106 protein-coding genes and 1 tRNA gene (1 of these 107 only partly in view) are annotated in these 112,068 nt (G+C 66.8%); 45 read left to right on the forward strand and 62 right to left on the reverse strand.

Going from position 1 to position 112,068, the window contains the following annotated elements; all coding sequences use genetic code 11:
* Nucleotides 1-833: 833 nt before the first annotated feature.
* From D2T30_RS03140 to D2T30_RS03185, 11 genes are all read right to left on the reverse strand, one after another.
* Nucleotides 834-1,202, reverse strand: coding sequence for a helix-turn-helix domain-containing protein (locus D2T30_RS03140; protein WP_128207606.1), 369 nt, complete (start codon nucleotides 1,200-1,202; stop codon nucleotides 834-836).
* A 122-nt stretch (nucleotides 1,203-1,324) separates the two neighbouring features.
* Nucleotides 1,325-2,293, reverse strand: a complete 969-nt coding sequence (locus D2T30_RS03145; protein ID WP_128207607.1) for a phage protease — start codon at nucleotides 2,291-2,293, stop codon at nucleotides 1,325-1,327.
* 4 nt (nucleotides 2,294-2,297) lie between these two features.
* Complete coding sequence (locus tag D2T30_RS23540) at nucleotides 2,298-2,441, reverse strand: Mu-like prophage major head subunit gpT family protein (protein ID WP_241651186.1); 144 nt, start codon at nucleotides 2,439-2,441, stop codon at nucleotides 2,298-2,300.
* Nucleotides 2,404-3,276, reverse strand: a complete 873-nt coding sequence (locus D2T30_RS03150) for a Mu-like prophage major head subunit gpT family protein (protein ID WP_241651187.1) — start codon at nucleotides 3,274-3,276, stop codon at nucleotides 2,404-2,406. Before D2T30_RS03150 ends, D2T30_RS23540 begins: the two co-directional genes overlap by 38 nt.
* A gap of 304 nt (nucleotides 3,277-3,580) precedes the next feature.
* Nucleotides 3,581-4,000: a regulatory protein GemA gene (locus tag D2T30_RS03155; RefSeq protein ID WP_128207608.1), complete on the reverse strand. Its 420-nt coding sequence runs from the start codon at nucleotides 3,998-4,000 to the stop codon at nucleotides 3,581-3,583.
* Nucleotides 3,997-4,398 carry a hypothetical protein gene (locus D2T30_RS03160; RefSeq protein WP_128207609.1) on the reverse strand — a complete coding sequence of 134 codons (402 nt, stop codon included), beginning with the start codon at nucleotides 4,396-4,398 and terminating at the stop codon, nucleotides 3,997-3,999. The genes D2T30_RS03155 and D2T30_RS03160 overlap by 4 nt, the downstream gene beginning before the upstream one ends.
* Nucleotides 4,398-4,745 (reverse strand): hypothetical protein, encoded by a 348-nt coding sequence (locus D2T30_RS03165; protein ID WP_128207610.1) that lies wholly within the window; start codon nucleotides 4,743-4,745, stop codon nucleotides 4,398-4,400. The genes D2T30_RS03160 and D2T30_RS03165 overlap by 1 nt, the downstream gene beginning before the upstream one ends.
* Nucleotides 4,745-5,338, reverse strand: coding sequence for an AAA family ATPase (locus tag D2T30_RS03170; RefSeq protein ID WP_338325429.1), 594 nt, complete (start codon nucleotides 5,336-5,338; stop codon nucleotides 4,745-4,747). The genes D2T30_RS03165 and D2T30_RS03170 overlap by 1 nt, the downstream gene beginning before the upstream one ends.
* Complete coding sequence (locus D2T30_RS03175) at nucleotides 5,220-5,507, reverse strand: hypothetical protein (protein WP_128207612.1); 288 nt, start codon at nucleotides 5,505-5,507, stop codon at nucleotides 5,220-5,222. The genes D2T30_RS03170 and D2T30_RS03175 overlap by 119 nt, the downstream gene beginning before the upstream one ends.
* 42 nt (nucleotides 5,508-5,549) lie before the next feature.
* Nucleotides 5,550-7,073, reverse strand: coding sequence for a hypothetical protein (locus D2T30_RS03180; RefSeq protein WP_128207613.1), 1,524 nt, complete (start codon nucleotides 7,071-7,073; stop codon nucleotides 5,550-5,552).
* Nucleotides 7,060-7,641, reverse strand: a complete 582-nt coding sequence (locus D2T30_RS03185; RefSeq protein WP_128207614.1) for a hypothetical protein — start codon at nucleotides 7,639-7,641, stop codon at nucleotides 7,060-7,062. Before D2T30_RS03185 ends, D2T30_RS03180 begins: the two co-directional genes overlap by 14 nt.
* Nucleotides 7,642-7,742: 101 nt before the next feature.
* Between D2T30_RS03185 and D2T30_RS03190 the strand changes: the two genes are divergently transcribed.
* Nucleotides 7,743-8,249, forward strand: coding sequence for a helix-turn-helix domain-containing protein (locus tag D2T30_RS03190; RefSeq protein WP_128207615.1), 507 nt, complete (start codon nucleotides 7,743-7,745; stop codon nucleotides 8,247-8,249).
* A gap of 249 nt (nucleotides 8,250-8,498) precedes the next feature.
* Here the strand turns inward: D2T30_RS03190 and D2T30_RS03195 are convergent, their stop codons facing one another.
* From D2T30_RS03195 to rocF, 9 genes are all read right to left on the reverse strand, one after another.
* Complete coding sequence (locus tag D2T30_RS03195; protein ID WP_128207616.1) at nucleotides 8,499-9,101, reverse strand: 2-hydroxychromene-2-carboxylate isomerase; 603 nt, start codon at nucleotides 9,099-9,101, stop codon at nucleotides 8,499-8,501.
* Between the two features lie 3 nt (nucleotides 9,102-9,104).
* The gene (locus D2T30_RS03200) at nucleotides 9,105-9,701 is read right to left on the reverse strand and encodes a TetR/AcrR family transcriptional regulator (RefSeq protein ID WP_128207617.1); all 597 of its coding nucleotides are present in this window, start codon (nucleotides 9,699-9,701) and stop codon (nucleotides 9,105-9,107) included.
* A complete protein-coding gene (locus D2T30_RS03205; RefSeq protein WP_128207618.1) occupies nucleotides 9,698-10,726 on the reverse strand; it encodes a ketopantoate reductase family protein in 1,029 nt (342 codons plus the stop codon). Before D2T30_RS03205 ends, D2T30_RS03200 begins: the two co-directional genes overlap by 4 nt.
* A gap of 115 nt (nucleotides 10,727-10,841) precedes the next feature.
* Nucleotides 10,842-12,029: an acyl-CoA dehydrogenase family protein gene (locus tag D2T30_RS03210; protein WP_128207619.1), complete on the reverse strand. Its 1,188-nt coding sequence runs from the start codon at nucleotides 12,027-12,029 to the stop codon at nucleotides 10,842-10,844.
* A 68-nt stretch (nucleotides 12,030-12,097) separates the two neighbouring features.
* Entirely contained in the window at nucleotides 12,098-13,198 is a 1,101-nt protein-coding gene (locus D2T30_RS03215; RefSeq protein WP_128182845.1) for an LLM class flavin-dependent oxidoreductase, read from the reverse strand.
* A gap of 329 nt (nucleotides 13,199-13,527) precedes the next feature.
* Nucleotides 13,528-14,388: a glutathione-dependent disulfide-bond oxidoreductase gene (gene yghU, locus D2T30_RS03220; protein ID WP_128207620.1), complete on the reverse strand. Its 861-nt coding sequence runs from the start codon at nucleotides 14,386-14,388 to the stop codon at nucleotides 13,528-13,530.
* Nucleotides 14,389-14,598: 210 nt separating this feature from the next.
* Nucleotides 14,599-14,943, reverse strand: coding sequence for a DUF2794 domain-containing protein (locus D2T30_RS03225; protein WP_128182841.1), 345 nt, complete (start codon nucleotides 14,941-14,943; stop codon nucleotides 14,599-14,601).
* A 404-nt stretch (nucleotides 14,944-15,347) separates the two neighbouring features.
* Nucleotides 15,348-16,415: an ornithine cyclodeaminase gene (locus D2T30_RS03230; RefSeq protein WP_206612850.1), complete on the reverse strand. Its 1,068-nt coding sequence runs from the start codon at nucleotides 16,413-16,415 to the stop codon at nucleotides 15,348-15,350.
* A complete protein-coding gene (gene rocF / locus D2T30_RS03235) occupies nucleotides 16,415-17,341 on the reverse strand; it encodes an arginase (RefSeq protein ID WP_128207621.1) in 927 nt (308 codons plus the stop codon). Before rocF ends, D2T30_RS03230 begins: the two co-directional genes overlap by 1 nt.
* A 123-nt stretch (nucleotides 17,342-17,464) precedes the next feature.
* On the opposite strand from rocF, the gene D2T30_RS03240 reads away from it, so the two are divergent.
* From D2T30_RS03240 to D2T30_RS03270, 7 genes are all read left to right on the forward strand, one after another.
* Nucleotides 17,465-17,893, forward strand: a complete 429-nt coding sequence (locus tag D2T30_RS03240; protein WP_128182835.1) for an Lrp/AsnC family transcriptional regulator — start codon at nucleotides 17,465-17,467, stop codon at nucleotides 17,891-17,893.
* A gap of 123 nt (nucleotides 17,894-18,016) precedes the next feature.
* A complete protein-coding gene (locus D2T30_RS03245; RefSeq protein WP_128207622.1) occupies nucleotides 18,017-18,895 on the forward strand; it encodes a MurR/RpiR family transcriptional regulator in 879 nt (292 codons plus the stop codon).
* Nucleotides 18,896-18,917: 22 nt separating this feature from the next.
* Entirely contained in the window at nucleotides 18,918-19,688 is a 771-nt protein-coding gene (locus D2T30_RS03250) for an ABC transporter substrate-binding protein (RefSeq protein ID WP_128182831.1), read from the forward strand.
* A gap of 10 nt (nucleotides 19,689-19,698) precedes the next feature.
* A complete protein-coding gene (locus D2T30_RS03255) occupies nucleotides 19,699-20,406 on the forward strand; it encodes an ABC transporter permease (RefSeq protein WP_128207623.1) in 708 nt (235 codons plus the stop codon).
* Entirely contained in the window at nucleotides 20,406-21,104 is a 699-nt protein-coding gene (locus D2T30_RS03260; protein WP_128207624.1) for an ABC transporter permease, read from the forward strand. Before D2T30_RS03255 ends, D2T30_RS03260 begins: the two co-directional genes overlap by 1 nt.
* Nucleotides 21,101-22,228: an o-succinylbenzoate synthase gene (menC, locus tag D2T30_RS03265; protein WP_128207625.1), complete on the forward strand. Its 1,128-nt coding sequence runs from the start codon at nucleotides 21,101-21,103 to the stop codon at nucleotides 22,226-22,228. The genes D2T30_RS03260 and menC overlap by 4 nt, the downstream gene beginning before the upstream one ends.
* Nucleotides 22,225-22,923 carry a GNAT family N-acetyltransferase gene (locus D2T30_RS03270; protein WP_128207626.1) on the forward strand — a complete coding sequence of 233 codons (699 nt, stop codon included), beginning with the start codon at nucleotides 22,225-22,227 and terminating at the stop codon, nucleotides 22,921-22,923. Before menC ends, D2T30_RS03270 begins: the two co-directional genes overlap by 4 nt.
* Here the strand turns inward: D2T30_RS03270 and D2T30_RS03275 are convergent.
* From D2T30_RS03275 to D2T30_RS03300, 6 genes are all read right to left on the reverse strand, one after another.
* Nucleotides 22,920-24,005 carry a succinylglutamate desuccinylase/aspartoacylase domain-containing protein gene (locus tag D2T30_RS03275; RefSeq protein ID WP_128207627.1) on the reverse strand — a complete coding sequence of 362 codons (1,086 nt, stop codon included), beginning with the start codon at nucleotides 24,003-24,005 and terminating at the stop codon, nucleotides 22,920-22,922. The two genes, D2T30_RS03270 and D2T30_RS03275, sit on opposite strands and share 4 nt — an antisense overlap.
* Before the next feature lie 4 nt (nucleotides 24,006-24,009).
* Nucleotides 24,010-24,318, reverse strand: a complete 309-nt coding sequence (locus D2T30_RS03280; RefSeq protein ID WP_128182819.1) for a PIN domain-containing protein — start codon at nucleotides 24,316-24,318, stop codon at nucleotides 24,010-24,012.
* A 17-nt stretch (nucleotides 24,319-24,335) separates the two neighbouring features.
* On the reverse strand, nucleotides 24,336-26,528 hold the full coding sequence (locus D2T30_RS03285) for a cyanophycinase (protein ID WP_128207628.1): 2,193 nt from the start codon (nucleotides 26,526-26,528) through the stop codon (nucleotides 24,336-24,338).
* A 14-nt stretch (nucleotides 26,529-26,542) separates the two neighbouring features.
* Nucleotides 26,543-29,284, reverse strand: a complete 2,742-nt coding sequence (cphA, locus tag D2T30_RS03290) for a cyanophycin synthetase (RefSeq protein WP_128207629.1) — start codon at nucleotides 29,282-29,284, stop codon at nucleotides 26,543-26,545.
* Between the two features lie 76 nt (nucleotides 29,285-29,360).
* Nucleotides 29,361-30,245, reverse strand: a complete 885-nt coding sequence (locus tag D2T30_RS03295; protein WP_128207630.1) for a universal stress protein — start codon at nucleotides 30,243-30,245, stop codon at nucleotides 29,361-29,363.
* Nucleotides 30,242-31,699, reverse strand: coding sequence for an amino acid permease (locus D2T30_RS03300; RefSeq protein WP_128207631.1), 1,458 nt, complete (start codon nucleotides 31,697-31,699; stop codon nucleotides 30,242-30,244). Before D2T30_RS03300 ends, D2T30_RS03295 begins: the two co-directional genes overlap by 4 nt.
* Nucleotides 31,700-31,980: 281 nt before the next feature.
* Here D2T30_RS03300 and D2T30_RS03305 point away from each other — a divergent pair, with 281 nt between their 5' ends.
* Nucleotides 31,981-32,487 carry an Lrp/AsnC family transcriptional regulator gene (locus D2T30_RS03305; protein ID WP_128182809.1) on the forward strand — a complete coding sequence of 169 codons (507 nt, stop codon included), beginning with the start codon at nucleotides 31,981-31,983 and terminating at the stop codon, nucleotides 32,485-32,487.
* A 594-nt stretch (nucleotides 32,488-33,081) separates the two neighbouring features.
* Here the strand turns inward: D2T30_RS03305 and D2T30_RS03310 are convergent.
* From D2T30_RS03310 to D2T30_RS03325, 4 genes are all read right to left on the reverse strand, one after another.
* Nucleotides 33,082-34,206 (reverse strand): hypothetical protein, encoded by a 1,125-nt coding sequence (locus D2T30_RS03310; RefSeq protein ID WP_164884189.1) that lies wholly within the window; start codon nucleotides 34,204-34,206, stop codon nucleotides 33,082-33,084.
* A 66-nt stretch (nucleotides 34,207-34,272) separates the two neighbouring features.
* Nucleotides 34,273-35,655: a TolC family outer membrane protein gene (locus D2T30_RS03315; protein ID WP_128207633.1), complete on the reverse strand. Its 1,383-nt coding sequence runs from the start codon at nucleotides 35,653-35,655 to the stop codon at nucleotides 34,273-34,275.
* A gap of 110 nt (nucleotides 35,656-35,765) precedes the next feature.
* Complete coding sequence (locus D2T30_RS03320; protein ID WP_128207634.1) at nucleotides 35,766-36,416, reverse strand: protein-L-isoaspartate O-methyltransferase family protein; 651 nt, start codon at nucleotides 36,414-36,416, stop codon at nucleotides 35,766-35,768.
* 51 nt (nucleotides 36,417-36,467) lie between these two features.
* A complete protein-coding gene (locus tag D2T30_RS03325) occupies nucleotides 36,468-37,244 on the reverse strand; it encodes a hypothetical protein (protein ID WP_128207635.1) in 777 nt (258 codons plus the stop codon).
* 161 nt (nucleotides 37,245-37,405) lie between these two features.
* Here D2T30_RS03325 and D2T30_RS03330 point away from each other — a divergent pair, with 161 nt between their 5' ends.
* The 5 genes from D2T30_RS03330 to D2T30_RS03350 are packed head-to-tail and all read left to right on the forward strand — an operon-like array spanning nucleotide 37,406 to nucleotide 41,433.
* Nucleotides 37,406-37,993, forward strand: a complete 588-nt coding sequence (locus D2T30_RS03330; RefSeq protein WP_128207636.1) for an anthranilate synthase component II — start codon at nucleotides 37,406-37,408, stop codon at nucleotides 37,991-37,993.
* On the forward strand, nucleotides 37,990-38,997 hold the full coding sequence (trpD, locus tag D2T30_RS03335) for an anthranilate phosphoribosyltransferase (protein ID WP_128207637.1): 1,008 nt from the start codon (nucleotides 37,990-37,992) through the stop codon (nucleotides 38,995-38,997). Before D2T30_RS03330 ends, trpD begins: the two co-directional genes overlap by 4 nt.
* The gene (trpC, locus tag D2T30_RS03340; RefSeq protein ID WP_128207638.1) at nucleotides 38,994-39,779 is read left to right on the forward strand and encodes an indole-3-glycerol phosphate synthase TrpC; all 786 of its coding nucleotides are present in this window, start codon (nucleotides 38,994-38,996) and stop codon (nucleotides 39,777-39,779) included. The genes trpD and trpC overlap by 4 nt, the downstream gene beginning before the upstream one ends.
* Nucleotides 39,776-40,252 (forward strand): cyclic pyranopterin monophosphate synthase MoaC, encoded by a 477-nt coding sequence (moaC, locus tag D2T30_RS03345; RefSeq protein WP_128207639.1) that lies wholly within the window; start codon nucleotides 39,776-39,778, stop codon nucleotides 40,250-40,252. The genes trpC and moaC overlap by 4 nt, the downstream gene beginning before the upstream one ends.
* Nucleotides 40,249-41,433, forward strand: a complete 1,185-nt coding sequence (locus D2T30_RS03350; protein ID WP_128207640.1) for a molybdopterin molybdotransferase MoeA — start codon at nucleotides 40,249-40,251, stop codon at nucleotides 41,431-41,433. The genes moaC and D2T30_RS03350 overlap by 4 nt, the downstream gene beginning before the upstream one ends.
* Here D2T30_RS03350 and recN read toward each other — a convergent pair whose 3' ends face one another.
* The 8 genes from recN to murB form a co-directional block, all read right to left on the reverse strand.
* On the reverse strand, nucleotides 41,434-43,083 hold the full coding sequence (gene recN / locus D2T30_RS03355; protein ID WP_128207641.1) for a DNA repair protein RecN: 1,650 nt from the start codon (nucleotides 43,081-43,083) through the stop codon (nucleotides 41,434-41,436).
* Between the two features lie 24 nt (nucleotides 43,084-43,107).
* Nucleotides 43,108-43,956, reverse strand: coding sequence for an outer membrane protein assembly factor BamD (locus tag D2T30_RS03360; protein WP_128182787.1), 849 nt, complete (start codon nucleotides 43,954-43,956; stop codon nucleotides 43,108-43,110).
* A gap of 158 nt (nucleotides 43,957-44,114) precedes the next feature.
* On the reverse strand, nucleotides 44,115-45,035 hold the full coding sequence (gene lpxC / locus D2T30_RS03365; RefSeq protein WP_128182785.1) for a UDP-3-O-acyl-N-acetylglucosamine deacetylase: 921 nt from the start codon (nucleotides 45,033-45,035) through the stop codon (nucleotides 44,115-44,117).
* A gap of 214 nt (nucleotides 45,036-45,249) precedes the next feature.
* A complete protein-coding gene (ftsZ, locus tag D2T30_RS03370) occupies nucleotides 45,250-46,824 on the reverse strand; it encodes a cell division protein FtsZ (RefSeq protein ID WP_128207642.1) in 1,575 nt (524 codons plus the stop codon).
* Nucleotides 46,825-47,055: 231 nt separating this feature from the next.
* Nucleotides 47,056-48,390, reverse strand: coding sequence for a cell division protein FtsA (gene ftsA, locus D2T30_RS03375; RefSeq protein ID WP_128207643.1), 1,335 nt, complete (start codon nucleotides 48,388-48,390; stop codon nucleotides 47,056-47,058).
* Nucleotides 48,387-49,391: a cell division protein FtsQ/DivIB gene (locus tag D2T30_RS03380; RefSeq protein ID WP_128207644.1), complete on the reverse strand. Its 1,005-nt coding sequence runs from the start codon at nucleotides 49,389-49,391 to the stop codon at nucleotides 48,387-48,389. The genes ftsA and D2T30_RS03380 overlap by 4 nt, the downstream gene beginning before the upstream one ends.
* Nucleotides 49,379-50,251, reverse strand: a complete 873-nt coding sequence (locus D2T30_RS03385) for a D-alanine--D-alanine ligase (protein WP_241651188.1) — start codon at nucleotides 50,249-50,251, stop codon at nucleotides 49,379-49,381. Before D2T30_RS03385 ends, D2T30_RS03380 begins: the two co-directional genes overlap by 13 nt.
* Before the next feature lie 84 nt (nucleotides 50,252-50,335).
* On the reverse strand, nucleotides 50,336-51,286 hold the full coding sequence (murB, locus tag D2T30_RS03390) for a UDP-N-acetylmuramate dehydrogenase (RefSeq protein ID WP_128207646.1): 951 nt from the start codon (nucleotides 51,284-51,286) through the stop codon (nucleotides 50,336-50,338).
* A gap of 341 nt (nucleotides 51,287-51,627) precedes the next feature.
* On the opposite strand from murB, the gene D2T30_RS03395 reads away from it, so the two are divergent.
* Nucleotides 51,628-51,702: transfer RNA gene (locus tag D2T30_RS03395), tRNA-Glu, on the forward strand.
* Between the two features lie 242 nt (nucleotides 51,703-51,944).
* Here D2T30_RS03395 and D2T30_RS03400 read toward each other — a convergent pair.
* Nucleotides 51,945-52,283, reverse strand: coding sequence for a hypothetical protein (locus tag D2T30_RS03400; protein ID WP_128182773.1), 339 nt, complete (start codon nucleotides 52,281-52,283; stop codon nucleotides 51,945-51,947).
* A gap of 353 nt (nucleotides 52,284-52,636) precedes the next feature.
* On the opposite strand from D2T30_RS03400, the gene amyA reads away from it, so the two are divergent.
* The 11 genes from amyA to D2T30_RS03455 all read left to right on the forward strand — a co-directional run bounded on the left by amyA (nucleotide 52,637) and on the right by D2T30_RS03455 (nucleotide 66,423).
* On the forward strand, nucleotides 52,637-54,115 hold the full coding sequence (gene amyA / locus D2T30_RS03405; RefSeq protein ID WP_128207647.1) for an alpha-amylase: 1,479 nt from the start codon (nucleotides 52,637-52,639) through the stop codon (nucleotides 54,113-54,115).
* Between the two features lie 52 nt (nucleotides 54,116-54,167).
* On the forward strand, nucleotides 54,168-55,397 hold the full coding sequence (locus D2T30_RS03410) for an NAD(P)/FAD-dependent oxidoreductase (RefSeq protein ID WP_128207648.1): 1,230 nt from the start codon (nucleotides 54,168-54,170) through the stop codon (nucleotides 55,395-55,397).
* Between the two features lie 228 nt (nucleotides 55,398-55,625).
* Nucleotides 55,626-57,251, forward strand: coding sequence for an ABC transporter ATP-binding protein (locus tag D2T30_RS03415; RefSeq protein ID WP_128207649.1), 1,626 nt, complete (start codon nucleotides 55,626-55,628; stop codon nucleotides 57,249-57,251).
* A gap of 207 nt (nucleotides 57,252-57,458) precedes the next feature.
* The gene (locus D2T30_RS03420; RefSeq protein WP_128207650.1) at nucleotides 57,459-57,959 is read left to right on the forward strand and encodes a MarR family winged helix-turn-helix transcriptional regulator; all 501 of its coding nucleotides are present in this window, start codon (nucleotides 57,459-57,461) and stop codon (nucleotides 57,957-57,959) included.
* Nucleotides 57,950-58,657, forward strand: a complete 708-nt coding sequence (locus D2T30_RS03425; RefSeq protein WP_128207651.1) for an SDR family NAD(P)-dependent oxidoreductase — start codon at nucleotides 57,950-57,952, stop codon at nucleotides 58,655-58,657. The genes D2T30_RS03420 and D2T30_RS03425 overlap by 10 nt, the downstream gene beginning before the upstream one ends.
* Nucleotide 58,658: 1 nt before the next feature.
* Nucleotides 58,659-59,990 (forward strand): NAD(P)/FAD-dependent oxidoreductase, encoded by a 1,332-nt coding sequence (locus D2T30_RS03430; protein WP_128207652.1) that lies wholly within the window; start codon nucleotides 58,659-58,661, stop codon nucleotides 59,988-59,990.
* Between the two features lie 89 nt (nucleotides 59,991-60,079).
* A complete protein-coding gene (locus tag D2T30_RS03435) occupies nucleotides 60,080-61,744 on the forward strand; it encodes a peptide ABC transporter substrate-binding protein (protein WP_128207653.1) in 1,665 nt (554 codons plus the stop codon).
* Between the two features lie 69 nt (nucleotides 61,745-61,813).
* Entirely contained in the window at nucleotides 61,814-62,764 is a 951-nt protein-coding gene (locus D2T30_RS03440; RefSeq protein ID WP_128207654.1) for an ABC transporter permease, read from the forward strand.
* An 8-nt stretch (nucleotides 62,765-62,772) separates the two neighbouring features.
* Complete coding sequence (locus D2T30_RS03445; protein WP_128182755.1) at nucleotides 62,773-63,651, forward strand: ABC transporter permease; 879 nt, start codon at nucleotides 62,773-62,775, stop codon at nucleotides 63,649-63,651.
* A complete protein-coding gene (locus tag D2T30_RS03450) occupies nucleotides 63,648-64,979 on the forward strand; it encodes an NAD(P)/FAD-dependent oxidoreductase (protein ID WP_241651189.1) in 1,332 nt (443 codons plus the stop codon). The genes D2T30_RS03445 and D2T30_RS03450 overlap by 4 nt, the downstream gene beginning before the upstream one ends.
* A gap of 91 nt (nucleotides 64,980-65,070) precedes the next feature.
* Nucleotides 65,071-66,423 carry an NAD(P)/FAD-dependent oxidoreductase gene (locus tag D2T30_RS03455; protein WP_128207655.1) on the forward strand — a complete coding sequence of 451 codons (1,353 nt, stop codon included), beginning with the start codon at nucleotides 65,071-65,073 and terminating at the stop codon, nucleotides 66,421-66,423.
* 121 nt (nucleotides 66,424-66,544) lie between these two features.
* On the opposite strand, the gene D2T30_RS03460 is transcribed toward D2T30_RS03455, so the two are convergent.
* Nucleotides 66,545-66,853, reverse strand: coding sequence for a hypothetical protein (locus D2T30_RS03460; RefSeq protein ID WP_128207656.1), 309 nt, complete (start codon nucleotides 66,851-66,853; stop codon nucleotides 66,545-66,547).
* A 62-nt stretch (nucleotides 66,854-66,915) separates the two neighbouring features.
* Between D2T30_RS03460 and D2T30_RS03465 the strand changes: the two genes are divergently transcribed.
* The 3 genes from D2T30_RS03465 to D2T30_RS03475 are packed head-to-tail and all read left to right on the forward strand — an operon-like array spanning nucleotide 66,916 to nucleotide 70,365.
* Complete coding sequence (locus tag D2T30_RS03465; protein WP_128207657.1) at nucleotides 66,916-68,256, forward strand: MFS transporter; 1,341 nt, start codon at nucleotides 66,916-66,918, stop codon at nucleotides 68,254-68,256.
* 17 nt (nucleotides 68,257-68,273) lie between these two features.
* Nucleotides 68,274-70,010, forward strand: a complete 1,737-nt coding sequence (locus D2T30_RS03470) for an FAD-dependent oxidoreductase (protein ID WP_128207658.1) — start codon at nucleotides 68,274-68,276, stop codon at nucleotides 70,008-70,010.
* 10 nt (nucleotides 70,011-70,020) lie between these two features.
* A complete protein-coding gene (locus D2T30_RS03475) occupies nucleotides 70,021-70,365 on the forward strand; it encodes an NIPSNAP family protein (protein WP_128207659.1) in 345 nt (114 codons plus the stop codon).
* On the opposite strand, the gene D2T30_RS03480 is transcribed toward D2T30_RS03475, so the two are convergent.
* The 5 genes from D2T30_RS03480 to D2T30_RS03500 all read right to left on the reverse strand — a co-directional run bounded on the left by D2T30_RS03480 (nucleotide 70,311) and on the right by D2T30_RS03500 (nucleotide 77,183).
* Nucleotides 70,311-70,832 (reverse strand): MarR family winged helix-turn-helix transcriptional regulator, encoded by a 522-nt coding sequence (locus tag D2T30_RS03480; protein ID WP_128207660.1) that lies wholly within the window; start codon nucleotides 70,830-70,832, stop codon nucleotides 70,311-70,313. The two genes, D2T30_RS03475 and D2T30_RS03480, sit on opposite strands and share 55 nt — an antisense overlap.
* Nucleotides 70,833-70,942: 110 nt before the next feature.
* A complete protein-coding gene (locus tag D2T30_RS03485; RefSeq protein ID WP_128207661.1) occupies nucleotides 70,943-72,316 on the reverse strand; it encodes an efflux transporter outer membrane subunit in 1,374 nt (457 codons plus the stop codon).
* Complete coding sequence (locus tag D2T30_RS03490; RefSeq protein ID WP_128207662.1) at nucleotides 72,313-75,420, reverse strand: multidrug efflux RND transporter permease subunit; 3,108 nt, start codon at nucleotides 75,418-75,420, stop codon at nucleotides 72,313-72,315. Before D2T30_RS03490 ends, D2T30_RS03485 begins: the two co-directional genes overlap by 4 nt.
* A gap of 4 nt (nucleotides 75,421-75,424) precedes the next feature.
* The gene (locus tag D2T30_RS03495) at nucleotides 75,425-76,633 is read right to left on the reverse strand and encodes an efflux RND transporter periplasmic adaptor subunit (RefSeq protein ID WP_164884190.1); all 1,209 of its coding nucleotides are present in this window, start codon (nucleotides 76,631-76,633) and stop codon (nucleotides 75,425-75,427) included.
* An 82-nt stretch (nucleotides 76,634-76,715) separates the two neighbouring features.
* Entirely contained in the window at nucleotides 76,716-77,183 is a 468-nt protein-coding gene (locus D2T30_RS03500; RefSeq protein WP_128207664.1) for a hypothetical protein, read from the reverse strand.
* 221 nt (nucleotides 77,184-77,404) lie between these two features.
* On the opposite strand from D2T30_RS03500, the gene D2T30_RS03505 reads away from it, so the two are divergent.
* Nucleotides 77,405-78,355, forward strand: coding sequence for a DMT family transporter (locus D2T30_RS03505; protein WP_128207665.1), 951 nt, complete (start codon nucleotides 77,405-77,407; stop codon nucleotides 78,353-78,355).
* A gap of 294 nt (nucleotides 78,356-78,649) precedes the next feature.
* Nucleotides 78,650-80,023: a sugar porter family MFS transporter gene (locus tag D2T30_RS03510; RefSeq protein ID WP_128182733.1), complete on the forward strand. Its 1,374-nt coding sequence runs from the start codon at nucleotides 78,650-78,652 to the stop codon at nucleotides 80,021-80,023.
* A 35-nt stretch (nucleotides 80,024-80,058) separates the two neighbouring features.
* Here the strand turns inward: D2T30_RS03510 and D2T30_RS03515 are convergent, their stop codons facing one another.
* The gene (locus tag D2T30_RS03515; protein ID WP_128207666.1) at nucleotides 80,059-81,453 is read right to left on the reverse strand and encodes a short-chain fatty acyl-CoA regulator family protein; all 1,395 of its coding nucleotides are present in this window, start codon (nucleotides 81,451-81,453) and stop codon (nucleotides 80,059-80,061) included.
* A gap of 278 nt (nucleotides 81,454-81,731) precedes the next feature.
* On the opposite strand from D2T30_RS03515, the gene prpD reads away from it, so the two are divergent.
* The 3 genes from prpD to prpB are packed head-to-tail and all read left to right on the forward strand — an operon-like array spanning nucleotide 81,732 to nucleotide 85,322.
* Nucleotides 81,732-83,234 (forward strand): 2-methylcitrate dehydratase PrpD, encoded by a 1,503-nt coding sequence (gene prpD / locus D2T30_RS03520; RefSeq protein WP_128207667.1) that lies wholly within the window; start codon nucleotides 81,732-81,734, stop codon nucleotides 83,232-83,234.
* Entirely contained in the window at nucleotides 83,234-84,403 is a 1,170-nt protein-coding gene (gene prpC / locus D2T30_RS03525) for a bifunctional 2-methylcitrate synthase/citrate synthase (RefSeq protein WP_128207668.1), read from the forward strand. Before prpD ends, prpC begins: the two co-directional genes overlap by 1 nt.
* A 4-nt stretch (nucleotides 84,404-84,407) precedes the next feature.
* The gene (prpB, locus tag D2T30_RS03530; protein ID WP_128207669.1) at nucleotides 84,408-85,322 is read left to right on the forward strand and encodes a methylisocitrate lyase; all 915 of its coding nucleotides are present in this window, start codon (nucleotides 84,408-84,410) and stop codon (nucleotides 85,320-85,322) included.
* Nucleotides 85,323-85,408: 86 nt separating this feature from the next.
* On the opposite strand, the gene D2T30_RS03535 is transcribed toward prpB, so the two are convergent.
* From D2T30_RS03535 to D2T30_RS03575, 9 genes are read right to left on the reverse strand one after another with little or no spacing between them, the layout of a single operon-like run.
* Complete coding sequence (locus D2T30_RS03535; RefSeq protein ID WP_128207670.1) at nucleotides 85,409-85,915, reverse strand: flagellar basal body-associated FliL family protein; 507 nt, start codon at nucleotides 85,913-85,915, stop codon at nucleotides 85,409-85,411.
* 9 nt (nucleotides 85,916-85,924) lie between these two features.
* Nucleotides 85,925-86,665 carry a flagellar basal body L-ring protein FlgH gene (gene flgH / locus D2T30_RS03540; protein WP_128207671.1) on the reverse strand — a complete coding sequence of 247 codons (741 nt, stop codon included), beginning with the start codon at nucleotides 86,663-86,665 and terminating at the stop codon, nucleotides 85,925-85,927.
* Nucleotides 86,666-86,672: 7 nt separating this feature from the next.
* On the reverse strand, nucleotides 86,673-87,107 hold the full coding sequence (gene flgA / locus D2T30_RS03545) for a flagellar basal body P-ring formation chaperone FlgA (RefSeq protein WP_128182719.1): 435 nt from the start codon (nucleotides 87,105-87,107) through the stop codon (nucleotides 86,673-86,675).
* Nucleotides 87,107-87,892, reverse strand: a complete 786-nt coding sequence (gene flgG, locus D2T30_RS03550; protein ID WP_128182717.1) for a flagellar basal-body rod protein FlgG — start codon at nucleotides 87,890-87,892, stop codon at nucleotides 87,107-87,109. Before flgG ends, flgA begins: the two co-directional genes overlap by 1 nt.
* Nucleotides 87,893-87,901: 9 nt before the next feature.
* Nucleotides 87,902-88,615, reverse strand: a complete 714-nt coding sequence (locus tag D2T30_RS03555; RefSeq protein WP_128207672.1) for a flagellar hook-basal body complex protein — start codon at nucleotides 88,613-88,615, stop codon at nucleotides 87,902-87,904.
* A gap of 1 nt (nucleotide 88,616) precedes the next feature.
* Nucleotides 88,617-88,883: a flagellar biosynthetic protein FliQ gene (locus D2T30_RS03560; protein WP_128207673.1), complete on the reverse strand. Its 267-nt coding sequence runs from the start codon at nucleotides 88,881-88,883 to the stop codon at nucleotides 88,617-88,619.
* A 3-nt stretch (nucleotides 88,884-88,886) separates the two neighbouring features.
* Nucleotides 88,887-89,174, reverse strand: coding sequence for a flagellar hook-basal body complex protein FliE (gene fliE, locus D2T30_RS03565; protein ID WP_128207674.1), 288 nt, complete (start codon nucleotides 89,172-89,174; stop codon nucleotides 88,887-88,889).
* Between the two features lie 27 nt (nucleotides 89,175-89,201).
* Nucleotides 89,202-89,606 (reverse strand): flagellar basal body rod protein FlgC, encoded by a 405-nt coding sequence (gene flgC, locus D2T30_RS03570; protein ID WP_128182709.1) that lies wholly within the window; start codon nucleotides 89,604-89,606, stop codon nucleotides 89,202-89,204.
* A gap of 2 nt (nucleotides 89,607-89,608) precedes the next feature.
* Nucleotides 89,609-89,992 carry a FlgB family protein gene (locus D2T30_RS03575; RefSeq protein WP_128207675.1) on the reverse strand — a complete coding sequence of 128 codons (384 nt, stop codon included), beginning with the start codon at nucleotides 89,990-89,992 and terminating at the stop codon, nucleotides 89,609-89,611.
* An 82-nt stretch (nucleotides 89,993-90,074) separates the two neighbouring features.
* Here D2T30_RS03575 and D2T30_RS03580 point away from each other — a divergent pair, with 82 nt between their 5' ends.
* Nucleotides 90,075-91,397: a FliI/YscN family ATPase gene (locus tag D2T30_RS03580; protein WP_128207676.1), complete on the forward strand. Its 1,323-nt coding sequence runs from the start codon at nucleotides 90,075-90,077 to the stop codon at nucleotides 91,395-91,397.
* 4 nt (nucleotides 91,398-91,401) lie between these two features.
* Here the strand turns inward: D2T30_RS03580 and D2T30_RS03585 are convergent, their stop codons facing one another.
* From D2T30_RS03585 to trmB, 3 genes are read right to left on the reverse strand one after another with little or no spacing between them, the layout of a single operon-like run.
* Nucleotides 91,402-91,995: a (d)CMP kinase gene (locus D2T30_RS03585; protein WP_128207677.1), complete on the reverse strand. Its 594-nt coding sequence runs from the start codon at nucleotides 91,993-91,995 to the stop codon at nucleotides 91,402-91,404.
* Nucleotides 91,992-93,341: a 3-phosphoshikimate 1-carboxyvinyltransferase gene (aroA, locus tag D2T30_RS03590; protein WP_128207678.1), complete on the reverse strand. Its 1,350-nt coding sequence runs from the start codon at nucleotides 93,339-93,341 to the stop codon at nucleotides 91,992-91,994. The genes D2T30_RS03585 and aroA overlap by 4 nt, the downstream gene beginning before the upstream one ends.
* A gap of 37 nt (nucleotides 93,342-93,378) precedes the next feature.
* Nucleotides 93,379-94,095: a tRNA (guanosine(46)-N7)-methyltransferase TrmB gene (trmB, locus tag D2T30_RS03595; protein WP_128207679.1), complete on the reverse strand. Its 717-nt coding sequence runs from the start codon at nucleotides 94,093-94,095 to the stop codon at nucleotides 93,379-93,381.
* Between the two features lie 226 nt (nucleotides 94,096-94,321).
* Between trmB and lexA the strand changes: the two genes are divergently transcribed.
* Nucleotides 94,322-95,026 (forward strand): transcriptional repressor LexA, encoded by a 705-nt coding sequence (lexA, locus tag D2T30_RS03600; protein WP_128207680.1) that lies wholly within the window; start codon nucleotides 94,322-94,324, stop codon nucleotides 95,024-95,026.
* Nucleotides 95,027-95,036: 10 nt separating this feature from the next.
* Here lexA and D2T30_RS03605 read toward each other — a convergent pair whose 3' ends face one another.
* Nucleotides 95,037-97,145 (reverse strand): ComEC/Rec2 family competence protein, encoded by a 2,109-nt coding sequence (locus tag D2T30_RS03605; RefSeq protein WP_241651190.1) that lies wholly within the window; start codon nucleotides 97,143-97,145, stop codon nucleotides 95,037-95,039.
* A gap of 119 nt (nucleotides 97,146-97,264) precedes the next feature.
* Here D2T30_RS03605 and gltX point away from each other — a divergent pair, with 119 nt between their 5' ends.
* The 5 genes from gltX (at nucleotide 97,265) to D2T30_RS03630 (ending at nucleotide 103,049) form a co-directional block, all read left to right on the forward strand.
* Nucleotides 97,265-98,665, forward strand: a complete 1,401-nt coding sequence (gene gltX, locus D2T30_RS03610) for a glutamate--tRNA ligase (RefSeq protein ID WP_128182695.1) — start codon at nucleotides 97,265-97,267, stop codon at nucleotides 98,663-98,665.
* 75 nt (nucleotides 98,666-98,740) lie between these two features.
* On the forward strand, nucleotides 98,741-100,036 hold the full coding sequence (gene gltA, locus D2T30_RS03615) for a citrate synthase (RefSeq protein WP_128182693.1): 1,296 nt from the start codon (nucleotides 98,741-98,743) through the stop codon (nucleotides 100,034-100,036).
* A gap of 310 nt (nucleotides 100,037-100,346) precedes the next feature.
* Nucleotides 100,347-101,126 carry a 5'/3'-nucleotidase SurE gene (surE, locus tag D2T30_RS03620; protein WP_128182691.1) on the forward strand — a complete coding sequence of 260 codons (780 nt, stop codon included), beginning with the start codon at nucleotides 100,347-100,349 and terminating at the stop codon, nucleotides 101,124-101,126.
* The gene (locus D2T30_RS03625; RefSeq protein ID WP_128182689.1) at nucleotides 101,123-101,791 is read left to right on the forward strand and encodes a protein-L-isoaspartate(D-aspartate) O-methyltransferase; all 669 of its coding nucleotides are present in this window, start codon (nucleotides 101,123-101,125) and stop codon (nucleotides 101,789-101,791) included. Before surE ends, D2T30_RS03625 begins: the two co-directional genes overlap by 4 nt.
* 52 nt (nucleotides 101,792-101,843) lie before the next feature.
* Complete coding sequence (locus tag D2T30_RS03630; protein WP_128207681.1) at nucleotides 101,844-103,049, forward strand: M23 family metallopeptidase; 1,206 nt, start codon at nucleotides 101,844-101,846, stop codon at nucleotides 103,047-103,049.
* A gap of 10 nt (nucleotides 103,050-103,059) precedes the next feature.
* Here D2T30_RS03630 and gltS read toward each other — a convergent pair whose 3' ends face one another.
* Both gltS and D2T30_RS03640 read right to left on the reverse strand, forming a co-directional pair.
* Nucleotides 103,060-104,256, reverse strand: coding sequence for a sodium/glutamate symporter (gene gltS, locus D2T30_RS03635; protein ID WP_128207682.1), 1,197 nt, complete (start codon nucleotides 104,254-104,256; stop codon nucleotides 103,060-103,062).
* The gene (locus tag D2T30_RS03640; RefSeq protein ID WP_164884191.1) at nucleotides 104,253-104,861 is read right to left on the reverse strand and encodes a TetR/AcrR family transcriptional regulator; all 609 of its coding nucleotides are present in this window, start codon (nucleotides 104,859-104,861) and stop codon (nucleotides 104,253-104,255) included. Before D2T30_RS03640 ends, gltS begins: the two co-directional genes overlap by 4 nt.
* Before the next feature lie 136 nt (nucleotides 104,862-104,997).
* On the opposite strand from D2T30_RS03640, the gene D2T30_RS03645 reads away from it, so the two are divergent.
* From D2T30_RS03645 to D2T30_RS03655, 3 genes are read left to right on the forward strand one after another with little or no spacing between them, the layout of a single operon-like run.
* The gene (locus tag D2T30_RS03645) at nucleotides 104,998-106,065 is read left to right on the forward strand and encodes an HlyD family secretion protein (RefSeq protein WP_128207684.1); all 1,068 of its coding nucleotides are present in this window, start codon (nucleotides 104,998-105,000) and stop codon (nucleotides 106,063-106,065) included.
* Entirely contained in the window at nucleotides 106,062-108,788 is a 2,727-nt protein-coding gene (gene rbbA / locus D2T30_RS03650) for a ribosome-associated ATPase/putative transporter RbbA (RefSeq protein WP_128207685.1), read from the forward strand. Before D2T30_RS03645 ends, rbbA begins: the two co-directional genes overlap by 4 nt.
* A 3-nt stretch (nucleotides 108,789-108,791) precedes the next feature.
* Nucleotides 108,792-109,904, forward strand: coding sequence for an ABC transporter permease (locus D2T30_RS03655; RefSeq protein WP_128207686.1), 1,113 nt, complete (start codon nucleotides 108,792-108,794; stop codon nucleotides 109,902-109,904).
* Between the two features lie 135 nt (nucleotides 109,905-110,039).
* On the opposite strand, the gene D2T30_RS03660 is transcribed toward D2T30_RS03655, so the two are convergent.
* Complete coding sequence (locus tag D2T30_RS03660; RefSeq protein WP_128182675.1) at nucleotides 110,040-110,345, reverse strand: phasin family protein; 306 nt, start codon at nucleotides 110,343-110,345, stop codon at nucleotides 110,040-110,042.
* Between the two features lie 136 nt (nucleotides 110,346-110,481).
* On the opposite strand from D2T30_RS03660, the gene D2T30_RS03665 reads away from it, so the two are divergent.
* Nucleotides 110,482-112,068: the 5' portion of a PHA/PHB synthase family protein gene (locus D2T30_RS03665; RefSeq protein ID WP_164884192.1), read on the forward strand. The gene runs 225 nt beyond the window's last position; the window shows 1,587 of its 1,812 coding nt (coding positions 1-1,587); it begins with the start codon at nucleotides 110,482-110,484; the stop codon falls past the right edge of the window.

Here is a 112,068-nt window from a genome sequence, read left to right on the forward strand (position 1 = left end):
CCCCCCCCTCCCCCCCCCCCCCGCCCCCCCCCGCCCCCCCCCCCCCCCCCCCCCCCCCCCCCCCCCCCCCCCCCCCCCCCCCCCCCCCCCCCCCCCCCCCCCCCCCTTCCTTCACGCCCCCGCGGCGTTGGTTCTGACGCGGTTCTGAACACGATCAGAGACCAACCGGCCGCGCGAACGGACAGGGCGCAGGGGGCCAGCCCCCTCTTGGCCTTCGGCCAATTCATCCCCCGGGATATTTATGGAAAGATGAAAGGCAGAAGTGTTGTGTAAACAATTATCCCGTTGTGTAACCAATTCTGCCGATATTATCGCCCGGATTTAAGTGTCGTTACCTGTCGTCATGTGTCGTGAGGCGTCCCGAGGGCTGGTTATCTGGCGCTGTTGACGGCGTTCTCCAGCCACTCGCCGGGGGATATGTCGGTCAGGGACGCTTCCAAGGCATCGAAATCCTTCTTGATGGCGCGGTCGTTGATTTCGATGGTGATCATGGCTATTCTCTCCCTTGTAGGCGTGACACGGTAATATTCTCGCGGCCGTAGCACGGTCTTCGGATCGGAGCGCCATGCAGGGTTTCCGGGAAACCGGGTGCGGGGCCCTGCCGCCTGCATTGAAACAGCCCTCTGAACGCTGTATGTTTCCCGAAAGGTTCTGCCGCAAACTCTCCCGGCATTGCTGAGGGGCACATGACCCCGAAGGTTGACCAGGACTATACTTACTGGTCGGGGCGCATTGCGTCCTCGCGTTGGGGAGGGGAGCCACCGGGCAGAGCACGAAAGGTCGGTCAGGTGCGACCTCGCCTTTATTGCCGCTGTATAGCCGCATTTCAGGGCCTATCTTTCGACCGGAAACGGCCTTTCCCCACCCGAGAGCCAGTGGCGCACGGTGACGTCGCTCACGCGGATCCAGCGGGCGATATCGGCGGTTGGGACGCCCTTCCATGCCAGAACCTCGGCAATCCAGCGATTCGCCAGGGGGACACGCGTTTTAACAACACAAAGACGATCCCCGAGTTCGGCAATCTTCTCGATACCGATCATGCTGGTGGCTGCCCCACCGCGACAACGGTCTTGGGGAAAATACAGCTCCGCGCCACCGAATCGCAGGAAGAACTCGACGGCCAGATCGACGCCCAGAACCTCGACATAGGGCGCGAGTGCGGCGGGAGGCTTGGGGAAGGATGTGCCGGGGCTTTGTGACATGGGGTTCCTTGAAGGGCTGGATGCCACGAAAGCGCGGGAAGAACGCCTTCGGGGCATCGCTCGCGAGAGGCCACCGCTCCGCTCGCCTCGGGATCGGCCGTGGGACAGGCCGATCCTGATGGTCAGGAACCGAGCTTGTCGGCTCCGATTCCAAGTTGGGCGCAGATTGCCGTTGCCTCGGCAGAGGCGACGAGCGGCTGAGGTTCGGGAACCTCCCAGGCGCCGCGCACCGAACGCAACAGATGGGCATAGGGCGCGGGCGACTTCGCGATATAATCGTCGAAGCTCGTCGGATCCTGCATGCATAGAGCCGTGGCCCAGCCGCGCATGGCGGGAGTGATATGCCCGTCCCGCAGCGCGGCCTCGACCCGGATACCCGCTTCCGCCTCGCGCATGGTCGCGATCCGGGCGTTGCGATCGGCCAGAAGCTCGCGCACGGCATCCACTGGCACGAAGCGGGCCGGATCGGGATGCTCCGCCGCCGTGGCCGATGCGGCGGGGTCTTTTCCGATGGTTTTCATGATCGCGGCGAGAATGGTTTCCGGGTCGCTGTCGGGCGGCAGGCCAAGGATCGACGCCAGCCGGGCCAGCATGGCCGGATCGGCAGCCTTGTCCTGTGCGAGGGGTGCAGGCATGTCGGGTTCCTCATGTGCAAGGGCGGTAAGCGTCAGATTGGGGTTGTGGACAAGGCCCGCCCCTTTGACCCGGACGATCCGGCGGCTTTCGGGCAGGTAGGCGAAGGACGGGCTGAGATAGCGATATTCGCGCCGCGCGATCATCTCCCGCGCGGTATCCGTCCATTCGACGCGACCCCACAGTCCGGTGTCATCCGCGCGCAGATCCTTCCAGCCCGCAGCCGGGACCGGACCATTGCGCTTTGCGTCCGGCGTGTCGTTCTGGTGTTCATAGTCGATCGGCAGATCGACACCGCGCTTGCGGAAATCGGCGATCACGTCGTTAGGTTCGGCCAGATCGAACCGGCGCCCGTCGCGCCCGACCATCGGCCCGGGCGGAAACAGATGCACCCATTCCGGCGCTGCGCCGCCCGGGGCAAGGGCACGGTCACAGGTGGCGAAAGCAAGTCCCGTCATGGCGTCACGCGCTCAGATAGGGCGTGACGATCAGATCGGCAGTCTTCGACCAGACATTCGATGCCCCGACCTCGTTTTGTGTGGCGTTCAGGATCTGGAGCGCCTGCTCTTCAAGCGTCGGGGGCACGACCAGAACCGTGGGCGTCACGCCCAGAACCCGGCCCCCGGGCCGCGCGGAAGCCCTGCATCGCCGCCCTTGCCGCCGCGTAGTTCCCGGCCGTGAGCTCCGCTTTCGAGCCGAAAGCCAGCTGCCACAGGCCGAACCCGGCGTTCACCCGGGCGCGCACGCCATACAAATACTTGTCGAGCATGAATACGCGCTCGTCCGTAGCATCCGTGATGCCCTGAAATTCATAGGGCTCGCGCTCCTGCCAGATGATCGGGCGCACCGCACGCGAGGTGTCGAGCAGGAACCACGGCTCGCCGGTGCCCGCCTGCATGTTGCTGATTGTGACGGTGGTCGTGCCGGATTTGTCGAGCACGGGATGGTCGGTGTCGAAAAACGACTGGCCATCGTAGCAAAGCGTGTCGAAGCCGGATTTCAGCAAGCCAAAGACAAGTTCATCGGGATGCCTGCGCGCCATCTGCCCCATCTCGGCGAACATCGGCTTGAAGATGCCGATACGGTCGTCGGAAATGGCGTTGCGGGGAACCTCGACCGTGCTTTCGAAAGTCAGGTTCTTGATGGTGAAGTCATGCGCGGACAGACTCTTGATCTGTCGCGGGCCGATCCATTCCCGCATCTGGGGAAATTCGCCGATCCAGCCATAGGTTTCGTCGCGCGAGGCGCTCGGCACCACCATCGCGACCTTGTCGTAATTGACGGGTGCGTTGATGGTGGCATCGGAATAGACGGCCTTGAAGCCCTTGAAGATGAGGTCGAGATTCTGGCTGTTGATAAGCATCGGTGGTCCTGAGAATTGCGAAGCGAGGGTGGCATTCGCAATGCACTCTGACCGACAGGCCGATGCGGTTTCAGACACAACGTTTTGCGGGGAAGGCATCGGCGGCTCGGGCCCCACGCCAAACAGGCCACCAATTGCCCACTCAGCCTACCGGAAGGGTGCCATTCAGGCAAGAGTTGCGCGCGGATCGGCACCCCCAAAGCGGACTTTGAAAATTAACCACTTTTCCGGCGAAATTAAACATGGTCCCGGCTTGTCTGGTATCGAGGGAGCCGAAAAGAAAGATGCGCGTCAGCGGCCCGCTCCGTGGCTCTGGCGGCATGTCCGAAAAATGGAAGGGGCGGCACCTCACGGCACCGCCCCCTTCCGCCGCATCAAGGCATCATGCCGCAGATCGCTGCCGCTGTTTCATCGCCTTCAGGGCGGTGATCAGCTTGCGCGCCGTCTTCATGTCCACGAAGCGCAGGCTCGACAGGCGGAAGCTGTTCAGCAGCCATTTGTTCAGTTCCTGTTCCCCGGCCGCGCCGCGCGTGTATTCGCGCCACAGGCAGCGGATCAGCTCAAGCTGGGCGAATGTCGCCATGCCGGGCCGGTTGCCATAGGACGGACCTTCCGCGAGCAGCGGGCGGAAGCCGCGCCACTCGAAGAATCCCATGACGGCCTCGAAGCCGTCCTGGTCGAGATCGACCGAGCTTTCCACCCCGGCCAGATGCACGAGGCAGGAGCGGTATTCGTTGTCGGTCAGCCCGAGCTTGCCCTTGGCGAGGTGAAGGATAGCCTTCTGGCGGTTGCTGATCGTCATGCGGCATCCTCTTCGGTGGCGTCGCGAATGGCGACATCCAATTGATCGAGGACGAGGATTTCCTTATCCTGCATGCTCTGCATTGCGCGGGCACTCAGGCGCATCACGGAGTTGACCCAAGGCTGATCCAGATCATCAGCATAGGCCAGTTCATGAAGGACATTCCTGACATCGCTCAACATCTCGATGACATCGGGAATCGCGGTGTCGATGGTGCTCCATGCTCCGGCGGTCATGGTGATGGTCCGGGCCGATTTCTGCGCGAGCCCCTCGGCCGTTGCTGCCATCTCGACTTTGATCTGTTCCGCCGTCTTACCGGGAATATAGATAGCCTTGCCTTCCGCGGCCATTTTCCACTTCCACTCATGATCAGACAAACGTGCGTCGGAATCGGCCATCAGTTCATCCTCCGGTTTTCGGGGTTCTGCCCAACGAAGATCGCGCGGCCGATCAGTTCCCGGCAGCGGTCATGAAGCTCGCGCGCTGTGCGGGACGGCGACAGGAGCTGGTCGAGCGTCTTTGCGATCTCAGCGACTTGCGCCGCCGGGTCCTGCTTCGTCTCGATCACCTGTTTCAGCGTCGCGAGGCATTTCACGCTGAAGGTCAGGAACTCGGACACGTCGTTCATGCCTTGGCCGAGTTCGAGCCTCTCCGCCTCCGACAAAGGAACGATCATGAGATCGCGACCATCGAATATAAGAGCTTTTCCATCCTCGAGCGGGAATACCACCATGATCTCGCGCATCACTTGCCCCCCATCAGCTTGATCGCCTGCCGCAGATGGCCGGGCGTCACCGGGCTGTCGCCAGCAAACAGACGGCTCGGGCGGGCGGCTACGTCCTGCGCGCGCAGGTTCCCGGCATCGACGCCGAAGCCTGCCACAATGATCTGAAGCTCCGGTGCATCCGGAAAAAGGAAGCTGGCGAAGGCCGCATGCTCTGCCTGCGAAGGGCGCGGTAGGGCGATGTTGTGCGTGACACGCGTCAGCAGCGGACGGAAGCCCGCAACCCGGATATTGCCGCCCTTTCCAATGAACAGATCATTACCGACCAGCATGCAGCCGAAGGCCGGGCCGGTGCTGAGCCCGAGGCGGGCATTGGTGCCGCGATCCCAGAGCGACCGGATGGTTTCGAGCACAGCGGGCTTAAGTTCCTGCGCCTCGTCCACCATGAAAATTACACGCGGTCCATAGCTGCGGAACGGATAGCCCGACAGCAGGTCAAAGAGCGCATCCACGCTGTCTGAGGTCGAGTTCGTCTCCATCCGAAACTGCGACAGCACCGCGCGGGTGAAAGCGCTGATCGAGCCGCCATTCGCGGGCGAGATCGTCACGCGCACCACGGTACCGCCCGAAGCCCTCGATCTCCGCCTCAATCTTGTTCAGGGCAAAGGTCTTGCCGATGCCCGCGGGCCCGCGCAACAGCGCCAGACCGGCACCGGCCAGAACCTGGTCCGCCACCATACGGACCATTGATCCCACGCCCGTCTCGATGTTAGGTTTCTCCATGTGTGACACCCTTTTCTCAATGGTCACGTTACACGAGGGGGGTCAGCGGTAGCCGCCGCTGGCCCCTCGCCTTGTATCCCCGCAGATCGCGAGGAATTCTTCCAGATCGGCCCGCCGCCGCGCGTCCTCTACGGCTTCCAGTTCCGCAACGCCCGAAGGCTGGCTCGTTTTGTCGATGGCCCATGTCCAGAACTCCGGGGCGGGCGCGTTGGGTGCAATCTTGTCCACCGCACCCTTCTGAAGTTCGAAGGTCGAGATGTCGGGGTCGATCTGCACTTCCAGCTTTTTGATCGCGTCTAGGCGCCCCTTTTCCAGCCGGGCCTGAAGTCGGGCACCCTCCCTGTCCCCATGATCGAATTCAGGAAGGGGTTCTGCCCAGCCAAGTGCCTTTCCGGCATGACGGACGAACACGCGATCACATCGTTTCCGCAGGGGAATGAGGATTTCCACCGGCTCTTTGATCGGCAGATCGTCGATCGCGGGCGTATGCCATTGCCGGTTATCGTAGCGGATCGTGCCCTGCTGGATCGTCCGGCTGTCGGAGCGGCTGAAGATCAGATCGAAGGATTCTTCGCTCGGCACACGGGCAACGAAGCCGGTATCCGCGATCTTCCGTTCCAGCATGTCGAGCGGTGACACCCCGGCCAGACGACCGCCCTGTGCGCGGCTTTTGTAGATGGCGACAGCCGCAAGAATATCGGCTTCCAGTGCCTCCAGACCTTTGGCGTAGGGCTGAACAACCTGTCCTTTATTCTGGGTTTTCTTGTCCGTCCGATCCCCGCCAATCCATCCGGGCAGTCCTTTGAAGATGCCTGCCAAGATATTGAAATACCCTTCGATTTCGCCCTTGGACGTGGGCGAATAGGGTTTGGCGAGGGTAACGCCGAACTGCATCTCCGCAAGGTTGGCAAGCCGGACCATGGCCGAAGCCAAGGCGTCGTATTCCGAACCGTTGTCCAGGTAGTAGTTCAGCGGGATGCCGCCGTGCGGGCAGAAGGCCACCTGCGACAGCGATTCAGCTACATCCGTCTGCGTGATGCCTTTACCCTTCGACAGGAAGACGGGCGTCACCCAGACGAACAGGCTGGACGTGTCCAGCCAGGCGATGAGCCGGACCCTGATCGTTTCCTTCCCCGTAGCCCGAGTGGAAACGCCCTCACAAATCAGTTCCAAGCGATCCGAGGCCAGAGCCTCCGTCACCAGCATGTCAACATAGTGGACATCGCCGATCAGGAGGCCCATCGGCGTGTCGTGAAGCTTTCGGCGGATGCGCGGCACGGCCTTGTCCTGCCACGCCTTGTGATCCTTGTCGCGCATATGCACGAGCCGGAACCGCCCCAGATCGAGCCGAGCCGACCATTTCGCGTTGAGCTTGCAGATGGCTTTCAGCCTCGCAGCGGGAAGTTGTGATCCGGCGGAAACGCAATACTTTTCAAGGTATAGGCTGCAAAGACGGATGATCTCCCGCTCGGAGGTGCCGTCATTCGCGGCCATGCTCTGGGCCTCACGCGTGATGCGGGCAGCAATCTCGGCCTTTGCATCATCGGCAAGGTCAATGGTCCGCATCCCAAAGCCGCGTCATCAGCACACGAGCAACACCGCGATCCGTCCGGAGGGATGGCAACAGACCGGCCAGCCCCTTCCGCTCGAAAAGGGCGATCCAGTCGCGAATGGCCCCATAGGAGAACTGGCGGGGACCGCCGGGATAGTCATGGTGTCGGGCCGTAGCTTCGCGGATGAGATCGCCACGGGCGGTTGTGCCCTTCTGCGCCAGAAGGAGCGGCTGGATAATCACCCAGCGGGCTTGCTGTTCCTCGATCTGCCAGCCCTCAATGGAGGAGTTAACGGGCGTTTCAAGCGTGTTTTCTGCGGCTTCAGCCGTGGCGGGCAGCAGCAACGCCTGCAGCTCGGGATCGCAATGTTCGACTGCGAGGCCCCAAACCGACCCGCCGTTCCCGCCACGCTGGCCGGGGATCTCGACAATCGGAAGATTGTGGCCACGCCAACGGCGGCCAGATACGGCGTTCCTAAATGCCAGTCTCGCCGCCTGCGGCGTAATCTCAAGGGACTGCGCGAATGCATCAGCAGAGATGCACACGCCTGTGGGACCATTACTGACAGAAGCAAGAGCCATCCAAACCTAAGGCGTGTTGAACAAAACGCCTTCCTCATGTATCCTTCTTGAGGAATACCGTAAAAATATACGGTAATCAATACATAGATGTGGGTTTACTCATGCCGCAAGAGAATGTGACTTTCGAGACGCTGGACCTATCCGATAGGCTGCGGTTCCTGATGGTGTCCTACAAGCTCTCAGTGTCGGAGATGGCTGATGCTGCCGGGGTATCGAAGAGCGCCATGGAGAAGTATTTGGCAGGGCCAAGCTCTCCGCGGGCGACCTCTATCGTAGCGCTTTGTGTAAACCTTGGAATCAACGCTGAATGGCTTCTCTTCGGGCAAGCCGACGAGGACCTCACGAGGGTGCGAGACTTTGCACTGGATGCGTTCATGAACCTGATTGAGGATTTGGTAGAGACCCAGAGTCGAGATGATCAGCGCATAAGCCTGTCTGATCCGCACCAGCGGGCTTTGGCTCTTTCGTTAGCCTCTGACCGCGCGCAGGAACTTCAAAGCGCCATCGCCAATGATAGAGTGCGCACCCGTCAGCAGCGGGCCAGCGGCATCCGCGTTGCGACTATCGGTCCGTTCCCACTCAGAACCAGCACGTCAGAGACGCCATAGACGTTTCTCAATAGCTTTCGCAATTGCGTCAATACCTGTGTCAACACTGGCCCGTTTGAACAAAATCAATGGCTTATAGCACGGCAGCGGTGCAACCAATTCTGCCATTATGACCGCACCACAACACATTGATATCAATATAAAAACCACCGATTTGGTGGTTCCTCAATCATTTTGACCGATGTCGGCAGAATTGGTTGCGCTTCAGAAGGCTGTTCGCCGGTTTCGGAACAGCCTTCCGGCGCGGGATCAGTCGGTGAGCTTTTCGCCCTTCAGGTGACGTTCAAGGAACGGCAGGCTGTCCTGCCCCCAGAACAGCTCGCCGTCGTGGCGGTAGCTGGGGATGCCGAACACGCCGGCCTCTTTGGCGATCTCGTAGCTTTCGCGCTTCCGCGCGGCCACGGCGTCGGATTTCGCATGGTCCTCCAGCGTCGCGCCGTCGAGCCCGGCCGCATCGGCGATGGCCTTGCGGACCTCGGGCAGGCCGACATCTTCACCACGGCCCCAGAATGCCCGGTGGAGTTCCCCCGCGAGCGTGAGCCAGTCCTGCCCCAGCAGATGCGCCGCGACGATCATGTCGGCCGCGGGTGTAGGGTCGGAAAGGCGGTCCCGCCCCTCGAACGCCAGCGGAAGGCCGCGCAGCTTTGCCCAACGTTTCAGATCGGTCAGCCAATAGGCCTTGCGCGCCGGGGGGCGGTTGCGGGAATAGATGCCGCCGTTTTCCTCGATCAGCGGGATGACAAAGGGCTCGATCTCGGCCCCCTGCGCCTTGGCCAGCGCCACGAAGGCGTCGAACCCGACATAGGCCCAGGGCGAGCCGATTCCGAAAAAGTAGTCGATCTTCTGTGTCATGTTTCAGTCCGTGATATGGGCCGTTGAAGCGTTTCGCGCCGCCATGTCAAAGAGCGACAGCGCGCAATCCCGCGCGTCGCGCATCGGCTCGGGGTCGCCATAGACCGCGCGCCGGGCCAGCGCGCCGTCGTAAAGCAAAGCAAGGTGGCGGCCGATCCGGTCCGGGTCCTCGAACCCCGCCCGCTCCGCCAGCGCCCTGAGGAAATCGGCCACGCTGCGCTTGTGCAGCCGCGCCAGCGTCACGATCCGTTCGGAATCGCCATGCTCCGCCACCGCGAGCGCGAAGGCGCAGCCGCGGAATTCCGGATTGTCGGCCTTTTCGTACAGCCGGGCGAAGATGGTGGCGATCTGCCCGCGCGGATCGGGATCGCCGGCCACCACCTCCTCGAGCCCCTGCATCACCTTCGCATGGCGCTCCTGCAGATAGGCGACGACCAGATCCTCTTTCGAGGCAAAATGGCGGTAGAGCGTGGCCTTGGCGATATCCGCCTCGACCACGATGCGGTCGATGCCGACGGCGCGGATCCCTTCCCTGAAGAACAGGCTGCCCGCGACGTTCAGGATCTTGTCGGCAACGGCCGATCTGGCGGCAGTGGTCATTCCGTGGCTCGTGTTGCGGCGCCCGCGCCGGTCGCTTCGCCGTTTGCTTCGTCAGCGCGAGCTTGCGCGATCAACGTGGAAAGTTCAATCTCGCCCGGCGCCCCGCCGCGGGCGGCAAGTTCGGCCGCCAGACGCTGCGCCGCATGGTTCCACGGCGTCGCCACCCCGTGCAGACGGCCCAGCAGGACGATCTCGCCGTTGAGGAAATCCACCTCGCTGCGCGCACCGCGCACGAAGCTCTGCCAGGTCGACTGGCCGGTCGGTTCCTCTTCGTCGCGCAGCACCTTCCACTCGGCGATACTGACCCGGCGCTCCTCGTTCCGGGCGGGATCGTAGCCCGCCGCGCGCAGGGCCTGTTCCGCCTCGGCCACCATCGCGCGGCCCGCCTGTTCCAGCTCCTCCGGCGCGGAGGCGAAGAGTTCCAGCACGTTCTTGACGTTGCGCAGCAGCTTCGCCGCCTTCCAGCGCTGGATATCCTCGCGTTCCTCGGCCAGCGAATTGGCCCGCGTCAGATCGGCCACGATTTGCGCCGAAACCGCATCCCGCCCGGAAGGGAAGCGCCCCACCGTGACCAGCGCGAGCTGCGGCCCCGACAGCACCTTGACCCGCCCCGTCTCGGTATAGATCGCGGGCACGAGGATCGACGCGCCATAGACATTGGCGAACCGCCGCGCGGCGATCCGTTCCGTCGCGAGCCCGTTTTGCAAGGTGACGATCGGCAGATCCGCGCCCAGACCGCCGCCCTCCAGCGGCAGGACCGCAAGAGCGGCGCTGGTTTCCTCGGCGTCCTGGGTCTTGACCGTCAGCACCAGCACGTCGCCATGCCGCAGCCGCAGCCCGGCCTGATCGGTCAGCTTCAAGGGCACGATACGGGTGCCGGAGGGTCGGCGGAAGCTCAGCCCGTGCTGCTGAAGATGGCTCAGCTGCGCACCGCGCCCGACCAGCAGATAGTCGATCCCGGCCAGTTCGAATTCAGCCGCCAGACTGGCACCGACGGCCCCCGCTCCGATGATGATGTAACGCAATCAGATTCTCCCATACCCCCGGAGGGGCGGCCTGCGATGTGAGGATTTGGCGCCGGTCCCGGCCCGCCGCGGAACCCTCGCGCGCCGGGGCCGGCGCGTCAAGGATCTGCCGGGTTCAGACGGCCTGACGCAGCAGGTTTTCCGGCGCGGCATCGGCATCCCGTGCCGCCCGGAACCGTGCGAAGGCCGCCCGGCCCAGCAGCGCGATGGCCGTATCCTCCTGCGGCGCATGGACCAGAACCGACTGGATATCTCGGAAATGCCGTTCCAGCCCCAGCTCCGCCCCCAGCCCCGGATTGCCGAGCGCGCGCACCGCGATGCCCACCGCCTCCTGCAACTGCCGCCCGACGATCAGCCGCGCGCGGATCAGATGTTCCGCATCCCCGGCGTGATGGGTCAGCGCGTCGAACAGGATCGCGCGGGCCGAGGACACCAGCAGGTCGATTTCCCCGGCAAGGGTGATGAAGCGGTCCGTTTCCGCGATCGGGCGGCCCAGATTGGCGGGCACCCGTTCATGGGCGAAGCGGGCAAAGGCATCGCGCGCCGCCTCGGCCACGCCCAGATAGATCGAGGTCAGCACCAGCGTCGTCGCCGCATGGCCACGGTTGTCCTGCGCGGCCTGCCCGACCCCGGAGATATTGATGACCAGACCGGCGGAAACGGCCACATCCTCGAACACCACGTCATGCGAGGACGTGGCCCGCATGCCAAGGCTGTCCCAGTTCCTGACGATGGTGATGCCGGGCGTGTCCGCCGCGACGATGAAGGTGCCGACGCGGCCCGGCTCTTCGTCCGTGCTGGCCCAGACAAGGTAATGCGTCAGCCCCTCGGACCCGGTGACGAAGCGTTTGCGCCCGCTGATCGACCAGCCGGTGGCCGTGCGCCGCGCGATGGTTTGCGGCAACCCACCCCGCGCCGGGGAACCCAGATCGGGCTCCACCCGCGCCGCGTTGAACAGGATCGGGCGCGTGCGTCCCTCGGCGACCAGATCGCGGTAATAATCCTCGGGCCATGTGGCGTTCGTGGCCTGCCCCAGATGGTTGAGCAGCGTCATCGCCGAGATCAGCGCGACCGAGGGATCAGCCCGGCCAAGCTCCGTGACGATCCGCAGCACCGTCAGCAGATCGCCCCCGCCGCCGCCATAGCGCCGCGCCACGGTCGCATGCAGAAGGCCGCTGTCATGGACGGCGCGGATCCCCTCCCACGGGAAGCTGCCGTTGCGGTCCGCCTCCGGCGCCGCCGCCGCGATCCGGCGCAGCGTTTCCGCCGGCACGATACCCTGTGTATTCTCGTCGCTGGTCACGGACCCGCCCCTCTTACTTGGCAATTTTCGGGACGGAGGCAATCCCCGTCCCGGTGTTCCTGCGGCTGTCAGGCGACGGCCTTCTTCGCCGCTTCGCGCTCGGCCAGACCGGCCCGGACCAGCGGCAGGACATAGCGGCCGTAATCCACCGCATCGTTGTAATTGTCATAACCCCGGATCGAGATCAGCGAGGCCCCCAGATCGACGTAATCGAGCAGCGAGGCCGCGATCGTTTCGGGCGAGCCCACCAGCGCCGTCGACGCGCCCGAGGCATTCGTCGCCGTCACCGTCGGATACCACAGCGCGCGGTCCTGCACGTCGCCGCGCTTGGCGATATCCAGCAGGCGCTGCGAACCCACATTGAGCGGCGGGGCCGCGTTCACCGGCGCGCGGGCCAGCCCCTTGGAACGGTTCTCGGTCAGCAGGTCCAGCGTCTTGTGCGCCTTCTTCCATGCCAGTTCGTCCGTCTCGGCGACGATCGGGCGGAAGGTGACCCAGATCCGCGGACGATCCTTGCGCCCCGCCTGTTCGGCCGCGGCATTGATCTTGGCGATCTGTTCGCGGGTTTCCTTCAGCGGCTCGCCCCAGAGGCCGAAGATGTCGGCAAGCTCGCCGCCCACCCGGTAGGCCGCGTCCGAAGACCCGCCGATCGACACTGGAATGGTGCCGTTCGTCGGCCGCACCTTGTTGCTGAAGTCCTTGAACTGATAGTATTTCCCGTCATGGTCGAAGGGCTCCGACGACTCCCACGCCCGGCGCAGGATGCGGATATATTCCGCCGTGCGCTCATAGCGTTCCTCCTTGTCGAGGAAATCGCCCTCACGCGCCTGTTCCGCCGGATCGCCGCCCGCGATGAAGTGGACGACGACGCGCCCGCCGCTGAGTTGATCCAGCGTCGCCAGCGATTTCGCCGCGACCGTCGGATAGACGGTGTTCGGCCGCAGCGCGACGATGATCTTGATGTTCTTCGTATTGGCAAGAACCGTCGCCCCGATGGTGAACGGATCGAAGGACGACGAATGATACGGGATCAGCGTATAGTCGAAGCCGTAATCGTCCAGCGTGCGCGCGTAACGCACAAGGAAGGCCGGGTCGATCTTCGGCTCGGTCAGGGGCGCCAGATCCGTCGACGGGGTCGGGAAGGTCACGCTGATGAATTCGGTCGTCATGGGGCACTCTCTCGATGCGATGATTTCCAGCACCATAGCGGAAGGGCGCGCAGACAAGAACGACCTGTCTCCCTCTTTTCGGGGCCGAAAAGAGAAGAGCCGCATCGCTTCTGCGGGCAAAGCGCGAAAAGTCTGTTTTCCGAGGGGCGGGCGGACGATTCCCGGGGCGTCGCGGGCTCCCGGCAAGGATGCGCGGGCGGACAAGGAGGAAGGGGCCAGCCCCCTCGCGCGTTCCCCATTCGGCGGGACGTCCTTCCACTGGAAGGCCGCCAGATGCGGGAACGGGCGAGCCGCCCCCGCCCCATCCCGGTCCGGGTCTTGAGACGCGCTTACTTGCCCGATGTCGTCCCGAAGTCGCTCGCGTCGTGCCGCTCGCGCAACTGTTCGGACGGTTCGCCCCAGGTGCGGTTGACGATCCGCCCGCGTTTGACCGCCGGGCGGGCAAAGATCTGGTCGGCCCAGCGCAGGACGTTCGTGTAATCCTGCACCGACAGGAACTCGGCGGCGCCATAGCTCCAGCCCTTCACCAGACCGCCATACCAGGGCCAGATCGCCATGTCGGCGATCGTGTAATCCGACCCGGCGACATATTCCGTCTCGGCCAGCCGCCGGTCGAGCACATCAAGTTGCCGCTTCGTCTCCATCGCGTAGCGGTTGATCGCATATTCGATCTTTTCCGGGGCGGAGGCGTAGAAATGCCCGAACCCGCCGCCGACGAAAGGCGCCGACCCCATCTGCCAGAACAGCCAGGACAGGGTCTCGGCCCGCGCGGGCTGCGCGGTGGGCAGGAAGGCGCCGAATTTCTCGGCCAGATGCAAGAGGATCGCACCGGATTCAAAGATCCGGAACGGCTCCGGCCCGCTGCGGTCGACCAGCGCCGGGATCTTGGAATTCGGATTGACCGCGACGAAGCCCGAACCGAACTGATCGCCTTTGCCGATGTCGATCAGCCAGGCGTCGTACTCCGCGCCCGTATGACCGGCGGCCAGAAGCTCCTCGAACAGGATCGTGACCTTCTGCCCGTTCGGCGTGCCGAGGGAATAGAGCTGGAACGGATGCCTGCCCACCGGCAGATCCTGTTCATGCGTCGGACCCGCGATCGGGCGGTTGAGCGTGGCCCATTTGCCGCCACCGGCATTCTGGTCCCAGGTCCAGACCTTCGGCGGAACGTAGGGGGTGCTGTCGGCCATTTCCGTGATCTCCTTGTCGGGCGGCGGGGCCGCCTGTTCTCATCCCAGAATAGCGGCGACGGACGGCGCGGCAAGGGCCCGCTGGAAACCGGGCAGGGTCCAGCCAAGGGATCGCGGGCGACGATCCGCCAAGGCCAGCACCGGACAACGGTGCGGCCATAACGTGGAAACCGTGCGTGAGTGCTGGAAGGACTGCCCCCTCAGCCACCCCTAGTCGATCGGCCGGATCAGCTTGCGTTCCAGAATCCGCAGCACCGCCGCAAGATCATGGCCGCGCTTCAGCACCTGCCCGTCCATGCCGATCACCGCATAGGACCCCTGCCGGTTGCGCAGCGCCGGGCGCTTTTCGATCCGATACAGCGGATGCTCCGCCGCACGGCGAAAGACGCAGAACACCGCCACGTCGCGCAGAAAGCTCATCCCGTAGTCGCGCCATTCCCCGGCGGCCACCATCCTGCCGTAAAGCGTCAGGATCACGCCAAGCTCGTGTCGGTCGAAAGCAACCTGCTCGGCCACGGCGGACCCCGGAAAAGGAGAGGGCGACTGGATCGTCATGACGGAATGGTGACATTCCGCCCGCCACAAATCAAGCGCCCAGAGCGGGACCCCCTGTCAGGGCGCCCCTCTGCGGCGATGTCTTGCCAAAGCGCGGCTCCCGGGCTTTTACCGCGGTCACTCGCCGCGTCCCCGCTCCACTGCGCAACCGAAGCAGAAAACCGCCGCGCCGCTCACGCGCTGAGACAGCCGGACCCGTCCCCCCGAGACCGCAGGACGGCTCCCACACCGCAAACCGCCAATCCTGCGGGCGCTTCGCCCTCAGGACGCCCCTTGTCTTTCATTTTTCCATGAATATCCCGGGGGATGAGACGGATAAGACGGCCTTCCTGTCAAAGGACGTCCCATCGAATGCCTTTGGCCCGAGGGGGCAGGTGCCCCCCCTGCGCCCTCCCCGGCCGCGCTCAGGCTCCCTGACCGGCCGAACGCGCGATCATGCCGAACAGATCGCGCGGATCGTCGGGATCGGCCAGCAGGTCCAGCGGCTCGACCATATCCGTCCCTTTCACCGCATCCAGCACGAACCGCAGGGCCGAGAAATCGGCGATCGCGAAGCCCACGGAATCGAACAGGGTGATCTGCCGGTCGGCGGTGCGGCCCGGCACCTCGCCGCGCATGACCTTCCACAGCTCGATCACCGGATGATCCTCGGGCAGTTGCTGGATCTCGCCCTCGATCCGGGTCTGCGGCGGATATTCGACGAAAATGTCGGACCGCCGCAGGATGTCGGCGTGCAGCTCCGTCTTGCCGGGGCAGTCGCCGCCGATGGCGTTGATATGCACCCCGGCGCCCACCATGTTGTCGGTCAGAACGGTGGCGTTCTGCTTGTCGGCGGTGCAGGTGGTGATGATCTGCGCCCCCTCGACCGAGGACTGGGCGGTGGCGCAGATGGTGATCTCGAACCCCAGCCCCTTCAGATTGCGCGCGGCCTTTTCCGTCGCCGCCGGGTCGATGTCATAGAGCCGCAGCCGCGTGATCCCGCACAAAGCCCGGAAGGCCAGCGCCTGAAACTCGCATTGCGCGCCGCAGCCGATCAGCGCCATCACCTCGGCCCCCTTCGGCGCGAGGTAGCGCCCCACCAGCCCCGAGGTCGCCGCCGTCCGCAGCGCCGTCAGCACCGTCATTTCCGACAGCAGCAGCGGATAGCCAGTCGCCATCGACGCCAGCACCCCGAAGGCCGTCACCGTCTGATAGCCGTGGCGCATGTTGCGCGGATGGCCGTTCACGTATTTGAAGCCGTAATGTTCGGCATCCGCCGTCGGCATCAGCTCGATCACCCCGTCGCGCGAATGGGCGGCGATGCGCGGCGTCTTGTCGAATTCCGGCCAGCGGCGGTAATCTTCCTCGATATAGCGGGCCAGATCGCGCAGCACGGATTCCGTTCCGCGCGCATTCAGCAGCCGCAACATGTTCGCGACCGAGACGAAGGGCACAAGGGCGCGGTCGGACGGGGCTAGGGACATGTCGGTCATCAGAAACTCCGGGTCATACGGTCAAGGACGCGGCGGCCGAACAGGCTCGCGGTGAAATCGCGCAGCACCTTGGCGGTGCGGCCCTTTTCATCAAGGAACGGGTTCAGCTCCACCAGATCGAGCGAGCGCACCAGCCCGGAATCGCCAAGCGTTTCCATGATCAGATGCGCCTCGCGGAAGGTGGCGCCGCCCGGCACCGTGGTGCCGACGGCGGGGGCGAAGGACGGGTCGAGGAAATCGACATCGAAGCTGACATGCAGGATGCCCTCGGCGGCGCGGACCCGGGCGAGGAAGGCCTTGAGCGGGGCCATCACGCCGGTCTCGTCGATGGCGCGCATGTCGTTGACCTCGATCCCGGTTTCCTTGATGCGCGCGGCCTCGGCCGGATCGACGGAACGGATGCCCATCATGCAGACGTTGCGCGGGTCGATCGGATGGGCGTTCGGCGGATAGGGCGCGAAATCGGCCAGCCCGCAGGCATAGGCCATCGGCGTGCCGTGGAGGTTGCCGCTGGCCGTTGTGTCGAGCGTGTGCAGGTCGGGATGCGCATCCAGCCACAGCACGAACAGCGGCCGGCCCAGTTCCGCCGCGCGGCGCGACACGCCGGGGATGGTGCCCGCGGACATCAGGTGGTCGCCGCCCATGAAGATCGGCAGGTCGCTGTCGCGCGCCGCCGCATAGGCGCGCCCGGTCAGCAGCTCGACCCAGGCGCTGGCCTCGGCCAGATCGTGGATCGCCTTGTTCGGATGCGCGATCGGCGCGCGCGGCGGGATCGAGAGATCGCCCTGATCCGTCACCTTCCAGCCGAGCTCGGTCAGCGCCTGCACGAAGCCCGCCGTCCGCAGGCTCTGCGGCCCCATGATGCAGCCGGGCTGCGAGGCGCCGATCTGGATCGGGGCGCCGAGGATGATACTGGTTCCGGCCATGTCGCTGTCTCCGAGGGAATCCGAGGGATGCCCAACTCTGCCAGATCGGGGACCGGGGCGTCTCTTGCCAATTTGGCCAATTCGGGTATCCATTGCGCGAATTGGCAAGGGATGTTGACCGATATGACGGATCTTTCCTCAACCGACCGGGCGATCATCGCGGCGCTCAGGGCGAATGCGCGGCTGTCGATCACCGATCTGGCCGCGACGGTGGGCATTTCGCGCACAACCGCGCGCACCCGGCTGGAATCGCTGGTGGCCGAGGGCCGCATCCGCCGCTTCACCATCGAGACGGATACCGACGCCGAGGGGGAAGTGCGCGCCATCACCCTCGTGCAGTTGCAGGGCAGGATGTCGCGTGCGGTGATCCGTGCGATCAACCGCATCCCGCAGGTGACCACGGTCCATTCCACCAATGGCGCATGGGATCTGGTGGTGGAAATCCGCGCCGACTCGCTGCCCGAATTCGACACGGCCCTGCGCGAGATCCGCGAGGTTCCGGGGGTGACCAACAGCGAAACCTGCCTGCTGCTGGCGCATGCGACGGGCTGATCCGCGCACGGAACAGGCAACCGCGTTGTATTGGCGGATCGCGCGGGGCAAGGGATGAAATTTTTCTTGACTGAAAATCATTCATGAAAGTTATCTGTCAAAATCTTTCATGAGCCCGACCCGATGACCCAGAGCCTGCGCCAGAGACTGACCGAAGCCGCCCGGGGCACCGGCTCCGCACAGGCGCTGGCCAGCTACATGCTCAACGCCTTGCCGGAGCTGCCCTTCCTGTCCGCCGCCGCGCTTGGCGACAAGGTCGGTGTCAGCGAGGCGACGGTCGGCCGCTTCTGCCGTCAGCTGGGCTACGCCAACCTGCGCGACCTCAAGGCGCATCTGCGCGACGACATCGGCGACGCGCCGTGGCTCCTCAGCGACCGGCTGCACGAATTGCGCGGCAGCGACGGCGAAGAGGCGCTGGCCCGCGGGCTGGAACTGGAAATCGCCGGGCTCGTGCGGATCTACGAACAGGCGCGCAGCCCGGACTGGGCGCGCACCGCCGAACGGCTGGCGCGGGCGCGGCAGGTCTTCGTCGCCGGGTTCCAGACCGAACGCGGCATCGCCCAGTATTTCGCCGTGCAACTGCAATATCTGCGCGACGGGGTGCGGCTTGTCGATCTGGCCGCCGGCAATTTCGCCGAGGTGCTGGCCAGCGACATTCCCGCCGGGGACACCTGCCTGATCGTGTTCGAGGGCCGCCGCTATTCCCGCCTCGCCAAGGTCCTGACCGCCGAGGCCCATGCCCGCGGCATCCCCGTCACCCTGATCACCGACGGCTTCTGCGGCTGGGACACCGGCCTGACCGACGCCACCTTCCGCGCCGCGACGCAGGTGAACCAGTTCTGGGATTCGACCGCGCAGATGGCGGTGCTGGGCAACCTGCTGATCCACAGCGTCTTCCTGTGCATCGGGCCGGAGGTGGCCGGGCGGCTGGAGCGCGTGTCGAAACTATACGCCGCGATGATCGGCCATGTGGGCGATCCCGTCGGCGGACTGAAATCTTGAGAAACCCAACAGGAGAAACCGGATGTTCCGCAAACTGACCGCCCTCGCGGCGCTGATGACCGCGCTGGCCGCCCCCGCCGGGGCCGAGACCCTGCGCCTTGGCACCGAGGGCGCCTACCCGCCCTTCAACTTCATCACCCCGGACGGCAAGGTCACCGGCTTCGACGTGGAAATCGGCCTCGCCCTGTGCGAAAAGATGGGCGTGACCTGCGAGGTCGTCGCGCAGGACTGGGACGGCATCATCCCCGGCCTTCTGGCGAAGAAATACGACTTCATCATCGCCTCGATGTTCATCACCGAGGAACGCAAGAAGCAGGTGGCCTTTTCCGACCCCTACTACATGGCGGCGATGACCCATGTGGTGCCGAAGGAGTCCGGAATCACCGAATTCACCCCCGAAACGATGAAGGGCAAGGTGATCGGCGCGCAGGCGGGCACGACGCAGGCCGACTATATCACCGCGCTGTATCCCGACGCCGACATCCGCCTCTATCCGACGCAGGACGACGCCAACCTCGACATGGCGTCGGGGCGGATCGACCTTGAGGTGGGCGACATGCTGCCGATGCTCGACTGGACCACGAACACCGAGGATGGCGCCTGCTGCGAACTGGCGGGCGAACCGATCACCGATCCGGCCTTCGTCGGCGACGGCGTCGGCATCGCGCTGCGCCCCGCCGATACCGATCTGCTGGCACGCATGAACGCCGCGCTCAAGGAAATCCGCGACGACGGCACCTACAAGGCGATCAACGACAAATACTTCCCCATCGACGTCTATACGATGAAGTGAGGCGCGACGGATGACCGATCTTTTCGCCTGGGGGGACGCGGGCTGGGGGGACGAGATCCTGTTCGGGGCTCTCACCACCATCCGCCTCGCGCTCGTCTCGCTGCCCGTCGGGCTGGCGATCGGTCTGACCGTCGCGGCGCTGTCGATGGCGCAGAGCCGCGTGGCCCGCGCCATCGCCACGGGCTACACCACGCTGATGCGCGGCCTGCCCGAGATCCTGACGCTGTTCATCGTCTACAACGGCGTCGGGATGCTGATAAACGTGGTCTCCGGCTGGATCGCGCCCGATGCGCGGCCGCCGGAACTCAGCCCCTTCATCGCCGGTGTCGCCGCGCTGGCGATGGTCTTCGGCGCCTTTTCCGCCGAGGTGATCCGCGGCGCCTTCACCGCCCTCGACAAGGGCCAGACCGAGGCCGCGCGGGCCTTTGGCATGCGGCCGGTGCAGATCCTGTTCCTCGTGCAATTGCCGCAGGTCTGGCGGCTGGCGCTGCCCGGACTTGGCAATCTGTGGATCAACATGCTCAAGGATACGGCGCTGGTCTCGGTCATCGCGCTGGATGAACTGATGCGCGCCACCAAGGTCGCCATCGGCGTGACCAAGCAGCCCTTCACCTTCTACCTGATCGCCTGCCTGATCTACTGGGGCCTGTCGGTCGCCTCGGAAGTCGGGCTCGCGCGGATGGAACGTCGCGCCAACCGCTACGTGGTGAAACGCTGATGCATCCGATAGAAATCCTCACGGCGAACCTGCCCGCGCTGCTCGACGGGCTGTGGATGACGATCAAGCTGACGGGCCTTGGCGCGATCGCGGCAGGGCTCTGCGCGCCGTGGCTGGCGCTGGCGCGGGCGAACGGGCCGCGTTGGGCGCAATGGGGGCTGAGGGGCTATATCTCCTTCATCCGGGGCACGCCGATCCTCGCGCAGCTGTTCCTTGTCTTCTACGGCTCGGGCCAGTTCCGCCCCTTCCTGACCGACATTGGACTGTGGTCCTTCTTCCGCGATCCGTTCAACTGCGCGCTTCTGGTCTTCGCCGTCAATTCTTGCGCCTACCAGACGGAAATCCTGCGTGGCGCCATCTCCGCCGTGCCGCGCGGTCAGATCGAGGGCGCCCATGCCCTTGGCCTGAAACGCTGGCAGGTGCTGCGCTTCATCACCTTTCCGAACGCCTACCGCATGGCGTGGCCCGCGCTCGGCAACGAGGTGATCCTGCTGATGAAGGCCTCGGCGCTCGCCTCCATCGTCACGGTGTTCGAGCTGATGGGCCGCACGCGGCAGATCTTTTCGCGCAGCTTCGATCTGTCGGTCTATCTCTGGGCCGCGGTCTTCTATCTGGCGCTGACCGCCGGTTTCGTCTTTCTCTGGCGTCTGGCCGAACGGCGCCTGTCCCACCATTTGCGTCAAGGAGATGCCCCATGACCGCCCTTTTCCCCGGCCTGAAGATCGAGTCCGCCGAATTGCGGCTGATCCGCCTGCCGCTGCTGACACCCTTCGTGATCTCGACCGGCACGATGACCGAAAAGCACATCCTGCTGCTGACGCTCCGCGCCGAGGGGATCGAGGGCTATGCCGAAGGCGTCATGGACCCCTACCCCGACTATCTGGAGGAAACGATTTCCGGTTCGCTGACCTTCCTGCGCGAGGTGATCCTGCCGCAGGTGATCGGCAGGCGCTTTGCCAATGCCGCGGAACTGGGCGCGATCCTCGACCCGTGGCGCGGCCACCGGATGGCCAAGGCGATGGTCGACATGGCGATGTGGGACCTCTGGGCCAAGGCGCTGAACCTGCCGCTGAGCGTGGCGCTCGGCGGGGTGCGGGAGGCGGTCGACACCGGCGTCAGCCTTGGCATCGCCGACATTCCCACCACCCTCGCCCGTGTCGAAAGCGCCGTGCAGGCGGGCTACAGGCGCATCAAGCTCAAGATCAAGCGCGGCCATGACCTCGACATGCTCGCCGCCGTGCGCGACCGCTTTCCCCACGCCAAGCTGACGGTCGACGCGAATACCGATTACCGGCTGACGGACCTGCCGCTGCTGAAGGCGATGGACGATTTCGGGCTGGATTACATCGAACAGCCGCTCGCCTTCGACGACATCCACGACCATGTGAAGGTGCAGGAAAAACTGCTGACCGCGATCTGCCTTGACGAAAGCATCCGCTCCGCCACCGATGCGCGCAAGGCGCTGGTGGCAGGCGCCTGCCGGGTCATCAACATCAAGGTCGGCCGCGTCGGCGGGCATACGATGGCCCATGCGATCCATGACCTCTGCGCCACCTTCGACGTGCCCGTGTGGTGCGGCGGGATGCTCGAGGCCGGGATCGGCCGCGCCCACAACATCCACCTCTCGACGCTGGCGAATTTCACCAAGCCGGGCGACGTTTCCTCGGCCAGCCGCTATTTCCCGCGCGATATCGTCAACGAACCGCTTGAAGTCGAGGCCGGCCGCATGGCCGTGCCGAAGACCGGGCCGGGCATCGGCGTGACGCTGGACCGCGCCTTCCTCGACACTGTCACCGGCCTGCGCGAGGACATCACCCCATGACGGTCGAACTGCGCGAACTCGCCTCGCTGACCGAGCTGAAAGAGGCCGAAACCCTGCAACAACGGGTCTGGGGCGAGGGCGACAAGCCCGACAATTCCGATATCATGCTGGCGATCCAGCATGAGGGCGGGCTGGTCGCCGGGGCCTTCGCCGACGGGCGGATGCTGGGCTTTCTCTTCGCCTTCCCCTCGGCCACGCCGGGGGTGCAGCATTCGCACCGGCTGGCGGTGCTGCCCGAGGCGCGCGGCATGCGGCTTGGCGCCCGGCTGAAATGGTTCCAGCGCGACTGGGGCCTTGCGCGCGGGGTGCGGCTGGTGCGCTGGACCTATGACCCGATCCGCGCGGTGAACGCCGGGCTGAACATCGCCGGGCTGGGCGCGGTCTCGACCACCTATCACTGCGACTATTACGGCGAGATGGAGGGGATCAACGCGGGCCTTCCCTCGGACCGGATCGTGGCGGACTGGCATCTGGAGGCCCCGGGTGTCGCCGCGCGGGCCGGTGGCGCCCGCCCCGCGCCGCCCGAGGGCGCGCGCATCGCCATTCCGCGCGATATCGACGCGCTGATCGCATCTGATCCGCAGGCCGCGCTCGCCGCCCGGATGGCGCTGCGCGGCACCCTTCTGTCGGCTTTCGGCGAAGGGCGCGGGATCATCGGCTTCGACACCCGGACGGCGGAATATGTGATCGGCTAGTCCGTCAGCAGGTTGCCGCTGCGCGAGGCCAGCGGCTCCGCCCCCGCGATCTTGCCGATCACCTTGCCGGGCCAGGCGTAGGGCTGGCTGTGGCGCGCGAACAGGCGCCCGCCGGTTTCGGCCGTCACCTCGGTTTCCGCGCCGGTCGGGTCGATGATCGTCGCCACCACATCGCCCGCCCGCACCGTATCGCCCAGACGGGCGCGGTAGGCGATCAGCCCCGTCACCGGCGCGCGCACCTGCGCCATCGCGGTCAGCGGCGTCGCCTCGCAGGCGAGCGCGGGCTGCCCGCCCGGCCCGTCCACGAACCCCCGTCCTTCGAGCACCCGCAACAGCGCCGCCGCCTGATCCGCGGCCCGCGCCGGGTCCACGTCGTCGTTGCTGCCCATTTCCAGCGTCGCCGCAAGGCAGGCGGGCGGGATCGCCGCATCCGGGAACCGCGCGGCCAGCGCCCACCACGGGCCGGAACAGGCCTCGTCGAACGGATGCCCGCCCGAGACCTCGGCCAGCAGCACCGCCCGCGCGTCGATCGCCGCCGCGATATCGGCGGAAGCGGGCCAGAGCGCAGGCCCCACATACATATGCGGCTCGGCCTGATTGTCGGCATGCAGGTCAAGCACCAGATCGGCATCATGCGCCAGCGTCAGCAGCCGGTGCCGCAGCCAGGCAAGCGGCGTTTCGGTCCGCTCCGCCGCCAGCACCGCCGCCATCGCCGCGCGGATCGCCGCCACATTCGCCGCAGGATCCGGCCCGGGGGCCAGCCCCTCGCCCACCACCGACAGATCGGGATAGCCGCGGTTGAAATTCTCCCCCGTCGCGGCATCGAGCCGGCCAAGCAGAAAGCCGCTGTCATGCTGACGCAGCCCGATCGGATTGGCCTGCGGGACCAGCACGATCTCTCCCCGGATCGCGCCGCGCTCCGCCGCCCGGTCGAGCAGCCGCCCAAGCGCGCGCAATACCAGCATGCCGGGGAATTCATCGGCATGGAGCCCGGCCTGAAGATAGGCCTTGCGACCGCCGGGCGTGCCGTAGCGCAGCACCGTCAGGGGAATGTCGGTGCCGGGGATCGTTTCGGTTTCCATCGGATCACACCTGCGGCGGAAGGACGAAGACCTCGGCCTCGTAATAGGCGGCGCAGGCGCCGTGCAGCAGCCGCCCCACATCGGCGCCACCCTCGGTCTGGGCGAATTCCACCAGCCGGTGCGCGGGGGGCATGTCGCGCAGCTCGATCCCTTGCGCATCAAGGAATTCCGTCACCCCGGCATCGGGCCGGGCGGCCAGAACCTCGATCACCGCCAGCGGCGAGGTGAACCGGCGATGCGCGCCCACAAGCGCCGCCGCCGCCCGGTCCGGATCGGCAAGAAGGGTGATAAGCGTGGTGCCGTCGAAATACATGGGATGTCCTTTCAGGTTCAGCCGTGAAGATCGCGGATGCTCTCGATATCAAGAAGCCCCGTGCCGTCGGAGTTGGACGTGTAGCGCAGCGCGATGCGCGGCTCATGCCCCGGATCGGGGCCGAACGTCGGGGTGACGTCGCCGCAGCAATCGCGGATCAGCTCGGCCACCAGCCCGTCCAGCACCGCCGCCGCCGCGGGCACCGGGGCATGGCGGGCGACGGCGCCGGTCTTGAGTTCGATGATATCGCCCGGCTGGGCAAAGCTCAACCGCGTGCCCGGCGCGATGAAATCGTCACCCTGCAGTTCGCTTTTCATCTGGTCGATCTCCACCAGAACCGCGCCGCGGCTGCCGATCACCGTCAGCAGGCTGTTGTCGTGGTTGGCGATCACGCCGCTGTCCTCCAGCAGGCCAAGGCCGAAGCGCACGCCCTCTTCGGCGCAGGCGACGGCAAGGCGGCCCAGACGGCGCGACGAGGCCATGTTCTGGTCGATGATCGCCGGGCCGAAGAAGCCGAGCCCTTCCTGGATCACCAGCCCGCGCCGCCCCATGTCCGAGGCGATGCCGAAGCGCAGCGCCTCATACGAAGATCCGCCGCCGATCATGAACCCCGACAGCGCCGAGGCCGCCCCGCTGATGCCGACGATCATCCCCCCGGCCGCATGCGCCCGCGCGATGGCCGACAGGATCGGCGTCACCTCGCCCCGGTGCAGCAGCGCCTCGACCAGCCGGATCTGGTTGCCGCCGGTCAGGATGATGGTGCGCAGCGTGGCGATCCGCTCGATCAGCGCCTCGTCCCGGGCCAGCCGGTCCACGTTGTCGATGGTGATGCGCAGATCGACCGCCTCGACCCCCTTGTCGCGCAGCGCGCGGATGTAGTCATGCGCCGTCTCGCGCGGTTCGGCGGAGGCGGCGGCGATCACGCCCACCGGCCCCGAACATTGCGCCGCCATCTGCGCAAGCAGCACCGAATCCCGCTGCAGGGGGGCGGAGCCCAGCATCATCAGCCGCGCCTGCTTGACAGGCTTCACCCCGTAATCGCGCGCAAGCGCCGTGCGCCGGTTCGCCGCCAGCTGCGCCGCGTTCAGCTTGCGCGTCTGCAGGGCGGCGCGGAAATCCACCGCCGTCATGCGGAAATCCCGCTGCCGGTCAAGGATCAGCGCCTCGGCCATGCCGCCTTCGCGCGACAGCTCCACACTTGTCGCGCAACCGGTCTTGGGTTCGACGGCGCGCGCCCGGTCCGCGGGATAGCGGGCCGGATCGCCCAACACCAGCCGCGCCATCAGATCATAGAGCGTATAGGCGCCAAAGACGTTGCGCAGCGTCCGCGCGGGCGAGCAATAGGCGATGTCGCGCGCCGTCACCGGGCGCTTGCCCGGCCCCGGCTCCACCTGCGTCCCGGTCAGGTCGAACCCGTCGCCGTGGTCGAGGTAACTGATGCCGATATTCTCGATCAGCCGGCGCCGCCGGTCGTGCCGCGCGGCCTGCATGTCCAGCACGAAGACGCCGTATTCGCCGATCACCCGCGCCTGCGTGCCCTCGACGAACAGGGCGGTATTCTCATCGACGCCAAAGCCGCGTTTCGTGCCGCTGGCCATCAGACCGACCGCCAGCCGCCCGAAACGGCCGCGCTTGATGAAATGCTGATCGACCATGCCCCAGGGAAAGAAGCCAAGCCCCTCGGCCAGCAGCATCCCCGGCTTTTGCGGATCCGTCACCACGCCATAGGTCGCGGCCTCGAGCGAGGTGCCGCCCGAGATCATCACCTCGGACATGATGGCGGCGCCCGCGCTCGACCCGGCGACAAGGCCCCCCGCGGCCAGCGTCTTGCGGATCGCCTTCAGCACCGGGCTCGCCTTGCCGCCCGGCGCCAGCGCCCCGGTGATCAGCGCCTGATCGCCCCCGGTGAAATAGACCGAGCCGTAATCCCCGACCAGTTCCGCCACGGCCTTGTCCCGCGCGGCCGCCCCGGCACCGGGGCCATGCACGGGCGACAGCACCGCGTCGAATCCGTGGGCACGGAACACCTCGACCGTTTCGGGGCCGACCGCCTCGGGTTCCGACGAGGCGGTGGCAAAGACCACGATCCGCCCGCCCGACAGGCGGTGCATCTCGGCGTAGATGGCGGCGTTGTCGTCTTCGAGACGGCCGCCGATGACCGCGAGCTTCGGCGCGGCGCCCCTGTCCGGGGGCAGGTTCTTCTGTGTCATTTCGGTCGGGCCGGTCACTCTTGCGGGGCGATCAGCACGCCGCGTTCGTCGGAAATCACCGTATAGCCCGCCGGGATGTCAAAGGCGGTCTCGGCCATGCGCCGGGCCACGGTATCTTCCTCGGGCGCGCCGAAGGCCGGGGTGAAATGGATGATCTGCTTCCACGACCGGGTGATGTTTTCGCAGAAGAACAGGATCAGGTCGTCACGCTGCGCCTGTTCCAGCGCGGCGGCAAGGGCCTTGTCCTCTTCCTCGATGATGGTGATGGCGGCGGGATCCACGCCCTGCGCGATCAGCGCGGCCTGCATCAGGCGCGGCATTTCATCCGGGGCACGGCCGCGCACGTTGTCATCGCGGTGGCAGATGTAGCTGTCGAAATGACCCGCGACCTTGGCGGCGATGGCGGTCACGTCCTCGTCCCGCCGGTCGCCCGGGCAGGTGACGCAGACGATGCGCCGCCCGCGCGGCTTCAGCCGGTCCACCAGATCGACCATCGCGGCCACGGCGGCCTCGTTGTGGCCATAGTCGAGGATCACGCGGAAGCCATGTTCGTCGAACACGTTCATCCGGCCCGGAGACTGGAAGAAGGTGTTGTCGAAGGTCCGCAGCCCCTGCCGGATCTGGTCCAGCGTCTTGCCGAGCGCAAAGGCCATCCCCGCCGCGAACATGGCGTTTTCCACGTTGTGCAGCGCCTTGCCTTCCAGCGTCGCGGGGATCAGATGCGTCCAGATCAGCGGCATCTGCGTGCCGTTTTCGTAGATCACGATCTGGTCGCCGTTCATCCCCTGTTCCAGCACGATCGCCCGCTTGCCCAGCCGGATATGTTCGCGCACCAGTTCATGGTCCGGGTTGCGGGTCACATACATGATCTGTTTCGCGGGGGAATGGGCGGCCATCTTCAGCGTATATTCGTTGTCGGCGTTCAGCACCACGGTATCGCGCGTCACCTCGGCGATCACCCGCTTGACCCGCGCCAGCCCGTCGAGCGTGTCGACCCCGCCCAGCCCGAGGTGGTCCGAGGTCACGTTTAGCACCGCCCCCACGTCGCAGAAATTGTAACCGAGCCCCGAGCGCACGATGCCGCCCCGCGCCGTTTCCAGCACCGCGATGTCCACCGAGGGATCGCGCAGCACCATCTTGGCCGAGACCGGCCCCGTCATGTCGCCCTTCACCGTGACATTGCCGTCGATCATCACCGCATCGGTCGAGGTCTGGCCCACCACATGCCCCGCCATCTTGAGGATATGCGCCAGCATCCGCGAACAGGTGGTCTTGCCGTTGGTGCCGGTCAGCGCCGCGATCGGCACGCGCGACTGGCTGCCCGGCGGGAACAGCATGTCGATGATCGCGCCGCCCACGTCGCGCGGCTTGCCCTCGGAGGGCGCGATATGCATCCGCAGGCCGGGGCCGGCGTTGATCTCGCAGATGCCGCCGCCGGTTTCGCGGTAGCTGCGGGTGATGTCGGTGGTCAGGAAATCCACCGCGCCCACGTCAAGCCCGATCGCCCGGATCGCGCGTTCCGCCATCAGCTTGTTGTCCGGGTGGATCGTGTCGGTCACATCGACCGCCGTGCCGCCGGTCGAGATGTTGGCGGTCTTGCGCAGATAGACCTCTTCGCCCTCGGGCGGCACGGTTTCGGTCGTGTAGCCGCGTTCCTCCAGCAGCCGCAGCGCCTGTTCGTCGAGTTCGAGCCGCGTCAGCACGTTCTCATGCCCGATGCCGCGGCGCGGATCCTGATTCACGATCTCGACCAGTTCGGCGATGGTGCTGCGCCCGTCGCCCTTCACATGGCCGGGCACCCGGCGGGCGGCGGCGACCAGCGTGCCGTTCACCACCAGAAGCCGGTGATCGTCGCCGCGCAGCATGGTTTCCACGACGACGGCCGAGCCTTCGGCATCGGCGGTGGCGAAGGCCGCGGGAACGCCCTCCTCACCGGTGATGTTCACCGTGACGCCGCGCCCGTGATTGCCGTCGAGCGGCTTGATCACCACCGGATAGCCGATCCGGTCGGCAGCCCCCAGAGCCTCGTCGACATCATAGACCAGCCGCTGTTTCGGCACCGGCAGGCCAAGATCCGACAGGATCTGGTTGCACATGTTCTTGTCCGAGGCGAGCTCGACGGCGATATGCGAGGTCTGCGAGGTCAGCGCCGCCTCGATCCGCTGCTGATACTTGCCCTGCCCGACCTGAATCAGGCTGGCGTCGTTCAGCCGGTAGACCGGAATGTCGCGCGACCGCGCCGCCCGCACCAGCTCCATCGCCGAAGGACCGAGCGAGCGTTTTTCCGCGTAGATCAGGAAATCCTCGACATCGTCGTCCAGCACCGGCTCCGGCTCGCCCTCCTCCGGGTCGGCGGCACGGGCGATGGCGGCGAGCATGTCGCAGGCGACCTCACCGGCTTCGAGCCCGATATCCTCGTTCTCGTAGCTGTAGAAGACCTCGACCAGATCCGGTTCGTCCGAGGGTTCGGACCATGCGAGGTCACCGTCGATCCCCGCCGCGCGCTGCAACTGCAGCGCGAGCTTCGCCACCAGATCGCCGACCGACAGCGCCGCGCCGTCGCGCAGCGCGGCGATCCAGTCCGCCTCGTCGCGCGCGAAACCGGGCAGAACCTCCGCCAGACGGTCCGCCACCGCGGGGCCAAGGGCGCGCAGCGCCTCGGCGTAGCGCGGCTTGACGTCGAGGCCAAGCCGGATCACCGGCGCACTGGCATGGACATTGGGACCGACATAGACAGAGGTGGAATCGATATTCATTCAGGGTTCCTCATTGGACTCCGGTCTTTGTCTGGTCGCGACAGCGGCGGAACCGGGCACCGCTGCGCCTGAGGGATCAGCCGGCCGGGCGCGGAATGACGATGCGCGGCACCGGGGCGAACCGCGCGATCTTGCCCGAGTTGGAGCCGAGAAAGACCCGCAGGAACGGGCCAAGATGGCTCGACCCGATCACGATCAATTCGTTCTCGAGCCAGCCGATGCTGTCAATCGCGGCCTTCCATGTCGGCCCGTCGCCCAGCACACTTTCGGGCGCGGCGCCGTCTTTCCAGGCGTCGCGGATGCCGTCCTGCACCGCCTGCGCCTGCGCGCGAAGCTGATTCGAGACAAGGTTTTCCGCGTCATAGCCCGCGCCGGTCGGATACATCTGCTTGTCGCGCACGATGAAGCTGGCGAGCCGCAGCGGGACCTTGAACGCGGTGGCAAAGATCCGCGCCTCGGCGATGACACCGGATGCGTCGTTCGCGGCGGTGACGGTGCAGGTGATGCGGCTGATCCGCGCGCCCTCCGCCGCCGTATAGCCGCGCGGCGCCAGGATCACCGGGCGCGTCGAGCTGTGCAGGATCTCGGTTGCCGTGGTGCCTTCGGCAAAGCGGCCCAGCACCGCCGTCCGCGCCGAGCCGAGCACGACCCCGTCGACGTCGAATTCCTCCGCCGCGTCGCGCAGCCCCTTGCCCGCCAGACTGGCGGTGCGGGACAGGAATTCCGCCTCGATCCCCTCGGGCAGCCCGGCCCGGGCCGAGGCCAGCGTTTTCGCAGCGTGTTTCTCAAGGAATTGCGCATATTCCGCGTCGACCCGGGCGGGCGAGGGATGGTCCCATCCCTCGGGATGCACGGTCACGACGATCAGCCGGCCACCGCTCGACCTTGCCAGCGTGGCGGCCAGAGCCAGCGCCTCGCGCCCGCCCTTGTCCGCCGTATACCCGACCAGAAGCTTCATCATGCGTCACCACGTTTCTCGAGCCGCGAATGCCGCGCCGAATAGACGAAATAGAAGGTGCCCGCGATGATAGCCCAGATCGCCGTGATCTTGAAAACAATGAGCGACAGGCTGGAAATCAGATAGAGGCACATGATGATGCTGAGGATCGGCAGCAGCGGGAACAGCGGCACCTTGAAGCCGCGCGGCGCGTCGGGCCGGGTATAGCGCAGCACGATCACCCCGATCGACACCACGGTAAAGGCCACCAGCGTGCCCATGCTGGTCAGGTCCCACAGCACGTCCGACGGCAGGAAGGCGGCGATCGCCGCGACGCAGCAGGCGACGACGAAGGTGTTCACCGTCGGCGTCATCGTATGCGGGTTCACCTTGCTGAACACCGGCGGCAGCATCCCGTCGCGCGACATGGCGAACAGGATCCGCGTCTGGCCGTAAAGCACCACCAGCGTCACCGACAGGACCGAGATCACCGCCCCCGCCGCCAGCACGATCGCCGGCCAGCGCGAGCCGGTGATGTTTTGCAAGATCGTGGCGAGGCCCGCCTCCTGCCCCTCGAAATCCGCCTGCGCCTGCGCGCCGAGCGCGGCAAAGGCGACAAGGATGTAGAACCCCGCCACGATCACCAGCGCCAGCCCGATCGCCAGCGGCAGGTTGCGCCGCGGGTTTTCCACCTCGTCCCCCGCCGTCGAAACCGCATCGAGCCCGATGAAGGTGAAGAAGATCGATCCCGCCGCCATCGAAACGCCGGTGAAGCCGTTCGGGGCGAAGGGCGTCATGTTGTCGCTGTTGAACGCCGTCAGCGCGATGATGATGAACATCGCCAGCACGCCGAGCTTGACGCAGACCATGATCGCATTCGCCCGCGCGGATTCGCGCGAGCCGCGCGTCAGCAGCAGGCAGCACAGGAAGACGAGGCAGGCCGCCGGCAGGTTGATCAGCCCGTCGCCGCCGAAATGCAGCGCATAGCCCTCGGCCACCAGCGGCGCGGACAGCAGCGCGCGGGGCAGTTCCAGCCCGGTCACGTTCCAGATCAGGTTGTGCAGATATTCCGACCAGCCGACACTGACCGCCGCCGCCGAAATCCCGTATTCCATGATCAGGCAGGCCGCGACCAGAAACGCCACCCCCTCGCCGAGCGTCGCATAGGCGTAGGAATAGGAGGAGCCCGAGACCGGGATCATCGAACTCATCTCGGCATAGCACAGCGCGGTCAGCCCCGCCGCGATCCCGGCGATGAGGAACGAAAACAGCACCGCGGGCCCCGCGACGGGCACCTGCTCGCTCAGCACGAAGAAAATACCGGTGCCGATCGTTGCGCCGACACCGAACATCGTCAACTGGAACAGCGTGATCGAGCGGCCGAGGCTGTGGCCGTCGTCGGGCGTGGCGGAATCGGAAACATAGGTGTCGATGGGCTTCTTGCGCAGAAGGCGCTGCCCAAGGCTGGTTTGCGTCATATATCTGTCCCTGTTGAAAATTTTCCGGCCGGTGTCCGGCCCGCTTTTTTTCAAGAGCTAGCATATGACCCACGGGAAATCCTGTTGTTGTTCCCCGCCTGCGCCCCAGATGCTGCGCCGCAGAAGGCTTCCGGAAACAGATGTTATCGCGAACATCCCTGGCTGCGTGAATCACAGACGGCGCCGGGCGGGCGGGACGAGTCGGAGAAGATCTTGACGCTGTCGGCGGCGGGCCGCACGATCCACAGGCAGCCCCCGACCGTCAGCCAGACCGGAGCGTCATGAAAGACAACAACAAAGCACTCTCGCTCGACAAGATCGACATCAGGATCCTGGAACGTCTTCAGGCCAACGGTCGCATGACCAATCAGGAACTGGCCGATGCCGTCGGTCTTTCCGCCAGCCCCTGCCTGAACCGGGTGCGGCGGCTGGAAAGGGCGGGCATCATCACCGGCTACAATGCGCAGATCGCCCTGTCGAAGGTCTGCCGCCATGTCGACGTCATCGCGGCGGTCACGCTGAAGGCGCATGCCCCCGAGGATTTCGAAGTGTTTGAAAAGATGGTCATGTCAATGCATTTCGTGACGGAATGCACCAAGGTCAGCGGCCCGATCGACTATCTGGTGCATTTCGTCTGCCCGGACATCTCGGCCTATCAGATGCTGTCGGACGATCTGCTGATCATGGGGCCGAAGATCGCCAACCTGTCCAGCTACATGGTTCTGAAAACCGTGAAACCCTATCAGGGACCGGCGCTCGACAGCCTGCTGGCCTCTCCCACGCGCTGAGGAATTTCGGGAAGGTTGCCCCGCGCGGTTGCCCGTCATGACGCTTGCGGCGCCGTTGCTCCGCCATCAGCAGTCCGGGGCGCTGCGGCAGATATCGCGGAGAGGGCGGACAAGACTCCCGCGGAAAATATCCTGCGTTCCGGGGCGGCTTCAGCCTATGGAAAGCTGTCCTGCTTCGGCCGTGTCATCCTGCTTCGGTTGGGTGACCTTTCTCAGGTCATCTGCTTTCTGTGGTGTATCGCTGATTTCAGTCGCACGACTCCGCCCATGAAAACGTCGCCCGTTTCCGTCGCATGGAGCCGTCGAGCAACGCCGTCCCGTTTCCGTCGTATCGATCCTTGCCCATCAAGCAACGCCGCCGCGATTCCGTCGTATCGATCCTTGCCCATCAAGCAACGCCGCCGCGTTTTCGGTCTTTTTCGACGCAGCAACGTCGCCCAGCTCAGATCGCGGGGCTTCCGCTCTCGCAAGAAGTGCTGTCGATTATCGGCTGCACGCTTCTTGGCCCGGTTTCAATCGTGCGGTCTTCAAAAGACGGTCCGCGCGTATCCCCACAGACGCGCCTTCCGGAAGCGGGTTCGCCCGCCCATCCGTTCACTCGAAATCCGTTCCGATCAGCGATCGCTGAATTTCCCGGCGCACGAGCTTGCGGACGTTTTGGGTGATCTTCTGACCAAGGACACCCTGCAGTTCCTCGCGGATCAGCCGGGCGACAAGCACGCGCAGCGCGTCTTCGTCGATGCCGGGCAGTTCGGATTGATCCTCTTCGTCATCGACCTCCTGAAACGGAGCGCGCAGGTCTTCGTCGATGCCGCCGCGATGGATGGCGAAGCGGGGCATGCCGACCCGGGGTTCTTCGGCAATCGCCGCCTCGGTCACCGGTTCATCGGCCACGGCCTCATCCGCCATAGGCTCCTCGGTGACGGGTTCTTGAACGGGCTCGTCGGCAACGGATCCGGCTTCGACGGCAGGCACCGATGCGATGACGGGCTCAGCCTCGGCGATGACTTCCGGTTCCGCGGCAGGTTCCAGTTCGGCAACAACCGCCGACGCAGCGATGGGTTCGACCTCGCTGGCGGCTTCCGGTTCGGCATCAGCCTCCTGTTCGGCCGGCATGCCGACGTCTTCCGACGCGGTGGTGAGCGCGGACTCGCGGACAGGCTCCGGCTCAGCGACAGCTACCGGCTCAGCGGCGGGCACCGACACGGCAACGGGTTCCGGCTGGGGCGCGCTGGCGGGCTCCGGCGCCGCCACAGGCGCCGCAGCGGCGACCTCTTCGGCGGCTTCCGCGACCGGCGCCTTGGCGGGTTCGGCAACCTCCCGCGGCGCCTCGACCGGCGCCCGCGGCGCGGGCGCGATGGAGATCACGTTCGTCTCGGCGATTTCCGCGACAGGCGCCCGCTCCGGCAGATCGGCGCTGGCCGCGCTGACCGAAGCCTCCATCTCCGCGATGGAGTTTTCGAGGCGGCTCAGTTCGTCCACCAGAGTCGACTCGGCGGGCGGAACGGGGGCGGTCTGCGGCGCCTCGCCGATCCGCTGCGCCGGCGTCAGCAGCAGGAAGGAACCGTCGGTATCCGCCTCGGGCTGCGCCACAACCGGCGGCGCTTCCGCCGGGACCGCAACGATGGCCGGTCGCGGCTCCGGCTTGCTGTCTTGCGATACGAGGCGGCGGATCGACGCCAGGACATCCTCGATCTCGCGATCATTTTCCGCTTTCATTCCTGCCATCTCAGCGTCCCCCGCTTCTCAATTTCCGGTGCGGCGAATCCGAACCTCAGCTTCCCGTCAGGGCTTCCCGATCGCCTTCAGGACGCGATCGAGGCTCTTGCCCTGAACGCTGGTTCCCGGCGCGTTCCGCACGGCATTGTAATAGGCCGCCGGATCGTAGGTCGGAATGCCAAGCTTCAGATCTTCCACCGTCAACAGACCCATAGCCAAAAGGAGTTGATAATATCCTACCTGCAGATCGGCTTCCGCATTGATCCGCGAGGCGCGGGCATCCAGCAGCGTCTGTTCCGAATCCAGCACGTCCAGCGTCGTGCGCGAACCGAGCGAGGCTTCCTCCCGCACGCCCTGATAGGCGACCTCGGCCGCGGCGATCTGTTCCGCATAGGCCTGGATCTGCGCGCGATAGACATCGATCATCGCCCAGGCCTGCGCCGTGGTATTGGAAATCTCGACCACCGCCTGCCGCAGCGCCGCCCTCGCGCGTTCCCGATTCGCGATGGACTGGCGGTGCAGCGACGACAGCTGACCGCCGGAATAGATCGTCTGGCTGAGCGAGATCCCCGCCGAGGTGGTCTGGCGCCCGCCCTCGGAATTGCCGAACCCGGCCGAGCCGCTGATCTGCGGCAGGCGCTGCGCGGCGGCGGCCTGAACGGACAGCTCGGCGATGGTGACGTTGTGCTGCGCCTGCTTGACCGACGGATTGTTGCGTTCCGCCGTGCTGCGCGCCAGTTCCAGCGTCTTCGGCAGCTGCGGCGGCTTCGGCAGGGCCGCAAGATCGCCCGGATAATGGCCCACCGTCGCGCGATAGGTCTCCCGCGCGATCTGGTAATTCCCCCGCGCCGCGGCGAGCGAGGCGCGGGCCGAAGCCTCCGCCGCCTCGGCCTGCGACACATCCGTGCGGGTCACCTCGCCCGCCTCGAACCTGTCGCGGGTGGCCTTGAGTTCCTCGCCATAGACGCGGACCGAATTTTCGTTGATCGACACCTGCTCGGCCGCGCTCCGGACCTGCGTATAGGCCTGAATCGCCGACAGAAGCACGTTCTGCTCGATCCCGCGCAGGGCCTCGCGCGTGGACAGCACGGTTTCCTTGGTGATGTCGAGCGACAGCCGGTTCCGGCCGAAATCGAACAGCGTCATCGAGGCGGCAAGCTGCGCCGAGGCGGTCTGCAGGTCGCGGGCCGACGACCCCGTCGTCGTGTCGCTGCGCGAATAGTTGTAGCCCGCCGACCATTGCAGAACCGGCCGCAGCGCGGCGACGGCCTGCGCCACGTCTTCGTCCGCCGCGCGCAGGGTGGCGCGGTTCTGTTCCAGCAGGTTCGACGTGCGATAGGCCGACACCAGCGCATCCGACAGCGTTTCCGCCGGCAGCATGGTGGGCGCAAGCATCCCCAGCCCGGCCAGCGCGGCGATCCGCAATCCGTTCAGCAAGCGCTGCGTCATATCTGCACCCTCATTCGTATCCCGGACCGCTTCTGCGTCGGCGCGGGGGCGGGACGAATCACGCATGGAAACACGCCCGCGGGAAAATGTTACCCCGAGGCGATGGACGCTCAGAGTGCGAATGCAGGTTCTACGCCGAAGCCCGGCAAAACCGGCGCTGTCGCGTTGAAAACATCGCGCCAGATGATCACGCCGTCGATCTTGCGCCCAAGCCGCGCCGTGCCAAGCGCCCCGCGCATGAAGATGGCGGCGATGCGGCCGCCGTCCTTGAGCTGCGCGCCGATCTGCTCGGGCAGGGTCTGGATCGCGCCTTCGATGATGATCGCGTCATAGGGGCCATGCCGGGGCGAGCCCTGATCCAGCGGCCCGGCGACGACCGCGACATTGTCCACGCCCTCCCGCGCCAGCGCCGATTCGGCCAGCGTGGCGGTATCGCCTTCCTCGACGGCGACGACAGCCTCGGCCATGCGCGCGATCACCGCGCTCGAATAGCCAAGCCCGCAGCCGATATCCAGCACCAGCTCGTCGGGCTGGATATCCAGCGCATCGAGCATTTTCGCGAAGCTGCGCGGCTCAAGGATCACCCGTCCCGGCGCGACGGGCAGGTTTTCCCCGATATAGGCGGCCTCGCGGCGGGCGGCGGGCACGAAATCCTCCCGCGGAACATGCAGCATCGCCTCGATGATGGGAAATTTCGTCACATCGTTGGGACGAACCTGAGTGTCGACCATCGTGACACGGCGCGCGACGAAATCTTGCATTTCCAGAACTCTCTTTGGTGCCGAGGCCATCAAGTCTTGCCACAGAATGCGTTACGGAGCAACAGATCCGGCCGTATCCGGTTGCGGTGAGGCCAGCGCCCTGACCGGCCCGACCGAGGCGCCGGGCACCAGCAGGATTTCACCCCCGGGCAGGCGCAGGGATTGCCCCGCACCGGCAGCGGGGAACAGATCGGGGGCCCGCGCCTCGCCGGGCGGGGGCACGGGAATGGCGGCCTCGGCCGCCGGGCGGCTGTCTTCCGTCACCACCGCCGGAGCGGCGGGGATCGCGGGCGCGGCGATTTCGCCGGGCCGCGCCGCCGGTTCGGTTTCCGAGGCGGGCGCGGCGCCGGCGGGTTCCTCCACCTGCACCGGGCGGTCGGGGGTGGAAAGCGCATGCTCCGCCACCTCGGCGGCGGGAGCGGGCGGGGCGCTGTCGTCCAGCGGCGCGACGACGGGACTGGCGGGCTGCGTCTGTGCCAGCGGCGAGGCCGCGCGCGGCGTGGCGGGCTCGGCCCCCATCGGATCCGTCTGCGGCACCTGCGGCAGGGCAAGCTCGGGCATGTGGGGCACCTCGACCGGCGCGGGGGTTTCGGGGGCCGCCCGCTCCGGAACGGCCACCGCCGCCGGGGCGGACTCCGGCACCGCCAATGGCCGTGGCGCGGCGCGCGGAACCTCCTGCTCGACCGTTCCCACGGCTTTCGGGGCCGGGTCGTGCGGGCGATTCGCCCCGGGTTCCGGCGGCAATGGCGCCAGCACGGACAGCACGCCAAGCCCCAGCACCGAGACCACCCCGCCCGCGCCAAGCCCTGCCAGCAATCCGCGCCCCATGCACTGCCTCTTCAATTCTCTCGTTGCGCCCCGTTCCGGGGCCGAAACGCCCGCAAAACAGCCCTGCGGGCCTTGACCCGGCCCCCCTGCTCTGAACATCTATAGCCCGACGCCCGGCCCGGTTCATCCCCTGAATGCCGGGGCGATGAGGAAAACCGCCCATGCTTCTGCTTATCGATAACTACGACAGCTTCACTTACAATCTGGTTCATTACTTCGGTGAACTCGGCGCGGATGTGAAGGTGGTGCGCAACGACGCGCTCGACGTGCAGCAGGCGATGGGACTCGGGGCGGAGGCGATCGTGCTGTCGCCCGGCCCCTGCGATCCGGCACAGGCGGGGATCTGCCTGCCGCTGACGCTGGCGGCGGCCGAGGCGGGGGTGCCGCTTCTGGGCGTCTGCCTTGGCCACCAGACCATCGGCGAGGCTTTCGGCGGCAAGGTCGTCCGGGCGGGCGAAACCGTGCACGGCAAGATGGGCTCGATCGTGCATGAAGGCAAAGGCCTGTTCCGCGGCCTGCCCTCCCCCTTCCTCGCCACGCGCTACCATTCGCTGATCGTGGACCGCGACAGCCTGCCCGACAGCCTCGAGGTCACGGCATGGCTTGACGACGGGACGATCATGGGGCTGCGACACCGCGAGCGGCTGATCGAGGGCGTGCAGTTCCACCCGGAATCCATCGCTTCGGAACACGGGCATCAGATGCTGCGCAACTTTCTGGACGAGGCGAAGGTGAGGATGCCGGCATGAGCGGTCTGAAATCCCTGATCGGCATCGCGGCGGAACGCCCGCTGACCCGGGCCGAGGCCGAAGAGGCGTTCGAGACGTTCTTCGAGGGCACCGCTACGCCTTCGCAGATGGGCGGCTTCCTGATGGCGCTGCGCACGCGCGGCGAGACGGTCGATGAAATCGCCGCCGCCGCCGCCGTGATGCGCGCCAAGATGAACCCCGCCCGCGCGCCCGAAGGCGCCATCGACATCGTCGGCACCGGCGGCGACGGCAAGGGCACGCTGAACATCTCCACCGCCACGGCCTTCGTCGTCGCGGGCGCGGGCGTGTCGGTGGCCAAGCACGGCAACCGCAACCTGTCGTCGAAATCCGGCGCGGCGGATGCGCTGTCGGCGCTTGGCATCGACGTGATGAAGGGCATCGATGCCTCGGAACGCGCCTTGTCCGAGGCGGGCATCGGCTTTCTGATGGCCCCCGTCCACCACCCCGCGATGCGCCATATCGGGCCGACGCGGGTGGAACTGGGCACCCGGACGATCTTCAACCTGCTCGGGCCGCTGACCAATCCCGCCGGGGTGAAGCGGCAACTGACCGGCACCTTTTCGCGCGACTGGATCCGCCCGATGGCCGAGGTGCTGCAAAAGCTCGGGTCCGAGGCCGCGTGGCTTGTGCATGGCGGCGACGGCACGGATGAGCTGTCGATCGCGGGCATCAGCTGGGTCGCCGCGCTGGAAGGCGATCAGATCCGCGAATTCGAGGTTCACCCCGAGGATGCCGGCCTGCCCGTCCATGACTTCGCCGAGATCATCGGCGGCGAACCGGCGGAAAACGCCGCCGCCTTCACCCGGCTGCTGGAGGGCGAAACCGGCGGCTACCGCGATGCGGTGCTGCTGAACTCCGCCGCCGCGCTGGTGGTGGCGGGCAAGGCCGCCTCGTTGAAGGAAGGCGCGGCGCTGGCCGCCGAAAGCCTCGATTCCGGCGCGGCCAAAGGCAAACTCGACGCATTGAAGCGGCTGACGGCATGAACATCCTCGACAAGATCAAGGCCTACAAGCTCCAAGAGATCGCGACCGCCAAGGCCGCGCGCCCGCTGGCGGAGGTCGAGGCCGCGGCCCGCGCCCAGACCCCCACGCGCGGCTTCGCGCGGGCCTTGGCGGCGAAGGCCGCGCAGGGCTATGGCCTGATCGCCGAGATCAAGAAGGCCTCGCCCTCCAAGGGCCTGATCCGCCCGGATTTCGACCCGCCCGCGCTCGCCCGCGCCTATGAACAGGGCGGCGCGGCCTGCCTGTCGGTGCTGACGGATACGCCCTCGTTCCAGGGCGCGCCGGAATTCCTGACCGCCGCCCGCGCTGCCTGCGCCCTGCCCGCCTTGCGCAAGGATTTCCTTTACGACACCTATCAGGTGGCCGAGGCCCGCGCCTGGGGCGCCGACTGCATCCTCATCATCATGGCCTCGGTCGAGGACAGCCTTGCCGCGGAACTCGAAGACGCCGCGCTCGGCTGGGGGATGGATGTGCTGGTCGAGGTGCATGACGCGCCCGAACTCGACCGTGCGCTGCGGCTGCGCTCCCCCCTGATCGGGGTCAACAACCGCAACCTCAAGACCTTCGAGGTCACGCTGAACACCACCCGCGCGCTGGCCCCCACGATCTTGGCCGAGGGCCGCGATCTGGTCTGCGAAAGCGGCATCTTCACCCCCGCCGACCTCGCCGCGATGGCCGATGTGGGGGCGCACCGCTTCCTGATCGGCGAAAGCCTGATGCGTCAGGCGGACGTTGCCTCCGCGACCAAGGCGCTTATCGCATGAGCCTGAGCCATTTCGACGCCGAGGGGCAGGCCCATATGGTCGACGTGTCGGACAAGGCCGAAACGGATCGCACCGCCATTGCCGAAGGCGCGGTGGTCATGCGTCCCGAAACGCTGGCCCATGTGCTGGCCGGCACGGCGAAAAAGGGCGACGTGCTGGGCATCGCCCGCATCGCCGGGATCATGGCGGCGAAGAAGACATCGGACCTGATCCCGCTGTGCCATCCGCTGCCGATCTCCAAGGTCTCGCTCGACCTGATCCCGGACGAAGCCCTGCCCGGCGTGCGGATCACCGCGACGGTGCGCACCACCGGTAGGACAGGGGTTGAGATGGAGGCGCTGACCGCCGTTTCCGTCGCCGCGCTGACCGTCTACGACATGCTCAAGGCCGTCGAGAAATCCATGCGCATCGAGGGGATCCGTGTCATGCTGAAAGACGGCGGAAAATCCGGACGCTACGAGGCCGAGGCATGATTTCAACCCGCGAAGCCCTGCGCCGTGTCTGCGATCTGGTCGAACCTTGCGGGGTCGAGACCGTGCCCCTGCGCGCCGCCTGCGGCCGGGTCATGGCCGCCCCCGCCGTGGCACGCCTGACGCAGCCGCCCTTCGACGCCTCGGCGATGGACGGCTACTGGGTCGCCCGCGCGGATTACACGCCGGGCGCCCGGTTGCCCATCGTGGGCGAGGCTGCCGCCGGGCGCGGCTTCGACGGCCTGCCGCCCGCGGGCACGACGGTGCGGATCTTCACCGGCGCCCCCTGCCCCGCCCCGGGTGGCGTGGTCATCATGCAGGAGAACATCACGCGCGAGGGCGATGCCATCATCCTTCCCGCCGCGCTGCCCGAGGCCGACAACATCCGCCCGCGCGGACAGGATTTCGCCGAGGGCATGGAATACCGCCCCGCGCATCCGCTGACCCCGCGCGATCTGGGCCTGTTGGCCGCGATGAACGTGGCCGAGGTGCAGGTCCACCGCCGCCCCGTGGTCGCGGTGATCGCCACCGGCGACGAACTCGTCCAACCCGGGGAGACGCCTGCCCCCGACCAGATCGTCTGCTCGAACAACGTGATGCTTGCCGCCATCGCCGAACAGGCGGGGGCCGAGGTCCGCATCCTGCCCATAGCCCGCGACACCGAGGAAAGCCTGCGCTTCACCTTCGGTCTGGCGGCGGGATCGGACCTGATCGTGACCTCGGGCGGCGCCTCGGTCGGCGATCACGATCTGGTGGGCAAGGTGGCCGCCGATCTGGGGATGGAGCGCAGCTTCTGGAAGATCGCCATGCGCCCCGGCAAGCCGCTGATGGCGGGACGCATGGGCAATTCGGTGCTGCTCGGCCTGCCGGGCAACCCGGTTTCGGCGGCGGTCTGCGCGCAGCTTTTCCTCGTGCCGATGATCCGCAAGATGTGCGGCCAGCCCGCCCCGATTCAGGAGCCGCGCCACGCCGAGCTGGCCGTGGACCTCGGCCCGACCGGCCCACGGCGGCATTACATGCGCGCCCGGCTGGAACCCGGCGATCCGCTGCCCCGGATCGTGCCCTACGACAGTCAGGATTCCGCCCGGTTGCGCATTCTGGCCGAGGCAGACGTGCTCCTGATCCGGCCCAAGGACGACGGGCCGATCCAGGCGGGCGAGATCGTCGAATACCTGCCCTTGTGATCAGCCGGCCAGCAGCTCCTGCGCCGCGGCGCGGGCGGCAACGGTAACCTCGGCGCCCGAGATCATCCGGGCGATCTCGTCCACCCGATCCCCGGGCCGCAGGGCGACGACGCGCGAGGTGGTCATCCCCTCCGCCACGGATTTCTGCACCCGGAAATGATGGCTGCCACGCGCGGCGACCTGCGGCGAATGGGTGACGACCAGCACCTGCGCCACCTCGGCCAGCTTCGCCAGACGCCGCCCGACGGCATCCGCCGTCGCCCCGCCGACGCCCCGGTCGATTTCATCGAAGATCAGCGTCAGCGCATCGCCGCCGCGCGCCAGCACCACCTTGAGCGCCAGCAGAAACCGCGACAGCTCGCCCCCCGAGGCGATCCGGTCGAGCGGCCCGGCCGGCGCGCCCGGATTGGTGGCGACGGTAAAGGCGACGGTATCCGCACCCTCGGCCCCCGGCTCGCCCGGCGTGACCTGCGTGGTGAAGACCGCGCGTTCGAGCTTCAGCGGCGCCAGCTCCGCCGCCATCGCCTGATCGAGCCGGGCCGCCGCCTCGCTCCGCGCCGCGGTCAGCCGCGCGGCCTCGGCCTGATAGGCGGCTTCGGTGCGGGCCAGATCGGCTTCCAGCCGGGCCAGCCCCTCTTCCCCCGCGTCCAGCGCGGCCAGACGGGCGCGCAGATCCCCGGCCAGCGCGGCCAGATCGTCGGGCGCCACGCCATGCTTGCGCGCCAGCCCGCGGATCGCGAACAGGCGTTCCTCGCAATCCTCCAAGGCGCGGGGATCGAAGGACAGCGCATCGAGCGCGCTTTCCACGCCCGAGGCCGCCTCGCCGAGTTCGATCAGCGCCCGATCGAGCGCCGCAAGCGGCCCTTCGAGCCGCCCGTCCGCCCGGTCCGCCGCGCCCTGCAGCCAGCGGTCGGCGTCGCGCATCGCACCCTCGGCGCCCTCAGGACCAAGGGCCTGAAGCGCGCGGGCGACATCGGCGCGGATCCGCTCGGCCGCCTGCATCTGCCTGCGGCGGGCATCCAGATCGGCCTCCTCCCCCGGCTGCGGGTCGAGCTTGTCGAGTTCCCCGACCGCGTGGCGCAGGAAATCCTCTTCCTCCTTCACGGCGGCGAGTTGCGCGCGCGCCGAGGCGAGCGCCTTGCCCGCCCGCGCCCGCGTGGTCCAGGCCGTGCGCACCGCCGCCAGCAGATCGTCATAGCCGCCGAAAGCATCCAGCAGCGCCCGGTGCCCGCGCGCATTCAGCAGCCCGCCATCGTCATGCTGCCCGTGCAGCTCCACCAGCGTTGCGGAAACCGCCCGCAATACCTCGCCCGAGGCGCGGCGATCGTTGATCCACGCCGTCTTGCGGCCGTCGCGGGCATTGACGCGGCGCAGGATCAACTCGTCCCCGGCAGGAATCCCGGCCTCGTCCAGCACGGCGCGGGCCGGATGCCCGGCGGGCATGTCGAACACCGCCGTCACCTCGCCCTGATCGGCGCCCTTGCGCACCAGCTCGGCCCGCCCGCGCCAGCCCAGCACGAATCCCAGACAATCGAGCAGGATGGATTTCCCGGCGCCGGTTTCCCCGGTCAGCACGTTCAGACCCGGCCGGAAATCCAGATCCAGCCGGTCGATCAGCAACATGTCACGGATGTCGAGCGTGCGCAGCATCGCCTACCTCGGATCCCGGGGAGTTTACATCCACTCGCCCCGGATGACCTGACGATAGACGCTGGCCAGCCAGTTGTCGCCCTTCGCCTCGGGGCTCAGGCCCTGCTTCTTCAGCAGGCGGAAGGCATCGTCGTAGAAGGGCGAGGACCGGAAGTTGTGGCCGAGAATCGCCCCCGCCGTCTGCGCCTCGTCGGTGATGCCAAGGGCCAGATAGGCCTCGACCAGCCGCTCCAGCGCCTCGGGCGTCTGGGTGGTGGTCTGGAACTGCTCGACGACGATGCGGAAGCGGTTGATCGCGGCGGTGTAGTGGCCCTGCTTGAGATAGTAGCGCCCGACCTCCATCTCCTTCGCCGCCAGATGGTCGAAGGCAAGGTCGAATTTCAGCATCGCGGAACGGGCATAATCGCTTTCGGGATATTGCTCGATCACCTCGCGCAGCGCCTGCAACGCCTGATAGGTCAGGCCCTGATCGCGGCCGACCTCGTCGATCTGGTCGTAATAGCTCAGCGCCAGCAGGTATTTCGCATAGGCCGCATCCTCGTCCCCCGGATAGGTATCGAGGAATCGCTGCGCCGAGGCCCGCGCCTCTTCGTATTGTTTCGCCCGGTGCTGGGTATAGGCTTCCATGATGAGCCCGCGTTTCGCCCATTCGGAATAGGGATAGAGCCGCTCCACCGCCGAGAAATACTTCAGCGCCTGCGTCGGCCGGCGGGGATTGCCCACCTCAAGCTCGTATTCGCCGCGCTTGTAGATCTGTTCGGCGGTGAAATTCTCCAGCGGCGGTTCCCGGCTGGCGCTGCTGCCGCAACCGGCCAGAGCCGCCACAAGCACAAGACTGCCGACCCGAAACGCCGCCGATCTGCCGAGTGCCATGCCCTTGCCTCTTCCAGTTTCGCATGTGGACGGGACCGCCCCATGCCGCCAAGCCCGCCTGTTCCGGCGATTGCTTCGCTCTCCTAGCACAGAAAAATCCGGGGCGCAAAACGCCTTTCGCACGGCAAGAGCGCATGCGCCGGTCGCCGCGGGCCGCCTTAACGAGCGGCCACGGCGACGCGGCGGGCGACGCCCGCACCCGGCAGGCTGTGGGCCTGCGCCGGGCTGCAGATTTCCCAGGTCCAGGCCGTGGGATCGGCGAACAGGGCGCGCAGCAGCTTGTTCGTCATCGCGTGACCCGAACGGTTGCCGACGTAGCGCCCGATGATCGGGCCGCCGGCCAGCGCCAGGTCCCCCATCGCGTCCAGCATCTTGTGGCGCACGGCTTCGTCCTGATGGCGCAGGCCACCGGGGCTGAGCACCTTGTCGCCATCGACGACGACGGCGTTTTCATAGGTGCCGCCAAGCGCCAGCCCGTGCGACTGCATGTAGTCCACATCCGCCTGACGGCAGAAGGTGCGGCTGTCCATCAGTTCGCGCACGAAGGTGCCGTTGGCCATGTTCAGGTGCTTTTCCTGACGGCCGATCGCGGCATCGGTGAAGTCGATGGCGAAGTCGATCTCGAAATCGTCGGCGGGTTCCAGCCGGGCGCGGGCCTCCCCCTCGCCGACCTCGATCGGCTTGAGGATGCGAATCGCGCGCAGGGGCGCGACCTGACGCTGAATGCCGACACGGCGCATGGCGCGCACGAAGGGCGCCGAGGATCCGTCGAGGATCGGCACTTCCGGCCCGTCGATCTCGATCAGCGCGTTGTTGATGCCAAGGCCCGACAGCGCCGCCATGATATGTTCGATCGTCGAAACCGAGACGCCATCCTGATTTTCGATCAGGGTGCAAAGTTTCGACGGCGTGACCGTATCCCAACGCGCCACGATCAGCGGATCGCGGTCGGTGATGTCGGTGCGGCAGAAGACATAGCCGTGGTCCGCCGGCGCCGGGTTGACAACCATCCGCACCGGGGCGCCCGAGTGGAGGCCCACGCCGTCGAAGGTTACCTTGGATCCGAGTGTCGTTTGCACGTTACGCTCCTGTTAACTGCTCTTCCGGGTATTCCCCCCGGCTCGCATCATCAGTTAGGCAGGACCGCAAAACTTAACAATTCACTCTTTGCAACAGGATGAAACAATCGTGACGCGGCGTGGCAGATCACCGCCGAGAACGCCATAAACCCCTGAACTACAAAAGAAAAAGGCCGGGCGGAACCCGGCCTTCGCGAAAACATTTGTGAACCGCTCAGTTCGCCTGACGGCGCAGGAAGGCCGGGATTTCGATGCGATCCTGGTCCTGTTCGGGTTCGTCCTCATAAACCGGGCGCTGCGCCGCGGGCTGGGGACGGGCGGGCTGCGGGGCCGGTTGCTCGGCGCCGTGGCCGGTCATCCGGTTGATCAGCGAGTTGATTCCGAAGCGCGGCTTTTCATGGGCGGGCTGCGGCGCGGGGCGCGGTTGCGCCGCGGCGGCGGGGCGCTGGTGATAGCCGCCCGGCTGCTTGTTCACCGCGGCTTGCAGGCGCGCCATCGCCTCGGCCGAGGGCTGGCCCGGCTGGCGCGGACGCGGCGCGACGAAATCGCCCGGATCGTCCTCGACATGCAGGTCGCGGCTCGCCTGACGCGGCGGATAGGCCGGCGGCGGCATGTCGTCGACGGCCTCGTCAACGATCCGCTGCGGCGCCGGCTGCGGCGCGGGCGCGGCGTCGAACAGGGTGCGTTCGGCGGCGGTCGGATGCTGCGCGTGCTGCGCGGCGACCGGCTGCGGCGCGGGCTGGGCGGCGGGGGCCACCGGCGCCTCGACCTTCAGCGGCTCGGCCATCGAGCGGCGCGGCACCGGCACTTCGGAGGTCGCGGGCGTCGCGTCGATCCCGGTCGCCACGACCGAAACGCGCATCGCGCCGTTCATGTCCGGATCCAGCGTCGAGCCGACGATGATGTTCGCCTCGGGGTCCACTTCCTCGCGGATGCGGTTCGCGGCTTCGTCCAGCTCGAACAGGGTCAGGTCGTAGCCGCCGGTGATGTTGATCAGCACGCCCTTCGCGCCCTTGAGCGAGATCTCGTCCAGCAGCGGGTTGGCGATCGCCTTTTCGGCGGCCTGCACGGCGCGGTCGTCGCCCTCGGATTCGCCGGTGCCCATCATCGCCTTGCCCATCTCGTCCATCACCGAGCGGACATCGGCGAAGTCGAGGTTGATCAGGCCCGGGCGCACCATCAGGTCGGAGATGCCCTTGACGCCCTGATACAGGACGTTGTCGGCCAGCGCGAAAGCCTCGGTGAAGGTGGTGCGTTCATTCGCCAGACGGAACAGGTTCTGGTTCGGAATGATGATGAGGGTATCGACGACCTTCTGCAGCGCCTCGATGCCGGCCTCGGCCTGCTTCATGCGCTTGGTGCCCTCGAACTGGAAGGGCTTGGTCACGACGCCGACGGTCAGCACGCCAAGCTCCCGCGCCGCCTGCGCGATGATCGGCGCGGCGCCGGTGCCGGTGCCGCCGCCCATGCCGGCGGTGATGAAGCACATGTGGGCACCCGCGAGATGGTCGACGATTTCCTCGATCGTCTCTTCCGCCGCGGCGGCGCCCACGGCTGGACGTGCCCCGGCGCCCAGCCCTTCCGTGACCTTGACGCCCATCTGCACGCGCGCCTGCGCCCGCGATTGCTGAAGGGCCTGCGCGTCGGTATTCGCGACGACGAATTCCACGCCCTCAAGCTGCTGCTCGATCATGTTGTTGACCGCGTTGCCACCTGCACCGCCGACACCGAACACGGTGATCCGCGGCTTGAGATCCTGCTGTTCCGACGCCGAGAAGGTCAAGGTCATGAGTTTCCGCCTGTTTTGTTCTGATCGGCCCTGTCCCGGCCGAATTTCACCGAATTACAGACGATCCTAACGGTGAATCCGCAAAACGTCACCCAAAAAACACAGCTTCCACACAAAATCTGGCGCGAAACGAATGTGTTTCAGCGGCATTTCGCGCATCCCTCACGATCTGGTGGGCATGGGTCCGCACGCCCCTAGCCGCACCGCGTGCGACGGGGGAACGGACCGCCCTCACCAGTTCTCGCGGAACCAGCGTATGGCACGGCGGAAGGGACGGCCCTGCAGCCGCTCCGCCGGTATTTCAAAGTCCCAGACCTCGTCCTGCGGGCTGGCCGCCGACAGCGCCAGCCCGACGACCGAGGAAAACCCCGCCCCCGTGGCGGCCTGCGGCAGACCCTGCACCCGCAGCGGACGGCCGAGCCGCACGTTCTGCCCAAGGATCCGCGCCGCAAGGCCGTCAAGCCCCGGCGTCTGGCTCGCCCCGCCGGTCAGCACGACCTGCTGGCTGGGCAGATGGTCGAAGCCCGCCGCGTCCAGAATGGCCCGCACCTCTTCGAGGATCTCCTCGACCCGGGGGCGCATGATGCCGATGAGTTCCGCGCGGCTGATCTGCCGGCGGTCCTTTTCCCAGTCGCCGGAATTGCCGCCGAGCTCGATCATCTCGCGGTCGTCCATGCCGGTCGCGACGACGCCGCCGTGGAAGGTCTTGATCCGCTCGGCCATGTTCAGCGGGATCTGCAAGCCCACCGCGATGTCATGGGTGATGCTGTCGCCGCCCATCTGCACGGTGTCGGCAAAGATCATGTGCTTCTTCATGAAGATCGACACGCCAGTCGCCCCGCCGCCGATGTCGATGCAGGCGGCGCCAAGCTCCTGTTCATCCTCGACCAGCGAGGACAGGCCCGAGACATAGGCCGAAGACGCCACCCCGGCCAGTTCGAGGTCCGAACGCCGGATGCAATAGATCAGGTTCTGCACCGCCGAGGTCTCGACCGTCAGCAGGTGCATGTCCACCGCCAGCCGGTTGCCGACATGGCCACGCGGATCCGACAGGCCCGAACGGTGATCCAGCGCGAAGTTCACCGGATGGGCGTGCAGCACCTCGCGCCCCATGCCGATGTCGGGCATGTCGCAGCCGGCCAGCACGCGGGCCACGTCCTGTTCCCCCACCTGCGCGTCCAGCACCTCGACCTCGCTTGCAAGGCCGTAGCTGCGCGGCCCGGCCCCGGCGAAACAGGCGATGACGTGATCGACGCGGGTATTCGCCATCTTCTGCGCCGCCTGAACGACGGTGCGGATCGCGCCCTCGGTCTTCTTCATCTCGTCGATCTCGCCGAAGCGGACGCCGCGCGATTGCGTCGTCGCCGCGCCGATCACGCGGAACTTCGACTGCCCCGCCAGCGGCCCCACCCCCTCGGCCTCCAGCGCCGGGTCCGATCCGTCGAAACGCAGCACCAGACAGGCGATCTTCGAGGTGCCGATGTCGAGCAGCGCAACCACGCCGCGCTGCATCGCGGCCTTGCGCATCGCCCGCATCGCCCGTTGCGACTGATAGAAATCGGTCATGGGGAAGCCTTCGCGTTGGACTTGGTGTCGGAACTCCGGGCCGAGGCCCGGGTGGTTTCGGTCTTCTTCTCCGGCACGATCTGGCCGGTGACGATCTGGAACTGTTCCAGCGAATTCGGGGTCAGCCGGATCGTCGGGCGATCCTGATTGCGCATGTCGACCACGGCGAAATCGCGGCTGAGCAGGTCATCGCTGCGATCGAGCGACAGCACCTCTTCGACCGCGCGGGCGGGGTTCTTGCTGGGTAGCAGGATGCGGCGGTTGTCGGCCAGCGCGATGTCCCAGCGGCGTTCCCCCATGCGGATCAGGCCGCGCATCTTCGGCAGCAGGGGCTCGGCCGCGGACAGGATTTCCAGCGCCTCGGGCACGGCGGCATCGGCACCCTCGCCGGCGATCAGCGGCAGGTCCGGGCGCGCGTCCCGCCGGGTCAGCGAGGCGACGCGATGCCCGCCCGCGTCCAGCATCTCGATCCCGTTCGGGGTGCGCCACAGGATCACCGGCTGGCGTTCCGTCACCTTCACCTCCAGCGTGCCGGAGCGCACGATCACCGCCGCGTCCTGCACCGCATCCAGCCGCGCGATCGCATCGTGATAGGCCGTCAGGTCGATGGCAAAGCTCGACGCCGGCAGCTCGATCGGCAGGAGCATCCGCGCCGCCTCCTCGACCTCCGGGCCCGCGCCCTCGACCTTCAGCTCCGAGACGCGGAATTCCGGCCGGTTCTGGATCTGCAATTTGACGTCATCGACCCATTGCACGAAATCGGCGCGGCGCCCCTCGTCCCCGAACCACAGCCCAAGGCCGAGCGTCACCGCGAATATCGGCGCGCCGATCCGGGTCAGCGCCCGCACCACCGGCGTCAGCCACAGCCGTTGCAGCCGGAAGGCCAGCCGCGAGGGCGCGCGGTAACGCTGCCCGCCCCGGCGCCCGAATATCACGCGCCGCTGCCCGGCCTGCAGGACCGGCTCGCGGCGCAGGCGCGGTTCCCCGTTCAGCGGTCGCATGAGGCATCCTCCACGAGCCGCCGGCACAGCGTCGGAAAATCGATGCCCTCCGCCGCCGCCTGTTCGGGGGCGAGCGAGGTCGGCGTCATCCCCGGCTGGGTGTTGATCTCAAGCAGCACGAGCCCGTCGATGCCGCGCGTGTCGTCCCAGCGGAAATCCGCGCGGCTCAGGCCGCGGCAGCCAAGCGCAAGATGGGCGCGCAGGGAATAGTCCCGCACGGCCTGCGCGACATCATCGGGGATCTGCGCCGGGCAGACATGCCGCGCGCCGCCCGCGGCCGCATATTTCGCGGTGTAGTCATACCAGCCATCGGTGAGCAGTTCCGTCACGCAGAAGGCATGGTCATCCATCACCGCACAGGTCAGCTCGCGGCCCGGCACATAGGTCTCGACCATGACGCGCGCCGGCATCTGCTCGGGCAGCGCCGGCGGGCCGTTCGCGCCAGCCGCGACGATATGGACATTGACCGATGAGCCTTCGTTGTTCGATTTCACCACATAGGGCACCGGCATGACGTGGCGCGCCATGACCTCGGCCTTGTCGGCGATCAGGCTGTCGACGACCGGCAGACCGGCGGCGCGGAAGGCCTCCTTCGCGCGGGTCTTGTCCATCGCCAGCGCCGAGGCCAGCACACCGGAGTGGGTATAGGGAATGCGCAGCCATTCGAGCAGGCCTTGCACGCAGCCATCCTCACCCCAACGGCCATGCAGCGCGTTGAAGACCACATCGGGCTGGATTTCGGCCAGCCGTGCGGGAAGGTCCGGCCCGGCATCAACCTCGACCACCTCGAAACCCGCCACCCTGAGCGCTTTGGCGCATTCAAGCGCCGACGACAGGGATACCTCGCGTTCCGAGGACATCCCGCCTTTCAATACCGCTACAAGGTGGGCTGCCCTGCTCGACACACCCGCCACGTCCGCCTCTTCCGGGGTTATCCCCGTGAATTATTCGTTGCTTTCCACTGCGCCCGGGTCCTTGAATTCGCCCACGCGCATGATTTCCCACTCTAACGATATTCCCTGCGTCTGCAAAACCTTTTTGCGCACCTCTTCACCCAACATCTCAAGGTCCTGCGCCGTGGCGCCGCCGGTGTTGATGAGGAAGTTGGAATGCATCTCGCTCATCTGTGCGCCGCCGCGCCGCGCGCCGCGCATGCCCGCATTGTCGATGACTTTCCACGCCTTCAGGTCATGCACGTCATCCGCCCGCCCGGTCGAGGAAAACCCCGCCGGATTGCGGAAAGTCGATCCCGCCGAGCGATCTTTGGTCGGCTGCGAGGCATCGCGCTTCGCCATCTGATCGGCCATCTTCTGCTCAAGCTCCGCCGGATCGCCCTTCGGCGCCTGAAACAGCGCCGAGATCACGACGGCCCCTTCGGGGATCTGGCTGGAGCGATAGGCCAGATGCAGGTCGGCGGCGGGGATGGTGGCGATTTCGCCCGAGCGCAGCACCACCTGCACCTCGACCAGCCGGTCGGCGGTATAAAGCCCATAGCAGCCCGCATTCATCCGCACCGCCCCGCCGATCGAGCCGGGAATGGTGCGCAGGAAGGTCAGGTCGAGCCCCGCCTCCGCCGCCTTGCGCGCGACATGGGCATCGAGCGCGGCGGCCCCCACGCGCACCCTGTCACCCTCCACCGCGATACCGTTGAACCCGCGGCCAAGGCGGATCACCACCGCATGCAGCCCGCCGTCGCGCACGATCAGGTTCGATCCCACGCCCATCGGGAAAACCGCCACATCGCGCGGCAACGCGGCAAGGAAAGCGGCCAGATCTTCGGCATCCGCGGGCTGGAACAACCAGTCCGCCGGCCCACCGACCCGCAGCCAGGTCAGCTCCGCAAGCGAACGGTTCGGGGTCAGGACCCCACGGGGCGTATAGGTGAGGTTTTCCATGGCCTCCGCTTAGCGCGGCCCGCCGCGCCGGGCAAGGCGCCGCGCGACGGATCGGCGGATTTGGGGATGGCGGTATCGCGTCATGATGGAGGTGGCCCCGAAACGGGGGCGAGGGACCGGCCCCCTCCCGCGCGCGCCCATTCGGCGGGGCATCCTTCCATTGAAAGGCCGCCATATCCGCCTCATTCCCCGGGATCTTCATGGAAACACGATGGGTGAACATCCCGGCCCCGGAAAAGGGCACGGGGCTTCGCATAGGGTTTCATCTCTCCGCGGAGGGCGGGAGGGTGCGATATCGCCTTGTGGATGCCGGCAGATGCCACTATATAACCCGCCGTCACGGCGCCTTCGTCTAGGGGTTAGGACGCGCGGTTCTCAGCCGTGCAACACGGGTTCGAATCCCGTAGGCGCTGCCAATCTTCCTGCCTTCCTGAAAATACGGTTGAATCAATGCGGTAGCCCCCCGATGCGGTCTGGAGTTTAGGGAGGAGGCGGGCGACTCGTATCTTCTGCGGTGCGCAGAAGGTCTGCCTGCCGCCGAAACCCGGGCGGATCAGAGGTTTTCCGATGCCGCTTTTCCGGCAGGGCTCCCCCTGCCGGACCAGATTGCCTTTCGGAAAGATCCGCTGAAACGCCGGGTTTGGCTGCGCGAGATCCCTCAGTAGCAGGGCTGGCCGACGGTGGGCACGATCCACTTGCCGTCCTCGAGGTTGCGGGTGAACCCGATGAAGCCGGTGTCGTTCCCGAACGGCCCCTTGCCCCGGACCTCGCCGCAGACGCTGCGGATGGTCGTGCCGTCGGGATAGAAGTTGTCGCGCGCGCGGATGTTGCGGAACTCGACGCTTTTGGGATCGGGGAAGTCGCTGGCGACGGTTCCCTGCAGGGCGGTCATCTCGGCGGCGGAAAGCTGCACGTTCCGGGCCTTCTCGGGGTCGATATGGGTGCAGGCGGCAAGCGTCGTCAGCGCGACAGCGGCGAGGAAGGTCATTCGGATCATCGGTCATTCCCTCATCAATCTGCCCCAAGCATCCCCGACAGGCCGTTGAAGATCAAGGGAGATCGGTCCCGCGGGCGATTCAACCGGGATCGGGGCGCGCGTGGGCGGGTCGCAGGGGGCCTGCCCCCTCGCGGCTGAAGCCGCTCACCCCCGGGATATTTATGGAAACACGAAAGGGAGGCGGCGGGACCGGTGATCTCGGACTGCGCTTCCGGTCCGCCGGGCGCATCGACCCGGGACAGGCGCATCTTTTTCCAGCGCGCCGCATGTTTTCCGCGCGGATCGCTTCGCCCGATGGAAACCGGATGGCCCCGGCCCTCGTTGTGCGAAGGCGGCGAACGGAGGGGCTTGCGATGTCGAAAAGAACGCTCATTCAATTCTTTCACTGGTATCTGCCGGAGGGCGGTAAGCTCTGGGACGATCTGGCATCCGAGGCCGGGCATCTGCGCGACATGGGCATCACCGATGTCTGGCTGCCGCCCGTCTACAAGGGGGCGTCCGGCGGCCATTCCGTCGGCTATGACAGCTATGACCTGTTCGATCTGGGCGAGTTCGACCAGAAGGGCAGCATTCCCACCAAATACGGCGACCGCGCCGCGCTGGAACATGCGACCGCGCGGCTGAAGGAGGCCGGGCTGCGGGTGATCCTCGATGTCGTCTTCAACCACAAGATGGGCGCCGACGAGATCGAGACCATCCATGTCCGCCGCGTCAACCCCGAGGACCGGACCGAGGTCGAGAGCGACACATTCGAGGCGAAGGCCTATACCCGCTTCACCTTCCCGGGGCGCAAGGGCGCCTATTCGGAATTCATCTGGGATCACCGCTGTTTCGGCGGCCTCGACCATCTGGTGGAGCCCGAGGAAAACGGCGTCTTCAAGCTGATGAACGAATATGGCGACGGCGAATGGAACGAAGAGGTCGACGAGGAAAAGGGCAACTACGACTATCTGATGGGCGCCGACATCGAGTTCCGCAACCGCGCCGTCTATGAGGAACTCAAATTCTGGGGCCGCTGGATCGCCGGTCAGATCCCCACCGACGGGTTCCGGCTGGATGCGGCCAAGCATATCCCGGCGTGGTTCTTTCGCGACTGGGTGGGGCACATGCGCGAAAGCGTCAGCCGCGAGCTGTTCGTCGTCGCCGAATACTGGCACCCGGATATGGAGGTGCTGCGCGCCTACCTCGACCTTGTGGATCAGCAGCTGATGCTGTTCGACGTGGCGCTGCACCACAATTTCCACGATGCGTCGAAGGCCGGGGCGGATTACGACCTGCGGCGGATCTTCGACGGCACGCTGGTCGCGGCGGAGCCCGCCCATGCCGTCACGCTGGTTGCCAATCACGACACGCAGCCGCTGCAATCGCTCGAATCGCCGGTCGAGCCGTGGTTCAAGCCGCTGGCCTATGCGCTGATCCTGATGCGGGAACAGGGCGTGCCCTGCGTCTTTCACGCCGATCTCTATGGCGCGGAATATACCGATACCGGCGGGGACGGCGATCGGCACGACATTCACCTGCCGGTGATCAGCTGCCTGCCGAAGCTGATCGAGGCGCGGCAGCGTTTCGCCAACGGGCCGCAGGACGACATCTTCGACGATGCCCATTGCCTCGCCGTCGTCCGCCACGGCACGGCGAAGGCGCCGGGCTGCGTCGTCGTGCTGACCAATGCCGGCGAAGCCGAAAAGACCATCGAGCTTGGCCCCGAAAAGGCGGGGCGGCGGTATCGCGATTTCCTCGGCCATCGCAAGGATCGGGTGGTGCTTGATGAAAACGGCCGGGGCGTGTTTCCGGTGAACGGCGGCAGCGTCAGCCTCTGGGTGCCGGCGTAGCGCGGGAACTTTCGCCCGGGCCTTTTGTTGCCCATCGGACAGGGGGGACCGGATGGTCAGAGACAAGGCCCACACGCGCAAGGATGACCTGCGCACGGGCACGCCCTTCTGGGTGAAGACCCCGCATTCCACCGTGCAGGCGGACGCGCAGCTGACCCGCGACCGCCATGACGTGATCGTCGTCGGCAGCGGGATCAGCGGGGCGCTTGTCGCCGAGGCGCTGACACGGGCGGGGAAATCCGTCCTGATCCTCGACCGCCGCCCACCGGTGCGGGGCTCCACCCCCGCCTCGACCGCGATGATCCAGCACGAGATCGACGTGCCCCTGATCCGGCTGCAACGGCGGATCGGCGCGGATCCCGCCGACCGGGCCTGGCGACGGTCGGTCCGCGCGGTCGCGGATCTGATCACCCTGAGCCGCCGGCTGGGGATCGACTGCCAGATGCAGCCGAAACCCGCGCTGTATCTGTCGGGCGACGAGATGGGCCCCCGCGCGCTGCGCAACGAGGCGCGGGCCCGCCATGCCGCGGGAATCGAGGCCACGCTGCTGAAACGCGCCGATCTGCTGGAGCGCTATGGCATCGACCGGCCCGCCGCGATCCTGTCCCCGGCCTCGGCCACGGCCAATCCGGCGCAACTGACCGCGGGGCTGCTGTCGGCGGCGCTGGCGCGCAAGGCGCGGATCGTGTCGCCGGTCGAGGTATCCGACATGGCCGAGCTTCCCTCGGGCGTCGCCCTCGCCACCCGGACGGGCGAGGTTCTGGTCGCCGGACATGCGGTTTTCTGCACGGGCTACGAATATCTGCCACAGATGAAGACCCGGACGCATCACGTGACCTCGACCTGGGCGCTGGCCTCGGAACCGCTGGCCGGATTGCCCGCGTGGATGAAAGAGACGATCGTCTGGGAAGCCGCCGATCCCTACCTCTATTTCCGCACCGATGCGGCGGGCCGCGTGATCGCGGGCGGCGAGGATGAAGAGGCGGCCCATGCCAACGAAGACCCCGCAAAGCTGGCCAGAAAGGCAAAGATCATCGCCCGCAAGCTGCACGACCTGACCGGAGTCGAAATCGGCAAACCCGCCTATCGCTGGTCCGCGCCATTCAGCGTGACCAGCGACGGGCTGCCGATCATCGACCGGGTACCGGGTTTCGAGCGCATCTTCGCGGTCATGGGCTTCGGCGGCAACGGTATCACCTTCTCGATGATCGGGGCGCAGATCGTCGCCGCCGCGATCGCTGGAAAACCGGACCCGGACGCCGGCATCTTTCGCTTTCGCTGACGCCAGGTGACGCGGCGGCCTGCTTTCCCTGCGCGCCGGGCGACGGCGGGGTCTTTGCCCCGGAACCGCCGCGAAACTGCGGCAGGATCGGGCGCCGCGCCCACCGGATGTCTATTTGGCAGGCACCGGGCCGCGCAGGCGCCCCTCGCGCGCGCCCGGGCCTTGCCCCACCGGCCTCGGGAGACAAGCCTCGGCCCCGTAATAATAACGACAAACGACGGAAGACACATGACCAGACCTATGGATCCCGCCGCGCCGGTGCTTTCGGTGCGGGGGCTTGATATCGTCATCCCCGGCCTGCGCGATCGTTCCCATGCGGTGCGCGACATCTCCTTCGATCTCCTGCCGGGGGAAATCCTGTGCATCATCGGGGAATCCGGCTCGGGGAAATCCGTGACCGCCAATGCGGTGATGGGCCTTTTGCCCGATGTGATGCAGATCGCGGCCGGCGAGATCCTGTTTCGCGGCGACGACCTGCTGAAGATGCCCGAATCGCGCAAGCGCAGGATGCGCGGCAAGGACATCTCGATCATCTTTCAGGATCCGCTGTCGGCGCTCAACCCGCTGATGACCATCGGCGACCAGATCCGCGAGGTGCTGGACACGCATGAGGTGGGCACCCCCGAAAGCCGCGCCACCCGCGTGGTCGAGATGCTGGGCGAGGTGGGCCTGCCCGATCCCGGCCTGATTCAGCACCAGTATCCCTTCCGCCTGTCGGGCGGGCAGCGGCAGCGGGTGATGATCGCCATGGCGCTGGCGCTCGACCCCGACATCCTGATCGCGGATGAACCGACAACCGCCCTCGACGTGACGACGCAGGCGCAGATCCTCGACCTGATCCGCAGGGTGCAGAAGCGCAAGGGGATGAGCGTGATGTTCGTCACCCATGACTTCGGCGTGGTGGCGGATATCGCCGACCGGGTGATCGTGATGGAAAAGGGCCACCTGATCGAACAGGGACCGGCGGCACAGGTGCTGACCGCCCCCGAGGAGCCTTATACGAAAAAGCTGCTCGCCGCCGTGCCCGTGCTGCGCGAGACGGACCGCCCCCGCACCCCCGACAAGCCGGTGGTGATGGAGGCCCGCCACCTGATGAAGACCTACCGGACGCGATCCGGCTTTCTCGGCCGGGTGCGCGAGGTGCAGGCCGTCAACGACATCAGCTTCACCCTGCGCAAGGGCGAGACCTTGGGGATCGTGGGCGAATCCGGCTCGGGAAAATCCTCGATGGGCAAGGTGCTGATGAAACTGATGCCCGCCGACGGGGGCGAGTTGCTGTTTCAGGGCGAAGAGGTGCTGGCCCTGTCCGATCAGGATTTCCGCCATCTGCGGCCGCAGATCCAGATGATCTTTCAGGATCCCTATGCCTCGCTCAACCCGCGCTTCACGGTGGGACAGGCGCTGACGGTCGGGCCGCTTGCCCATTCGATGTTCACGCACGAGGCCGCGCGCAAGCGGGCCTGCGAGATTCTGGAAACCGTGGGGCTGAACGCTTCGGCCTATGATCGGTTTCCGCACGAATTTTCCGGCGGGCAGCGGCAGCGGGTGGGCATCGCCCGGGCGCTGATGTTCTCGCCGCAGGTGATCGTGGCGGACGAGGCGGTCTCGGCGCTCGACGTGTCGATTCAGGCGCAGGTTCTGGAGCTGCTCAACCGCGTACAGCAGGAACAGCGTCTGGCGATGGTGTTCATCACCCACGACCTGCGCGTGGCAAGCCAGATCTGCGACGATATCCTTGTCATGCACCGCGGCAAGATGGTGGAATACGGCCCGCCCTCGCAGATCTTCCGCAATCCGCAGCACGCCTATACCCGCGCGCTGGTGGCGGCCATTCCCGGCGCGACCCACGCCTGAGTCCTGCGCGCCTCTCCGCTGCGGCTGCGCAAATTGCACCGCAGCGGACAATCGCCTCTGACTTCCGCCTGTCATTTCAGCATGGTTGCAAAACACAACCATAACAGTTGTGAAACGCAACTTTTTCCGCGCCCTCCCCCCGGCATTCGCATCACATGGGGTCAGGACCTGCGGGCAGCCGTTCCGCCCGCGAGACGAGGAAGACGCATGAACGATGGAATCACCCGGACCGTAGACGATCCGCCGCTGGTGATCGCGGGGCACCGGATCGACGTGCTCGAAGGGGCCTTCAGCTGGTATATCCGCTCGCTCGATTCCTTCGTGTCGCGCGACCTTGACGAACGGATGGCGCATCTGCCGGTGGCGCGCGGCAAGGGCAAGGTAACGGCGCTCCTGCTGATCGACGATTATCCGGGGATCCGCCCGTCCGAGATCGCCGAGGTGCTGATGCGCGACCGTCCCTCGACCGGGCGGATCATCGACACGCTGGTCTCGGCGGGCCTCGCGCGCAGGGACATTTCCGAAGATGACCAGCGCGCCCACGCGCTGAGCATCACCGATGCGGGCCACGCCGTCGCCGAACAGGTGCGCGCCGTCGTGCGCCAGCAGGAAGCGGAATTCTTCGACTTCATCGCGCCCGAGGATCGCGCCCAGTTCCTGAGCATCCTCAAGCGGACCTACATGAGAATGAGGCAGAAATGGCAATGACGGAAACCCCGCGCGTGGCGCTGATCTCGGGGGCGAGCCGCGGCATCGGCGCGGCCATCGCGCAACGGCTGTTCGAGGACGGCTGGGCCGTGTCGCTTGGCATGCGCCATCCGGAACTGCCCGACTGGGCCGATCCGGCGCGGGTGCACCTGTTCGCCTATGACGCGGCGGACCCGGCCGCGCCCGGGCAATGGGTGGCCGAGGTCGCCGCGCGGTTCGGCCGTCTCGACGCGGTGGTGGCGAATGCCGGGATCTCGATCCCGAAATCGGTGGTCGAGATCTCGGACAGCGAGATGGACCAACTGCTCGACATCAACGTCAAGGCGCCGCGCCGTCTGGCCGCCGCCGCGTGGGAGATGCTGGGCGTCTCGGGCCGCGGGCGGGTGATCGTGCTGGCCTCGCTGTCGGGAAAACGGGTGAAATCGGCGCGCTCGGGGTCCTATTCGATGTCGAAATTCGCGGCCGTCGCGCTGGCGCACGGACTGCGGCACGCGGGCTTCGACAAGGGCATCCGCGCCACCGCGATCTGCCCGGGCTTCGTCGCCACCGACATGGCGCTGGCGCTGACCGACCGGCCCGCCGAGGCGATGACCTCGCCCCATGACCTCGCGCGGATCGCGGCGCTGCTGATCGACCTGCCGAACGAGGCGAGCGTGGCCGAATTCTGCATCAACTGCCAGCTTGAGGAATCCTACTGACATGCCCGGTCCCTTCGTCGTTCCCTTCCACGGCGATACCGACCTGCCCGAGCGGGTGGATGTCGTGGTCATCGGCGGCGGCGCGATCGGCGCCTCCACCGCGCTCGAACTGGTCGAGCGGGGCCATTCCGTCGCCCTGTGCGAAAAGGGCGGCATCGGCCACGAACAATCCAGCCGCAACTGGGGCTGGGTGCGCATCACCCGGCGCGACCCGCGCGAGGTGCCCCTGATGGCCGAGGCGCTGCGCATCTGGCCGGGTCAGGCGGAACGGCTGGGCCGCGACGTGGGCTACACCCGCGCGGGCATCATGTTCGCCTGCGCGACGGATGAGGATGTCGCCACCCAGGCCAAATGGATCAGGAACGTCGAAGGCTACCAGATCGACACCCGGATGCTCAGCGCACGCGAATTCGCCGAGATGAACCCCGGCAGCACGATGACGCCAAAAGGCGCGCTCTACACCTCGGTCGACGGGCGGGCCGAACCGCAGAAGGTCGCCCCGGCGGTGGCCGAGGCGGCCCGCGCCCGCGGCGCCCATGTGCTGACGGAATGCGCCGTGCGCGGCATCGACCTCAAGGCCGGCAAGGTCTGCGGCGTCTTCACCGAGCGCGGCTACATCGGCTGCGATGCGGCGGTGCTGGCGGGCGGCGCCTGGTCGGGGCTCTTCGCGCGCAACACGGGGCTGCGGCTGCCGCAGCTCAAGGTGGTCAATTCGGTCATCCGCACCAAACCGCTGGAGGGCGGGCCTGAATCGGCGCTCTGGTCCGACGGCTTCGCCATCCGCAAGCGGCAGGACGGCGGCTACACCATCGCCAACGGTGTGGAAAACATCGTCCAGATCGTGCCCGACAGCTTCCGCTACTTCTTCGACTTCCTGCCCGCGCTCCGGCACGAATGGCGCGCGCTGGTGCTGCGCGGGGGGCTGCGCTTCCTTGACGAGGCGCGGATCCCGAACCACTGGAAGATGGACGAGGCATCGCCCTTTGAATATTGCCGCGTGCTCGACCCCAAACCCTCGTTCACGCTGCAGGACCGGGCGCTCGCCAATCTGCGCCGCGCCTTTCCGGTGTTCGAGAAGGCCGAGGTGGCGCAAAGGTGGGCGGGCGCCATCGACGTGACACCCGATGCGATCCCCGTCATCTCGGGCGTGGACGCGGTGCCCGGCTTCTTCATCGCCACCGGCTTTTCCGGCCACGGTTTCGGCATCAGCCCCGCCGCGGGCCGGCTGATGGCCGATCTCGTCACCGGACGCACCCCCGTCGTCGATCCCGCGCCGTTCCGGTTCAGCCGGTTCTCCGACGGATCGAAGATCGAGATCATCTCGGGGTTCTGACCTTCTGCCGTCTCCGGCCGGGCCGGGGACGGACCTCACGGGACGGCGAAAACGCCGCCCATCATCGTTCCGCCAACAGGGAGCACGACATGACCGACGACCCGAACCGCAATTCACCTTTCCGCCCCAGCCGCCGCACCGCCCTTCGCCTGATGGGCGCCGGGGCCGGCGCGCTCATGCTGCCCTCGGCGATCGGGCGCAGCGCCGCCCTTGCCGCCGGGGCCGATGCGACGGGCCAGCTCATCCTGGCCTTTTCGCAGGAGCCGACGGTCTTCAACCCGTTCATGCCGCATATCGAGGTCGACGAGGGCATCCATTTCGCCGTCTTCGACACGCTCTTCACCTTCGATCCGAAGGGCGAGCTTTACCCCGTCCTGGTGACCGAGGTGCCGACGGTCGCGAATGGCGGCATCTCGGCCGACGGGCTGAGCTGGAAGATCAAGCTCAAGGAAGGGGTGACCTGGCACGACGGCACGCCCTTCACCGCCGAGGATGTGAAGTTCAGCCTCGAACTGCCGGTAGACCCGGATTTCCGGTCCTGGCGGACCACCGGCTACAACCTGATGAAGGACATCACCGTCGTTTCGCCGACCGAGCTGACCTGGACGATGACCCAGCCCTTCGCGCCGATGGCGGCGGTTCTGGGCTCGACCTGGATCGTGCCGAAACATGCGTTCGACGGCGTGGCCGACCGCAACAGCGCGCCCTTCAACAATGCGCCCATCGGCACCGGCCCCTTCGTGTGGAAGGAACGGATGGCGGGCGACCACATCCGGCTCGAGGCCAACCCGGATTATCACGGCGAAGGGCCGTTCATCAAAACCCTGATCGTCAAATACATCCCCGATCTGAACGTGATGTATACGCAGTTCAAATCGGGCGATGTCGATGTGGTGGGCCTCCAGTGGATCACCCCCGACCATTACGAGGAAGCCAAGGCCCTGCCCGGCAAGACGGTCGAGATCGCCGGCGCCGGATCGTTCGAATCCTTCGCGCTGAACATGATGCGCCCGCAGTTTCAGGAGCTTGCGGTGCGTCAGGCGCTGTATGCGGCGATCGACAAGCAATCCATCATCGACGCGCTCTACTACGGCATTCCGCAGGTGACCGAGACCTACATGCCGCAGCAGTCCTACTACTACAACCCGGACCTGCCGAAGCATGAATTCAACCTCGACACCGCGAACAAGCTGCTGGACGACGCGGGCTGGGCGAAAGGTCCCGACGGCATCCGCGCGAAGGATGGCGTGAAGCTGAGCTTCACCAATTCGACCACGGCGGGGAACCATCTGCGCGAACAGGCGCAGCAGTTCATCCAGCAGACCTTCAAGGAAATCGGCGTCGAGATGACGATCTCGAACCTGCCGCCCGCGGTCATGTGGGGCGAATTCTGGATGCAGTCGCAGTTCGACACCTGCATCGTCGGGATGAACACCCTGCTGGGCGCGGACCCGGACAATTCCGACTACTTCATGTCGGCCAATTCCGCGGCCCGCGGCGGCGCCGGGCAGAACACGACCTGCTACCAGAACCCCGAGGTCGACGCGCTGTTCAAGCAGGGCGGCGAAACCTTCGTGCCCGAGGACCGCAAGCCGATCTACCAGAAGATCCAGGAACTGATCCGCCACGACCTGCCGCTGTTGCCGCTGTATCAATACGCGGTGGTCAAAGGCCGCAAGGAGAACGTCACCGGCCCCGTGCCGAACGTGAACAACCGCATCGACACCTGGAACGTCAACACCTGGAAGATGTGATCCGCCGGGGCCGGGGCGTTCCCGCGCGCCCCGGCCCTGCCACCCTGACCCTGTAACGGGAGACCGCCGATGCTGCGTTACGTCCTTGGCCGACTTTGGCAAAGCGCCATCCTGCTTCTTCTCGTGTCGTTCATCGGCTTCGTCGTGCTCAGCCTCGCGCCGGGCGGGCCGCTGTCGCAATTCGCGCTGTCGCCCGGGATGACGCAGGAACAGCTCGACCGCATCGCCGAGCAGATGGGCCTGAACCGTCCCGTCATCATCCAGTATCTGGAATGGCTGCGCCACATGCTGGCGGGCAACTGGGGCGTGTCCTACCGCGACGGGCAGCCGGTGCTGAAGATCATCGGCAGCCACCTGTTCGCCACGCTGCTGCTGATGGTGACGTCGACCATTCTGGCCGTCTCGATCGGCTCGACCATCGGCATCGTCAGCGCGATCCGCCGCGGCTCGGTCTTCGACTACACGATGACCGTCCTTGCCATGGTGGCACTGTCGATCCCGACCTTCTGGTTCGGCCTCGTGGCGATCTATGTCTTCTCGCTGAACCTCGGCTGGTTTCCGGCGGGGAACATGTATACGGCCGGGGACGGTTCGATCCTCGACTACGCCCGCCATCTGGTGCTGCCGGCGATGGTGCTCGCGCTCGTCGATCTGGCGATCTGGAGCCGCTACATGCGCACCGCGACGCTGAACGTCATCAATCAGGATTTCGTCCGCACCGCCCGCGCCAAGGGGCTGCCCCGGCGGCGGGTGCTGTTCAAGCATATCGTCGGCAACGCGCTGATCCCGATGATCACGCTGGCGGGTCTGCAACTGCCCACGCTGCTTGGCGGCGCGCTGGTGACCGAGACGGTCTTCACCTGGCCCGGGATGGGGCGGCTGTTCCTCGATAGCCTCGGCTATTCCGATTACCCGGTGGTCATGGGGCTGCTGATGACCTCGGCCATCTTCGTCGTGATCGGCAATCTCGCCGCCGATCTGACCATCGCGCTGATCGACCCCCGCGTCCGTCTGGAATGAGGCAAGAGATGTCCCTGACCGATACCGCGGCCGCGCCGCGCCAGTTCATCCGTTCCCGCGCCCTGCGCCGCTTCCTGTCGCACAAGCTCGCGCTTCTGGGCGTGTTCATGGTGGCGATGCTGACGGTTGTCTGCTTCGCAGGCCCATGGTTCCTGCCCTATGACGAGCTGTATATCGACCTGCGCGCCCGCTTTGCGCCGCCGATGACCGGCGGGCATATCTTCGGCACCGATCCTCTGGGCCGCGATCTGGCGGCGCGGCTGTTCCACGCCGGGCAGGTGTCGATGAGCATCGGCTTCGCGGTGATGGTCATCGCCACCACCATCGGCTCGGTCGTCGGCGTGGTCGCGGGCTATTACGGCGGGCGGGTCGCGGCGGTGCTGATGCGCATCGTCGATGCCTTCCTCGCCTTTCCCTCGGTCTTCCTGCTGCTCGTGCTTGCGGCCTTCATCAAGCCCGGCCCGGCGATGATCGCGCTGATCATCGCCGCGACAAGCTGGATGGAGGTCGCCCGCATCGTCGAGGCAGAGGTGAAATCCCTGCGCGACCGCGATTTCGTGCAGGCGGCGCGGATGCTGGGCCTGTCCGGGCGCTGGATCATGTTCCGCGAACTGCTGCCCAACGCCATCGGCCCGATCATCGTGGCTGCGACGCTGACCGTCGCCCGCGCGATCCTGCTCGAAGCCTATATCTCCTTCCTCGGCTATGGCATCCAGCCGCCCTTGCCGAGCTGGGGCAACATGCTCAACGGCGCGCAGCAATATCTGCAATCGGCGCCGTGGCTGGCCATCGTGCCGGGCGTCGCGATCACCATGGCGGTGACCGGGTTCAACTTCATCGGGGACGGTCTGCGCGACGCCTTCGACAGCCGCACGGATCTGAAATGATGACGGATGGAAAGTTTTCGCCTTTCGAGGCCTCGCTCTGGTATGCGACCGCCGCCGCCCCGCCGGAAACCACGGCGCTTGCGGGGCGCGAGACGGCGGATGTCTGTGTCGTCGGCGCGGGCTATGCGGGGCTGACCACGGCGCTGGAACTCGCGCGCAAGGGCGTGTCGGTCGTGGTGCTGGAACGCAAGGAGATCGGCTATGGCGGATCCGGGCGCAATGCCGGGCACTGCACGCCGACCTTCACCCATTTCTCCTTGCCGGACCTGCGCAAGGTTCTGGGCGAGCCTTGGGCCGAGCGGCTGATCCACCGCCAGACGCGGGCGAATGACAAGGTGGGCGAGATGATCGCCCGCTACAACATCGACTGCGAATGGGAACAGAACGGCTATGTGCAGGGCGCGCAGTTTCCGCACCATATGCGCGTGCTGGAGGCGCGGGTCCGCGACTACAACGCCATCGGCGCGCGGACCCGGATGCTCGACCGCGCCGAGGCCGAGGCGATCACCGGCTCGCCGCGCTATCTGGGCGGGTGGCTGCATGAAGAGGCGGGCGGGCTCAACGCGCTTGGCTATGCGCGCGGGCTCGGCCGGGCGGTGATGGCCGAAGGCGGGCGGATCTTCACCGGCTCCGCCGTCACCGGCTGCGAACCGCGCGAGGGGAAATGGGCGGTGCGCACATCGGCGGGCGAGGTGCTGGCCGAGAAGGTCATCTTCACCACCGGCGCCTATACCGTCGGCGGCTGGCCCGAGCTTGAGGAAACCTTCCGCATCATGCGGGTGTTTGTCGCCGCGACGCAGCCATTGTCCGCCGAAAGCCGCGCCGCCTGCCTGCCGAAGCGCACCACCATCCACGACGGGCGCGGTGACATCTACGTCTACAAATACAATGCCGAGAACCGCATCGTCGCCTCGATGTTCCCGATGGGACGGCGCGGGCGCGACATGGCCTATACGCGGCAGGTGATGACCGACCGGCTGAAATGGCTGCACCCCGGCATCCGCGAAAAGATCGACTGGCCCTTCCTGTGGTATGGCGAGCTTGACATGCAGCGGCTGACGATCCCGCGGCTTTACGGCCTCGCACCCGGGGTGGTGGCGATGACCGGCCTGTCGGGGCGTGGCGTGCCGACGGGATCCATGCTGGGCGGCATCCTGTTCGAATGGGCGATGGGCGTGCCCGAGGCGGACCTTTCGCTGCGCCTCGAACCCCTCAGCCGCCAGCCCCGCTATATGAGCTTCGCCCCGCAGCTCGCGCTGGTCGGCTACCGGCTGCGCGACGATCTGCGCGCCATCGCCGCGCGGGTGCCGCTGCCGCCCCACGCCTGAACCCGGATTTCCCGCCGCCCGGCCCCCGGACGGCGCCCACATGCAAGCGCCTCCGGCATAACCCGCGCGCGGAAGAAACAGGAGAGAAGTCATGCCCGGACCAAAGCTGGACCCGGTCGAAAGCGACCCGGTATTGCCGCAATCCGTCGATGTGGTGGTCATCGGCGGCGGCATCGCCGGCAGTTGCGCGGCGCTCGAACTCGCCGATCGCGGCCTGCGCGTCGCGCTGTGCGAAAAGGGACAGGTCGGCGCCGAACAATCCAGCCGCAACTGGGGCTGGGTGCGGCTGTCGCACCGCGACCCGCGCGAAATGCCCTTGATGGTCGAATCCGTCCGCCTTTGGCAGACGATCAACGAACGGGTCGGCGCCGATACCGGCTACCGCAAATGCGGCATCACCTTCACGCTGGCCACCGATGCCGATGTCGCCGATGCCGAAGAGGCGATCGCCGAACAGAACAAGTATCAGATCCCGGCGCGGCTGATCCCGGCGGCCGAGGCTCTCGAACGGTTTCCGGGCCTCAGCCTCGACATCAAGGGCGCGATGTACAACCCCGAGGATGGCCGCGCCGAGCCGCAGAAGGCCGCCCCCGCCGTCGCCCGCGCGCTCCGCGAACGCGGCGGCACCGTGCATCAGAACTGCGCGGTGCGGGTGATCGAGACCGCGGGCGGGCGCGTCTCGGGCGTGGTGACGGAAAAGGGCACGATCCGCTGCTCGGCGGTGCTGCTGGCGGGCGGGGCATGGTCGCGGCTGTTCCTGAACAACATGGGCATCTATCTGCCGCAGCTGCGCACCACCAGCACGGTGCTGCGCACCAGCCCCATCCCCGACGGCCCCGACGGCACGGTGAAATACAAGGACTTCACCGTCCGGCACCGCTATGACGGCGGCTATACGATCGCCGGTTCCAACACCAGCCGGTTCGAGATCACGCCCGACAGCTTCCGCCTGTTCAAGGCCTTCCTGCCGACGCTGAAGAACGAATGGCGCGGCCTGCGGATGACGGTCGGGCGGCAGACGCTCGAAGGGCTGCGCACCGCCCGCAAATGGGGCCCGAACGACCGCACCCCGTTCGAGGAAACCCGCATCCTCGACCCGATCCCCGACAAGCGCCGGGCGGACCGGATGCTTGCCGACGTCAAGGGCGCGTGGCCCACCTTTGCCGATGCCACGGTCGAGCAATACTGGGCCGGTCAGATCGACGTGCTGCCCGACGTGATCCCCGCGATCTCGCCCACCGAGGGGGTGAAGAACGGGGTGCCGGGGCTGTTCGTCTCGACCGGATTTTCGGGGCACGGCTTCGGCCTCGGGCCGGGGGCGGGGCGGCTGGCGGCGGATCTCGTCTCGGGGCACACGCCCATCGTCGATCCGACGCCCTTCCGCCTGTCGCGCTTCACCGACGGCAGCAAGGTCAGGGCGATGATCGGCATCACCACCCGCTGAAGGAACCGCGGCCTGCCCCGCGAACCGGCGGATGAGGCTGACGGGGTGGACACACCCCGCCAGCCTTTTGCGTTCCGAACGGACCATCATTCGACGCGGCGGTGACAGCACAGGGTTCCCATCACACGGCACCCGCGCCATCCGGCCTGCCCCGCGCCGTGGCAGAATCCGCGCCGACACGCCCGGGCCTGTTCCGGACCTCGGCCGCAGGATTGCGCCCGGAAATGCTCCAGCCCCAGGCCATCGGCGCGAAACCATGTGGCCAGCGCCCCGGATCACTTCCAGCATTTTCAATGGCATAGCCAGTATCGCGGAAAATGTATGTTGCAGTCGCAACAAATAAATTGACCGCGAGGAACTTCCTGCGTAACTTTTGCGACAGGGCCGTCAGGAGGAGACGACGGCCAAGGGGGTCATCGACATTTGTCATTCCGGCACCGTGGGACAGCATTCCCGCGGCGGGATCAATTGTCTGATTTTTGGGAGGAAATCATGACGCATCACACATCCGCCGCGCGCCTGTCCGAAGGCCCGCCCGCCGGAGGCTGGACCCCGCTGCGGGTCGCCGTCGTCTTCATCTGCTTCCTGCTCAACGCCATCGACGGAATGGACATCGTGATCATGTCCTATGTCGCGCCGGTCCTGAAACAGGACTGGGCGCTGAGCCCCGAGGCGCTCGGCACGGTCTTTTCCGCCTCGCTTGCCGGGATGGCGATCGGCGGGCTCTTCATCGCGCCGCTGGCCGACAGGTTCGGGCGCCGGCCGCTGATCCTCACCCTGCTGACGGTGATCACCGCCGCGATGATCGCCAGCAGCCAGTCCCGCAACCTGTATGAGCTGATCGCCCTGCGCGCCATCATCGGCATGTCGGTGGGCGCCTTCCTTGCAAGCGTCACGACCATGGCCGCCGATTTCGCCCCGCGCGGACAACAGGGCATGGTCGTCGCCGTCGCCATCGCGGGCTATCCGCTTGGCGCGGTGGTGACGGGGCTGACCATCGCGCATTTCCTGCCGGTCTGGGGCTGGCACGGGGCGCTTCTGGCGGCGGGGATCGTATCGCTGATCGTCCTGCCGGTCGTCGTGGTGATCTTGCCCGAATCCATCGACTATCTGAAGCGGATCCAGCCAGAGGACGCGCTGCGCAAGCTGAACACCGTCCTGCGGCGTCTGGGCGAGCCGCCGCTGCACGCGCTGCCGCCGAAGGTCGCGGCGCGGCGCGCCTCGGTCGGTGCGGTCTTTTCCGATGGCCGCGCGGTGGGCACGCTGTGCCTGTGGCTCGCGATCATCATGGGGTTCATGACCTTCTATTTCCTCGTGTCATGGATCACGCAGCTGTCGGTGCAGTCGGGGCTGGCCGTCGACAAGGCGATCTATGCGGGCGCGCTGTTCAACCTTGGCGGCTTTGTCGGAACGCTGGCGATCGGCGCGCTCGGAACGCGCTACGGGCTGCAAAGGGTGACCTTCTTCGCGATGGTCTGCGGGGCGCTGGTGGTCGCGGCCTTCGGCTACGTCACGGTGGCGCTGGCGGTGACGCTCGCGCTGGCGTTCTGCGCGGGGTTCACCACGAACGGCGGGTTCAACGCCTTTTACGGGCTGGCCGCCGCCCTTTACCCGCCGGAAATCCGCTCGACCGGGATCGGCTGGGCGATGGGGATCGGGCGGCTTGGCGCGGTGATCGGGCCTTTGCTGGGCGGGGTGCTGATCGGACAGGGGCTGAGCCTCGCCGCGCTGCTGGCCGTCTTTGCCATCCCGCTGGTGATCGCGGGCACGGCGGCGCTGTTCGTGCGCGAACGTGCCCTGCCCGCCATTGCGCAACCGGCCCCGGCCGAATGATCGAAAGGAAACATGCCATGTCGCTGCTCAACGCTTATGATGTCGTCGTCGTGGGGTCCGGCGCCGCCGGGCTGACCGCGGCCATCACCGCCCGGAAATCGGGCCTGACGGTCGTGGTTCTGGAAAAGGCGCCCGTCTTCGGCGGCACCACGGCCTTTTCCGGCGGCGTCGCCTGGATCCCCGGCAACCCGCATTTCGAGGACCGCAGCCCCGCCGACGGGGGCGCCAAGGTCGACCGCGCCGCCGTCCACACCTACATGCGCCATGAGGCGGGCAACAAATACGATGCCGCTTTCGTCGATGCCTATCTGGATCACGGCCCGGAAATGCTGCGCTTTCTGGAAAGCCAGACCGAGGTGAAGTTCACCCCCTCGCTCTATCCCGACTATCACCCCGAGGCCCCCGGCGGGGTGCAGATCGGCCGCTCCGTCACCGCCGCCGCCTATGACGGCCGGCGTCTGGGCAAGGAATTCAGGCGCCTGCGGCCGCCGCTGAAGACCATCACCTTCATGGGCATGATGTTCAATTCCTCGAACAACGACCTGAAACATTTCTTCAATTTCACCAAATCCCCGGTTTCGGCCGCCTATGTCGCCAAGCGGCTTGGCATCCATCTGCTGCATCTGGCGCGCTACGGGCGCGGGGTGCAGCTGACATCGGGCAATGCGCTGGCGGCGCGACTGGCGAAATCGGCCTTCGATCTGGGGATCGACATCATCACCGACGCGCCGGTGCAGGAATTGCTGCATGAAGGCGACCGGATCACCGGCGTCGCGGCCACAATCGACGGCGCGCGGCGCGAGATCCGGGCCACGAAGGGCGTCATCCTCGCGGCGGGTGGCTTTGCCCGCGACGGCAGGCGCACCGGCGCGATCTACCCGCACCTGCGCGAAGGCGGCGAACATTTCACCCCCGTGCCCGAGGACAATACCGGCGACGGGATCAGCCTTGGCGAAACCGCGGGCGGGCATCTGTCGCAGGGATTGCCGAATGGCGCGGCATGGATGCCGGTCTCGAAGGTGCCCTACGGTTCCGGCGAGATCGCCTTCCCGCATCTGGTGGACCGCTACAAGCCGGGCTTCGTCATCGTCTCGCCCAAGGGGCGGCGCTTCGTGAACGAAAGCCATTCCTACCACGACGTCGGCGCCGCGATGATCGAGGCCTGCCGCGGCCTTGGCAAAACCGAGGGCTGGCTGATCGCCGACCACCGCACCGTGCGCAAATACGGGATCGGCTTCGTGAAGCCCTATCCGATGCCGCTTGGCGCGCATATCCGCTCGGGCTATCTGAAGCGGGGCCGCACGATCGCGGATCTGGCGGGGCAGATCGGCGTCGATCCCGAGGCGCTGACGGACGAGATCGCGGCCTACAACGCCGGCGCGCGGCAGGGCGAGGACCGGCAGTTCGGGCGCGGCGGTTCCGGCTTCAACCGCTATCTGGGCGATGCGGACCACAAGCCGAACCCCAATGTCGCGCCGGTCGAACAGGGACCGTTCTATGCCGTGCGGCTGGTGATGGGGGATCTGGGCACCTTCCCCGGCCTTGTGACCGATACGCAGTCCCGCGTGCTGGACGCGTCCGGGGTGCCGATTCCGGGGCTCTGGGCCGCGGGGAACGATGCGGCCTCGATCATGGGGGGCGCCTATCCGGGCGCGGGCATCACCATCGGCCCGGCCATGACCTTCGGCTATGTCGCCGCGCTGTCGGTCGCCGGCAGGATCGGCCGCGACACCACCAAACTCGCCGCAGAATAAGGACAGGACAATGTTCACCGCCCCCGCCGACCGGCCGCTCGTCAACCTGCGCTACTACACCATCGCGCCGCGCAGGATGGGCGAGTTCCTAGAGGTCTTCGACCGTCTCGCCATGCCCGTGCTGATCGAGACGCTCGGCCCCCCGATCGGTTTCTACACCAGCACGGTCGGCCCGCTCAATCAGGTGGTCCATCTCTGGGCCTATCGCGATTTCACCGACATGGAGGCGCGCTGGCAGGCGCGCGACACGCATCCCGACTTCCCGGCCTATCTGAAGGCCTCGGCGCATCTTGTCGTGGCTCAGGAAGACCGCTTGCTGCGCGCGGCGGCGCTGGCCTCGCTGGACGGTGCCTGATCGGCGGTGTCGCGGATCAGGGCGTCCTCCTCGACCCGCGGCAGATTGTCGATCAGCCGGTGGAAGAAGCCCAGAAGCTGTTCCACCTCCTCGGGGCTGAAATCGGACAGCAGCGCCCGTTCCCGCGCCCGGGCGACGGGCAGCACCGCGCGATGCAGCGCCATCCCCTCATCGGTCAGCGCGGCCTCGCGCCGGCGGCGCAGGCCGTCGCGCATCTCGACCAGTCCGCGCTGTTCCATCCCCGCCAGCGACCGGCTGACCGAGCTTTTGTCCAGCCCGATCGAATTCGCCATGGCGATGACGTTCGACCAGGGCTCCACCGCCAGATGGCACAGCACGCGCCATTCCACGACGCCGATATCGAACCGCCGATGGTATTCCTGCGAGGCCCCTGCCCCGAGGCGGCTGGAAAAGCTGGTGCTGAGCGCGCCAATGCAGCGGCGCAGGTCGAAATGGTCCGGGCTCATGTAGGTCTCCTTGCCGCGCGACTATATCACCGGGATCGGGAGGAGACACCCGAATGTCGGGCGACGCGGCCCGGATCCGGCGATCCCGGCGCAAGGATCGGTCCCGCCCGTCAGGGCGCCGCCGCCGCCCCGGCCGTCTGCGACCCGACATAGGCCCCCGCGCCAAGCGCCACCTGCAACGTCGCCCAGTCCACCGCCATCGACTGCACCGCCGAGGCCTGGCTGAGCCGCGCCGAGGCCAGCGACCTGTCGGTGTCGAGCAGGTCGAGCAACGACAGCGCCCCCTGTTCGTAACTGTCGCGCGACAGTTGCAGGGCACGGGCATAGCTGTTGACCGAATTGCCCAGCAGATCGACGGTCCTGCGATCCCGGACCGAACGGCTGTAGGCGGCCTGCACATCCTCGACCGCGCCAAGCACGGTGTTGCGCCAGGTGATCTCGGCCTGCCGCGCCTCGGAAATCGCCCTGTCCCGGCTCGCGCGGAGCGAGGGCTGCGACAGCAGCGGCAGCGATACCGTGGGGCCGAAGCTCCAGGCGTTGTTGCCGCCGCGCGTCACGCTGCCCGACAGGGTCAGCGAGGGCAGCAGATCCGCCGTCGCCACGCCCACCGCCGCGGTTGCGGAGGCCAGCGCCATTTCCTCCGAGCGCACGTCCGGGCGGTTGCGCAGCAGATCCGCCGGGATGCCGGTCGCCTCCCCCCCGCGCGACCGGGGCTGCGCCGCGCCGCGCTGCATCTGCGTGACGAGCGGCGCGGCCGGTTCGCCCAGAAGCGTGGCGATGCTGTAGACCTGTGCCAGAAACTCGGCCTCCAGCCCCGGCAGGTCCGCCCGCGCGGAATCGAGCAGCGCCGAGACCTGCGCGACGTCCAGCTGTGTGGCCGATCCGGCATCGTATTTCTGCTGGGTGACGGTCAGCGTCTCTTCCCGCGTCTGGATCGTCTGGCGGGTCAGCGCCATCGCCGTCTGATAGTAGCGCGCATCGATATAGGCGCCGACGATCGAGGACAGATAGGCCAGCCGCGCCGTCCCCTCATCCGCATGGGCCGCGGCAAGATCGGCCGCCGCCCCTTCGCGTTCGCGCCGGATGCCGCCGAACAGGTCCAGCACCAGCCCCGCCGACAGCGATCCGGTGTTGGCCGTGCCGGTGGCCGCCGTATCCGACCCAGACCGGGTTGCCGCGCCGGACAGGCTGCCGCTGACCGCCGAGGGAACGCCCGTGGCCCGCAGGCTCGCCTCCGCCGCGCGGATCCGTTCGAGCGATCCGGCAATGCCGAGGTTCTGCTTCAACCCGCGATCGACCAGCGTGTTCAGCAGCGGATCGTTGAAGCTGCGCCACCAGGCGCGGGTCGCCACCTCGCCGATCGGACCGGCGGAGCTTTCGCTGAAGGTCGGGGTCAGCGCGATTCCGGGGCGCTGGTAATCCGGCCCGACCGGCGCGCAGGCAGCGGTGGCAAGCAGCAAGAACGAGAGGGTCAGTCGTTTCATTCCGGAGCCTTTTTCAGCGGGACGAGTTTACCTACGCAGACGTAGAAGGCGGGGATCAGGAACACCCCCAGAAGCGTGGCCGAGATCATGCCGCCCATCACCCCGATGCCGATCGAGTTCTGCGCCCCGGCCCCCGCCCCGGTCGCCGTGGCCAGCGGCACGACACCGAGGATGAAGGCCAGCGAGGTCATCAGGATCGGGCGCAGACGCTGGCGCGCGGCCTCGAGCGTCGCCTCGATCAGGCCCCTGCCCTGACGCTGTAGCTCGACCGCGAATTCGACGATCAGGATGGCGTTCTTGGCCGCGAGGCCGATGGTGGTCAGCAGGCCGACCTTGAAATAGACGTCGTTCGACTGGCCGAGCAGCAATGCCGCCGCCAGCGCGCCGAGGATCCCCACCGGCACCGCCAGCATGACCGCGAAGGGGATGGTCCAGCTTTCATACAGCGCGGCGAGGCAGAGGAACACCACCAGCACCGAAATCGCGTAGAGCATCGGCGCCTGCGACCCGGACAGCCGTTCCTGATAGGACAGCCCCGTCCAGGCGACGCCATAGCCGCCGGGCAGGTTCGCGACCAGTTCCTCCATCGCGTCCATCGCGTCGCCGGAACTGACCCCGGGCGCGGGCGCGCCGGAAATCTGCATCGCCGCCGTGCCGCCGTAACGGTCGAGCGACGAGGGCACCGTATCCCAGTTGATGGTGGTGAAAGCCTGGAAGGGCACCATCTCGCCGTCCGAATTGCGCGCTGACCAGCGGAACAGATCCTCGGGCTGCATGCGGAATTGCGCGTCGCCCTGCACATAGACGGGCCGCAGCACGGTTCCCATCTGGAAATCGTTGACATCGGTGCCGGAAAAGATCGTCGCCAGCATCGCGTTGACCTCGGACAGCGTCAGCCCGAAGCTCGACGACTTCTGCCGGTCGACGTCGATCCGCATCGCGGTCTTGTCCTTCTTGTCGTTGCCGCGCAGGTTGGTGACGCGCCCGTCCGCCGTGCCCGCCGCGACAAGGGCATCCGCCGCCGCGCGCAGGGCCGGAACGCCCCGGCCGCTCTGGTCGAGCAGATACATCTCGAACCCCGAGGTGGTGCCCATCCCCTGAATCGCCGGGGGCTGCAGCACCATCACCGTGCCGACGCGGTTCGTCTGCATGAAATGCATATTTGCGCGCTGCACCACGGCGCTGGCCGACAGGGTCGCATCGCCGCTGCGCAGGTCGAAATCCTTCAGCTTGACGAAGACCATCGCGCTGTTCTGCGCATTGCCCGAAAAGCCGAAGCCGAGCGTGGCGAAGGTCGTCTGCACGGCGCCGGATTCGTCGTCCAGCAGGTAATCCTCGACCTTCTTCACCACATCGAGCGTCTGGCGCGAGGTCGAGCCTTCGGGCAGGGTGATCATCGTCATCAGCACGCCCTGATCCTCCTGCGGCAGGAACGAGCTGGAAATCCGCGTGAACAGCACCCCCACCAGAACGCCGATGCAGGCCAGCGCCACCAGCGCCGCGAAGGGCCGTTTCAGGATGCGCTGGTTGGTGTGCAGATAGCCCTGCGTCATCCGCTCGAAATTGCGGTTGAACCAGCGCGCGGGGGCGATGCCGCCGCCTTCCTTGCGCGGCCGCAGCAGCGTCGCGCACAAAGCGGGCGTCAGGATCAGCGCGACCAGCACCGACAGCACCATGGCCGAAACGATGGTGACGGAAAACTGCCGGTAGATGATGCCGGTCGAGCCCGACATGAAGGCCATCGGCAGGAACACCGCCGACAGCACCAGCCCGATGCCGACGAGCGCGGGGGTGATCTGGCCCATGCTCTTCTCGGTGGCCTCGCGCGGCGGCAATCCCTCTTCCTCCATCACGCGCTCGACATTCTCGACCACGACGATCGCGTCATCGACCAGCAGGCCGATCGCCAGCACCATGGCGAACATCGTCAGCGTGTTGATCGAATAGCCGAACAGCGACAGGATGCCGAAAGTGCCCAGAAGCACCACCGGCACAGCGATCGTCGGGATCAGCGTCGCGCGCCAGTTCTGCAGGAAGATCAGGATCACGAGGAAGACGAGGATCACCGCCTCGATCAGCGTATGCACCACCTTGTTGATCGACAGCTCGACGAAGGGCGAGGTGTCATAGGCATATTCGACGCTGACCCCTTCGGGGAAGGCGTTCTTCATCCCTTCCAGCGTCGCGCGCACGCGCTGCGCCGTTTCCACGGCATTCGCCCCGGTGGCAAGGTTGATGCCGAAGCCCGCCGCGTTCTGGCGGCTGAATCGGCTGTCCTGCCCGTAGGTTTCCTGACCGACCTCGATCCGCGCGACATCGCCCAGACGGACCTGCGCCCCCGCCGTGCCGGTCTTGAGCAGGATGTTGCGGAAATCGTCCACGGTGCGCAGCTGGCTCTGCGCCGTCACCTCGGCGGTGAACTGCTGGGCATCGACGGCCGGATTGTCGCCGAGCGAACCCACCGCCACCGTCGAATTCTGCGCCGCGATCGCCGTCGTCACATCGGCGGGCGTCAGCGCATATTGCACGAGGCTCTGCGGATCGAGCCAGATCCGCATCGCATAACCCGACCCGAAGGTGTTGATCGAGCCGACCCCCTCGACCCGCTGGATCGGCCCCTGCACCGTCGTGTCGAGCATGTCGGCCAGCTCGACCGAGTTGTAGCGGCCATCGGCGCTGACCAGCGCCCCGATCATCAGGATCGAGGAGGTCGAGCGCGACACCCGCACCCCCGCGTCCTGCACCGTGTCCGGCAGTTGCGAGAGGATGAGCTGGACCTTGTTCTGCACCTCGGTCTGGGCGCTTTCGGGGTCGATGTTCTGCTCGAAGACGAGGTTGACCGAGGCCGTGCCGCGGCTGGACGAGGAGGTCATGTAGATCAGCCCGTCAAGCCCGGTCATCGCATCCTCGATCACCGTGGTGACGGAATTGCCCACCGCCTCGGCCGAGGCGCCGCTGTAGGTGGCCGAGATCCGCACCGTCGGCGGCGACACCTCGGGATATTGCGAAATGGCGAGGGTGTTCAGACCCAGCACCCCCGCCAGCATGGTGACGATGGCCAGAACCCAGGCGAAGACGGGACGATGGATGAAGAAACGCGCCATCGGATCAGTTTTCGCCCGCGCTGTCGCTGACGATGCCGGTATCGGAAATCGTCGCCGCGACCGGATCTACCTTCTGCCCGGCCTTCATGTTGTCCAGATTGTCGACCAGCAGCCGCGTGCCGTCCGCGATCCCGTCCGCCACGATCCAGGCCCGCTCGGTCGAGCCGATGGAGGTCACGCGCAGTTCCTGCGCCGTGTCGTTGTCATCCAGCACGAACAGCCGCAGCGTTCCGTCGGCCTGCAAGGTGGCGGCAAGCTGCGGCACGAGGAAGGCGTCGGCGGTGCCGAGCGTCAGCTCCGCCCGCACGAACATCCCCGGCAGGATCAGCCGGTCGGGATTGGCGAACCGGAAGCGGACGTTCACCGTGCCCGTCGTGGTGGAGACCGAGGCCCCCACACTGTCGAGCTGCCCCTCGCCCTTGAAGGCCTCGCCGTTTTCAAGCCTGAGCTGCGCCGCGATCCGGTCGCCGGGCTTGATCGCGCCGCTGGTCACCCGGGCGCGCAGTTGCAGCATGCGCGCGCTCGCCTCCGACAGATCGACGTAGATCGGGTCGAGGCTGGTCACCGTGGTCAGCGCGTCCGATTGCCCGCTGGTCACCAGATCGCCGATCGACACGCTGGCGATCGCCGCGATGCCGTCGAACGGGCTGGTGATCCGCGTGCGTTCCAGATTGATCTCGGCGGTCTGGACGCTGGCCTCGGCCTCGGCGATGGCGGCCTGCGCCTGCGCAAAGGTGACGCGCGCGCTTTCCAGCGCCTCCTGCGTCACGCTGGTGCCGACAAGCCGCTCGGCCCGGTCCAGCGCCGATTGCGCGCCGGGCAGCGCCGCCTGCGCGTTCTGCAGGCTGGCTTTGGCAAGGGCGAGCGCCGCGTCATAGCTTTTCGGATCGATGGAAAACAGCAGATCGCCTTCCTTCACCGGATGGCCGGGCTGATAGGCGATCTCGCGCACCACGCCGTCGACAAGCGGGCGGATCGCGGCGGACTGGGTGGCCGAGGCCTGCCCCGACAGGTTCGCTGTCACCGGCACCGGTGCCTTCGACAGCTGCACCACCCCCGCCCGGAGGGTCGCGGCCGGCTGCTGCGCCAGCGCGGGCTGCAGGCAAAGCACCACCGCCGCCCCCGCAAGAACATGTCCAAGGATCATCCTGCCGATCATGACCTGTCCCGCCTTTCCGGTTTCGCCTGTCCCGGCGATATCATTCTGACGCATCCTTGCCCGATCCGGCACAAGGATGCAAAGGAAGTCGTCGGCCTCCGCCATCCGCACCCGGACGGCAGGGCCGGCGGCCTCATTATTGCTGCGTGAACTGGCTCACCGGCCCCAGAACCTTCTCGATCTTCAGCGATTTGCGGTTCACCAGAACGAGAGAGCTGTTCACGACGCGGTATTCATGGGCGCTGTCCGGGGCGGCGACGCGGCTGTTGCCGGCCCGCTGGAACGTCTGACCGCCCTTGGCGCTGTCGCCAACCTTCGGCGCGGTCGTGGCGGATTTCGCGGCGGCCTTTTGCGTCGTGGCGGCCTTCTGGCTGGCCGTGGTCTGCTGGCCCGCCGTAGCCTTCTGGCCCGCCGTAGCCTTCTGGGCCGCCGTGGCCTTCTGGTTGGCCGTGCTTTTCTGCGTCGCCGTGGTCTTTTGCGTCTGCGCGCAGGCGCCCTGCCGGGCGGGATCACAGGTGCCGTTCGTCTGCGCCATCGCCATCGGCGCGGCCAGCGCGCCAAGCAAAGCCAGCGTCGCCGGCAGGATGAACCGTTGTCTTTTCATGATCTGTCCTTCGTCAAACGTCTCTTCGGGACGTTGCATCGGGTCTTCACGTCCGGGCCGGGGCTTTCCGTCTTTGCCTGACGCATTCGTGATGGGGTGATAGGGGGCCGTGACGGGGGGTGTCCGATGCCCGGCATCGGCCGCTTTTCGCCGCTCCGCCGTTGACGCGCCCTGCGCGAAACCGCAAACCTCACCGGAACGCGGCATCAAGGAGACTGCACATGGACCGGACGACCCGGGGCGTCGCACTCGGCTTCGCCTCTTTCGCGATCTTCTCGCTGAGCGATGCCAGCGTGAAGCTGATCGCCGGGGCCATCCCGCCGATGCAGTCGGCCTTCATCGGGGCGCTGTTCGGCTGCCTCGTCCTGCCGTTCCTGCTGACGCCCGGGGACCGGATCACCGATGTCTTCCGCACGGTGAACCGGCCCTTGTGGCTGGTTCGGTTCATCTCCTACCCCGTCGGCGTGATCGGATCCGTCACCGCCTTCACCCACCTTTCGATGGCCGAGGCGATGGTGCTGATGTTCCTGCAACCCGCTTTCGTCACGCTGATGTCGATCTTCTTTCTCAAGGAAAAGGTCGGACCGCAGCGCTGGATCGCCATCCTGCTGGGCTTCGTCGGCGTGCTGATCGTGCTGCGGCCGGGCTTTCGCGAACTGTCGATCGGCCATATCGGCGCGATTTTCGCGGGACTTGGCGGGGCGACCTCGATCGTCGTGTTCCGCGCGCTTGGCCAGAGGGAGAAGAAGGTCTCGCTCGTAGGCGCCGGGCTTGCCGGGGCGATCGTGATCTGCGGCGCGCTGAGCCTGCGCGATTTCGTGGTGCCGCACGGCGCGCAATGGGCGTTTCTGGCGGGCTACGGCATCCTTGCGGCGCTGGCGAATGTGCTGACCACGCGCGCCTCGCTCATGGCGCCGGCGACGCTGGTGGGGGCGACGCAATACGGGCAGATGCTCTGGGCGATCATTCTGGACGACATCCTGTTCAACACCCGCCCCGACATGCCGATGCTGTTCGGCATGGTGTTCATCCTCGCATCCGGGGCGCTGACGGTCCTGCGCGAACACAAGCGCGGCCTGCCCTGGCCCGCGCCCATCGGCGGCGAAAGGCCGGCGGCGGGTATTCTTGTCCATCACGGGGCAAGGGACCGGGAGGAGGCGGACGACCGCTGAGGGAAGCTATGACGGAGGGGGAGCAAGGGGGCCCTGCCCCCTCTTTGCGCATGCGCGCAAATTCACCCCCGGGATATTTATGGAAGAATGAAAGGAAAGTGATTTGAGGCTCGGGCGCCTCCGGTCGGCGGGGGTCCGGCGGTGGCGCCGACCCATAGTTTCCCTAACGTAAGATGAATCTCCGGCCGGATATTGCGCAGGTCGCGCATTTGTGAAATAGCGCTAACATCCGGTGAAGTGTCAAGCAAACCGCATGTCGTGTTAAGCGGGACCGATCCAGGAAGGGACAGTTCAATGACAAATACCTCCTCCCAGTCCGCCCAGGTGCAGCCGATGCTGACACACCCGGGGCTACTGGCATGCACGGTCACGATCGCGCTGGCCGGCCTTCTTTTTGGCTTCGACACCGCCGTCATCTCGGGCACGACCGAGCTGTTGCGCGCGGAATTCGACCTGACGCCGCTGTGGCTTGGGGTCACGGTGTCCTCGGCGCTGTTCGGCACGCTGGTGGGCGCGCTGTTCGCCGGGCGTCCGGGCGACCGCTATGGCAGCCGCGACTGCCTGCGCGCGCTGGCGGTGCTTTATATCGTGTCGGCTCTTGGCTCGGCCATCGCCTGGGACTGGGCCTCGCTCGTCTTCTTCCGGGTGATCGGCGGGCTGGCGGTCGGCGGCTCCTCGGCACTGGCGCCGGTCTATATCTCGGAAGTCGCCCCGGCGAAGCATCGCGGCCGTCTGGTCGCCAGCTTCCAGTTCTGCGTCATTCTGGGGATCCTGCTGGCCTATGTGTCGAACGCCATCATCAGCGGGTTCGACATGGCCCCCTCGGCGGAATGGCGCTGGAAGTTCGGCATCGCGACGCTGCCCTCGCTCGTCTTCATGTGGCTGCTGATGCGCATCCCGAACAGCCCGCGCTGGCTGATCGCCAAGGGCCGCGATGACGAGGCCCGTCAGGCGCTGAACTTCATCGGCCTGCCGCAGGCGCAGGCGGAAGCCGAGATCCGCGAAGTGCGCGGCACGCTCGACAAGGATTCGGACACCGAAAAGCTGTCCTGGACGCGCCACCGCAAGCCGATCATGCTGGCGATCCTCGTCGCCGCGTTCAACCAGTTCAGCGGCATCAACGCGCTGCTCTACTACCTCAACGACATCTTCGCGGCGGCGGGCGGTGCGCTGTCGCCCGACACGCAGGCGATCATCATCGGCATCGTCAACATGATCTTCACCTGCGTCGGGCTGATGCTGATCGACAGGATCGGGCGGCGGACGCTGCTGCTGATCGGCTCGGCGGGGATGACGGTTTCGCTGGTCGTCGCCGGTCTGGCGATGAGCGGGGTGCTCCCCGGCTCCATGCTGCTGGTCGCGCTGATCGTGTTCATCGCCTTCTTCGCCCCCGGCTCGGGCGCGGTGATCTGGGTCTATATCAGCGAGGTCTTCCCGACCCCGGTGCGCGGCCGCGGCGGCGCCGTCGGCGCGTCCAGCCACTGGGGCTTCAACGCGGTGATCGCGCTGATCTTCCCCACCATCGCGGCGGTGTCGGAAAGCATCCCGTTCTACTTCTTCGCGGTGATGATGGCGGTGCAGTTCGTCGTCGTTCTGGCCTATTTCCCCGAAACCAAGGGCGTTTCGCTGGAAAAGATGAGCGAGAAGCTGGGCGTCAAGATGCGCTGAAAAACGGTTGCCGGGCCTGACATCGGGCCCGGCGATCAAGCGGGGCCCGGCCCGCTCGAATAAGGGGCGAAGCGCGCCTCCGCCTCGGCCACGGCAAGCGGGCGGCCGACCATCGGAAAGGCCCGCTGCGGACAGCCGCTGCGTTCGCAGACCTTGCAGCCGGGGCCGATCTTCGTCGCCACCTCGGGGTTGCGCAGGTCGAGCCCGCGCGCATAGACCAGCTTTTCCGCATTGGCGAGATCGCAGCCCAGAGCGATGGCGAAGGTCTTGGCCGCGGCGCCGAAGCCCCCCTGCACCTGCCGCACCATCCGCGCGATCCACAGATAGCTGCGCCCGTCGGGCATCTGCGTCACCTGCCGCAGTATTTCCCCTGGGCGGGCGAAGGCCTCGTAGACGTTCCACAACGGGCAGGACCCGCCCATCCGCGAAAAGTGGAAATCCGTCGCCGACTGCCGTTTCGAGATATTCCCCGCCCGGTCCACCCGGATGAAGAAGAAGGGCACGCCGCGCGCCTCGGGCCGTTGCAGGGTGGACAGGCGATGGCAGGTCGTCTCGAACCCGACGCCGAAGGCCCGCGCCAGCAGGTCGATGTCGTAGCGCAGTTCCTCCGCCGCATCGAGGAACCGGTGATAGGGCAGGATCAGCGCCCCCGCGAAGTAGTTGGCCAGACCGATGCGCAGCAGGGCCTGTGCCTCGGCGGTCAGGCCCGGATCCCCGGCCAGCCGCGTGACCGTGCCCTCCTGTTCCAGAAAGGCGAGCTGTGTGGCGATCTGGAACGCCTGCTGCCCCGGATTGAGATGCCCCGCCAGCCGCAGGATACGCTCGGCCGGATCGTAATGGCGCAGCGCGTCGCCATCGCGGGACTGGGCGATGCGGATGCCGTGCCGCCCCGCCAGCCGGTCGATCAGCCCGGTCAGCATCCGTCCGGGCGGCAGGGCGGAGCCGATCCCCTCGGCCGCCTCGTCGAGTTCGGGGATATAGTTGCGCCGGACATAGAACCAGTCGCGCACCGCCTCGAACGCCTCGGGCGAGCTGACCGGCGGCGCGGTCAGCCGGCCCGCCAGCAGATCGGCGCGTTCCGAGGTCTCGCGCAGGCGGCGCTGCATGTCGATGATCACCCGCGCCACGCCGGGCATGTTCGCCGCGAGTTCGCGCACCTCGGCCATCGAGGCATCCGCCCCCTGATCCGCCAGCGCCACCCGCAGGTCGGTGATCAGCCGCGCCTCGCCGTCATCCGAAAAAAGCTGCACGTCCAGCCCGAAGGCGCCGTTCAGCTTCAGCAGCACCGGCACGGTCAGCGGCCGCTGGTTCTGCTCGATCTGGTTGAGATAGCTGGGAGAAATGCCAAGCGCCTGCGCCAGCGCCGCCTGAGTCAGGCCCCGTTCCTCGCGCAGGCGGCGCAGCCGCACGCCCATATAGGTCTTGGCCATCTTCGCAACCTTCGCAATTCACAAGATCAGCCTTCGCACCGCTACGCAATTTCAGTGGTTTAACGAAAGCCAATCCAGTGAATAACTGATCTTGCCAATTTTGTGAAGAACCATGCCAGGGATCCGCCGGCCGGCTGCGACATGTTCCGCCGCGCCGCGCCGGCGACGTTCCGGGCCGGAGGGGGACCGGCCCGGAACAGAAATCGCAATCACGGACCGCAGCCGCGGCGACGATGCCGCGACCCCGCGCCCGATATTTCAATCGAAGGGAAGAGACCATGAAAACCCATGAAGTGCGGACCTACCGATCGGCCGAACATCTGCCGCGCGAGGATCAGCTTGCCTGGAAGATCGCCGAAGTCGCGGCGGACCCGGTCGAGGTGCTGCCCGAAGTGACCGAGATGATCATCAACCGGATCATCGACAATGCGGCGGTGGCGGCGGCCTCGGTCGCGCGCAGGCCGGTGGCCTCGGCCCGGGCGCAGGCGCTTTGCCATCCCTATCAGCCGGGGGCGACGGTGTTCGGCGTGACCGGGCGCGTTTCGCCCGAATGGGCGGCCTGGGCGAACGGCACGGCGGTGCGGGAGCTGGACTTCCACGACACCTTCCTTGCCGCCGAATATTCCCACCCCGGCGACAACATCCCGCCGGTCCTTGCCGTCGCACAACATTGCGGGCTGAGCGGGACCGATCTGGTCCGCGGGATCGCCACCGGCTATGAAATTCAGGTCGATCTGGTGAAGGGCATCTGCCTGCATGAACACAAGATCGACCATATCGCGCATCTCGGCCCCTCGGCGGCGGCGGGGATCGGCACGGCGCTGAAACTGCCCACCGACATCATCTATCAGGCGGTCCAGCAGGCGCTGCACACCACCACCACCACCCGCCAGTCCCGCAAGGGCGAGATTTCGAGCTGGAAGGCCTATGCCCCCTCCTTCGCCGGCAAGATGGCGGTCGAGGCGGTGGACCGCGTGATGCGCGGCGAAGGCGCGCCGAGCCCGGCATGGGAAGGCGAGGACGGCTTCATCGCCTGGCTGCTCTCCGGCCCCGAGGCGCGCTATTTCGTGCCCCTTCCGGAAAAGGGCGAGGCGAAGCGCGCCATCCTCGACACCTATACCAAGGAACATTCGGCCGAATACCAATCCCAGGCGCTGATCGACCTTGCCCGCAAGATGGGGCCGCTGATCGGCGATCTGAGCCAGGTCGAAAGCATCGTCATCCACACCTCGCACCACACCCACTACGTGATCGGCACCGGCGCGAACGACCCGCAGAAGATGGACCCCAAGGCCTCGCGCGAGACGCTCGACCATTCGATCATGTATATCTTCGCCGTGGCGCTGGAGGATGGCGGCTGGCATCACGCGAAATCCTATGCGCCCGAACGCGCCGCGCGGCCCGAAACCGTGGCCTTGTGGCACAAGGTCTCGACCGTCGAGGACCCGGAATGGACGCGCCGCTACCATGCGCATGATCCGAAGGAAAAGGCCTTCGGCGGCCGCGTCGTGGTGACGCTGAAGAACGGCCGGGTCATCACCGAGGAACTGGCGCTGGCCGATGCCCATCCCGATGGCGCCCGCCCGTTCAAGCGCGAAAACTACAAGCGCAAATTCCTCACCCTGTCCGAAGGCGTCATCGCGCCCGCGGAACAACAGCGGTTCCTGGCGGCGGCGGAAAGCCTGCCGGACCTTGCCGATCTGTCGGCGCTGAACTTCGTGGTCGATGCCGACAAGCTCGGCGCGCCGCGCCCCCATGGCATCTTTGACTGGAGGAAGTGATGAGTGGCACCGTTTCCAAACCGAAGAAATCCGTGGCGCTTTCGGGCGTGGTCGCGGGGAACACGGCGCTCTGCTCGGTCGGGCAGAGCGGCAACGACCTGCATTACCGCGGTTATGACATCCTCGATATCGCCGAGGCCTGCGAATATGAGGAGGTCGCCCATCTGCTGATCCACGGCACCCTGCCCTCCTCGGCGGAGCTGGCGGCCTACAAGGTCAAGCTGCGGACGCTGCGCGGCCTGCCGCTGGCGGTGCGCCAGGTGCTGGAATCGATCCCGGCGGCGGCGCATCCGATGGATGTGCTGCGCTCGGGCGTCTCGGCGATGGGCTGCACCCTGCCCGAGGCCGCCGATCACAACATCCCCGGCGCGCGCGACATCGCCGACCGGCTGATCGCCGTGCAGGGGTCGATGCTGCTCTATTGGTATCATTACGCGCAGAACGGCCGCCGGATCGAGGTGGAGACCGACGACGACAGCATCGCCGGGCATTTCCTGCACCTGCTGCACGGCACCGCACCCACACCCGAACAGGTGCGGGCGATGCACACGACGCTGATCCTCTATGCCGAGCATGAATTCAACGCCTCGACCTTCACCGCGCGGACCATCGCGGGCACCGGGTCGGACGTCTATTCCTGCATCGCGGGCGCCATCGGCGCGCTGCGCGGGCCGAAGCACGGCGGCGCCAACGAGGTCGCCTTCGAGATCCAGAAACGCTACGCCACCCCCGACGAGGCCGAAGAGGACATCCTCGCCCGGATCGGCAACAAGGAGGTCATCATCGGCTTCGGCCATCCGGTCTACACCGTGTCCGACCCGCGCAACGTGGTCATCAAGCGCGTCGCCCGGCATCTGGCCGAAGAGGCGCAATCCACCCGGATGTTCGACATCGCCGAGCGGATCGAAACCGTCATGGACCGGGAAAAGAAGATGTTCCCCAACCTCGACTGGTATTCGGCGGTCTCCTACCACCTGCTGGGCGTGCCGACGGCGATGTTCACGCCGATCTTCGTGATCGCGCGGACGGCGGGCTGGGGGGCGCATGTGGTCGAACAGCGGCAGGACAACAAGATCATCCGGCCCTCGGCCCATTACATCGGCCCCGACAACCGCCGCTTTCAACCCATCGAAGAGCGCGGCGGCTTCCTCCCCGCGCAAACGGAGTGAAACCATGCCCTATCTGATCGGTTCCGATCTTCCCCGCGAACCCGCCGGGAAACGCTTTCGCGACCTGCTCGCCCGGCCCGGCATCCTGCGCCTGCCGGGCGCGCATAACGGCCAGGCGGCTTTGCAGGCGAAGGCCGCGGGGTTCGATGGCCTGTATCTGTCGGGCGCGGCGATGACCGCCTCGATGGGGCTGCCGGACCTTGGCATCATCACGGTGGACGAGGTCGCCTTCTTCGTACGGCAGATCGCGCGGGCCTCGGGCCTGCCGCTGCTGGTCGATGGCGACACCGGCTATGGCGAGGCGCTGAACGTCATGCACATGGTGCGCACCTTCGAGGATGCGGGCGCTGGCGCGGTGCATCTGGAGGACCAGTTGCTGCCGAAGAAATGCGGCCATCTGAACGACAAGAAGCTGGCCTCGGCCAGCGACATGGCAGCCAAGGTCGCGGCGGCGGCGCGGGCGAAACGCGATCTGGTGATCATCGCGCGCACCGATGCCGCGGCCTCCGAGGGGCTCGAAGGCGCGATCGCGCGGGCGAAGCTCTATATCGAGGCCGGCGCGGATGCGATCTTCCCCGAGGCGCTGACCTCGGTCGAGATGTTCCGCGAGGTGCGGGCCGCGCTGCCGGGGGTGAAGCTTCTGGCGAACATGACGGAATTCGGCCGCACGCCGGCGCTGACCGCGCAGGAGTTCGAGGATCTGGGTTACGATATGGTGATCTGGCCGGTCTCCTCGCTGCGCGTCGCCAACAAGGCGCAGGAAAAGCTTTACGCCACCATCGCCCGCGACGGCGCCACGACGGCGATGATCCCCGAGATGCAGACCCGGACGGAGCTGTATGACACAATCGGCCTGAACGCCTTCGAGGCGCTGGACCATTCCATCGCGGCTTCGATCGCGCCGGACTGGAAGGCCTGACGACAGGGCGCGGGGGACCTTTCCCCCGCCCCGGGCCATCCGGGGCGGATGATCCCGCCCCGCGCCGTCCAGCGGTTCCGGGTTTTTCATGCCATGTCCTGACGCACGATGTCGGAAATCAGCACGCTGCGCACATCCTTGCCCAGCACCGACCGCGAGGCTTCGAGCAGGGCACGTCGCAATTCCTCCATGCGCCCGGCCGAGGTGAAATCGCCGCGGAACCCGCCGGCATTCGCGTGATCGAACAGCACCTGCAACAGCATGTCGCGCAGTTTCGGTTCCAGCGTATAGACCTGTTCCGTCTGCCCTGCCCCGACCTCGACGCTGAGCGACAGCACGACGAGCGCCGACACCGCCCCATCGCGAATGTCCGGCACGATGAACTGGTTGTTCAGTTTGACGAATTCGCTTGGCGCGGTGTCGGAGTGGCCATCGGAAGGCACCGCGACATCGGCATCCTCCGCCGCCACCGGCGGACAGTCTTCAGTGCAGGCCTCCTCCACCGGCGCGGGCGCCGGCCGCAGGAACCAGCCCGCCGCGCCGCCGACCGCGATGCCAAGGACAACCATGATGACGGGGAGGATCTTGCGCATCGGCCACCTTCAGAACGGGAGGAGAATATCGGAAACCTGCTGGCCGATCCGCGGTTGCTGCACATCCGTGATCTGCCCGCGTCCGCCATAGGCGATGCGCGCGCCGGCGATCTTGTCGTAGGTCACCTCGTTCTGCCGGGTCACATCCTCCGGCCGGACGAACCCCGTCACCACCAGTTCGCGCACCTCGAAATTCACCCGGACCTCCTGGCTGCCCTGAATCCGCATGGCACCGTTCGGGAGCCGGTCCAGGACCGTGGCCGCGACACGCAATGTCAGCTTTTCCTTGCGCGCGACCGAACCGCTGCCTTCGTAGGAAGATTTCGAGTTGGTCGAATAGGCATTCGCCATCGAGGCGCCGTCGGGCAGCTTGTTGTCCACCCGCTGCGGAATGCCGAACATCTGCGGAATCCCCATCGTGTCGCTTCCGGCCCGGCTGCGATCGGTGGTGTTCGAGATCTCGGCCTTGTCATTGATCTCGATGACGACGGTCAGGATATCGCCGCGGGTCGCCGCGCGACGGTCGCCAAGCAGCGATCCCCGCGAACCCGACCAGAGCGAGGCCTGCCGTGTCGCCGAAACCCGCGCGGTTTCCTCGGGCATGGGCGTGGTGTTGAGGGCAAAGAATTCGTTGCTGGCCTCGACGGGGGTGAATGCCGGCGTCTTGCCGACTTGCCCCAGCCTCTGGCAACCGCCAAGCGCGGCCGTCACCAGAAGCACAAGGGTAACGGATCGGAAGATGGTCTGCATCACGGCCTCATTCAGAATGTACATAGGCGACCCCGTCATCGCCGATGGTCGCATCGACGGTCATTTTCGAGCCGCTGTTCATGACCCGGATCGTGTCGCCGATCCCGCCACGCCCGAGCGCGCGGCCTTCGGCCAGTATCGACAGCCCGCCTTTCCGATAGGCCACCGTCACGCGCTGGTTGCGTTCGATCACCGTGGGCGGAGCGACATCTTCCGGCCGGATCGGCTGGCCCGCATAGACCGCGACGCGGATTTCGCGGCCGATGACGGCGCCGGGGTCCGATACTCCGCCCGGAATATCCTCCGGGACAAGCTTCAGATCCTCGGCCGTCAGGATCGCCCGCGCCTTGATCACGCGCGCGGCGACGAGCGTTTCGGCCCACCCCGCCGCTGGCACGGCAACCGCCAGACATCCGAGCGCGAGCAGAACCCCGACCTTCATCAGCGCACCTGCACCGTGGCGGACAGCATTTCATCCGAGGCCGTGATGACCTTGGCGTTCATCTCATAGCCACGCTGCGCCTTGATCAACTCGGTGATTTCGCGCACCGGATCGACCGAGCTTTCTTCGAGATACCCCTGCCGGAGCGTGCCCAGCCCGTCTTCGCCCGGCACACTGACCTGCGGCGGACCCGACGCCTCGGTTTCCAGAAACAGGTTCGAGCCGATCGCCTCCAGCCCCTTTTCATTGGTGAAACCGGCCAGCGTGATCTGCCCCAGAAGCTGCGGCTGCACCTGATCGATGAAATAGGCATAGACCTCGCCGCTCGCATTGATCGCGAGGGTCTTGGCGTCTTCGGGAATGGTGATCTCGGGCACGACGGGAAAGCCGTCCGAGGTCACGATCTGCCCCTCGGCCGAGCGTTTCAGCCCGCCGTCGCGGGTATAGCCGGAAACGCCCGACGGCATCGTGACCTCGATATAGCCGAGGCCGTCGATCGCCAGGTCCAGATCGCCGCCGGTGCTGGCCAGCGAGCCCTGCGCGGGCTGCACGCTGACCGCCGTCGGCCGCACGCCCAGACCAAGCTGCACCCCCGCCGGCACCATCGTCCCGTCGCTGGCCGCGATCGTCCCGGGCCGGGTCTGCTGCTGATAGAACAGGTCCGCGAATTCGGCGCGCCGGGCGTTGTAGCCGGTCGTCGACATGTTCGCGAGGTTGTTGGAGATCACCTCCACCCGCATCTGCTGTGCGCTCATGCCCGTTGCGGCAATCTGAAGGGAACGCATGAACTCCTCCTATCGGCTGAGAGTGTCGATGACGCCGCGGATGCGGTCGTCCTCGCGTTGCAGGAAGCTCTGCCCCATTTCGTAGGAGCGCTGGACCTCGATCATGCGCGAGATTTCGAGCACCGGATCGACATTGGACTCTTCGAGCCGCCCCTGAAGGATCACCGGCTGTTCCACCGGCACGGGATCGCCCTCGACCCGGAAGCGGCTGCCCGCGACATGTTCGGGAATGGCGCCCTCGGGCGGCAGGAAAAGCCCGATCTGCGCCACCGGCGCCCCGGCGACCGAAACGGTGCCGTCCTGCGCGACGGCGATATACCCCTGACCGGCGGGGACGAAGACCGGCCCGCCGCCCGCATCCAGAACCGGGTGTCCGTCGGGCGTCAGCAACTGCCCTTCGGCGGAAGGGATGAAACTGCCGGCGCGGGTCAGCTGGTTTCCCTGCGGCGTTTCGACCATGAAGAACCCCTCCCCCTCGATCGCCAGATCGAAGGCCCCGCCGGTGGAGACGAGCCCGCCCTGCCGCATGTCGATGTTGCGGCCGTTGCCATAGGCCATCGCCAGCGAAGGCGCCTCGTCAAGCGCGGCGACATATTCGGAAAAGACGACCCCCTCGCGCCGGAACCCGGTGGTGCTGACATTCGCCATGTTGTTGGCGATCGTCTGCATTTCCCGCAACAGGCCCGACTGGCGCGACAGCGTGGCATAGACGGCATTGTTCATGTCATTGCCCCAGAATGCGGGGAATGACCCCGGTATCGAAGAAATTGACCAGCGTATCGGTCATGAAGGACATCGAGACCCAGAACACCGCCACGATGGCGAGCACCTTCGGCACGAAGGTCAGGGTCATTTCCTGAATCGAGGTGAGCGCCTGGAACAGACCGATCGCCACCCCGGTGACCAAGGCCACGGTGAGGATCGGGGCGGAGATGATCACCGCCGCCCACAGCGCCTGCCGCATGGCGTCGTATATGATCACGTCCCGCATGGATCACACCGGCATCCGCAGGATTTCCTGATAGGCCTCGACGACCTTGTCGCGGATCGCCACGGCCGTCTCGACCGCCAGTTCGGTCTGGGCCAGCGCCTGCACCAGCGCATGCGGCTCGACCCCGCCGAGCATGGCGGATTTCGCCGTTTCCTCGCCGTTGCGGAGCGTATCGGTGAAATCCTGCACGAAACCCGAGATCGTGGCGGATCCGCCCTCGGCCGAGGGTGAAACGGCGGTCCGGGCCTGCGAATACCCCAGCGAGGCAAGCGAAGACGTTGATATTTCCATTCTGGTCCTCTTGAGCAGCGAAAGGTATCAGCGGCGCAGCAGATCGAGCACGGCGGACGACATCTGGCGAGCCTGATCGAACATCCGCAGGTTGGCCTCGTAACTCCGCTGCGCCTCGCGGGCATCGGCGATCTCGACCACCAGATCGACGTTCGAGCCATCCAGATAGCCGGTCTGATCCGCCATCGGATGCCCCGGATCGTAGATCCGCGGCAGGGCGCGTTCGTCCAGCGTCACATCGCTGGTCTGGACCGCGCCCGGGGTATCCGTCTCGGGGCCGAAGCCCTGCGCCACCTCCTCGAACGACACGAGCTTGCGCCGATAGCCGGGCGTATCGGCATTGGCGACGTTTTCCGCGACATGGCGCAGCCGCTGCGCCTGCGCCTGCATCCCCGAGGCGGACAGCGACAGGGCACTGGTGAAATCGTTCATGGTCAGCCCTTCCCGATGCTGGAGCGCAGAATGCCGAGCGATGTCCTGTAGATCGTCAGCGCGAGGTCATGCTCGCGCTTGACGTCGACGGATTTCACCAGCTCGTTCTCCAGCGAGACATTGTTGCCGTTGGGCGCGGGCTCGGCCGTATCCTCGACGCTTCCGGCCCGCAGCACGGCATCCCCCGCGCCGATATGCCCTGCCCGCGTCGCCCGCATCCCCTCGCCCGAGGCCTGCCGATAGGTTTCGGCGAAATCCGTCAGATCCTTCGCCCTGAAATCCGGCGTGTTCGCATTCGCGACATTATGCGCGATCAGGTTCTGGCGCTGCGTGGCATGGGTCGCCATCGCCTGAGCCGTCCGCAAGATTTCCAAATTCTCAAACATCCGGGGCTTCTCCTCCGAGCGATCAACCTTGGATTAAGAGCGAATCATTTAGAAAACCTTTCGGGTACAGAAGGAACCTGGAATGGCTTTTCCCGAACTCGACCGGCTCCGCGCCGAAATCGCGGACATGCAGATCATCACCCCGTTCGGCCTTGTGACCGAGGTGAGCGGCGGCACGATCCTCGCCTCGGGCCTGCGCAGGCGCGCGCGCCTTGGCGACCGGGTGGCGCTGCGCTGCCGGGGGGAACGGATCGGCGGCGAGGTCATCGGCCTTGGCAGCGAGGTGCAGATCCTTGCGGATCGCGCGCCCGAGGGGCTGGCGATCGGCGACCGGGTCGAGCTTCTGGAGGCGAAGGGCATCGCCCCCGACACCTCATGGATCGGCCGGGTCATCGACCCGTTCGGCCAGCCGCTGGACGGACGGCCGCTGGCGCGCGGGCCGGCCCGGCGCGATCTGCGCGCGGATCCGCCGCCCGCCGCGCACCGGCGCCGGCTCGGGCCGCGGCTGGAAACCGGCCTGTGCGCCTTCAACACGATGCTGCCGCTGGTGCGCGGCCAGCGGATCGGTCTGTTCGCCGGATCGGGTGTGGGGAAGTCGACACTGCTGGCGCAGTTCGCCCGCGGGGTTTCCGCCGATGTGGTGGTGCTGGCGCTGATCGGCGAACGCGGGCGCGAGCTGCGTGAATTCATCGAAAAGGTCCTTGGACCCGAGGGGATGGCCCGTTCGGTCATCGTCGCCGCCACCTCGGACCAGTCGCCGCTGATCCGGCGCCGCTGCGCATGGGCCGCGATGACGGTGGCCGAGTTCTTCCGCGATCAGGGGAAACAGGTGCTGTTCCTCGCCGACAGCGTCACCCGCTTCGCCGAGGCGCACCGCGAGGTCGCCCTTGCCGGGGGCGAGGCGCCAAGCCTGCGCGGCTTTCCCCCCTCCGTCTCGCACCAGATCATGTCGCTTGCGGAACGCGCCGGGCCGGGGGTGGAGGGATCTGGCGACATCACCGCGATCTTCTCCGTCCTCGTCGCCGGGTCGGACATGGAGGAGCCGGTGGCCGACATCCTGCGCGGCACGCTCGACGGTCACGTCGTCCTTGACCGCGCCATCGCCGAACGCGGGCGGTTCCCGGCGGTCGATCTGCTGCGCTCGGTGTCGCGGTCGCTGCCGGATGCGGCGAGCGCGGCGGAAAACGCCCTGATCGCACAGGCGCGCCGGCTTCTGGGCGCCTATGACCGGGCCGAGATGATGATTCAGGCGGGGCTTTATGCCGCCGGCTCGGACCCGGCGATCGACGCGGCGATCCGGGTCTGGCCCGCGCTCGACGCCTTTCTGGGAGAGCCGGAGCCGGTGAATGCGGCGACCAGCTTCACCCGGCTCGCACAGGCACTGGCCGGGGCGGAGGCGCCCTGACGGGTCAGGTCAGACGGTGGGCAACGGCGGCACAGGCGCGCTCGACCGCCTCGTCGATCGACAGGGTGGAGGTGTCGATCATGACCGCATCATGGGCCGGGCGCAGCGGCGCGTCGGTGCGGTTCATGTCGCGCGCGTCGCGCTCGCGGACCTCGGCCAGAACCTTCGCGGCGTCACCGCCGACCTCCAGCCAGCGGCGATGCGCGCGGACCTCGGGCGCGGCGGTGACGAACAGCTTCACCTCCGCCTCGGGGCAGATGACCGTGCCGATGTCGCGCCCGTCCAGAACCGCGCCGCCTTCGCGTCGGGCGAAGCGGCGCTGGAAATCGACCAGCGCAAGGCGCACCTCGGGGATCGCCGCGACCTTCGAGGCCGCCTGACCGGCCGCGAGCGTGCGCAGACCGCCCCGCGACAGATCCCCGGCCGTCAGGGTCCGGGCCGCCGCGACGGGATCCATACCCTCATCCACCCGCGCGCCGACCGCCCGATAGAGCAGCCCGGTATCCAGATGCGCGAGGCCGAACCGCTCCGCCACGGCGCGGCTGATCGTGCCCTTGCCCGCGGCGGCAGGCCCGTCGATGGCAACGGTGAAGATCATTCCCCGGTCCGCAGGATATCGGCGCCGAGGCCGCGCATCAGATCCTCGAACACCGGGAAGGAGGTGGCGATGGGCGAGCCGTCATCCACCGCCACCGGCCGTTGCGCGGCAAGACCGAGGACGAGGAAGCTCATCGCGATGCGGTGGTCGATATGCGTCGCGCAGGTCGCGCCGCCCGGCACACCCTCCGGCCCCAGCCCGTGGACGATCAGCGTGTCCCGATCCTCCTCGACCCGCACGCCGCAGGCTTCGAGCCCGCGCGCCATCGCGTCGATCCGGTCGGATTCCTTGACCCGCAGTTCCTTCACCCCGCGCATCACCGTGGTGCCGGTGGCAAAGGCGGCGACCACCGCCAGCACCGGGTATTCGTCGATCATCGAGGCCGCGCGTTCCGGCGGCACCGCAATGCCCGTCAGCGCGGAATGGTGCACGCGCAGGTCGGCCACCGGCTCACCCCCCTCTTCGCGCGGGTTTTCAAAGGCGATCTCGGCGCCCATCTCGACCAGCGTGGCGAACAGGCCGTTGCGCGTCGGGTTCTGGCTGACGCCGGGCACGAGGATGTCGGACCCCGGCACGATCAGCGCCGCGCAGACCGGGAAGGCGGCGGAGCTGGGATCGCGCGGCACGGCGACACGCTGGCCGGTCAGCTCGGGCTGGCCTTGCAGGGTGATGACCCGGCCCTTGGGCGTTTCCTCGATGGTCAGATCGGCGCCGAAGCCGCGCAGCATCCGTTCGGTATGGTCGCGGGTCGCCTCGCGCTCGATCACCACCGTCTGGCCCGGCGCGTTCAGCCCGGCCAGAAGCACCGCCGATTTCACCTGCGCCGAGGGCATCGGCACCGTGTAGCGCACCGGCACGGGTTCCGCCGCGCCAACGATGGTCATCGGCAGCCGTCCGCCCTGCCGCCCCACGGCCCGCGTACCGAAGAGCGCCAGCGGATCGGTCACCCGCCCCATCGGCCGCTTGCGCAGGGATGCGTCGCCGGTGAAGGTCGCGCTGATCGGCGAGGTCGCCATCGCCCCCATGATGAGCCGCACCCCGGTGCCGGAATTGCCGCAGTCGATGATGTCCGAGGGTTCGGCGAAACCGCCCACCCCCACGCCATCGATCACCCAGTGACCGGGGCCGAGCCGTTCTACGGTCGCACCGAAGGCCCGCATCGCCTTGGCCGTGTCCAGAACGTCCTGCCCTTCGAGCAGGCCCGTCACCTCGGTCCGTCCGACCGAAAGCGCGCCAAGGATCAGCGCGCGATGCGAAATCGACTTGTCGCCCGGCACCTCGGCGGTGCCGCGCAAGGGCGCGCCTTTGCGCGCGATCATCCCGATGGGTTCACCGTGGCCGGACATGGGCACCTCCCTGCTGGTCGGCCCCTGTTAGCAGCCCTCAGGCGCGGCGAAAAGTGGCGTAATCGGGCACGCGCCCCTCGCGCAGGGCTTTCTGCTCGTAACGGGTGGAGATCCAGTCCTCCCACGGGGTGCCGGAATGGGCGATCAGCTCGAACCCGGCGGCGGGGACCTCTTCCAGCGTCTGGCGCATGTAATCGGGAATGTCGGTCGCCACGCGGAACATCGCGTTCGGCGCCAGTACCCGGTGCAGCGGCAGAAGATGTTCGGGCGTGACGAAGCGGCGCCGGTGGTGGCGCGCCTTCGGCCAGGGGTCGGGGTAGTTCAGGAACGCCCGCGCCACCGAGCCTTCGGGCAGCACATCCATCAGATCGCGCGCATCGCCCGGATGCACGGCAAGGTTCGTCACCCCCGCCTGCCGGATCTTGCCCAGAAGCATGGCGACGCCGTTGATGAAGGGCTCGGCGCCGATGATGTTCACGTCGCGGTAGCGCGCGGCCATGTGGACCAGATGCTCTCCTCCGCCGAAGCCGACCTCCAGCCAGATCGGATTGTCGTTGCCGAAGAAGGCCGCGAGGTCGAGCGGTTCGCGCGTGGGGTTTTCCTCATGCGTGATGCCGCGCGGACGGAGGCGGTCCAGATCCTCGTTCAGATAGGTCTTCTGGCTGGCGCGCATGGTCTTGCCCGAGCGGCGGCCATAGAAATTGCGCCACGGACGCGGGGAACCTTCGGAGGGGTGTTCGGTCTCGTCACTCATGCCCGCGCCCATAGGCCGGGAAAACGGGGGCGGTCAAGTCCCCGTTGCGCGATTTGGCGGCGGAGCAAGGGGGCCAGCCCCCTCTTTGCCTTCGGCAAATTCACCCCCGGGATATTTTTGGAAAGATGATGGGAGGAAGATGGGATGTCGCGAATCCTTGACCGGATGCGGGAACAACGGTAGAACTTTAGGGGAACGCATGCGAACAGGGCAAGGGGCGCCATAGATGCTGACGCGCAAACAACTGGAATTGCTCAATTTCATCCATACGCGCGTGGCGCGGGACGGTGTTCCCCCTTCGTTCGACGAAATGAAGGATGCGCTGGACCTGCGGTCGAAATCCGGCATCCACCGGCTGATCACGGCTTTGGAGGAACGCGGCTTCATCCGCCGTCTCGCGCATCGCGCCCGTGCGATCGAGATCGTCAAGCTGCCCGAGGCGCTGGAAAGCGGCGAGGCGGCGCGCGCGGGGTTCAGCCCGAAGGTGATCAAGGGCGACCGGGCCGATCCGCCGCGCGACGCGCTGCCGGTTGCGGCGATCGACGCGATGGAGGTTCCGCTCATGGGCCGGATCGCGGCGGGCGTGCCGATCGAGGCGATCGCCCATGTTTCCAGCCATGTCGCCGTGCCCGGAGCCATGCTGTCGGGTCGCGGGGAGCATTATGCGCTTGAGGTGAAGGGCGATTCGATGATCGAGGCCGGGATCAACGAAGGCGACGTCGTGGTGATCCGCAGCCAGTCCACCGCCGACAATGGCGATATCGTCGTCGCGCTGGTCGAGGAGCAGGAAGCCACCCTGAAACGCTACTACCGGCGCGGCGCGATGATCGCGCTTGAAGCCGCGAACCCGGCCTATGAACCGCGCATTCTGCGCGAGGATCAGGTGCGGGTGCAGGGGCGGCTCGTCGGCCTGATCCGCACCTATTCCTGATCCGCTCCCGTTATTGAGCCCATCGGCCCGCGACGGTCCACGGCCGCATGCCGGAGACGGCATTCGCCCATGTGACATCGCCGCGCGCATCGAAGGCAAGCGCGCCGCTGTCGCGCAGGCGCGGCTGATCCCAGATCTCGCATGATCCCGCGCCCTCTGCCGGGGCGGTGCCGGCGAGAATGACCAGCGCCCCGTCGCGGCAGTATTGCGGCAGGCTTTCCAGCCCTGCCTTGCCGGTCAGATGCACCACCGCCCTGCCCTGCCAGTTCGCAACGCGCGCACCGCGATCGCCCGTGAATACCGGGCGGACAGCGGCTTCGGCCACCGTCGCCCCATCGCCATCCGCCGCAAGCCAGCTCGACGCGACGAAATCCGCCACCGGCTTCGACAGGCCGCGCCCCTCCGGCCCGGCAAGGCCGACGATCTCGGCCCCCGACGACACAAGCAGCGCGGGCCTTTCCGCCTGCGTCCACAGCACCATCGACACCGCCACCGCGACCATGCCCGCCATGCGCAGCGGCCCGCGCGCCAGAACCGCGACGACGGCGCCAAGCGACATCACCGGCAGCACCGCGGCGGGCGGCGCCATCACCATGACCGAGGCGCCCTTCAGCCCCGCCACCCATTCGGCGACGAGGATCATCCAGCGCGTGCCCAGATCCATCACCCACAGCGCCGGCGCCGCCAGCCCGAAGGGTGCCAGAACCGCCGCGATCACGCCCCCCGGCATCACCAGCGTGCCCATCACCGGCACGGCGAGGAAATTCGCCAGCAGCCCATAACCCGATCCGCGGTTGAAATGCGCCGCCGCGATCGGTCCGGTCACGATCCCGGCGACCAGCGAGGTGAACAGCAGCGCGATCGCCGGGCGCAGCAGATGCGGCAGCGGGCGGCTCCATTCCGCCCAACGGGTGTTGGAAACGATCAGCCCCACCGTCGCGGCGAAGGACATCTGGAAGCCCGGCTCGGTCAGGCTTTCGGGCCGCGCGATCAGGATCATCACCGCCGCGATCGCCACGGTGCGCAGCGACAGCGCCCGCCGGTCGAACAGCACCGCCAGCAGCATCACCGCCGCCATGATGTAGGACCGCTGTGTCGCCACCTCCGGCCCCGCGATCCACAGATAGACGCTTGCCGCGATCAGCGCCGCCGCCGCCGCGATCTTCTTCGCCGGCAGGATCAGCGCGAGGGTGCCGCAGGCCGCAAGCCCGTAGCGGATCGCGGCGAAGACGAATCCCGCCAGCATCGCCATGTGCAGCCCCGAGATCGAGACGATGTGGTAGAGGTTCGAGATCCGCATCACCTCGTTCGTGGCCTCGGTGATGCCGGATCGGTCGCCGGTCATCAGCGCTGCCGCCACCGCCCCCGCCTGTCCGGGCATCCGTTCCTGCATGGCGCGCGAGATCGCCATCCGCGCGCGGTGCCCGGCCAGCGCCAGATCGTGCGGATCAGCGCCTTCGACCAGCATCACCGGCGTGCGGCTGTAACCGACCGCGCCCAGACTTTCGAACCATGCGGTGCGGCGGTAGTCCCAGCCGCCCGGCTCCGCCGGCCCGTTCGGCGCCATCAGATTTGCGGTCAGCATCACCCGCATCCCCGGTTCCGGCAAAAGATGGTCCTGCGCCCCGTGCAGCGACACCCGCACCCGTTCCGGCGTGCGCTCGGGCGCCACCCGTTTCAGCGTCACCCGGTCGAGCGTCAGCCGGATCAGATCGCGCGAGGAACGGTCGACCTTGACGATGCGCCCCTCGACCGGGCCATAATAGCGGAAATCCAGCACCGGAGCGGCGACGGAATGCGTGCGATGGGCCGACAGAAGAAAGCCAAGCGCCGCAAAGGCCACAAGCCCCGCCAGCAGGCGCAGGGCCTCGGGCCCGCGCAGCAGGCCGGCCACGCCCGCGACCATGACCGCCAGCAACACCGCCAGCACCGGCCCCGAAGGCTCGGTCCGCAGAGCGAAATAGACCCCGCCGCCGCAGCCGATCGCCACCGGCATCCACAGCACCAGATCCGCCCTTGCCCGGGCCAGCGCCGCCCCCGGATCGGCGAATCCCGCCCACCAGCGGGCGCCATCCCCCCAAAGACGTGCCGCCCGGAAGGATCCGACCCGTTCCGACACCTTGTTTCCCGCCCCCGCCGCGCTTAGACATTCCGCGAATGCCAGCCTGCAGGCTATATGGTTTCCAATTCGTTAATGCGCCCCGTCCTGCTTGTGGAACGGCGCAGGAAAGGTCCCTGATGTCCGACAAGATCGTCACCCGCTTCGCCCCCTCGCCCACCGGCTATCTGCATATCGGCGGCGCGCGCACCGCGCTGTTCAACTGGCTCTTCGCGCGCGGCCACGGCGGCACCTTCCTGTTGCGCATCGAGGATACCGACCGCGCCCGCTCCACCCCCGAGGCGACGGCCGCGATCCTGAAGGGGCTGACGTGGCTTGGCCTCGACTGGGATGGCGATGTCGTCAGCCAGTTCGAGCGCGCCCCCCGCCATGCCGAGGTGGCGCATGAGATGCTGGCCCGCGGCGGCGCCTACAAGTGCTTCTCCACGCAGGAGGAGATCGAGGCCTTCCGCGAACAGGCCCGGGCCGAGGGGCGCAGCACGCTGTTCCGCTCGCCGTGGCGCGACGCCGACCCCTCGACCTACCCGGACGCGCCCTATGTGATCCGGCTCAAGGCCCCGCGCGAGGGCGTGACCGTGATCCACGACAAGGTGCAGGGCGATGTGACGATCCGCAACGACCAGCTTGACGACATGGTCTGCCTGCGCTCGGACGGGACGCCGACCTACATGCTGGCCGTGGTGGTCGACGATCAGGACATGGGCGTGACCCATGTGATCCGGGGCGACGACCATCTGGTGAACGCCGCGCGGCAGATGCAGATCTATCACGCCATGGGCTGGCAGGTGCCGGTCTATGCCCACATCCCGCTGATCCACGGCCCGGACGGCAAGAAACTGTCGAAGCGTCACGGGGCTGTCGGATTGGAACAGTATCAGGCAATGGGCTATCCGGCCTCGGGGATGCGCAATTACCTGGCACGTCTGGGATGGAGCCACGGCGATGACGAGTTCTTTACCGACGAACAGGCCCGGGAATGGTTCGAACTGGAGGGAATCGGCCGTTCGCCGTCGCGTCTGGACTTCAAGAAGCTCGAAAACATCTGCGGCCGGCATATGGCGGTTTCACCGGATGCCGAACTAATGGGCGGTGTCGCGGGCTATCTTGAGGCGGCCGGCCTGCCCCCCCTGACCGACCGGCAGGCAGAAGGTTTGCGCGAAGCTTTGCCCGCGGTGAAAGGTTCGGCCAAGACTTATCCGCAACTCCTTGAAAAGGCTGAATTCGTCCTGACGGAGCGGCCGATTTCGCCGGATGAGAAGGCGCTGAAACTGCTCGATCCGGTATCCCGTGGTATACTCGGCGAATTGACGGCGCGGATTCAAGATGCTAGCTGGACCCGTGAGGAATTGGAGGACATCGTTGGCAATGTGGCAAAAGCGCACGGGCTCGGAATGGGAAAAGTCGCTGGCCCCTTGCGCGCGGCCCTTGCAGGACGTTCAGTGACACCAAGCATCTTCGACATGATGATCGTTCTCGGCCGGGAGGAGACCCTGGCGAGGATCAAGGATCAGGCGGCCTGAGGCCCGGTCGCCTTCCCGGGGAACCGGACGCAATGACCCGGCGCGGCCCAGCCGGACGACAGGAAAGGGAACCTCATGGCAGATACCAAGCGCGTAGCCAGGCTTGAGCTCGACGGCAAGACCTACGAGCTTCCGGTGATTTCGCCGAGCGTGGGACCGGATGTGCTGGACATCCGCAAGCTCTATGGCGAGGCGGGAGTATTCACCTACGATCCCGGTTTCACCTCGACCGCCGCCTGTGAATCGACGATCACCTATATCGACGGCGATCAGGGGGAACTCCTGTATCGCGGCTATCCGATCGAACAGCTCGCGGAGAAGTCGCATTACCTCGAAGTCTGCTATCTGCTGCTGAACGGCGAACTGCCGGACCGCGAACAGATGGAGACGTTCGAGCGCACCGTGACCCGTCACACGATGGTGCACGAGCAGATGCACAACTTCTTCCGTGGTTTCCGTCGCGACGCCCACCCTATGGCGACAATGGTGGGCGTTGTCGGGGCGATGTCGGCCTTCTATCACGACTCGACCGATGTGACCGATCCGCGTCAACGTGAAGTCGCCTCTTTCCGGCTGGTGGCCAAGCTGCCGACGATCGCCGCGATGGCCTACAAATATTCGATCGGCCAGCCCTTCGTCTATCCGCGCAACGATCTGGGCTATGCGGCGAACTTCCTGCACATGTGCTTCGCCGTCCCGGCCGAGCCCTATCACGTCCCGCCCGAGCTTGCGACGGCGATGGACCGGATCATGATGCTGCATGCGGATCACGAACAGAACGCCTCGACCTCGACGGTGCGTCTGGCCGGGTCCTCGGGCGCCAATCCCTTCGCCTGTATCGCCGCGGGCATCGCCTGCCTCTGGGGGCCGGCGCATGGCGGCGCGAACCAGGCCTGTCTGGAAATGCTGCGCCAGATCGGCTCGGTCGAGCGGATCCCGGAATTCATCGCCAGGGCCAAGGACAAGAACGATCCGTTCCGCCTGATGGGCTTTGGCCACCGGGTCTACAAGAACTTCGACCCGCGCGCCAAGGTGATGAAGCAGTCGGCGGACGAGGTGCTGGACCTGCTCGGCATCCACAACAACCCGACGCTTCAGGTCGCCAAGGAACTCGAACGGATCGCGCTGGAAGACGATTACTTCGTTTCCAAGAAGCTCTATCCGAACGTCGATTTCTACTCGGGCATCATCCTTGAGGCGATGGGCTTCCCCACCTCGATGTTCACCCCGATCTTCGCGCTGTCGCGGACCGTGGGCTGGATCTCGCAGTGGAAGGAAATGATCTCGGACCCGTCGGGCCGGATCGGCCGTCCGCGCCAGCTTTATACCGGCGCCCCGGCGCGCGATTATGTCGAAGTCGACAACCGCTGAGCCACGGCCAGCCGCAGTCATGGAAGGCCGGGGTATCGCGCCCCGGCCTTTTGCGTTGGCGCGGGCGGAGAGGGCGCAAGGGGGCGCCGCCCCCTCGCGGCTTTGCCGCTCACCCCCGGGATATTTATGGAAGAATGAAGGCAGGAAGGCTGTTTCCCGCGGCACCGAAACGCGCCTTTGCCCCGTCCTTCGGGCCTCGACGGGGCCCTGAAACCACAGTTTCGCCCGGAAAACCCGCCATGCCGGCCTCGGCGCTTGTCGCTTCGGGCCGCTCGGGCTAATCAGGCAGGAGGACGGACCCGAGGACATCATGCGCATCCTGATCACCAATGACGACGGCATCCACGCTCCGGGGCTCGAGGTGCTGCGCGCCATTGCCGAGGAGCTCGCCGGTCCGGGGGGCGAGGTCTGGATCGTCGCGCCCGCCTTTGAACAGTCGGGCGTCGCGCATTGCATCAGCTACACCCGCCCGATGATGATCGCCGAACATGCCCCGCGCCGCTATGCGGCCGAGGGGAGCCCGGCGGATTGCGTTCTGGCGGCGCTTTACGACGTGTTGCGGGACGGGCGGCCGGATCTGGTTTTGTCGGGGGTCAACTCCGGCAACAATTCGGGGGAGAACGCGCTGTATTCCGGCACGGTCGGCGGCGCGATGGAAGCCGCGTTGCAGGGCATCCCGGCCATCGCGCTCTCGCAGTTCATGGGTCCCGGTTGCGGCGAGGACAGGTTCGAGGCCGCCCGCGTCCACGGCCCGGCGCTGATCCGCAGGATCTGGGAAAAGGGCGTGTGGGACAACGGCCCCTACCGCGTCTTCTACAACGTCAACTTCCCGCCGGTGACCGCCGATGCCGTCAAGGGCTTCCGCGTCGCCGCGCAGGGCTACCGCACCGACAGCTTCTTCACCGTCGAGCCGAGCCTGTCGCCCACCGGGCGCCGCTTCCTATGGATCAAGGGCGGTCCGCAGCATACGGCGAGCGAGCCGGGCACCGACGCGGCGCTGAACCTCGACGGCTTCATCTCCGTCACCCCGATGCGCGCCGATCTGACCGCGCATGAGGTGCTGACCGATCTGGAGGCCGCTCTCGCATGACCAGACCGCCCGAAGGCGATGACAGTGACGGAACGGCGGAACGCAAGATGCGCTTTCTGTTCCAGTTGCGCAGCGCGGGCGTGACGGATGCACGGGTGCTGTCGGCGATGGAGCGGATCGACCGGGGGCGGTTCGTGCGCGGCATCTTTGCCGACCGGGCCTATGCGGATGTGCCGCTGCCCATCGCCTGCGGGCAGACCATCTCGCAGCCCTCGATCGTCGGGCTGATGACGCAGGCCTTGCGGATCGGGCCGCGCGACACGGTTCTGGAGATCGGCACGGGGTCCGGCTATCAGGCGGCGGTGCTCGCCTGCCTCGCGCGGCGGGTCTACACGGTCGAGCGCCACCGCCAGCTTGCGCGCGAGGCGCAGGCCCTGTTCGCCGATCTGGGCCTGTCGACCATCGTCTCGCTGGTGGGCGACGGATCGCGCGGCCTGCCCGATCAGGCGCCCTTCGATCGCATCATCGTCACCGCCGCCGCCGAGGATCCACCCGGCACCCTGTTGTCGCAACTGAAGATCGGCGGTATCATGATCGTTCCCGTCGGCCAGTCCGACGCGGTGCAGAGCCTGATCCGTGTAACCCGCCACGAATCGGGCTTTGAATACGAGGAACTGCGCCCGGTCCGTTTCGTTCCCCTGATCGAGGGAACGGCGAACGACTGACCCGGACCCCCAAGGCCCCGGCAACAGGGGCCGCGATGAACGAGGACGAGCCATGACCCCTACCGCCGCCCCCCGGACGACCGCCCGGATTCCCTTGCGCCGCAGCGGCCTGCTGCTGACGGGCTGCGCGTTGGTCGCGCTGGCCGGGTGCAGCGCCAATGGCTATGATCCGGATCTGCGCGGTCTGGCGGGGCTTGGTTTCGACACGTCCTCGGCGGCGCAGCAGGCGGTGCAGGCGCGGCCGCAACCCGACAGCCGGGGCGTGATCTCCTACCCGAATTATCAGGTCGCGGTGGCGCGGCGCGGCGACAGCGCCGCCACTGTCGCGCAGCGGGTGGGCCTCAACCCCGCCGAGCTTGCCAGCTATAACGCGATCGAGCCGAACACGCCGCTGAACAGCGGCGCGGTTCTGGCTTTGCCAAATCGCGTTTCCGAACCGACGGCCGGCACCGCCATCGCCTCTGCCGGGGGCACCGGGGGCGACGACCGGGTGGATATCACCACGCTCGCCTCTTCGGCGATCGACCGGGCGGCCCCGCCCGCAGGCACGACGACGACCGCCGCCGCCGCGCCCGCCCCGGCGGCGGCCCGTGCGGGCGCCGAGCCCGTGCGCCACAAGGTCACCCGCGGCGAGACCGCCTATTCCATCGCCCGCTACTACAACGTCCCGGTGAAATCGCTGGCGGAATGGAACGGCCTTTCGGGCGATCTGAGCGTGCGCGAAGGGCAGTATCTGCTGATCCCGGTCGCCTCGGCTTCGGGTTCGGCCGCCGTCACGCAGCCCGGTCAGGGATCGCCGACGCCGCAACCGCCCTCGGCCGCGACGCCGCTGCCCTCGGAACAGACGGTGGCGGCGGCAACGCCGATCGACCGCTCCGCCGCGCCGGATCTGGGATCGGGGCGCACCAGCGGCGGGCAGTTGCTGATGCCGGTATCGGGCTCGATCATCCGGCCCTATGCCAAGGGCAGGAACGACGGGATCGACATTTCCACCACCGCCGGTGCCCCGGTCAAGGCGGCCGAGGCCGGGACCGTCGCGGCGATCACCCGCGATACGGAGCAGGTGCCGATCCTCGTGCTGCGGCACGCGGACGGGCTGCTGACGGTCTATGCGAACATCGACCAGATCACCGTCGCCAAGGGTGACACGGTGACGCGCGGGCAGACCATCGCCAAGGCGCGCGCGGGCGAAGGCAGCTTCGTCCATTTCGAGGTGCGCAAGGGCCTCGACAGCGTCGATCCGGTGCCCTACCTCTGACGCCCCCCGGTCATCCGGCGAAGAACGAGATGACCAGCGCGTTCACGATGTCGATGAAGAAGCCGCAGACCAGCGGCACGATGATGAAGGCGCGGTGTGCGGCGCCGTATTGCTGCGCCACGGCGGTCATGTTGGCGATGGCCGTGGCCGTCGAGCCGAGCGCGATGCCTCCGAAGCCCGAGGCGATCACCGCCGCCTCGTAATCGCGCCCCATCGCCGGAAAGACCACCCACAGCGACACGGCCAGCGTCAGCGCGATCTGCAGGGCGATCGTCGTCACGATGAACAGCAGGCTGCCGTCCAGTTGCCACAGTTGCAGCCCCATCAGCGTCATGGTCAGGAACAGGCCCAGCGCCAGATCGCCGATCAGCGCCAGCCCGACGCGCACCCCCGGCCATGTCCGCCACATCGCCGGGCCGAAGGTGAAGATGGCGAAATTGCGCATCACGATTCCGGCGAACAGGCAACTGACGAAGGCCGGCAGCGTCAGCCCCGTGGCCGCGATCGCCGCATGCAGCGACATGCCCAGCATGATGGTGACGTTCAGGATCAGGATCGCCCAGAGCAGGCAGAAATAATCCATCCTCGGCGCGGGTTCGTCATGGGCGGTGCCGATGTCCATCTCGCCGTCCGGGACTGGCACGATATGGTGGCGGCGGATCAGGAAGGCGGCCAGCGGTCCGCCGATCAGGCAGGCGGCGATCAGGCCCAGCGTATTCGCCGCCACCCCCAGCTCCAGCACGTTGTCCACGCCCGTCCGCTCGGCCAGGATCGGCGACCAGGCCAGCGCGGTGCCGATCCCCCCGGTCAGCGAAACCGACCCCAGCATCAGCCCGGCGCGCGGCTCCAGCCCGAAAAGCCCGGCCATCCCCATCGCGGCGAGGTTCTGCACCACGATCAGCCCCGAGGCGAGCGCGAGCAGGATCAGGAACGGCCGCCCGCCCTTGCGCAGCGTGCCGATATCCGCCTTGAGCCCGATCCCGGCGAAGAACAGCAGCAGCAGGAAATCGCGGACCTCAAGCTCAAAGCGGATCTCGCGCCCCCAAAAGGCATAGACCAGCGCGGTAAAGGCGGCGCACAGAAATCCGCCGATAACCGGCTCGGGGATGGAATAGTTGCGCAACGCGGCGATGCGCAAGGTCAGGATCTTGCCGCAGATCAGCAGGACAGCCGCGATGGTGAAGGACAGAAAACCGTCGACGATCATGGGGCCTCGGCAGGTGGAACAGGGGTGGCGCAGGCGCAGCGGGGGGTCATGATCTGCGCCAGAACCTCGGTCAGGACGCGCTCGGCCTCTTGCGGATCGGCCCCGGCGACCTGCGGGAGTTTGAGGAAATCGCGCATCATCCGCAAGCCGATCAGCAGCGCCATGACCATCGACGCCCGGAGCGCGCCGTCATCGCCCAGCTTTTCGCTCAACGGCGCGACGAAGAGGCTGTCGAGCCGCTCGCCCACCGGGCCGGCCGCGGCGGGAACCCCCAGCGAGCGGATCAGGACCAGCAGCGGATCGGGCTGCCCCTCCGCCGAAACGGTGCCCCGCTCGAACAACTGCCGTGCGAGGAAGGCGGGCAGTTCGTCCCGCGGCGCGGCGGCAAGGCCGGGATGGTCCGACATTCGCTTCAGCACCTCAAGGAAAAGCTGCTCCTTGGAACCGAAGCAACGATGCACATAGGCCACGTCCACACCGACATCCGCCGCGATCTCGCGCAGCCCGGTATCGTCGTAGGAGGACCGGGCAAAGCGTCGGATCGCCGTTTCCAGAATGCGCTGGCGGGTGGTCGGCGCGGGATCGGCCGTTGACGTGGTGGGCATTTCGCTGGGTCCGGACTCAATCGTGCTTTCGCGGTACGCGACCATCGCGCAAATCGGCAAGGGGGTCAACGACTGTTGACTCATGGCCGGTTTCCGCTGATGTAATACCGGGTGCGTGGCATCAGCGAGGTGAAGGATGAAGCTCAACCGGAAATGGCTCCTTCCCGGGCTTGCGGGCGCGGTGGTCCTTGCGGGGTATGTCCTTTGGCAGAACACGCAGAACGGCGCCCTGCCCGCGGGCATCGCCAGCGGCAACGGGCGGCTGGAGGCGGTGGATATCGACATCGCGGCAAAGACCGGCGGCCGACTGAAAGACGTCTTCGTAAGCGAGGGGGATTTCGTCGAGGCGGGCCAGATCCTCGCGCAAATGGACACCACGCAGATCGACGCGCAGAAGCTTGAGGCGGAGGCCCAGCTGCGCCGCGCACGCATCGCCATCGACACGGCGCAGGCCGTCGTGGTCCAGCGCGAGGCGGAACGCGAGGCCGCGCAGGCCTCGGTCGAGCAGCAGGAGGCCGAGCGTGAATCGGCCGAACAGCGGCTGGCCCGGTCCGAACAACTCGCCCGCGCCAATGCGATCTCGCAGCAGGTGCTGGAAGACGACCGCGCGAACGAACGCAAGGCCCGCGCCGCATGGGCGGCGGCCAAGGCCTCGCTCGCCGCGTCCGAAGCGGCGATCGGCGCCGCGCGGGCGCAGGTGGTGGATGCCGAAGCCTCGGTCGAGGCGGCCAAGGCCACGGTCGCCAGTATTCAGGCCGATGTGAGCGATGCCACCCTGACGGCGCCACGTCCGGGGCGGGTGCAGTATCGGCTTGCCCAACCCGGCGAGGTGCTGGCCGCGGGCGGGCGGGTGATCAACATGATCGACGTCTCGGACGTCTACATGAGCATCTTCCTGCCCACCGAACAGGCGGGCCGCGTCGCCATCGGCAGCGAGGTGCGGCTGGTTCTGGATGCCGCGCCGGGCGTGGTGATCCCCGCCACGGTGTCCTTTGTCTCGGATGTGGCGCAGTTCACCCCGAAGACCGTCGAGACCGAGGAAGAACGGCTGAAGCTGACCTTCCGCGTCCGTGCCCGCATCGCGCCGGAACTGCTTCAGCGCTATATCCGGCAGGTCAAAACCGGGCTGCCCGGCATGGCCTATGTGCAGGTGGATCCGGCGACGCCCTGGCCCGATGCGCTGCAGCAGAACCTTGTGAAATGACCGGGGCGCCTTCGGTCGCGACGGTGCGGGGTGTCAGCCTGACCTACGGCAAGGTGCGGGCGCTGGATGACATCACGCTGGACATTCCGGCGGGGGGCATGGTCGGGCTGATCGGCCCCGATGGCGTCGGGAAATCCAGCCTGCTCGCGCTGATCTCCGGCGCGCGGGCGATGCAGGAGGGCGCGTTGCATGTGCTGGACGGCGACATGCGGTCCGCACGCCACCGGCAGGCCGTCTGCCCGCGCATCGCCTATATGCCGCAGGGTCTGGGCAAGAACCTGTATCAGACGCTTTCGGTCTTCGAGAACGTGGATTTCTTCGGCCGTCTGTTCGGGCAGGACCGGGCCGAGCGTGAAGCGCGGATCACCGACCTGCTGACCGCCACCGGGCTGGAAAACTTCCGCGACCGGCCGGCGGGCAAGCTCTCGGGCGGGATGAAGCAGAAGCTCGGCCTGTGCTGCGCGCTGATCCACGACCCGGACCTGCTGATCCTCGACGAACCCACCACCGGCGTCGATCCCCTCTCGCGCCGCCAGTTCTGGGACCTGATCGACCGCATCCGCGCCGGCCGCCCGGGGATGAGCGTCCTCGTCGCCACCGCCTATATGGAGGAGGCCGCCCGCTATGACTGGCTGGTGGCGATGAACGCGGGCAAGGTGCTGGCGACCGGCAGCCCGGCCGAACTGCTGGCCCGCACCGGCACCGACAATCTCGACGCCGCCTTCATCGGACTGCTGCCCGAGGAGGACCGTGCCGGCCACCGCGCGGTGGTGATCCCCCCGGCGCCCCACACCGAAGACGACTACGCCATCGAGGCCGAGGGGCTGACGATGCGCTTTGGCGATTTCACCGCCGTCGACCATGTCAGCTTCCGCATCCCGAAGGGCGAGATCTTCGGCTTCCTCGGGTCCAACGGCTGCGGCAAGACCACGACGATGAAGATGATGACCGGCCTGCTGCCGCCGACCGAGGGCACGGTGAAGCTGTTCGGCCGGCAGGTCGATCCCGACGACATCGAGGTGCGCCGCCATGTCGGCTACATGAGTCAGGCCTTCTCGCTCTACGGCGAATTGTCGGTGGCGCAGAATTTCGACCTGCATGCGCGGCTGTTCAAGCTCGACCCGGCGAAAATCCCCGGCCGCATCCGCGAGATGGCCGAGCGCTTCGGCCTGACCGAGGTGATGGACGCCCGGCCCGATGCGCTGCCGCTTGGCATCCGGCAGCGGCTGTCGCTGGCCGTCGCGATGATCCACGCGCCCGAGATCCTGATCCTCGACGAACCCACCTCGGGCGTCGATCCGGTGGCGCGCGACGCCTTCTGGCAGATCCTGTCCGACCTGTCGCGCAAGGACGGGGTGACGATCTTCGTCTCCACCCATTTCATGAACGAGGCGGAACTGTGCGACCGAATCTCGCTCATGCATGCGGGCAAGGTGCTGGTTAGCGACCGGCCTGCTGCCATCGTCGCGCAGCACGGCGCGGCCACGCTGGAGGATGCCTTCATCGACTGCCTCGAACAGGCGATCGGCGAGACGGGCACCCCGCCCGAACCCGCCGCGCCGCCCGCCCCGGATCACGCCCCGGCAAAAAGCCCGCTCTTCGATCCGCGCCGCATGTTCAGCTACACGATGCGCGAAACGATGGAGCTGCGCCGCGATCCGATCCGCGGCACGCTCGCGGTGCTGGGCACGCTGATCCTGATGCTGGTCATCGGGCTTGGCATCAACATGGATGTCGAGGATCTCAGCTTCGCCGTCCTCGACCATGACGATTCCACCATCAGCCGCGATTACGTCCTGCAGATCGCCGGGTCGCGCTATTTCGTCGAACAGGACCCGATCGCGGATTACGCCGAAATGGACCGCCGCCTGCGCGCGGGCACCCTGAACCTCGCGCTGGAAATCCCGCCCGACTTCGGCGCTGACCTGCTGCGCGGGCGCGACGTGGAAATCGGCGGCTGGATCGACGGCTCGAACCCCACCCGGGCCGAGACGGTGCTGGGCTATGTGCAGGGCATGCACGCATACTGGCTGACCGAACGGGCGCGCGAGGCCCATGGCGCAGCGGCGGTGGCGGGCGACTACGGGCTGGAACTGCGCTACCGCTACAACCCCGACATCAAGAGCCTCGTCGCCATGGTCCCGGCGGTGATCCCGCTCCTGCTGCTGCTGATCCCGGCGATGCTGAGCGCGCTTTCCGTGGTGCGGGAAAAGGAACTCGGCTCGATCACCAATCTTTACGTCACCCCGGTGACGCGGCTGGAATTCCTGATCGGCAAGCAGATCCCCTATGTGGCCATCGCGGTGATAAACTTCGCCCTGATGACGGTCATGGCGATCTTTGCGTTCAAGGTGCCGTTCACCGGCAGCCTGCTCGCCTATGCGGTGGCGGGGGTGCTCTATGTCTCCGCCGCGACGGCGATGGGGCTGGTGATTTCGGCCTTCATGAAAAGCCAGCTCGCCGCGGTCTTTGCCACCGCCCTGGGGACCATCCTGCCGGCGGTGCAGTTCTCCGGCATGATCAATCCGGTCTCGTCCCTCGACGGGATCGCGGCCTTCATCTCGGGCATCTATCCGACCACCTATTTCATGACCATCTCGCGCGGGGCCTTTTCCAAGGGGCTGGGCTTTTCGGAGCTGTCCTCGGCGCTCTGGCCGATCGCGCTGGCCATTCCGGTGCTGATCGGGATCGGCGCGCTCCTGATGCGCAAGCAGGAGGCCTAGGCGATGGATCTGGCCAATGTCCTGCAACTGGGCATCAAGGAAATCCGCGGCCTGATCCGCGATCCGATCATGATGGGCCTGATCCTGTTTTCCTTCACCTTCCAGATCTACACCTCGGCCACCTCCGCCGTCGAAACGCTGAACCGCGCGCCCATCGCCGTGGTGGACGAAGATCAGTCCCCCCTTTCCACCCGCATCATCGAGGCGTTCCAGCCCCCCTATTTCACCGAACCCACGATGATTTCGGTGGCCGAGATGGACCGCCGCATGGACGAGGGGCTGGATACCTTCGCGCTGGACATCCCGCCCGGCTTCCAGCGCGACCTGCTGGCGGGCAAGCGGCCGGAGATCCAGCTCAACGTCGATGCCACGCGCATGGCGCAGGCCTTTTCCGGCGCGGGCTATGTGCAAAGCATCATCGCGGCCGAGATCAGCGAATTCCAGAGCCGCTATCGCGCCGATGCGGCGACGGCCGCCGATCTGGTGCTGCGCGCGCGCTTCAACCCGTCACTGAACGGCGGCTGGTTTCAGGCGGTGATGGGCATTTCCAACAGCGTCACCCTGCTGGCGCTGATTCTGTCGGGCGCCGCGCTGATCCGGGAACGCGAACACGGCACCATCGAGCACCTGCTGGTCATGCCGGTCACACCGCTGGAAATCATGGTCTCCAAGATCTGGTCGATGAGCCTCGTCGTCCTGCTCGGCACCGCCTTTTCGCTGGTGGTGATGTGCGAATGGGTGCTGGGCATTCCGTTGCAGGGATCGATGACGCTGTTCCTCGCCGGGACGGCGCTGCATCTGTTCGCCACCGCCTCGCTCGGCATCTTTCTGGCGACGGTGGCGGGCACGATGCCGCAGTTCGGCCTGCTGATGATGCTGGTGCTCCTGCCGCTGCAGGTGCTGTCGGGGGCGCAGACGCCGCGCGAATCGATGCCGCAGATCGTGCAGGACATCATGCTGGCCGCGCCCAACACCCATTACGTCATCCTGTCGCAATCGGTGCTGTTCCGCGGCGCCGGGCTCGATGTGGTCTGGCCGCAGATGCTGGCGCTGGCGGTCATCGGCGCGGCGCTCTTCGCCTTCTCGCTGCGCCATTTCCGCGGCTTCCTGAAATAGGCCCGGCCCCCCGCGCCCTTTTTGCCTTTCATTCTTCCATAAATATCCCGGGGGTGAATTTGCGCGCATGCGCAAAGAGGGGGCTGGCCCCCTCCCCCCTTCATACGCGCAGGTTTTCCGTTCAGAACCGCGCGCTTACGCCGCCTTCCGGCCCGTCGGGTTCAGCGCCGCCGTCAGGCGCGAGGATTCCTCGATCCCCTTCCTGAACAGGTTCTGCGCATATTCCGCGTTCAGCGCCGCGACCTGCTGCGGCGTCGTGACGGCGGAAAGCTTTTGCAGCCAGTCCGCCTGAAGCTGCGCGACATCCGCCGCGGTGGTCATCGTCTCATGCCAGAAGGCGGTCTGCAGATGCAGCGGCTGGGTCGCCAGCTCTGACAACTGGTTCATCCAGCCGAATTCGGTGAAAGGCTTTCCGGTCTTCGATCCCGATGCGATGTTCATATCCGGCTCCTGTTTCCCAAAAGTTGATCGAAACAGTCTGAAGGGTATTTTGCGTCGCGCCTTGATTCAGGTCAACCATAGTTGACAGAAGATCGAATACGTTTTCCGCTATGAACAGCAGCGACATGAGGTGCAGATGTCAACCGTGTCGAACATGAAGGGCGAGCTGGTCCGGACTTCGGTGCCTGTTCACGACCAGCCGGGCACCACCCCTGACAAAAGACTGGGGCTGGAGGCGTTTCAGGCCATCGACCGGATGCGCGAGGCCCTTGGCGGGCAGCTCACGGGCGGCATCTCGCCCGGCTCGGCGGCGCTCGCCTTCTTCGACTGGGGGCTCCACCTCGCGGGTGCGCCGGGCAAGCAGGCGGAACTCGTGTGGAAGGCCGGGCGCAAGACCGGCCGGCTGATCGCCCATCTGATGGGCAGCGCCTTCGACCCGAAGGCGCCCTGGGTCATCGACCCGCTGCCGGGCGACCGCCGCTTCGTGCACGAAAGCTGGCGCGAGCCGCCCTTTTCGTGGATGGCGCAGGGCTTCCTGCTGGGCCAGCAATGGCTGCACAACGTCACCCACGAAGTGCCCGGCGTCATGAAGCACCACGAGGATGTGGTGTCCTTCGCGGCGAAGCAATGGCTCGACATGCTGTCGCCCTCCAACAATCCCTTCACCAATCCGGAAATCCTCGCCCGCACATGGGAAACCGGCGGGATGAACTTCTGGCAGGGCTGGAAGAACTGGGCCGAGGATGTTTCGCGCCAGATGACCGGGCAGCCGCCGCCGGGGGTCGAGGCCTTCACCCCGGGCCGGACGGTCGCCATCACCCCGGGCAAGGTGGTGTTCCGCAATCACCTGATCGAGCTGATCCAGTATGCCCCCGCGACCGGGCAGGTGCACCCCGAGCCGGTGCTGATCGTTCCGGCATGGATCATGAAATACTACATCCTCGACCTCAGCCCGGACAACTCGCTGATCCGCTGGCTGGTGGGGCGCGGCTTCACCGTCTTCGCCATTTCGTGGCGCAATCCGGATGCCTCGGACCGCGACCTCGACATGGACGATTACCGCCGGTTCGGCGTGATGGCGGCGCTTGCGGCGATCGGCGCGATCCTGCCCGGGGCGAAGATCCACGCCACGGGCTATTGCCTTGGCGGCACGCTGCTGTCGATCGCCGCCGCCGCGATGGCGCGGACGGGGGACAGGCGTCTGGCCTCGATGACGCTGCTGGCGGCGCAGGTCGATTTCACCGAACCCGGGGAACTCGCGCTCTTCATCGACGCCAGCCAGATGCATTTCCTCGACAGCATGATGTGGAACCGGGGCTATCTGTCCGCCGACCAGATGGCGGGGGCGTTCCAGTTGCTGCGCTCGAACGATCTGGTGTGGTCGCGGATGGTGCGGGACTACATGATGGGCGAACGCACCCCGATGAACGACCTGATGGCGTGGAACGCCGACAGCACGCGGATGCCGTGGCGGATGCACGCCGAATATCTGCAACGGCTGTATCTGGACAATGAACTCGCCGCCGGGTGCTTCATGGTCGAGGGTCGGCCCGCGGTCCTGCAGAACATCCGCCTGCCGATGTTCGCGGTGGGGACCGAGCGCGATCACGTCGCGCCGTGGAAATCGGTCTACAAGATCCATCAGCTGATGGATGCCGACATCACCTTCGCGCTGACCTCGGGCGGCCACAATGCCGGCATCGTCAGCAAGCCGGGCCACCCC

This window comes from Paenirhodobacter populi (assembly GCF_004022215.1).
GTDB classification, from domain to species: domain Bacteria; phylum Pseudomonadota; class Alphaproteobacteria; order Rhodobacterales; family Rhodobacteraceae; genus Rhodobacter; species Rhodobacter populi.

Bases quoted from the DNA above. Each gene is read 5' to 3' on its own strand.
- D2T30_RS03140 (WP_128207606.1), bottom strand. From the start codon at position 1,202: ATGTCACAAAGCCCCGGCACATCCTTCCCCAAGCCTCCCGCCGCACTC.
- D2T30_RS03145 (WP_128207607.1), bottom strand. From the start codon at position 2,293: ATGACGGGACTTGCTTTCGCCACCTGTGACCGTGCCCTTGCCCCGGGC.
- D2T30_RS03155 (WP_128207608.1), bottom strand. From the start codon at position 4,000: ATGACGATCAGCAACCGCCAGAAGGCTATCCTTCACCTCGCCAAGGGC.
- D2T30_RS03160 (WP_128207609.1), bottom strand. From the start codon at position 4,398: ATGGCCGATTCCGACGCACGTTTGTCTGATCATGAGTGGAAGTGGAAA.
- D2T30_RS03165 (WP_128207610.1), bottom strand. From the start codon at position 4,745: ATGCGCGAGATCATGGTGGTATTCCCGCTCGAGGATGGAAAAGCTCTT.
- D2T30_RS03175 (WP_128207612.1), bottom strand. From the start codon at position 5,507: ATGGAGAAACCTAACATCGAGACGGGCGTGGGATCAATGGTCCGTATG.
- D2T30_RS03180 (WP_128207613.1), bottom strand. From the start codon at position 7,073: ATGCGGACCATTGACCTTGCCGATGATGCAAAGGCCGAGATTGCTGCC.
- D2T30_RS03185 (WP_128207614.1), bottom strand. From the start codon at position 7,641: ATGGCTCTTGCTTCTGTCAGTAATGGTCCCACAGGCGTGTGCATCTCT.
- D2T30_RS03190 (WP_128207615.1), top strand. From the start codon at position 7,743: ATGCCGCAAGAGAATGTGACTTTCGAGACGCTGGACCTATCCGATAGG.
- D2T30_RS03195 (WP_128207616.1), bottom strand. From the start codon at position 9,101: ATGACACAGAAGATCGACTACTTTTTCGGAATCGGCTCGCCCTGGGCC.
- D2T30_RS03200 (WP_128207617.1), bottom strand. From the start codon at position 9,701: ATGACCACTGCCGCCAGATCGGCCGTTGCCGACAAGATCCTGAACGTC.
- D2T30_RS03215 (WP_128182845.1), bottom strand. From the start codon at position 13,198: ATGACGACCGAATTCATCAGCGTGACCTTCCCGACCCCGTCGACGGAT.
- yghU (WP_128207620.1), bottom strand. From the start codon at position 14,388: ATGGCCGACAGCACCCCCTACGTTCCGCCGAAGGTCTGGACCTGGGAC.
- D2T30_RS03225 (WP_128182841.1), bottom strand. From the start codon at position 14,943: ATGACGATCCAGTCGCCCTCTCCTTTTCCGGGGTCCGCCGTGGCCGAG.
- D2T30_RS03230 (WP_206612850.1), bottom strand. From the start codon at position 16,415: ATGACCGACATGTCCCTAGCCCCGTCCGACCGCGCCCTTGTGCCCTTC.
- rocF (WP_128207621.1), bottom strand. From the start codon at position 17,341: ATGGCCGGAACCAGTATCATCCTCGGCGCCCCGATCCAGATCGGCGCC.
- D2T30_RS03240 (WP_128182835.1), top strand. From the start codon at position 17,465: ATGACGGATCTTTCCTCAACCGACCGGGCGATCATCGCGGCGCTCAGG.
- D2T30_RS03245 (WP_128207622.1), top strand. From the start codon at position 18,017: ATGACCCAGAGCCTGCGCCAGAGACTGACCGAAGCCGCCCGGGGCACC.
- D2T30_RS03250 (WP_128182831.1), top strand. From the start codon at position 18,918: ATGTTCCGCAAACTGACCGCCCTCGCGGCGCTGATGACCGCGCTGGCC.
- D2T30_RS03255 (WP_128207623.1), top strand. From the start codon at position 19,699: ATGACCGATCTTTTCGCCTGGGGGGACGCGGGCTGGGGGGACGAGATC.
- D2T30_RS03260 (WP_128207624.1), top strand. From the start codon at position 20,406: ATGCATCCGATAGAAATCCTCACGGCGAACCTGCCCGCGCTGCTCGAC.
- menC (WP_128207625.1), top strand. From the start codon at position 21,101: ATGACCGCCCTTTTCCCCGGCCTGAAGATCGAGTCCGCCGAATTGCGG.
- D2T30_RS03270 (WP_128207626.1), top strand. From the start codon at position 22,225: ATGACGGTCGAACTGCGCGAACTCGCCTCGCTGACCGAGCTGAAAGAG.
- D2T30_RS03275 (WP_128207627.1), bottom strand. From the start codon at position 24,005: ATGGAAACCGAAACGATCCCCGGCACCGACATTCCCCTGACGGTGCTG.
- D2T30_RS03280 (WP_128182819.1), bottom strand. From the start codon at position 24,318: ATGTATTTCGACGGCACCACGCTTATCACCCTTCTTGCCGATCCGGAC.
- D2T30_RS03285 (WP_128207628.1), bottom strand. From the start codon at position 26,528: ATGACACAGAAGAACCTGCCCCCGGACAGGGGCGCCGCGCCGAAGCTC.
- cphA (WP_128207629.1), bottom strand. From the start codon at position 29,284: ATGAATATCGATTCCACCTCTGTCTATGTCGGTCCCAATGTCCATGCC.
- D2T30_RS03295 (WP_128207630.1), bottom strand. From the start codon at position 30,245: ATGATGAAGCTTCTGGTCGGGTATACGGCGGACAAGGGCGGGCGCGAG.
- D2T30_RS03300 (WP_128207631.1), bottom strand. From the start codon at position 31,699: ATGACGCAAACCAGCCTTGGGCAGCGCCTTCTGCGCAAGAAGCCCATC.
- D2T30_RS03305 (WP_128182809.1), top strand. From the start codon at position 31,981: ATGAAAGACAACAACAAAGCACTCTCGCTCGACAAGATCGACATCAGG.
- D2T30_RS03310 (WP_164884189.1), bottom strand. From the start codon at position 34,206: ATGAAAGCGGAAAATGATCGCGAGATCGAGGATGTCCTGGCGTCGATC.
- D2T30_RS03315 (WP_128207633.1), bottom strand. From the start codon at position 35,655: ATGACGCAGCGCTTGCTGAACGGATTGCGGATCGCCGCGCTGGCCGGG.
- D2T30_RS03320 (WP_128207634.1), bottom strand. From the start codon at position 36,416: ATGCAAGATTTCGTCGCGCGCCGTGTCACGATGGTCGACACTCAGGTT.
- D2T30_RS03325 (WP_128207635.1), bottom strand. From the start codon at position 37,244: ATGGGGCGCGGATTGCTGGCAGGGCTTGGCGCGGGCGGGGTGGTCTCG.
- D2T30_RS03330 (WP_128207636.1), top strand. From the start codon at position 37,406: ATGCTTCTGCTTATCGATAACTACGACAGCTTCACTTACAATCTGGTT.
- trpD (WP_128207637.1), top strand. From the start codon at position 37,990: ATGAGCGGTCTGAAATCCCTGATCGGCATCGCGGCGGAACGCCCGCTG.
- trpC (WP_128207638.1), top strand. From the start codon at position 38,994: ATGAACATCCTCGACAAGATCAAGGCCTACAAGCTCCAAGAGATCGCG.
- moaC (WP_128207639.1), top strand. From the start codon at position 39,776: ATGAGCCTGAGCCATTTCGACGCCGAGGGGCAGGCCCATATGGTCGAC.
- D2T30_RS03350 (WP_128207640.1), top strand. From the start codon at position 40,249: ATGATTTCAACCCGCGAAGCCCTGCGCCGTGTCTGCGATCTGGTCGAA.
- recN (WP_128207641.1), bottom strand. From the start codon at position 43,083: ATGCTGCGCACGCTCGACATCCGTGACATGTTGCTGATCGACCGGCTG.
- D2T30_RS03360 (WP_128182787.1), bottom strand. From the start codon at position 43,956: ATGGCACTCGGCAGATCGGCGGCGTTTCGGGTCGGCAGTCTTGTGCTT.
- ftsZ (WP_128207642.1), bottom strand. From the start codon at position 46,824: ATGACCTTGACCTTCTCGGCGTCGGAACAGCAGGATCTCAAGCCGCGG.
- ftsA (WP_128207643.1), bottom strand. From the start codon at position 48,390: ATGACCGATTTCTATCAGTCGCAACGGGCGATGCGGGCGATGCGCAAG.
- D2T30_RS03380 (WP_128207644.1), bottom strand. From the start codon at position 49,391: ATGCGACCGCTGAACGGGGAACCGCGCCTGCGCCGCGAGCCGGTCCTG.
- D2T30_RS03385 (WP_241651188.1), bottom strand. From the start codon at position 50,251: ATGTCCTCGGAACGCGAGGTATCCCTGTCGTCGGCGCTTGAATGCGCC.
- murB (WP_128207646.1), bottom strand. From the start codon at position 51,286: ATGGAAAACCTCACCTATACGCCCCGTGGGGTCCTGACCCCGAACCGT.
- D2T30_RS03400 (WP_128182773.1), bottom strand. From the start codon at position 52,283: ATGATCCGAATGACCTTCCTCGCCGCTGTCGCGCTGACGACGCTTGCC.
- amyA (WP_128207647.1), top strand. From the start codon at position 52,637: ATGTCGAAAAGAACGCTCATTCAATTCTTTCACTGGTATCTGCCGGAG.
- D2T30_RS03410 (WP_128207648.1), top strand. From the start codon at position 54,168: ATGGTCAGAGACAAGGCCCACACGCGCAAGGATGACCTGCGCACGGGC.
- D2T30_RS03415 (WP_128207649.1), top strand. From the start codon at position 55,626: ATGACCAGACCTATGGATCCCGCCGCGCCGGTGCTTTCGGTGCGGGGG.
- D2T30_RS03420 (WP_128207650.1), top strand. From the start codon at position 57,459: ATGAACGATGGAATCACCCGGACCGTAGACGATCCGCCGCTGGTGATC.
- D2T30_RS03425 (WP_128207651.1), top strand. From the start codon at position 57,950: ATGGCAATGACGGAAACCCCGCGCGTGGCGCTGATCTCGGGGGCGAGC.
- D2T30_RS03430 (WP_128207652.1), top strand. From the start codon at position 58,659: ATGCCCGGTCCCTTCGTCGTTCCCTTCCACGGCGATACCGACCTGCCC.
- D2T30_RS03435 (WP_128207653.1), top strand. From the start codon at position 60,080: ATGACCGACGACCCGAACCGCAATTCACCTTTCCGCCCCAGCCGCCGC.
- D2T30_RS03440 (WP_128207654.1), top strand. From the start codon at position 61,814: ATGCTGCGTTACGTCCTTGGCCGACTTTGGCAAAGCGCCATCCTGCTT.
- D2T30_RS03445 (WP_128182755.1), top strand. From the start codon at position 62,773: ATGTCCCTGACCGATACCGCGGCCGCGCCGCGCCAGTTCATCCGTTCC.
- D2T30_RS03450 (WP_241651189.1), top strand. From the start codon at position 63,648: ATGATGACGGATGGAAAGTTTTCGCCTTTCGAGGCCTCGCTCTGGTAT.
- D2T30_RS03455 (WP_128207655.1), top strand. From the start codon at position 65,071: ATGCCCGGACCAAAGCTGGACCCGGTCGAAAGCGACCCGGTATTGCCG.
- D2T30_RS03460 (WP_128207656.1), bottom strand. From the start codon at position 66,853: ATGACAAATGTCGATGACCCCCTTGGCCGTCGTCTCCTCCTGACGGCC.
- D2T30_RS03465 (WP_128207657.1), top strand. From the start codon at position 66,916: ATGACGCATCACACATCCGCCGCGCGCCTGTCCGAAGGCCCGCCCGCC.
- D2T30_RS03470 (WP_128207658.1), top strand. From the start codon at position 68,274: ATGTCGCTGCTCAACGCTTATGATGTCGTCGTCGTGGGGTCCGGCGCC.
- D2T30_RS03475 (WP_128207659.1), top strand. From the start codon at position 70,021: ATGTTCACCGCCCCCGCCGACCGGCCGCTCGTCAACCTGCGCTACTAC.
- D2T30_RS03480 (WP_128207660.1), bottom strand. From the start codon at position 70,832: ATGAGCCCGGACCATTTCGACCTGCGCCGCTGCATTGGCGCGCTCAGC.
- D2T30_RS03485 (WP_128207661.1), bottom strand. From the start codon at position 72,316: ATGAAACGACTGACCCTCTCGTTCTTGCTGCTTGCCACCGCTGCCTGC.
- D2T30_RS03490 (WP_128207662.1), bottom strand. From the start codon at position 75,420: ATGGCGCGTTTCTTCATCCATCGTCCCGTCTTCGCCTGGGTTCTGGCC.
- D2T30_RS03495 (WP_164884190.1), bottom strand. From the start codon at position 76,633: ATGCGTCAGAATGATATCGCCGGGACAGGCGAAACCGGAAAGGCGGGA.
- D2T30_RS03500 (WP_128207664.1), bottom strand. From the start codon at position 77,183: ATGAAAAGACAACGGTTCATCCTGCCGGCGACGCTGGCTTTGCTTGGC.
- D2T30_RS03505 (WP_128207665.1), top strand. From the start codon at position 77,405: ATGGACCGGACGACCCGGGGCGTCGCACTCGGCTTCGCCTCTTTCGCG.
- D2T30_RS03510 (WP_128182733.1), top strand. From the start codon at position 78,650: ATGACAAATACCTCCTCCCAGTCCGCCCAGGTGCAGCCGATGCTGACA.
- D2T30_RS03515 (WP_128207666.1), bottom strand. From the start codon at position 81,453: ATGGCCAAGACCTATATGGGCGTGCGGCTGCGCCGCCTGCGCGAGGAA.
- prpD (WP_128207667.1), top strand. From the start codon at position 81,732: ATGAAAACCCATGAAGTGCGGACCTACCGATCGGCCGAACATCTGCCG.
- prpC (WP_128207668.1), top strand. From the start codon at position 83,234: ATGAGTGGCACCGTTTCCAAACCGAAGAAATCCGTGGCGCTTTCGGGC.
- prpB (WP_128207669.1), top strand. From the start codon at position 84,408: ATGCCCTATCTGATCGGTTCCGATCTTCCCCGCGAACCCGCCGGGAAA.
- D2T30_RS03535 (WP_128207670.1), bottom strand. From the start codon at position 85,915: ATGCGCAAGATCCTCCCCGTCATCATGGTTGTCCTTGGCATCGCGGTC.
- flgH (WP_128207671.1), bottom strand. From the start codon at position 86,665: ATGCAGACCATCTTCCGATCCGTTACCCTTGTGCTTCTGGTGACGGCC.
- flgA (WP_128182719.1), bottom strand. From the start codon at position 87,107: ATGAAGGTCGGGGTTCTGCTCGCGCTCGGATGTCTGGCGGTTGCCGTG.
- flgG (WP_128182717.1), bottom strand. From the start codon at position 87,892: ATGCGTTCCCTTCAGATTGCCGCAACGGGCATGAGCGCACAGCAGATG.
- D2T30_RS03555 (WP_128207672.1), bottom strand. From the start codon at position 88,615: ATGAACAATGCCGTCTATGCCACGCTGTCGCGCCAGTCGGGCCTGTTG.
- D2T30_RS03560 (WP_128207673.1), bottom strand. From the start codon at position 88,883: ATGCGGGACGTGATCATATACGACGCCATGCGGCAGGCGCTGTGGGCG.
- fliE (WP_128207674.1), bottom strand. From the start codon at position 89,174: ATGGAAATATCAACGTCTTCGCTTGCCTCGCTGGGGTATTCGCAGGCC.
- flgC (WP_128182709.1), bottom strand. From the start codon at position 89,606: ATGAACGATTTCACCAGTGCCCTGTCGCTGTCCGCCTCGGGGATGCAG.
- D2T30_RS03575 (WP_128207675.1), bottom strand. From the start codon at position 89,992: ATGTTTGAGAATTTGGAAATCTTGCGGACGGCTCAGGCGATGGCGACC.
- D2T30_RS03580 (WP_128207676.1), top strand. From the start codon at position 90,075: ATGGCTTTTCCCGAACTCGACCGGCTCCGCGCCGAAATCGCGGACATG.
- D2T30_RS03585 (WP_128207677.1), bottom strand. From the start codon at position 91,995: ATGATCTTCACCGTTGCCATCGACGGGCCTGCCGCCGCGGGCAAGGGC.
- aroA (WP_128207678.1), bottom strand. From the start codon at position 93,341: ATGTCCGGCCACGGTGAACCCATCGGGATGATCGCGCGCAAAGGCGCG.
- trmB (WP_128207679.1), bottom strand. From the start codon at position 94,095: ATGAGTGACGAGACCGAACACCCCTCCGAAGGTTCCCCGCGTCCGTGG.
- lexA (WP_128207680.1), top strand. From the start codon at position 94,322: ATGCTGACGCGCAAACAACTGGAATTGCTCAATTTCATCCATACGCGC.
- gltX (WP_128182695.1), top strand. From the start codon at position 97,265: ATGTCCGACAAGATCGTCACCCGCTTCGCCCCCTCGCCCACCGGCTAT.
- gltA (WP_128182693.1), top strand. From the start codon at position 98,741: ATGGCAGATACCAAGCGCGTAGCCAGGCTTGAGCTCGACGGCAAGACC.
- surE (WP_128182691.1), top strand. From the start codon at position 100,347: ATGCGCATCCTGATCACCAATGACGACGGCATCCACGCTCCGGGGCTC.
- D2T30_RS03625 (WP_128182689.1), top strand. From the start codon at position 101,123: ATGACCAGACCGCCCGAAGGCGATGACAGTGACGGAACGGCGGAACGC.
- D2T30_RS03630 (WP_128207681.1), top strand. From the start codon at position 101,844: ATGACCCCTACCGCCGCCCCCCGGACGACCGCCCGGATTCCCTTGCGC.
- gltS (WP_128207682.1), bottom strand. From the start codon at position 104,256: ATGATCGTCGACGGTTTTCTGTCCTTCACCATCGCGGCTGTCCTGCTG.
- D2T30_RS03640 (WP_164884191.1), bottom strand. From the start codon at position 104,861: ATGCCCACCACGTCAACGGCCGATCCCGCGCCGACCACCCGCCAGCGC.
- D2T30_RS03645 (WP_128207684.1), top strand. From the start codon at position 104,998: ATGAAGCTCAACCGGAAATGGCTCCTTCCCGGGCTTGCGGGCGCGGTG.
- rbbA (WP_128207685.1), top strand. From the start codon at position 106,062: ATGACCGGGGCGCCTTCGGTCGCGACGGTGCGGGGTGTCAGCCTGACC.
- D2T30_RS03655 (WP_128207686.1), top strand. From the start codon at position 108,792: ATGGATCTGGCCAATGTCCTGCAACTGGGCATCAAGGAAATCCGCGGC.
- D2T30_RS03660 (WP_128182675.1), bottom strand. From the start codon at position 110,345: ATGAACATCGCATCGGGATCGAAGACCGGAAAGCCTTTCACCGAATTC.